General features: G+C 66.0%; 109 protein-coding genes and 7 pseudogenes (2 of these 116 running past the window's edge). 55 read left to right on the top strand and 61 right to left on the bottom strand.

All coding sequences use genetic code 11. From position 1 onward, the window contains the following. On the top strand, positions 1–1,753 hold the 3' portion of the coding sequence (locus MKCMC460_RS15590; RefSeq protein ID WP_236983497.1) for an NAD(P)/FAD-dependent oxidoreductase. The gene continues 191 nt to the left of window position 1, outside the view; the window shows 1,753 of its 1,944 coding nt (coding positions 192–1,944); the start codon falls outside the window, past its left edge; the stop codon is at positions 1,751–1,753. Positions 1,754–1,760: 7 nt separating this feature from the next. Beyond that, a pseudogene (locus tag MKCMC460_RS15595) lies at positions 1,761–2,857 on the top strand (alcohol dehydrogenase catalytic domain-containing protein). Here the strand turns inward: MKCMC460_RS15595 and MKCMC460_RS15600 are convergent. Continuing rightward, positions 2,789–3,694, bottom strand: a pseudogene (locus tag MKCMC460_RS15600) (class I SAM-dependent methyltransferase); the annotation flags it as partial. The pseudogenes MKCMC460_RS15595 and MKCMC460_RS15600 sit on opposite strands and share 69 nt — an antisense overlap. A gap of 17 nt (positions 3,695–3,711) precedes the next feature. Next, positions 3,712–4,143 carry a D-aminoacyl-tRNA deacylase gene (dtd, locus tag MKCMC460_RS15605; RefSeq protein WP_236983495.1) on the bottom strand — a complete coding sequence of 144 codons (432 nt, stop codon included), beginning with the start codon at positions 4,141–4,143 and terminating at the stop codon, positions 3,712–3,714. 55 nt (positions 4,144–4,198) lie between these two features. On the opposite strand from dtd, the gene MKCMC460_RS15610 reads away from it, so the two are divergent. From MKCMC460_RS15610 to MKCMC460_RS15620, 3 genes are all read left to right on the top strand, one after another. Further along, positions 4,199–4,504, top strand: a complete 306-nt coding sequence (locus MKCMC460_RS15610) for an MTH1187 family thiamine-binding protein (protein ID WP_236983493.1) — start codon at positions 4,199–4,201, stop codon at positions 4,502–4,504. A 131-nt stretch (positions 4,505–4,635) separates the two neighbouring features. Further along, positions 4,636–4,956, top strand: coding sequence for a collagen-like protein (locus MKCMC460_RS15615; protein WP_238304536.1), 321 nt, complete (start codon positions 4,636–4,638; stop codon positions 4,954–4,956). A 60-nt stretch (positions 4,957–5,016) separates the two neighbouring features. Beyond that, entirely contained in the window at positions 5,017–6,303 is a 1,287-nt protein-coding gene (locus MKCMC460_RS15620; protein WP_236983489.1) for a competence/damage-inducible protein A, read from the top strand. A gap of 1 nt (position 6,304) precedes the next feature. Here the strand turns inward: MKCMC460_RS15620 and MKCMC460_RS15625 are convergent, their stop codons facing one another. After that, on the bottom strand, positions 6,305–7,567 hold the full coding sequence (locus tag MKCMC460_RS15625) for an MFS transporter (protein ID WP_236983487.1): 1,263 nt from the start codon (positions 7,565–7,567) through the stop codon (positions 6,305–6,307). Positions 7,568–7,632: 65 nt separating this feature from the next. Between MKCMC460_RS15625 and MKCMC460_RS15630 the strand changes: the two genes are divergently transcribed. The 3 genes from MKCMC460_RS15630 (at position 7,633) to MKCMC460_RS15640 (ending at position 9,760) form a co-directional block, all read left to right on the top strand. Then, positions 7,633–8,700 carry an amidohydrolase family protein gene (locus MKCMC460_RS15630; protein ID WP_236983484.1) on the top strand — a complete coding sequence of 356 codons (1,068 nt, stop codon included), beginning with the start codon at positions 7,633–7,635 and terminating at the stop codon, positions 8,698–8,700. 16 nt (positions 8,701–8,716) lie between these two features. Continuing rightward, a complete protein-coding gene (locus MKCMC460_RS15635) occupies positions 8,717–9,115 on the top strand; it encodes a phage holin family protein (RefSeq protein WP_236983482.1) in 399 nt (132 codons plus the stop codon). A 222-nt stretch (positions 9,116–9,337) separates the two neighbouring features. After that, on the top strand, positions 9,338–9,760 hold the full coding sequence (locus MKCMC460_RS15640) for an anti-sigma factor antagonist (RefSeq protein ID WP_236983480.1): 423 nt from the start codon (positions 9,338–9,340) through the stop codon (positions 9,758–9,760). Between the two features lie 21 nt (positions 9,761–9,781). Here the strand turns inward: MKCMC460_RS15640 and MKCMC460_RS15645 are convergent, their stop codons facing one another. The 3 genes from MKCMC460_RS15645 to MKCMC460_RS15655 all read right to left on the bottom strand — a co-directional run bounded on the left by MKCMC460_RS15645 (position 9,782) and on the right by MKCMC460_RS15655 (position 11,657). Continuing rightward, complete coding sequence (locus MKCMC460_RS15645) at positions 9,782–10,294, bottom strand: hypothetical protein (protein ID WP_236983478.1); 513 nt, start codon at positions 10,292–10,294, stop codon at positions 9,782–9,784. A 170-nt stretch (positions 10,295–10,464) separates the two neighbouring features. Continuing rightward, positions 10,465–10,869 (bottom strand): hypothetical protein, encoded by a 405-nt coding sequence (locus MKCMC460_RS15650; RefSeq protein ID WP_236983476.1) that lies wholly within the window; start codon positions 10,867–10,869, stop codon positions 10,465–10,467. Then, positions 10,866–11,657 carry a hypothetical protein gene (locus MKCMC460_RS15655; RefSeq protein WP_238304537.1) on the bottom strand — a complete coding sequence of 264 codons (792 nt, stop codon included), beginning with the start codon at positions 11,655–11,657 and terminating at the stop codon, positions 10,866–10,868. The genes MKCMC460_RS15650 and MKCMC460_RS15655 overlap by 4 nt, the downstream gene beginning before the upstream one ends. Positions 11,658–12,104: 447 nt before the next feature. On the opposite strand from MKCMC460_RS15655, the gene MKCMC460_RS15660 reads away from it, so the two are divergent. Together MKCMC460_RS15660 and MKCMC460_RS15665 are read left to right on the top strand one after the other, a co-directional pair. Beyond that, entirely contained in the window at positions 12,105–12,776 is a 672-nt protein-coding gene (locus MKCMC460_RS15660; RefSeq protein ID WP_236983472.1) for a hypothetical protein, read from the top strand. Between the two features lie 6 nt (positions 12,777–12,782). Next, on the top strand, positions 12,783–14,228 hold the full coding sequence (locus MKCMC460_RS15665) for a class I adenylate-forming enzyme family protein (protein ID WP_236983470.1): 1,446 nt from the start codon (positions 12,783–12,785) through the stop codon (positions 14,226–14,228). A gap of 31 nt (positions 14,229–14,259) precedes the next feature. Here the strand turns inward: MKCMC460_RS15665 and MKCMC460_RS15670 are convergent. Beyond that, positions 14,260–14,493, bottom strand: a pseudogene (locus tag MKCMC460_RS15670) (zinc-binding dehydrogenase); the annotation flags it as partial. Positions 14,494–14,573: 80 nt separating this feature from the next. Between MKCMC460_RS15670 and MKCMC460_RS15675 the strand changes: the two are divergent. The 3 genes from MKCMC460_RS15675 (at position 14,574) to aceA (ending at position 19,088) form a co-directional block, all read left to right on the top strand. Beyond that, on the top strand, positions 14,574–15,875 hold the full coding sequence (locus tag MKCMC460_RS15675) for a PucR family transcriptional regulator (protein ID WP_238304538.1): 1,302 nt from the start codon (positions 14,574–14,576) through the stop codon (positions 15,873–15,875). Positions 15,876–15,878: 3 nt separating this feature from the next. Then, entirely contained in the window at positions 15,879–16,595 is a 717-nt protein-coding gene (locus MKCMC460_RS15680) for an MBL fold metallo-hydrolase (RefSeq protein WP_236983466.1), read from the top strand. A 204-nt stretch (positions 16,596–16,799) separates the two neighbouring features. Next, positions 16,800–19,088 carry an isocitrate lyase ICL2 gene (gene aceA, locus MKCMC460_RS31770; RefSeq protein ID WP_238304539.1) on the top strand — a complete coding sequence of 763 codons (2,289 nt, stop codon included), beginning with the start codon at positions 16,800–16,802 and terminating at the stop codon, positions 19,086–19,088. 75 nt (positions 19,089–19,163) lie between these two features. Here aceA and MKCMC460_RS15690 read toward each other — a convergent pair whose 3' ends face one another. Then, a complete protein-coding gene (locus tag MKCMC460_RS15690; RefSeq protein WP_236983462.1) occupies positions 19,164–23,291 on the bottom strand; it encodes a PPE family protein in 4,128 nt (1,375 codons plus the stop codon). Positions 23,292–24,030: 739 nt separating this feature from the next. Here MKCMC460_RS15690 and MKCMC460_RS15695 point away from each other — a divergent pair. Next, positions 24,031–24,435, top strand: a complete 405-nt coding sequence (locus MKCMC460_RS15695) for a hypothetical protein (RefSeq protein WP_236983454.1) — start codon at positions 24,031–24,033, stop codon at positions 24,433–24,435. A 109-nt stretch (positions 24,436–24,544) separates the two neighbouring features. Continuing rightward, positions 24,545–25,708, top strand: a complete 1,164-nt coding sequence (locus tag MKCMC460_RS15700; RefSeq protein WP_236983452.1) for an LLM class flavin-dependent oxidoreductase — start codon at positions 24,545–24,547, stop codon at positions 25,706–25,708. Positions 25,709–25,726: 18 nt separating this feature from the next. Here the strand turns inward: MKCMC460_RS15700 and MKCMC460_RS15705 are convergent, their stop codons facing one another. Further along, on the bottom strand, positions 25,727–26,191 hold the full coding sequence (locus MKCMC460_RS15705; protein WP_236983450.1) for an SRPBCC family protein: 465 nt from the start codon (positions 26,189–26,191) through the stop codon (positions 25,727–25,729). A gap of 139 nt (positions 26,192–26,330) precedes the next feature. Between MKCMC460_RS15705 and lipD the strand changes: the two genes are divergently transcribed. The 3 genes from lipD to MKCMC460_RS15720 all read left to right on the top strand — a co-directional run bounded on the left by lipD (position 26,331) and on the right by MKCMC460_RS15720 (position 30,381). Further along, positions 26,331–27,605, top strand: a complete 1,275-nt coding sequence (lipD, locus tag MKCMC460_RS15710; RefSeq protein ID WP_236983449.1) for a lipase LipD — start codon at positions 26,331–26,333, stop codon at positions 27,603–27,605. A gap of 173 nt (positions 27,606–27,778) precedes the next feature. Then, entirely contained in the window at positions 27,779–29,605 is a 1,827-nt protein-coding gene (locus tag MKCMC460_RS15715; protein ID WP_236983447.1) for a fatty acyl-AMP ligase, read from the top strand. Continuing rightward, on the top strand, positions 29,605–30,381 hold the full coding sequence (locus MKCMC460_RS15720; RefSeq protein WP_236983445.1) for a YqjF family protein: 777 nt from the start codon (positions 29,605–29,607) through the stop codon (positions 30,379–30,381). The genes MKCMC460_RS15715 and MKCMC460_RS15720 overlap by 1 nt, the downstream gene beginning before the upstream one ends. On the opposite strand, the gene MKCMC460_RS15725 is transcribed toward MKCMC460_RS15720, so the two are convergent. Next, on the bottom strand, positions 30,366–31,133 hold the full coding sequence (locus tag MKCMC460_RS15725) for an SDR family oxidoreductase (protein ID WP_236983443.1): 768 nt from the start codon (positions 31,131–31,133) through the stop codon (positions 30,366–30,368). The genes MKCMC460_RS15720 and MKCMC460_RS15725 overlap by 16 nt on opposite strands. A gap of 19 nt (positions 31,134–31,152) precedes the next feature. Between MKCMC460_RS15725 and MKCMC460_RS15730 the strand changes: the two genes are divergently transcribed. Continuing rightward, entirely contained in the window at positions 31,153–31,629 is a 477-nt protein-coding gene (locus tag MKCMC460_RS15730; RefSeq protein ID WP_236983441.1) for a nuclear transport factor 2 family protein, read from the top strand. Between the two features lie 47 nt (positions 31,630–31,676). On the opposite strand, the gene MKCMC460_RS15735 is transcribed toward MKCMC460_RS15730, so the two are convergent. Together MKCMC460_RS15735 and MKCMC460_RS15740 are read right to left on the bottom strand one after the other, a co-directional pair. Then, on the bottom strand, positions 31,677–32,408 hold the full coding sequence (locus MKCMC460_RS15735; protein ID WP_236983439.1) for a DJ-1/PfpI family protein: 732 nt from the start codon (positions 32,406–32,408) through the stop codon (positions 31,677–31,679). A 13-nt stretch (positions 32,409–32,421) separates the two neighbouring features. Further along, on the bottom strand, positions 32,422–33,372 hold the full coding sequence (locus tag MKCMC460_RS15740; protein ID WP_236983437.1) for a GlxA family transcriptional regulator: 951 nt from the start codon (positions 33,370–33,372) through the stop codon (positions 32,422–32,424). Between the two features lie 130 nt (positions 33,373–33,502). Here MKCMC460_RS15740 and tpx point away from each other — a divergent pair, with 130 nt between their 5' ends. Further along, entirely contained in the window at positions 33,503–34,000 is a 498-nt protein-coding gene (gene tpx, locus MKCMC460_RS15745) for a thiol peroxidase (RefSeq protein WP_236983435.1), read from the top strand. A 38-nt stretch (positions 34,001–34,038) separates the two neighbouring features. Here the strand turns inward: tpx and MKCMC460_RS15750 are convergent, their stop codons facing one another. From MKCMC460_RS15750 to MKCMC460_RS15775, 6 genes are all read right to left on the bottom strand, one after another. Further along, positions 34,039–35,001 (bottom strand): nitronate monooxygenase family protein, encoded by a 963-nt coding sequence (locus MKCMC460_RS15750; RefSeq protein ID WP_255731218.1) that lies wholly within the window; start codon positions 34,999–35,001, stop codon positions 34,039–34,041. Beyond that, the gene (locus MKCMC460_RS15755) at positions 34,994–35,407 is read right to left on the bottom strand and encodes an NYN domain-containing protein (RefSeq protein WP_236983433.1); all 414 of its coding nucleotides are present in this window, start codon (positions 35,405–35,407) and stop codon (positions 34,994–34,996) included. The genes MKCMC460_RS15750 and MKCMC460_RS15755 overlap by 8 nt, the downstream gene beginning before the upstream one ends. Positions 35,408–35,453: 46 nt before the next feature. After that, complete coding sequence (locus MKCMC460_RS15760) at positions 35,454–35,714, bottom strand: hypothetical protein (RefSeq protein WP_236983431.1); 261 nt, start codon at positions 35,712–35,714, stop codon at positions 35,454–35,456. Then, complete coding sequence (locus MKCMC460_RS15765) at positions 35,711–36,331, bottom strand: PE family protein (protein ID WP_289624833.1); 621 nt, start codon at positions 36,329–36,331, stop codon at positions 35,711–35,713. The genes MKCMC460_RS15760 and MKCMC460_RS15765 overlap by 4 nt, the downstream gene beginning before the upstream one ends. Positions 36,332–36,580: 249 nt before the next feature. Beyond that, complete coding sequence (locus MKCMC460_RS15770; RefSeq protein ID WP_238304540.1) at positions 36,581–37,057, bottom strand: DUF6790 family protein; 477 nt, start codon at positions 37,055–37,057, stop codon at positions 36,581–36,583. Positions 37,058–37,083: 26 nt separating this feature from the next. Continuing rightward, on the bottom strand, positions 37,084–37,566 hold the full coding sequence (locus MKCMC460_RS15775) for an SgcJ/EcaC family oxidoreductase (RefSeq protein ID WP_236983414.1): 483 nt from the start codon (positions 37,564–37,566) through the stop codon (positions 37,084–37,086). A 107-nt stretch (positions 37,567–37,673) separates the two neighbouring features. Here MKCMC460_RS15775 and MKCMC460_RS15780 point away from each other — a divergent pair, with 107 nt between their 5' ends. Both MKCMC460_RS15780 and MKCMC460_RS15785 read left to right on the top strand, forming a co-directional pair. Further along, on the top strand, positions 37,674–38,297 hold the full coding sequence (locus tag MKCMC460_RS15780; RefSeq protein WP_236983405.1) for a TetR/AcrR family transcriptional regulator: 624 nt from the start codon (positions 37,674–37,676) through the stop codon (positions 38,295–38,297). Further along, positions 38,290–39,195, top strand: a complete 906-nt coding sequence (locus MKCMC460_RS15785) for an NAD(P)-dependent oxidoreductase (protein WP_236983403.1) — start codon at positions 38,290–38,292, stop codon at positions 39,193–39,195. Before MKCMC460_RS15780 ends, MKCMC460_RS15785 begins: the two co-directional genes overlap by 8 nt. A gap of 30 nt (positions 39,196–39,225) precedes the next feature. Here MKCMC460_RS15785 and MKCMC460_RS15790 read toward each other — a convergent pair whose 3' ends face one another. Both MKCMC460_RS15790 and MKCMC460_RS15795 read right to left on the bottom strand, forming a co-directional pair. Then, positions 39,226–40,038: a hypothetical protein gene (locus MKCMC460_RS15790; RefSeq protein ID WP_236983401.1), complete on the bottom strand. Its 813-nt coding sequence runs from the start codon at positions 40,036–40,038 to the stop codon at positions 39,226–39,228. Between the two features lie 47 nt (positions 40,039–40,085). Then, a complete protein-coding gene (locus tag MKCMC460_RS15795) occupies positions 40,086–40,412 on the bottom strand; it encodes a hypothetical protein (protein WP_236983398.1) in 327 nt (108 codons plus the stop codon). Between the two features lie 243 nt (positions 40,413–40,655). On the opposite strand from MKCMC460_RS15795, the gene MKCMC460_RS15800 reads away from it, so the two are divergent. Continuing rightward, on the top strand, positions 40,656–41,303 hold the full coding sequence (locus MKCMC460_RS15800; protein ID WP_236983396.1) for a response regulator transcription factor: 648 nt from the start codon (positions 40,656–40,658) through the stop codon (positions 41,301–41,303). Positions 41,304–41,314: 11 nt separating this feature from the next. Here the strand turns inward: MKCMC460_RS15800 and MKCMC460_RS15805 are convergent, their stop codons facing one another. Together MKCMC460_RS15805 and MKCMC460_RS15810 are read right to left on the bottom strand one after the other, a co-directional pair. After that, positions 41,315–42,502 carry a sensor histidine kinase gene (locus MKCMC460_RS15805; protein WP_236983394.1) on the bottom strand — a complete coding sequence of 396 codons (1,188 nt, stop codon included), beginning with the start codon at positions 42,500–42,502 and terminating at the stop codon, positions 41,315–41,317. A gap of 76 nt (positions 42,503–42,578) precedes the next feature. Next, entirely contained in the window at positions 42,579–43,493 is a 915-nt protein-coding gene (locus MKCMC460_RS15810) for a haloalkane dehalogenase (protein WP_236983393.1), read from the bottom strand. Positions 43,494–43,579: 86 nt separating this feature from the next. Between MKCMC460_RS15810 and MKCMC460_RS15815 the strand changes: the two genes are divergently transcribed. Next, entirely contained in the window at positions 43,580–44,179 is a 600-nt protein-coding gene (locus MKCMC460_RS15815; RefSeq protein ID WP_236983391.1) for a TetR/AcrR family transcriptional regulator, read from the top strand. Here MKCMC460_RS15815 and MKCMC460_RS15820 read toward each other — a convergent pair. The 6 genes from MKCMC460_RS15820 to MKCMC460_RS15850 form a co-directional block, all read right to left on the bottom strand. Further along, positions 44,176–45,189 carry an NADP-dependent oxidoreductase gene (locus MKCMC460_RS15820; RefSeq protein ID WP_236983390.1) on the bottom strand — a complete coding sequence of 338 codons (1,014 nt, stop codon included), beginning with the start codon at positions 45,187–45,189 and terminating at the stop codon, positions 44,176–44,178. The two genes, MKCMC460_RS15815 and MKCMC460_RS15820, sit on opposite strands and share 4 nt — an antisense overlap. A gap of 723 nt (positions 45,190–45,912) precedes the next feature. Beyond that, positions 45,913–46,731, bottom strand: a complete 819-nt coding sequence (locus MKCMC460_RS15830; RefSeq protein WP_236983388.1) for a family 16 glycosylhydrolase — start codon at positions 46,729–46,731, stop codon at positions 45,913–45,915. Positions 46,732–46,794: 63 nt separating this feature from the next. Then, a complete protein-coding gene (locus MKCMC460_RS15835; protein WP_236983386.1) occupies positions 46,795–47,994 on the bottom strand; it encodes a PPE family protein in 1,200 nt (399 codons plus the stop codon). 66 nt (positions 47,995–48,060) lie between these two features. After that, positions 48,061–49,251 (bottom strand): PPE family protein, encoded by a 1,191-nt coding sequence (locus MKCMC460_RS15840; RefSeq protein WP_238304541.1) that lies wholly within the window; start codon positions 49,249–49,251, stop codon positions 48,061–48,063. Positions 49,252–49,290: 39 nt separating this feature from the next. After that, complete coding sequence (locus MKCMC460_RS15845) at positions 49,291–49,590, bottom strand: PE family protein (protein ID WP_236983383.1); 300 nt, start codon at positions 49,588–49,590, stop codon at positions 49,291–49,293. Positions 49,591–50,686: 1,096 nt separating this feature from the next. Next, entirely contained in the window at positions 50,687–51,337 is a 651-nt protein-coding gene (locus MKCMC460_RS15850) for a cutinase family protein (RefSeq protein ID WP_236984121.1), read from the bottom strand. 170 nt (positions 51,338–51,507) lie between these two features. On the opposite strand from MKCMC460_RS15850, the gene MKCMC460_RS15855 reads away from it, so the two are divergent. Further along, positions 51,508–52,308, top strand: a complete 801-nt coding sequence (locus MKCMC460_RS15855; protein WP_370652826.1) for a DUF1906 domain-containing protein — start codon at positions 51,508–51,510, stop codon at positions 52,306–52,308. Between the two features lie 117 nt (positions 52,309–52,425). On the opposite strand, the gene katG is transcribed toward MKCMC460_RS15855, so the two are convergent. Both katG and MKCMC460_RS15865 read right to left on the bottom strand, forming a co-directional pair. Continuing rightward, entirely contained in the window at positions 52,426–54,642 is a 2,217-nt protein-coding gene (katG, locus tag MKCMC460_RS15860; protein WP_236983381.1) for a catalase/peroxidase HPI, read from the bottom strand. A 47-nt stretch (positions 54,643–54,689) separates the two neighbouring features. Then, positions 54,690–55,130 carry a Fur family transcriptional regulator gene (locus tag MKCMC460_RS15865; protein ID WP_236983379.1) on the bottom strand — a complete coding sequence of 147 codons (441 nt, stop codon included), beginning with the start codon at positions 55,128–55,130 and terminating at the stop codon, positions 54,690–54,692. A 287-nt stretch (positions 55,131–55,417) separates the two neighbouring features. Between MKCMC460_RS15865 and MKCMC460_RS15870 the strand changes: the two genes are divergently transcribed. Further along, the gene (locus MKCMC460_RS15870; RefSeq protein WP_236983378.1) at positions 55,418–55,696 is read left to right on the top strand and encodes a hypothetical protein; all 279 of its coding nucleotides are present in this window, start codon (positions 55,418–55,420) and stop codon (positions 55,694–55,696) included. A gap of 117 nt (positions 55,697–55,813) precedes the next feature. Then, positions 55,814–56,470, top strand: coding sequence for a class I SAM-dependent methyltransferase (locus MKCMC460_RS15875; protein WP_236983377.1), 657 nt, complete (start codon positions 55,814–55,816; stop codon positions 56,468–56,470). Positions 56,471–56,483: 13 nt separating this feature from the next. Here MKCMC460_RS15875 and MKCMC460_RS15880 read toward each other — a convergent pair whose 3' ends face one another. From MKCMC460_RS15880 to MKCMC460_RS15890, 3 genes are read right to left on the bottom strand one after another with little or no spacing between them, the layout of a single operon-like run. Next, positions 56,484–57,560 (bottom strand): prenyltransferase, encoded by a 1,077-nt coding sequence (locus MKCMC460_RS15880; RefSeq protein ID WP_238304542.1) that lies wholly within the window; start codon positions 57,558–57,560, stop codon positions 56,484–56,486. After that, the gene (locus MKCMC460_RS15885) at positions 57,547–58,305 is read right to left on the bottom strand and encodes a class I SAM-dependent methyltransferase (protein WP_236983376.1); all 759 of its coding nucleotides are present in this window, start codon (positions 58,303–58,305) and stop codon (positions 57,547–57,549) included. Before MKCMC460_RS15885 ends, MKCMC460_RS15880 begins: the two co-directional genes overlap by 14 nt. Beyond that, a complete protein-coding gene (locus MKCMC460_RS15890; RefSeq protein WP_236983375.1) occupies positions 58,299–59,555 on the bottom strand; it encodes a glycosyltransferase family 4 protein in 1,257 nt (418 codons plus the stop codon). The genes MKCMC460_RS15885 and MKCMC460_RS15890 overlap by 7 nt, the downstream gene beginning before the upstream one ends. Positions 59,556–59,952: 397 nt before the next feature. Here MKCMC460_RS15890 and MKCMC460_RS15895 point away from each other — a divergent pair, with 397 nt between their 5' ends. The 3 genes from MKCMC460_RS15895 (at position 59,953) to MKCMC460_RS15905 (ending at position 62,898) form a co-directional block, all read left to right on the top strand. Next, positions 59,953–60,762 carry a 1-acyl-sn-glycerol-3-phosphate acyltransferase gene (locus MKCMC460_RS15895; protein WP_236983374.1) on the top strand — a complete coding sequence of 270 codons (810 nt, stop codon included), beginning with the start codon at positions 59,953–59,955 and terminating at the stop codon, positions 60,760–60,762. Position 60,763: 1 nt separating this feature from the next. Next, positions 60,764–61,198, top strand: coding sequence for a hypothetical protein (locus MKCMC460_RS15900; protein WP_236983373.1), 435 nt, complete (start codon positions 60,764–60,766; stop codon positions 61,196–61,198). Positions 61,199–61,485: 287 nt separating this feature from the next. Further along, entirely contained in the window at positions 61,486–62,898 is a 1,413-nt protein-coding gene (locus tag MKCMC460_RS15905; RefSeq protein WP_236983372.1) for a PPE domain-containing protein, read from the top strand. Positions 62,899–62,953: 55 nt separating this feature from the next. Here the strand turns inward: MKCMC460_RS15905 and MKCMC460_RS15910 are convergent, their stop codons facing one another. Continuing rightward, positions 62,954–63,598 (bottom strand): cutinase family protein, encoded by a 645-nt coding sequence (locus MKCMC460_RS15910; protein WP_236983371.1) that lies wholly within the window; start codon positions 63,596–63,598, stop codon positions 62,954–62,956. Between the two features lie 242 nt (positions 63,599–63,840). Between MKCMC460_RS15910 and MKCMC460_RS15915 the strand changes: the two genes are divergently transcribed. From MKCMC460_RS15915 to MKCMC460_RS15930, 4 genes are all read left to right on the top strand, one after another. Further along, on the top strand, positions 63,841–64,161 hold the full coding sequence (locus tag MKCMC460_RS15915; RefSeq protein ID WP_236983370.1) for a hypothetical protein: 321 nt from the start codon (positions 63,841–63,843) through the stop codon (positions 64,159–64,161). Positions 64,162–64,193: 32 nt separating this feature from the next. After that, complete coding sequence (hrpA, locus tag MKCMC460_RS15920; RefSeq protein WP_236983368.1) at positions 64,194–68,093, top strand: ATP-dependent RNA helicase HrpA; 3,900 nt, start codon at positions 64,194–64,196, stop codon at positions 68,091–68,093. Between the two features lie 44 nt (positions 68,094–68,137). Continuing rightward, the gene (gene zwf / locus MKCMC460_RS15925; RefSeq protein WP_236983366.1) at positions 68,138–69,655 is read left to right on the top strand and encodes a glucose-6-phosphate dehydrogenase; all 1,518 of its coding nucleotides are present in this window, start codon (positions 68,138–68,140) and stop codon (positions 69,653–69,655) included. Positions 69,656–69,737: 82 nt separating this feature from the next. Then, positions 69,738–70,982 (top strand): osmoprotectant NAGGN system M42 family peptidase, encoded by a 1,245-nt coding sequence (locus MKCMC460_RS15930; protein ID WP_236983357.1) that lies wholly within the window; start codon positions 69,738–69,740, stop codon positions 70,980–70,982. A gap of 19 nt (positions 70,983–71,001) precedes the next feature. Here MKCMC460_RS15930 and MKCMC460_RS15935 read toward each other — a convergent pair whose 3' ends face one another. Both MKCMC460_RS15935 and MKCMC460_RS15940 read right to left on the bottom strand, forming a co-directional pair. Then, entirely contained in the window at positions 71,002–71,850 is an 849-nt protein-coding gene (locus tag MKCMC460_RS15935; protein ID WP_236983355.1) for an aldo/keto reductase, read from the bottom strand. Positions 71,851–71,904: 54 nt separating this feature from the next. After that, positions 71,905–72,828 (bottom strand): class I SAM-dependent methyltransferase, encoded by a 924-nt coding sequence (locus MKCMC460_RS15940; RefSeq protein WP_236983353.1) that lies wholly within the window; start codon positions 72,826–72,828, stop codon positions 71,905–71,907. A gap of 79 nt (positions 72,829–72,907) precedes the next feature. Here MKCMC460_RS15940 and MKCMC460_RS15945 point away from each other — a divergent pair, with 79 nt between their 5' ends. Then, positions 72,908–73,138 carry a DUF167 domain-containing protein gene (locus tag MKCMC460_RS15945; protein WP_236983351.1) on the top strand — a complete coding sequence of 77 codons (231 nt, stop codon included), beginning with the start codon at positions 72,908–72,910 and terminating at the stop codon, positions 73,136–73,138. Here the strand turns inward: MKCMC460_RS15945 and MKCMC460_RS15950 are convergent. From MKCMC460_RS15950 to MKCMC460_RS15970, 5 genes are all read right to left on the bottom strand, one after another. Then, positions 73,135–74,088, bottom strand: coding sequence for a diguanylate cyclase (locus tag MKCMC460_RS15950; RefSeq protein ID WP_236983349.1), 954 nt, complete (start codon positions 74,086–74,088; stop codon positions 73,135–73,137). The two genes, MKCMC460_RS15945 and MKCMC460_RS15950, sit on opposite strands and share 4 nt — an antisense overlap. Positions 74,089–74,252: 164 nt before the next feature. Further along, the gene (locus MKCMC460_RS15955; RefSeq protein ID WP_238304543.1) at positions 74,253–75,245 is read right to left on the bottom strand and encodes an alpha/beta fold hydrolase; all 993 of its coding nucleotides are present in this window, start codon (positions 75,243–75,245) and stop codon (positions 74,253–74,255) included. Positions 75,246–75,273: 28 nt separating this feature from the next. Beyond that, positions 75,274–75,825, bottom strand: coding sequence for an FKBP-type peptidyl-prolyl cis-trans isomerase (locus MKCMC460_RS15960; RefSeq protein WP_370652827.1), 552 nt, complete (start codon positions 75,823–75,825; stop codon positions 75,274–75,276). A 54-nt stretch (positions 75,826–75,879) separates the two neighbouring features. Further along, a complete protein-coding gene (locus MKCMC460_RS15965) occupies positions 75,880–77,061 on the bottom strand; it encodes a serine hydrolase domain-containing protein (protein ID WP_238304544.1) in 1,182 nt (393 codons plus the stop codon). An 11-nt stretch (positions 77,062–77,072) separates the two neighbouring features. Beyond that, positions 77,073–78,548 (bottom strand): biotin carboxylase, encoded by a 1,476-nt coding sequence (locus tag MKCMC460_RS15970; protein WP_236984117.1) that lies wholly within the window; start codon positions 78,546–78,548, stop codon positions 77,073–77,075. Positions 78,549–78,938: 390 nt separating this feature from the next. Between MKCMC460_RS15970 and MKCMC460_RS15975 the strand changes: the two genes are divergently transcribed. Next, complete coding sequence (locus MKCMC460_RS15975; protein ID WP_236984115.1) at positions 78,939–79,472, top strand: ZIP family metal transporter; 534 nt, start codon at positions 78,939–78,941, stop codon at positions 79,470–79,472. 119 nt (positions 79,473–79,591) lie between these two features. Here the strand turns inward: MKCMC460_RS15975 and MKCMC460_RS15980 are convergent, their stop codons facing one another. Then, positions 79,592–79,882 (bottom strand): hypothetical protein, encoded by a 291-nt coding sequence (locus MKCMC460_RS15980; RefSeq protein WP_236983345.1) that lies wholly within the window; start codon positions 79,880–79,882, stop codon positions 79,592–79,594. 177 nt (positions 79,883–80,059) lie between these two features. Continuing rightward, the gene (locus MKCMC460_RS15985) at positions 80,060–80,731 is read right to left on the bottom strand and encodes a hypothetical protein (protein WP_238304546.1); all 672 of its coding nucleotides are present in this window, start codon (positions 80,729–80,731) and stop codon (positions 80,060–80,062) included. Between the two features lie 110 nt (positions 80,732–80,841). On the opposite strand from MKCMC460_RS15985, the gene MKCMC460_RS15990 reads away from it, so the two are divergent. Continuing rightward, on the top strand, positions 80,842–81,465 hold the full coding sequence (locus MKCMC460_RS15990; RefSeq protein WP_238304547.1) for a TetR/AcrR family transcriptional regulator: 624 nt from the start codon (positions 80,842–80,844) through the stop codon (positions 81,463–81,465). A 164-nt stretch (positions 81,466–81,629) separates the two neighbouring features. Here the strand turns inward: MKCMC460_RS15990 and MKCMC460_RS15995 are convergent, their stop codons facing one another. After that, positions 81,630–81,968: a hypothetical protein gene (locus MKCMC460_RS15995; protein WP_236983339.1), complete on the bottom strand. Its 339-nt coding sequence runs from the start codon at positions 81,966–81,968 to the stop codon at positions 81,630–81,632. Between the two features lie 230 nt (positions 81,969–82,198). On the opposite strand from MKCMC460_RS15995, the gene MKCMC460_RS16000 reads away from it, so the two are divergent. From MKCMC460_RS16000 to MKCMC460_RS16055, 12 genes and pseudogenes are all read left to right on the top strand, one after another. Next, positions 82,199–82,570, top strand: a complete 372-nt coding sequence (locus tag MKCMC460_RS16000) for an FHA domain-containing protein (RefSeq protein ID WP_238306009.1) — start codon at positions 82,199–82,201, stop codon at positions 82,568–82,570. A 336-nt stretch (positions 82,571–82,906) separates the two neighbouring features. After that, positions 82,907–83,152, top strand: a complete 246-nt coding sequence (locus MKCMC460_RS16005; RefSeq protein WP_238304548.1) for a hypothetical protein — start codon at positions 82,907–82,909, stop codon at positions 83,150–83,152. Positions 83,153–83,383: 231 nt separating this feature from the next. Further along, positions 83,384–83,641, top strand: a complete 258-nt coding sequence (locus tag MKCMC460_RS16010; RefSeq protein ID WP_238304549.1) for a CopG family transcriptional regulator — start codon at positions 83,384–83,386, stop codon at positions 83,639–83,641. Then, the gene (locus MKCMC460_RS16015) at positions 83,638–84,018 is read left to right on the top strand and encodes a type II toxin-antitoxin system VapC family toxin (RefSeq protein ID WP_238304550.1); all 381 of its coding nucleotides are present in this window, start codon (positions 83,638–83,640) and stop codon (positions 84,016–84,018) included. The genes MKCMC460_RS16010 and MKCMC460_RS16015 overlap by 4 nt, the downstream gene beginning before the upstream one ends. Before the next feature lie 426 nt (positions 84,019–84,444). Further along, the gene (locus MKCMC460_RS16020; RefSeq protein WP_238304551.1) at positions 84,445–84,651 is read left to right on the top strand and encodes a DUF2191 domain-containing protein; all 207 of its coding nucleotides are present in this window, start codon (positions 84,445–84,447) and stop codon (positions 84,649–84,651) included. Further along, on the top strand, positions 84,642–85,067 hold the full coding sequence (locus MKCMC460_RS16025; RefSeq protein WP_238304553.1) for a PIN domain-containing protein: 426 nt from the start codon (positions 84,642–84,644) through the stop codon (positions 85,065–85,067). The genes MKCMC460_RS16020 and MKCMC460_RS16025 overlap by 10 nt, the downstream gene beginning before the upstream one ends. Before the next feature lie 398 nt (positions 85,068–85,465). Next, positions 85,466–85,948, top strand: a complete 483-nt coding sequence (locus MKCMC460_RS16030; RefSeq protein ID WP_255735949.1) for an HXXEE domain-containing protein — start codon at positions 85,466–85,468, stop codon at positions 85,946–85,948. A gap of 139 nt (positions 85,949–86,087) precedes the next feature. Further along, positions 86,088–86,321 carry a hypothetical protein gene (locus MKCMC460_RS16035; protein WP_236983326.1) on the top strand — a complete coding sequence of 78 codons (234 nt, stop codon included), beginning with the start codon at positions 86,088–86,090 and terminating at the stop codon, positions 86,319–86,321. Then, positions 86,318–86,653, top strand: coding sequence for a type II toxin-antitoxin system PemK/MazF family toxin (locus tag MKCMC460_RS16040; protein WP_238304555.1), 336 nt, complete (start codon positions 86,318–86,320; stop codon positions 86,651–86,653). Before MKCMC460_RS16035 ends, MKCMC460_RS16040 begins: the two co-directional genes overlap by 4 nt. A 500-nt stretch (positions 86,654–87,153) precedes the next feature. Beyond that, positions 87,154–88,829: pseudogene (gene istA / locus MKCMC460_RS16045) on the top strand (IS21 family transposase). Next, a pseudogene (istB, locus tag MKCMC460_RS16050) lies at positions 88,826–89,715 on the top strand (IS21-like element helper ATPase IstB). The pseudogenes istA and istB overlap by 4 nt, the downstream one beginning before the upstream one ends. 171 nt (positions 89,716–89,886) lie before the next feature. Next, positions 89,887–90,852 (top strand): hypothetical protein, encoded by a 966-nt coding sequence (locus MKCMC460_RS16055; RefSeq protein ID WP_236983322.1) that lies wholly within the window; start codon positions 89,887–89,889, stop codon positions 90,850–90,852. Positions 90,853–91,121: 269 nt separating this feature from the next. Here MKCMC460_RS16055 and MKCMC460_RS16060 read toward each other — a convergent pair whose 3' ends face one another. From MKCMC460_RS16060 to MKCMC460_RS31775, 11 genes and pseudogenes are all read right to left on the bottom strand, one after another. Continuing rightward, positions 91,122–91,877 (bottom strand): TatD family hydrolase, encoded by a 756-nt coding sequence (locus MKCMC460_RS16060; RefSeq protein WP_236983320.1) that lies wholly within the window; start codon positions 91,875–91,877, stop codon positions 91,122–91,124. Next, positions 91,874–92,722: a hypothetical protein gene (locus tag MKCMC460_RS16065; protein ID WP_238304556.1), complete on the bottom strand. Its 849-nt coding sequence runs from the start codon at positions 92,720–92,722 to the stop codon at positions 91,874–91,876. The genes MKCMC460_RS16060 and MKCMC460_RS16065 overlap by 4 nt, the downstream gene beginning before the upstream one ends. Beyond that, complete coding sequence (locus MKCMC460_RS16070; protein WP_238304557.1) at positions 92,712–93,155, bottom strand: hypothetical protein; 444 nt, start codon at positions 93,153–93,155, stop codon at positions 92,712–92,714. The genes MKCMC460_RS16065 and MKCMC460_RS16070 overlap by 11 nt, the downstream gene beginning before the upstream one ends. Before the next feature lie 5 nt (positions 93,156–93,160). Continuing rightward, positions 93,161–93,514: a hypothetical protein gene (locus tag MKCMC460_RS16075; protein ID WP_036446029.1), complete on the bottom strand. Its 354-nt coding sequence runs from the start codon at positions 93,512–93,514 to the stop codon at positions 93,161–93,163. A gap of 502 nt (positions 93,515–94,016) precedes the next feature. Next, a complete protein-coding gene (locus MKCMC460_RS16080; protein ID WP_238304558.1) occupies positions 94,017–95,186 on the bottom strand; it encodes a P-loop NTPase fold protein in 1,170 nt (389 codons plus the stop codon). Further along, on the bottom strand, positions 95,143–95,772 hold the full coding sequence (locus MKCMC460_RS16085) for a P-loop NTPase fold protein (protein WP_238304559.1): 630 nt from the start codon (positions 95,770–95,772) through the stop codon (positions 95,143–95,145). The genes MKCMC460_RS16080 and MKCMC460_RS16085 overlap by 44 nt, the downstream gene beginning before the upstream one ends. Next, positions 95,702–96,463, bottom strand: a complete 762-nt coding sequence (locus MKCMC460_RS16090) for a hypothetical protein (protein WP_238304560.1) — start codon at positions 96,461–96,463, stop codon at positions 95,702–95,704. The genes MKCMC460_RS16085 and MKCMC460_RS16090 overlap by 71 nt, the downstream gene beginning before the upstream one ends. Before the next feature lie 246 nt (positions 96,464–96,709). Continuing rightward, positions 96,710–98,151: pseudogene (locus tag MKCMC460_RS16095) on the bottom strand (hypothetical protein). A gap of 76 nt (positions 98,152–98,227) precedes the next feature. Continuing rightward, complete coding sequence (locus MKCMC460_RS16100; RefSeq protein ID WP_036446026.1) at positions 98,228–98,572, bottom strand: helix-turn-helix transcriptional regulator; 345 nt, start codon at positions 98,570–98,572, stop codon at positions 98,228–98,230. After that, entirely contained in the window at positions 98,569–99,675 is a 1,107-nt protein-coding gene (locus MKCMC460_RS16105; protein WP_236983307.1) for a site-specific integrase, read from the bottom strand. The genes MKCMC460_RS16100 and MKCMC460_RS16105 overlap by 4 nt, the downstream gene beginning before the upstream one ends. Before the next feature lie 665 nt (positions 99,676–100,340). After that, entirely contained in the window at positions 100,341–101,294 is a 954-nt protein-coding gene (locus MKCMC460_RS31775; protein WP_370652831.1) for an O-acetyl-ADP-ribose deacetylase, read from the bottom strand. A gap of 373 nt (positions 101,295–101,667) precedes the next feature. Between MKCMC460_RS31775 and MKCMC460_RS16115 the strand changes: the two genes are divergently transcribed. The 3 genes from MKCMC460_RS16115 to MKCMC460_RS16125 all read left to right on the top strand — a co-directional run bounded on the left by MKCMC460_RS16115 (position 101,668) and on the right by MKCMC460_RS16125 (position 104,101). Then, positions 101,668–102,369: a GAF and ANTAR domain-containing protein gene (locus MKCMC460_RS16115; protein ID WP_236983305.1), complete on the top strand. Its 702-nt coding sequence runs from the start codon at positions 101,668–101,670 to the stop codon at positions 102,367–102,369. A 75-nt stretch (positions 102,370–102,444) separates the two neighbouring features. Beyond that, positions 102,445–103,257 (top strand): ANTAR domain-containing protein, encoded by an 813-nt coding sequence (locus MKCMC460_RS16120; protein ID WP_236983303.1) that lies wholly within the window; start codon positions 102,445–102,447, stop codon positions 103,255–103,257. A gap of 61 nt (positions 103,258–103,318) precedes the next feature. Continuing rightward, entirely contained in the window at positions 103,319–104,101 is a 783-nt protein-coding gene (locus MKCMC460_RS16125; RefSeq protein ID WP_236983295.1) for a GAF domain-containing protein, read from the top strand. A 187-nt stretch (positions 104,102–104,288) separates the two neighbouring features. Here MKCMC460_RS16125 and MKCMC460_RS16130 read toward each other — a convergent pair whose 3' ends face one another. After that, a complete protein-coding gene (locus MKCMC460_RS16130; RefSeq protein ID WP_236983293.1) occupies positions 104,289–104,492 on the bottom strand; it encodes a cold-shock protein in 204 nt (67 codons plus the stop codon). 140 nt (positions 104,493–104,632) lie between these two features. On the opposite strand from MKCMC460_RS16130, the gene MKCMC460_RS16135 reads away from it, so the two are divergent. Next, positions 104,633–105,556 (top strand): NADP-dependent oxidoreductase, encoded by a 924-nt coding sequence (locus tag MKCMC460_RS16135; RefSeq protein ID WP_236983291.1) that lies wholly within the window; start codon positions 104,633–104,635, stop codon positions 105,554–105,556. A gap of 90 nt (positions 105,557–105,646) precedes the next feature. On the opposite strand, the gene MKCMC460_RS16140 is transcribed toward MKCMC460_RS16135, so the two are convergent. Genes MKCMC460_RS16140 through MKCMC460_RS16150 form a run of 3 tightly spaced genes read right to left on the bottom strand, consistent with a single transcriptional unit; the run spans position 105,647 to position 107,911 of the window. Beyond that, positions 105,647–106,492 carry an acyl-CoA thioesterase II gene (locus MKCMC460_RS16140; protein WP_236983289.1) on the bottom strand — a complete coding sequence of 282 codons (846 nt, stop codon included), beginning with the start codon at positions 106,490–106,492 and terminating at the stop codon, positions 105,647–105,649. A 12-nt stretch (positions 106,493–106,504) separates the two neighbouring features. After that, positions 106,505–107,548 carry a GTP-binding protein gene (locus MKCMC460_RS16145; protein WP_236984111.1) on the bottom strand — a complete coding sequence of 348 codons (1,044 nt, stop codon included), beginning with the start codon at positions 107,546–107,548 and terminating at the stop codon, positions 106,505–106,507. After that, positions 107,549–107,911, bottom strand: coding sequence for a hypothetical protein (locus tag MKCMC460_RS16150; RefSeq protein ID WP_236983287.1), 363 nt, complete (start codon positions 107,909–107,911; stop codon positions 107,549–107,551). 105 nt (positions 107,912–108,016) lie between these two features. On the opposite strand from MKCMC460_RS16150, the pseudogene MKCMC460_RS16155 reads away from it, so the two are divergent. Beyond that, positions 108,017–108,268 (top strand): annotated as a pseudogene (locus MKCMC460_RS16155) (antitoxin); the annotation flags it as partial. Next, positions 108,265–108,594, top strand: coding sequence for a type II toxin-antitoxin system PemK/MazF family toxin (locus MKCMC460_RS16160; RefSeq protein WP_236983285.1), 330 nt, complete (start codon positions 108,265–108,267; stop codon positions 108,592–108,594). The pseudogene MKCMC460_RS16155 and the gene MKCMC460_RS16160, both read left to right, overlap by 4 nt. Positions 108,595–108,621: 27 nt before the next feature. Here the strand turns inward: MKCMC460_RS16160 and MKCMC460_RS16165 are convergent, their stop codons facing one another. After that, positions 108,622–111,900, bottom strand: coding sequence for an MMPL family transporter (locus MKCMC460_RS16165; RefSeq protein ID WP_238304562.1), 3,279 nt, complete (start codon positions 111,898–111,900; stop codon positions 108,622–108,624). A 118-nt stretch (positions 111,901–112,018) separates the two neighbouring features. Next, positions 112,019–112,581: the 3' portion of a TauD/TfdA family dioxygenase gene (locus MKCMC460_RS16170; protein WP_236983272.1), read on the bottom strand. The gene runs 463 nt beyond the window's last position; 563 of the gene's 1,026 nt are visible here — the last part of the coding sequence; the start codon falls outside the window, past its right edge; it ends in the stop codon at positions 112,019–112,021.

Below are 112,581 nucleotides of genomic sequence, written 5' to 3' on the forward strand. Positions count from 1 at the left end.
CAAGGCCCGCGCCCGCGCCGAGGCGCTGCCGGTGATCGTCGACTACCGCGACCGCGGCTGTCCCGAACCCGAGCCGCTCAGCGATGACCTGATCCGGGAAATGATGGATTGGGCGGCATGCGAACACGTTCCCGACGACTACCTGCCGCTGGCCCGCGAGGAGATGGACCTCGAGGGCGCCGACCCGCGCCGCCCCGTCGCCCTGCCGGCCGAGCACATGGCCGACTTTCCGGTGATCGTGATCGGCTGCGGCGAATCCGGCATCTTGGCCGGAATCCGGTTGAAACAAGCCAACATTCCGTTCACCATCATCGAAAAGAACGCCGGCCCGGGTGGAACCTGGTGGGAGAACAGCTATCCCGGTGCCCGGGTGGACGTGGCGAATCACTTCTACTGCTACAGCTTTGAACCCAACAACGACTGGACGCACTTCTTCGCCGAGCAGCCCGAGCTGCGGGACTACTTCACCAAGGTCATGCAAAAGCACGACCTGACGGCGCACACCCGCTGGAACACCGAGGTTCTCGGAGCCGAATGGGACGACGAGTCGGGCAGCTGGACGGTCCGGGTGCGCTGCGCCGGCGGCACCGAAGACACGGTGCAGGCGCGTGCGGTGATCACCGCGGTCGGCCAGCTGAACCGACCGGCGCTGCCCGACATCGACGGCGCCGACACGTTCGAGGGCCCGTCGTTCCACTCCGCGGCCTGGGATCATTCCGTCGACCTGACCGGCAAGCGCGTCGCCCTGGTCGGCGCCGGTGCCAGCGGGTTTCAGATCGCACCGGCGATCTCCGACCAGGTCGAGCAGCTCACGGTGTTCCAGCGCACCGCACAGTGGATGTTTCCCAATCCGATGTACCACGACGAGGTTCCCGACGGGGTGCGCTGGGCGATGGACCACCTGCCTTGCTACGGGCGCTGGTACCGGTTCCTGCTGCTGTGGCCGGGCGCCGACAAAGGTCTGGATGCCGCGCAAGGCGACCCCGACTACGTCGATCCGGAAGGCCGGGGGGACTATGCGGTCAGCGACATCAACGCCGCCGCCCGGGTGATGTTCAGCCAGTGGATCACCAGTCAGATACCCGAAGGCGACCCCCTGGTGGACAAGGTGCTGCCCGACTATCCAGCCACCGGCAAGCGCACCCTGCAGGACAACGGCAGCTGGCTGCGGACGCTGCAGCGCGACAACGTCGAACTGGTGCGCACGCCGATCCAGCGGATCACCCCGCGCGGCATCGTCACCGAGGACGGCGTCACCCACCAGGTGGACGTGATCGTCTACGCCACCGGATTCCGCCACACCGACGTGTTGTGGCCGCTGAAGATCAAGGGCCGCAACGGAATTGATCTACGCCAGGTGTGGGGCAGCCGGCCGTACGCTTACCTGGGCGTCACGGTTCCGGGCTTTCCGAATCTGTTCCTCATTTACGGGCCGGGTACCCACCTGGCCCACGGCGGCAGCCTGATCTTCCAATCCGAACTCCAGATGCGCTACATCAACCTGTGCCTGCAGCACATGGCCGAACGGCACATCACCGCCATCGAGCCCACCGCCGAGGCCGCCACCGACTGGCATCGACGCACCCAAACCGAGATCAAGAAGATGGTGTGGTCGCACCCCGCGGTCAAGTACTCCTATTTCAAGAACGCCGACGGCGAGATCCACACCGTCAGCCCATGGCGCCTCAACGAATACTGGGCTGCGGTACGCGAACCCGATTGGTCCAATTTCGTTGTGACAAAAGGAAAGTGAGCACCCAATGCGTACGGTAGTCGTGGACGGGCCGGCCAGCATCCGGGTGGACACCCGGCAAGATCCGGCACTGACCGGCCCGGACGGGGTGATCGTCGCGGTGAGCGCCGCCGGGATCTGCGGGTCCGACCTGCACTTCTACGAGGGTGACTATCCGCTGGCCGAGCCGATCGCGCTGGGCCATGAAGCCGTCGGCACGGTCGTGGCAGCCGGACCCGACGTACGCACCCTAAAGGTCGGCGACGAGGTGATGGTGTCGTCGGTGGCCGGTTGCGGATCGTGCCCGGGGTGCGCCACCAACGACCCGGTGATGTGTCACTCCGGTCTGAACATCTTCGGCGGCGGCGTGCTGCCAGGCGCCCAGACGGACCTGCTCGCCGTGCACGCAGCCGACTTCCAGGCCCGCAAGATTCCCGAGGGCATCAGCACCGAGCAGGCGCTGCTGCTCACCGACAACCTGGCCACCGGCTGGGCCGCCGCGCAACGCGCCGACATCCCGTACGGGGGCACCGTCGTGGTGATCGGGTTGGGTGCGGTCGGTCTGTGTGCGCTGCGCAGTGCGTTCGCCCAGGGTGCGGCAACGGTTTTCGCGGTAGACCGGGTGCCGGGCCGGCTACAGCGGGCGGCCGGCTGGGGCGCCACCCCGATCGAGCCGCCGGCGGTCGAGGCGGTCCTGGCTGCCACCGGCGGTCGCGGCGCCGACGCGGTCATCGACGCCGTCGCCACCGACGCCTCGCTCACCGACGCGCTGTTCGCGGTGCGGCCGGGCGGCACCGTCTCGGTGGTCGGGGTGCATGACCTGCAACCCTTTCCGTTCCCGGCGCTGGGCTGCCTGATCCGCAGCATCACGGTGCGCTGGACCACCGCGCCGGTGCAGCGCACCTGGCCGGAACTCATCCCGTTACTGCAGTCCGGCCGGTTGGACGTCGAGGGCATCTTCACTGCGACGCTGCCGCTGGCCGACGCGGCGACGGCCTACGCGACGGCCGCGTCACGCTCCGGTGAGGACGTGAAGATCCTTTTGCGCCCTTAGCTTTTGGTCGCGGTGACGTACTGCGAGTGCATGAAGGCGTCGAGTTTGACGTCGATTTCCGACGGGACTAGCCCGTAGCGCCGCTGGAGCTCGGGGTTGGTGCGCACCGGTTCGACGGCCCAGCCGTGCGCGCCCAGCCATCCGGCCGGGTCGACGGAATCGGCGTAGGTGAGGGCGGAGAAGTCGACCTCGCCGGACATGCTGACGCCCGGGTGGTCCTCTTCCAACTCCGCGAGTCGCTCCCGGTCCAGGCAGGACCCCAGCGCGCCCGTCGAGATCCGGCTGCCCGCGGCGCACAGTTCGTCGATCCGACTGAACAGCGCTTGCTGCGCATCGCCGTTCAGGTAGGGCAGCAGACCCTCCACCGACCAGGCACTGGGCCGTCCCGGATCGAAGCCGGCCATGCTCAACGCGGCGGGCCAGTCGGTGCGCAGATCGGCGGCCACCTCCACGCGGTCGGCGGTCGGCACCGCGGCCCGCTCGGAGAGCACACGCGCCTTGAACTCAAGCACTTTCGGTAGATCTACTTCGAAAACCGTTGTGCCAGGCGGCCATTGAAGCCGGTAGGCACGTGAGTCCAGGCCGGCGGCGACGATCACCGCCTGCCGGATTCCGGTGTCGGCGGCGGCGGTGAAGAAGTCGTCGAAGAATCGGGTCTGCACGCCGTAGAGGCGGGGAAAGGTCGTCTCGTCCTGCGAGCTCCCGGGGTTGTCCAGCAGACCGGTGAGATAAGGGTCGGCGGTGGCCTCGATGAACAGGGTGGCGAAGTCGTCGACAACCAGCGGTCGGGGGCTCAGCGCATGCAGTGCACGCCAGCCCGCCACCAGCAGCGCGGTGTAGCCGACCCCGCTGACGATGTCCCACTGGTCGTCGTCGGAACGTAGCGAGCCGAAATTGGTTGGCGTCATAGCCCAGAACGTACCCGTCACAGCTCGAGCAGCACTGTCACCGGCCCGTCGTTGACCAGCTCGACCTGCATGTGGGCGCCGAACACCCCGGTTTCCACCGTGGCACCCAGTCCGCGCAGCGCCGCGGTGAACTCGGCGACCAGCGGCTCGGCGACCGCGCCGGGCGCGGCGGCGTTCCACGACGGGCGCCGGCCCTTGGCAGTGTCGGCGTAGAGAGTGAATTGACTGATCACCAGGATTGGAGCGTTGACGTCGGCCGCGGACATCTCCTCTGACAGGATGCGCAGGTTCCACAACTTCTCGGCCAGCCGCCGCGCCTTGTCGGCGTCGTCGTCGTGGGTGACACCGACCAGCGCAAGCAGGCCCTGCCCGGTGGGCCGGATGGCGCCCACGACCTTGCCGTCCACCGACACCGCCGCCGACGTGACTCGCTGCACCAGAGCTCGCATGGGCTCCGATGCTGCCATCTGGGCTCCGGGGTGGCGGGCTGGGTACCCTCGCCAGATGTCTGTCTTGGTCGCGTTTTCGGTAACCCCGCTGGGCGTGGGGGAGGGTGTCGGCGAGATCGTCGCCGAAGCCGTTCGGGTGGTGCGTGATTGCGGGCTGCCCAACAAGACCGATGCGATGTTCACCGTGATCGAGGGCGACACCTGGGACGAGGTGATGTCTGTGGTGCAGCGCGCGGTGGAAGCCGTCGCTGCCAGGGCACCGCGGGTCAGCACGGTCATCAAGGCGGATTGGCGCACCGGTGTCAGCGACGCGATGACACACAAGGTCGAGTCGATCGAGCGGTACCTCGCCGACGGTTAGGGCCAATCGATGTCAGGCCGGCGCGTAGCGTGACACGGGTCGACCCGCACCAGGCACAAGGAGGCCTTCTGATGACCGCTCACCGACCGGTACCGACCGAATGACCGGGGACGAACGCAGCGCCGGCCTGGGTGGCGTTGGCGGGCAAGGCGGTGCCGGTGGACGCGGCGGGGCAGGTGGGGCCGGCGGAGCGGGCGGAGCCGGCGGCCGCGGTGGTGACGGTGGACGCGGTGGCGACGGCGGCCGCGGCGGTGACGGCGGGCGCGGTGGCGACGGCGGGGCCGGCGGCCGGCGGTCAACCCGGGCGGTGCGGTCCGGGCGGCGCCGGTGGCCGGCCAGGCCAACCGGGGGAGCCAGGCCAGCCGGGCCAACCAGGCGAGCCAGGCCAACCGGGCGAGCCAGGCCAACCTGGTCTGCCGGGGCAGCCCGGTCAGCCGGGTAGCCCCGGCTGAGCTGAGCAGCGCCCGCTATCCACGCGAGGCGCTCGCGCCGACCTTGCGTAGGCTCACGTCGTGAGCGCACGCGCAGGCATCGTGGTAACCGGCACCGAGGTTCTCACCGGACGGGTCCAAGACCGCAACGGCCCGTGGATCGCCGACCGCCTTCTCGACCTCGGCGTCGAGCTGGCCCACATCACCATCTGCGGCGACCGCCCCGCCGACATCGAAGCGCAATTGCGCTTCCTGGCCGATCAGGGGGTAGACCTGATCGTCACCAGCGGTGGGCTGGGCCCGACGGCCGACGACATGACCGTGGAGGTGGTAGCCCGGTTCTGCGACCGCGAGCTGGTCCTCGACGAGGTGGTCGAGGAGAAGATCGCCAACATCCTGAAGAAGCTGATGTCGCGCAATCCTGCATTCCAATCCGCTTTGGATCCAGGGACTTTCGAGTCGGTGCGGGCCGCCAACCGCAAGCAGGCGATGGTTCCCGCCGGGGCACAGGTGCTCGATCCGGTGGGTACCGCACCCGGCGTGGTGGTACCCGGCACGCCCGCGGTGATCGTGCTGCCCGGCCCGCCGCGAGAACTGCAACCGATGTGGCACACGGCCCTGGAAACGCCGGCAGCGCAACAGGCGATCGCCGGCCGCACCATCTATCGGCAGGAGATGCTACGGATGTTCGGGCTGCCCGAATCAGGGCTGGCCGAGACTCTGCGCGAAGCCGAGACCACCGTCCCCGGTTTCGCTGCGCTGGAGATCACCACCTGCCTGCGCGGCGGCGAGGTCGAGATGGTCACACGCTATGAGCCGGCCGCCGCGGGCGCGTATCAGCAGCTCACGCAGCTGCTGCGGGACAAGCACGGCCATCAGCTCTACTCCGAAGACGGTTCCACCGTCGACGACCTGGTCGCGCGGCTGCTGGCCGGGCGGAAGATCGCCACCGCGGAGTCCTGCACCGCGGGGCTGCTGGCGGCACGACTCACCGAACGCGCCGGATCGTCCGACTACGTCATGGGTGGCGTAGTCAGCTACTCCAACCAAGCCAAAGCGGAACTGCTGGGCGTCGACCCGGCCCTTATCGAGCAGCACGGCGCTGTCTCCGAACCGGTCGCCGAGGCGATGGCGGCCGGCGCCCTGCAACGCTTCGGCGCCGACATCGCGGTCGCTATCACCGGAATCGCCGGGCCGGGCGGTGGGACCCCCGAAAAGCCGGTGGGCACAGTGTGTTTCACCGTCGCCTCCGCGCAGGGCGGCGGTGATACGCGGACCATCAGGCTGCCCGGAAACCGCTCCGACGTTCGGGAGCGTTCGACCACGGTGGCCATGCACATGTTGCTGCGCGCGCTGAGTGGGCCCTAGCTCAGGACGCTTCCACCGGCAGAAAAGAACTTTCGGCGCTGCCGAACTTGATCCCGGTGGCGTCTTTGCCGATGAACGTCAACAACGCCACCATCGTCAGCACCGGCACGATCGTCGCCGCCAGCGCGAACGGGTAGCCGTGGGTCGCGGCCAGGTGTTCCTGGATCGGTAAGTTGAACGCCGCCAACAGGTTTCCCAGCTGATAAGTCACTCCGGGATACAGACCGCGGATCGCATCCGGCGACATCTCGGTGAGGTGCGCCGGGATTACGCCCCAGGCGCCCTGCACGAATAGCTGCATCAGGAACGAGCCGAGGCACAGCATCGCGGCGGTCCGCGAATAGGCGAACACCGGCACGATCGGCAGCGCCAGGACCGCACAGAACACGATGGTGTAGCGACGCCCGAATCGCTGCGACAGCGTGCCGAACACGAGGCCGCCGACGATGGCGCCGACGTTGTAGCCCACCACGATCCACCGGGCGGTAGGGCTGGACAACGCCGCGCCGCCATCGGTGGTCGCTTTCAGGAAAGTGGGGTAGACGTCCTGGGTGCCGTGGCTCATCCAGTTGAACGCGGTCATCAACAGCACCAGATAGAAGAACCGCCGGATGACCTTCGCGTCGCGTAGCACGTCGCGCACCCTGGTCTTGGTCAGCCGCATCCGGTCCTGGGCGGCCTCCCACACCTCGGATTCCTCGACGCGGTAGCGGATGATCAGGCTGACCAGCGCCGGGATGATGCTCAGCGCGAACAGCCAGCGCCACGACAGGCCGAAGAGGTCCATCACCACCAGCGACGCCACGGTGGCCAGCAGGTAGCCGAACGAGTAGCCCTCCTGCAGCAGTCCGGAGAAGAAGCCGCGCCGCTCGGTGGGCACCTTCTCCATGGCCAGCGCGGCACCCAACCCCCACTCGCCACCCATGCCGATGCCGTAGAGCAGACGCAGGATCACCAGCACGGTGAAGTTGGGCGCGAACGCGCACAGGAATCCGACGATCGAGTAGAACGCGACGTCGACCATCAACGGCAGCCGCCGGCCGACCCGGTCTGCCCACAATCCGAACAGCAGTGCGCCGACCGGCCGCATCACGAGGGTGGCCGTCGTGACGAATGCGACCTCGGTCTTGCTGCGGTGGAACGTCTGGGCGATGTCCTGATAGACGAGCACGACGATGAAATAGTCGAAGGCGTCCATGGTCCAGCCCAGAAACGCCGCGATGAACGAATTGCGCTGGTCACTGGTCAGCCGCTGTCGTGTCACGTGTGAATCGTGCCGGACCCGCAGCGCTACCGCGAGTTTGACGCACCGCGAGTATGTTCCGGATTATGCGGATCGTCGACGCCGACGGGCATGTAGCCGAGAACCCGACGCTGGCGGCCGAAGCACTGCGGCGTTGGCCCGATCATGTGCAACTCAGCGCCGGTGCCCGGCCGCGGTTGGTGATCGAAGGGCGCAACTATCCCGAAGACCGGGGTCCCGGCGCCGGCTGCCCGGTCGAGCACGGTCTCACCGATGCGCCCGGCCTGCAGTGCGCGACGGCGGCGGGGATGCTCGAGGACGCCGACCGAGACCACCTCGACACGATGGTGCTCTATCCCAGCCTCGGGCTGTGTGTACCCACGCTGCAGGACCCTGACTTCGCGGCGGGTTTCGCGCGGCTCTACAACCAGTGGATCGCCGATTTCTGCGCACCGACCGGCGGCCGGCTGCGGGGCGTGGCGGCGACACCGATCGAACACGGCAGCATCGCCATCGACGTCATGGCCGAGGCGAAAGATCTCGGATTGGTCGCCACACACCTGCCGCCGGCGCTGCGGACCCGCAATCTCGACCATCCCGACCTCGACGAGTTCTACGCCGCCGCCGTCGAATTGGACATGCCGCTGGGAATCCATGGTGCCCCCGGGATGCACCTGCCGAAGATCGGGGTGGACCGGTTCACCAACTACATCCAGGTGCACTGCGTGAGTTTCCCGTTCGACCAGCTGACGGCGATGACGGCGCTGGTGTCAGGTGGTGTGTTCGAGCGTCATCCCGGCTTGCGGGTCGCTTTCCTGGAGGCGGGCGCCGGTTGGGTTCCGTTTTTCATGGATCGGCTGCACGAGCACTACGAGAAGCGGGGCGGATGGATCGAGCGGGGCTGGCGACGCGATCCGCATGAGTATCTGACCGCCGGCAACATCTGGGTGACCTGCGAACCGGAGGAGGCGATCCTGCCCGGGGTGGTCGACGTGCTCGGCGACGACTTCATCATGTTCGCCAGCGACTACCCGCACTGGGACGGGGAATGGCCGGAAAGCACCCGACCGCTACGGACTCGAGTCGACCTGAACGAAAGCTCGAGAGAAAAGATCGGCGCGTTGAACGCGATGCGTTTCTACGGACTCGATTAGGTGGCAGGATCTGCGCATGACGGCTTTTCTGTTGCGTGCCGCGCTGACCGGGCTCGCGTTGTGGGTGGTGACCCTGTTCGTGCACGGACTGCGCTTCGTCGGTGGTGAGACGACGCTGCAGCGGGTCGCCATCATCTTCGTCGTCGCGGTGCTCTTCGGGTTCGTCAATGCGATCGTCAAGCCGATCGTGCAGATCCTGTCGATTCCGATGTACATCCTGACCCTCGGCCTGTTCCACATCGTCGTCAACGCGTTCATGTTGTGGATCACCGCCCGGATCACCGAGCACACCACCCACTGGGGACTGCAGATCGACCACTTCTGGTGGACCGCGATCTGGGCGGCGATCCTGTTGTCGATCGTCAGCTGGTTGCTGTCGCTGCTGACCCGGCGGGCCCAGCGCGCGACGCGGTAAGGCAGGCCGGTCGGTCCGGTCGCAGCCGGGCGGCCGGCACGCCGGAAATTCCGGTCACACACCTAGGCCGCCGCGGCTGTTAGACATATGCTGATTAACGCCCGTAATCACGAAACCCCTCGCCGGGACCGGCAGACATTTACGCTGTCACTCGGCAGACGACACTTAGCCGCCTCGGACCGGCGGCGGCCCTAACAAGACGACGACGGGACACTGCGAACGATGAAGACTGTCGCGATCGGATCTGCTCCCGCTTCCGCGAGCACGCGACTCGATTCGCAGATCAGCGATCCGAACGGCACGCTGCGGGCGGTCACCGAATGCACCGGCTCGGCAGTCGTCGTTCATGTCGGCGGTGAGATCGACGCCAGCAACGAGGTCATCTGGCAGCGTCTGATGAACAAGAGCGCAGCCATCGCCATCGCGCCGGGCCCGTTCGTCATCGACATCCGCGAGCTCGAATTCCTCGGCTCCTGTGCCTACGCGGTGTTGGCGCAAGAATCGGTGCGCTGCCGGCGTCGCGGCGTGAATCTGCGACTGGTCAGCAGTCAGCCGATTGTGGCGCGCACTATTGCCGCGTGCGGACTGCGTCGCCTGCTGCCGATGTACACCACCGTCGAGTCCGCGCTGGCCCCGCCGGCCTGACTTTCCCCGAAGTGCCCGCGATTAGTTGGACGGGCGTGGACCGGCGCCGCCAAGCAATCCGTTGAGGATGCCGAGAGTTCCCTGCACCTGTGCGGGGGAGGCTTCCTGCGGTGGCGCTTCGGTCGACGGCTGCCACGGCTGGCAACCGCTGGTCTTGAATGCCTTGTCGGTGGGCTCAATCTGGACGATCTGGGGCTTTTTGGTCATTGCGTTGTCGACCAGCGCGCCGTCCGGGTTGCCGGTTCGCTTCCAGTAGCAAGTGCCGTTGCCGACGGGCCCCGCCGTGCTGTACACGCCCGGCACGATGTCCTTGCCGACCAGGTAGGTGCCGTCGTGGTCGATGGTCGTCTTGGGCGCACCCGCCGGCGCGGGAGATCCCGCGGGCGCAGGTCCCGCCGGAGGTCCCGCCGGAGCGGGGGGCGGTGACGGCTCCGGATCGGCGGCGGCGACACCGGCCGAGGCGACCCAACCAGCGGCGAGCAGCGCCGCGGCGCCGAAGCGCACAGCGGTACGCGCATTTTCCTTAGAACCCATAACTAAAAAGGGTACCTGCCCGCGCAATCCCGCTCACCCGGATCGCCACTGAGCGCGCATCCCGGGTACCGGCTGCCCGCTCCGTCCGTCATCGAAGTCCGCCGGCCGCGGCTAACGGCCGCGATGGTCCGCCCAGACCGCAGTATCGCCCGCAGCGGACCGAACAGCGTTCAGTTCCCTGACGTCGCCCGCTCGCGAGCCAGCAGAGCGCGCGCATAGCCGAAGCAGAACGTGGTTCCAATGACCAACGACGGCGCGAGCGTCGCTGCGAGGTGCGGTGTCCCGTTCACCGCGTGCCCGGCCGTCAGCACCGCCGCGGCCAGCGTCGACGTGCCCATGGAGGACAACCAGAAACCTCGACCGGGTGTGCGCGCCCAGAAGAACAGCCGGGTGAGCAGCAGCTGCAGCGCGAACGACGCGACCACGCTCATCGACATCTGCGTCGCGGCAGCCCGCAGTGCCGCCGCAAGCCCGGCGCCGTGATTGACCACGGCCGCCCAGCTCCCATACGACGCCCCGGCAACCATGGCCACCAGCAGCGGCCGCCCGCCCAGGGTCGCGCGGCCGACGCTCATCGCCGCACCAGCAGGCGCAGTTGGCGAAATATGCCTCCCGCAATGGTCGCGGCACCCAGCGGCATCCACACCAGCAGCGCCTCACCGACGGAGTAGTTGGGGTTCAGCGCGCAGTAGTAACGCACGTTGGGATGGCCCTCGAGCCGGCGCATCCGGGAGGCGTCGCGAGGGATGGCGTCGGATCGCACGATCCACGTGTCGTCGCCGATAAAGCTATAGCCGCGGCTTGCGCTCAACTTGCGCACCAACGCGTCGATACCGGGCGGGGTTGGCCGGGCGGGGCTGGGATACACCAGCGGCAGCGTCCGGACGAACAGATGGTAGGCGACCGGTGACGAGGTGCGGGCCAGGTAGCCCAGTGGCACACCGGGATGGCGCAGCTTGAATCGCAACGCTTCGCGCAGGCAGTAGCGCATGGTAGGCACGCCACAGTCCCGGTAGCCCGGCCGAAAGAATCCGCCCCCGGAAAACGCCGCGACGGTTTTGCCGTCGTGTTCGACGCACTGAATTCCGACGAACGCGAACCCGGCGATCTCGCCGCCGGAGCCGTAGTAGAGCGCGAGATGCAGGTTGCCGTCGGCCAGCAGGTGCTGTTCGAATTGTTCGCGGGTGTGGCCGTACATCGTGGCGCGGTAGACCTCATAAATGGAATCGAATATCTCGGAGAGCCGCGCTGCGAGCAGCGAATCCGACTCGAAGAATTCGTGACCGGTGATTCGTGGCGCCGATGCTCGCGGAAGGCCTCCGCGCTGACGTGGCCTGGAGCGAAAGGAGGATATTGTCGCCATGCCGATTCCTCGCCGTTCTTTGATTTGAATTGCGCCTATTCGCCGCTATGTCGGACGGCCGGCAGCTCGCAGCGAAAATAACAAATTGTCGACGACTATTCCACTGAAAGTGGTTCTAGAACCAAAATGTAAAATGGCTAGAATTTTACTGGGTCTAAAACTTTCTTACCGTAGCACCATTCCAGAATCGCATTTCGGCTGCCGGATCTCTGCATTTGCGACAAAACGTGCCCGGTGGTCACGTTTACCCATTCACGGGTCCTCCGGCGGGAAGGCCACCGACCCAGGGTGGCGGGAGTGGACAGCCGGATAGCCGATGGCGCAGACCGCGGTTTGGACAGTTAGGAGCCCTCCGGTTAACGTCCCAGACAAACTTGCAGATAAGGCGTTCGGGCTGCCGCGCCGTGGGAGGTTGTGGCGTTGCTGTTCATGCACGAGGTTCATACGGTGCGCGGGCGGTCCGAGGACGAGTTCGAAGCCGCGTTCCGGGAGGGCTGGATGCCCACGCTGGCGGCCGGCGACGAAGCCCGGTTGCTCTGGTACACCAATCAGGCGCAGGGCAGCGGCCCGGCCTACACCGTCATCACCGTGACCGCGGTTCGCGACGGAGCCGCCTGGGAGCGGCTGACCAAACGCGTCCAGCACGGCGATCTGCGCGACTGGATGCATCACACCGACGAACTGCGCCACACCGTGGACGCCAAGTTGATGGTGCCGCTCGCCTGGTCGCCGATGCAAGACGTGTCCTTCGACGAAATCCCCGTCGACGGGCGCGAACACGACGTCAGCCTCTACATGGAAGACACCATGTGGCCCTACGAGGACAAGTTCGAGGAATACATCGTCCGGTGCGGCGAGGTGTACGCGCGCACTCTCGAGCAGCCGTCGTCCATGCTGACCATGCACGCCTCGTTCCAGCCCGCCCTCGGCAGCCACCTGCGCCGGGAGGTGATCCTGATGCAGCGGATCAGCCGGCCCGAAGCGTTGCTCGACCTGCTGCGCACCCACGTCCCGGCCGAATACCGCACCCCAGGTACCTGGCTGCACGACGCGTTGGACCTGCGCGATCAATGGACCAGCAGGCTGCTGCGGACGTCGACCTGGTCACCGCTTTACTAGACGATCATGAACCTCGGCACGCTCATCGACGACGCCGCCGCACGCGATCCGCAGCGGACCGCCCTGATCATCGACGAACGTCGCGTCGGCTACGGGGAGCTCGGCGAGGCCGTCCGCGCTTGCGCCGCCGGCCTGGCCGCGCACGGCGTGGTGGCCGGTGACCGGGTCGCCGTCATCGACACCGCCAGCCCGCTGTCGATTGCCGCGCTGCTGGGTGCGGCCCGTCTCGGCGCCACCGCCACGCTGATGAATCCCGCCCTCACCCCGCACGAGCTGCAAGCCCTGCTCGCCAACGCCGGATGCGCCGACACGGCGGTGGCGGGGCAGGCCTACGCGGAGCGGGTGCGCGAAGCGACGGTGCCCACCGTGCTCACCGATGTCGAGTTGCTCGGCGAGCTGCATCCCGAAATCCCGCTTCTCACCGACCGTCTCGATGACCAGCCCGCGATGGTCCTGTTCACCAGCGGCACCACCGGGCTGCCCAAGACGGTCGCGATCGGCGGCCGCCAACTCGCCGCGCGGCTGGTCAGAACATCGCAGCCGTTCTCGCCGGACACGCCGCCCGCCGCGGTGATGATGTGCGTCCCCTACTTTCACGTGGGCGGTGCCCTGGGGTTGCTGGCCAGCCTGTACTCGGGCAACACCCTGGTGGTGCAGCGCCGGTTCGACGCCGGCGAATGGTTACGGCTGGTCGCCGAACACCGGGTGACCGGCATGTTCCTGGTGCCGACAATGCTGCACCGAATCCTGGAGCACCCCGACTTCGCCGCCACCGATCTCTCCTCACTGGCCGCCATCACCTACGGGGCGGCCGCCGCACCAATCACGTTGATGCGCAAGGCAGTCGCCGCGCTGCCGCACGTGGGTTTCACCAACGTGTTCGGTCAGACCGAAACCCTGGGCACCTACGCGCAGCTGTTGCCCGAGGACCACCACGATCCGGCCCGCGCCGGTTCGGTGGGCCGGCCGCTGCCCGGGGTCGAGGTGCGCGTGGTCGACCCCACCACCGGCGCCGACGTCGAGACGGGCGAAGTCGGCGAGCTGTGGGTCAACAGCCCGCTCAACACCGCGGGCGGCTGGTTGCGCACCGGTGACCTCGGCCGACAGGACCCCGACGGTTACCTCTATCCGTGCGGCAGGCTGCGCGACACGATCAACCGCGGCGGCGAGAAGTTCGGGCCGATCGAGGTGGAGGAGGCGCTGCGGTCCCATCCGGCGGTCCGCGACGTCGCGGTGGCCGGGATACCCGACGAGGAACTGGGTCAGCGGGTGGGGGCGGCGGTCGTGACTCGAATGCCGGTGACACTGGACGAATTACGGTCGCACTGCCGGGAGTCCATCGCTTATTTCAAGCTGCCCGAGCGGCTGGCCATCGTCGACGACATCCCCTACAGCGCGACAGGCAAGGTGGATCGCGGCAGGATCGCCACGCTGATCACCGAACATCGCTGAGCGTTCGGCGAGATCCCTCACCTTGCCCGCACTAGGGCACCAACACGACCTTTCCGATGTTCTCCCGGGCCGCGAGAATCCGATGCGCTTCGGGCGCTTGGGAAAACGGCACCGCCGCATGCACGATCGGCGCGACGATACCGTCGTCGAGCGCTTGACGCAGCGGGGTGATCCAGGGTTCCAGCGTGCCGCGGTCGTCCCACAGCTTCAGCATGTTCAAGCCGATCGCCGTCTTGGATTCGGAGAGCTGGTCCATCAGGTTGAAGCTCGCGCCGTGGCACCGGTTCGACAGCAGCCGCCGAGGTCCAGTACCCATCGCTGACGCCCGGGATTAACGTTCGGTGTGTGACTGATGTGCCCGGTCCCGACGACGTCGAGGTCCGCGACTGCGTCGCAGTGATCGCGACCCGGCTGGAAAAGCAGATCCAGCAGATCAGCGTGACGATCCGGACCGCAATCGAGAACCAGGTCCCCGAGTTGGGCCGCGATGCGCGGATGAGTGAGATGCTGGCCGCGGGCGTCCAGGCGAACCTGCAGATGATCGTCGACGCGCTGCTGCGCGACACACCGGTGGACGAACTGTCTGCGCCTGCGGCGGCGCTGGACTACGCCCGGCGCGCGGCACAGCACGGTCTGCCGTCCACGGCGCTGGTGCGGGGCTATCGACTCGGCCAGCGGCACGTGACCGAGTTGGTGTTCGCCGAACTGCGTGCCCTGAATATCGACGCAAGCGTCAGGGTGGCGGTGATCGAGGTGATCACCACGGTGGTCTTCGAATACATCGACCGCGTGTCTGCGCTCGTGGTCTCCGAACTCGAGGATGAACGTCGGCACTGGCTGCAGAACCAGAACAGCATCCGCGCCATGAGGGTGCGGGACGTGCTGACCGACGGGACCGACGTCGACGTCCAAACCACCTCTGCCACAATCGGTTACCCGCTCGGGCGGCAACATCTTGCGCTCATCGCGTGGTACCCGGACACGGCGGCGGCGGGGGACGAGCCGTCCCGGATCCAACGGTTCATTGCAGGCCTGGCCGCGGCGCTGGACACCTCCTCCGACCCCCTTTTCGCGGCCGCCGACCGCAACAGCGCCTGGATCTGGCTACCGTTCGGTTCCGCACCAAGTCGCATCGTCGCCGACATCCGCGCGTTCGCTCGGCCCCGGCCCGAATCACCTAACCTGGCGCTGGGCGCGGTAGGGACCGGGGTCGAAGGGTTCCGCCGCTCACACCGTCAGGCCCAGCGGGTGCGGGCGGCGGTGCTGGCGCGAGGTGGGGAAAGCCCCACTGCGCCAACGCTTCCGGGTCCGAAGATCGCCGCGGCCACCGACCCCGACATGGTGGCCACGGCGCTGCTGGGTACCGGCGTCGACGAGATCCGCGGCTGGGTGGCAGACGTCCTGGGAGAGCTGGCCTCCGACACCGCCGACGACGCGGAGCTGCGCGAGACACTGCGCGTCTTCCTGCACAGCGGCTCGGTGCACGAGACCGCGGCCGGCGAACTCGCTCTCACCTTCGCCGCGCTCAAAAGCCGCGTGGAACAGGCCGTGGCGCGGCGCGGTCGCCCGATCGACGACCGGCGCGACGTGGAGATGGCGCTGTTCACCTGCCATTGGTACGGCTCAGCTGTGCTGCGCCCGGCCTGACTCATGCACTACGAGTGGGAAGCACTGAGCGGCACGGTCCAGCGCTGCCGGCTCCCGTTCTGCGACGTCACCGTCGGTTTGGTGCGAGGGCACACCGGCAGCCTGCTCGTCGACACCGGCAGCACGCTCGACGAGGCCACGATGGTCAATGCCGACATCGGCGAGCTCGGCGGGCAGCCGGTGACCGATGTCGTGCTCACGCACCACCATTTCGATCACGTCCTGGGCTCACCGGTGTTCGCCGACGCCGAAATACACTGCGCGCCAGGCGTTATCCGCTATTTGTCGACGGGCACCGCCCAGTTGCGTGCCGACGCGGTGGACCACGGCGCCGATGTGACGCAAATCGACCGCGCCATCCTGGCATTGCGAGCGCCGCGGTACGGAATCCGGCACAGCGCCGTGGATCTCGGGGATCGCGCGATCAGCATCGCCTACCTCGGGGCGGGTCACACTCGCTCGGATCTGGTGGTGCTGGTGCCCGCCCGCGACGGCGAAAACGCGGTGGTCTTCACCGGCGACCTCGTCGAGGAATCCGGGGACCCGGCACTGGACGCCGATTCCGACCTGGCGGCGTGGCCGGAAACGCTCGACCGGCTGCTGGCCATCGGGGGACCCGACGCCGTCTACGTGCCGGGGCACGGCAGTGTGGTCGACGCGGCGTTCATTCGCCGCCAACAGGATTGGTTGCGGGCTGCCGCTGCGGACCTGTCGCGCTGAGCCGAACTTAGCGGGCCTTCGTACAGGCTGCGACGAGAGGTCTAACCCCAGACCGTTAGCTCCGGTTACTGAATCGTGGCGGCCTGGATCGTGGCGGCGAGGTCGGTCGGTGGCAGGTGGCCTCATCCGGTGATCTAGCTCACTATCCGGGGGCATACACTCACTGGCGTCAGGGGAATCGGGGCTGAGGAGGAGCGAAAAGCCATGGCGATCGCCGAAACGGACAATGCCGTCCAATCACCGTTCGAGCAAGAGGTCGCCGCCACCGAGCGGTACTTTGCGAGCTCGCGATTCGAGGGAATCACGCGCCTGTACACGGCGCGGCAGGTCGTAGAGCAGCGCGGGACCATTCCCGTCGACTACACCGTGGCCCGTGAGGCGGCGGCGGCCTTCTACCCGCGCCTGCGTGAACTCTTCGCCCAGAAGAAGAGCATCACCACCTTTGGCCCCTACTCGCCGGGGCAGGCCGTGAGCATGAAGCGTATGGGCATCGAGGCGATCTACCTGGGCGGTTGGGCCACCTCGGCCAAGGGGTCCGTCACCGAAGATCCCGGGCCCGACCTTGCCAGCTATCCGCTCAGCCAGGTGCCCGACGACGCCGCTGTACTGGTGCGCGCTCTGCTCACCGCGGACCGCAACCAGGAATATCTGCGGCTGCAGATGAACGAGAAGCAGCGCGCCACAGCCACCAAGTACGACTTCCGGCCGTTCATCATCGCCGACGCCGACACCGGTCACGGCGGAGACCCGCACGTGCGCAACCTGATTCGGCGCTTCGTCGAGGTCGGTGTGCCCGGATACCACATCGAGGACCAGCGCCCGGGAACCAAGAAATGTGGCCACCAGGGCGGCAAGGTTCTGGTGCCGTCCGATGAGCAGATCAAGCGGCTCAACGCCGCCCGCTTCCAGCTCGACATCATGAACGTGCCCGGCATCATCGTGGCCCGCACCGATGCCGAAGCGGCGAACCTGATCGACAGCCGCGGCGACGAACGCGACCAGCCGTTCCTGCTCGGCGCCACCAACCTCAACATCCCGTCCTACAAGGCGTGCTTCCTGGCCATGGTCCGGCGCTTCTACGACCTGGGCCTGGAGGACATCAACGGCCACCTGCTCTATGCGCTCAGCGCCGGCGAGTACGCGGCGGCCGACGCGTGGCTGGATCGCAACGGTATTCACGCCCTGATCTCCGAGGCGGTCAACACGTGGAAATCGGCGGGCGCGCAGTCGGTCGACGATCTGTTCGACGAGGTCGAGTCGAAGTTCGTGGCGGCCTGGGAGGAGGACGCCGGGGTGATGACCTACGGCGAGGCCGTGGCCGAAGTGCTGCAGTTCGGCGAGAGCGAAGGTGAGCCGAGCTCCATGAGCCCCGACGAGTGGAGCGAGTTCGCCGCTACGGCATCGCTGTACTCGGCCCGGGCCAAGGCCAAAGAGCTTGGTGCCGACGCCAATTGGGATTGCGAACTGACCAAGACGCCGGAGGGCTACTATCAGATCCGCGGTGGCATCCCCTATGCGATCGCCAAGTCGCTGGCCGCGGCGCCGTTCGCCGATATCCTCTGGATGGAGACCAAGACCGCGGATCTGGCCGACGCCAAGCAGTTCGCCGACGCGATCCACGCCAAGTTCCCCGACCAGATGCTGGCCTACAACCTCTCGCCGTCGTTCAACTGGGACACCACCGGTATGAGCGACGAGCAGATGAAGCAGTTCCCGGCTGAGCTCGGCAAGATGGGCTTCGTCTTCAACTTCATCACCTATGGCGGACACCAGATCGACGGCGTCGCCGCCGAGGAGTTCGCCACCAACCTCAGGCAGGACGGCATGCTGGCGCTGGCCCGGCTGCAGCGCAAAATGCGCCTGGTCGAGTCGCCGTACCGAACCCCGCAGACTCTGGTCGGCGGACCGCGCAGCGACGCGGCGCTGGCCGCTTCGTCGGGCCGTACCGCCACCACCAAGTCGATGGGCAAGGGATCCACGCAGCATCAGCATCTGGTGCAGACCGAGGTGCCCAAGAAGCTGCTCGAGGAGTGGCTGGCGCTGTGGAGCGACCATTACCAGTTGGGCGAGAAGCTCCGTGTCACTTTGCGCCCCCGCCGCGCCGGCAGCGACGTGCTCGAACTCGGCATCTACGGCGAGGGTGAGGAGCAGTTGGCCAACGTGGTCGTCGACCCTATCAAGGATCGACACGGCCGCAGCATTCTGCAAGTCCGCGACCAGAACACCTTCGCCGAGAAGCTGCGGCAGAAGCGGCTGATGACGCTGATCCACCTGTGGTTGGTGCACCGGTTCAAGGCCGACGCGGTGTACTACGTGACGCCGACCGAGGACAACCAGTATCAGACCGAGAAGATGAAGTCGCACGGCATCTTCAGCGAGGTTTACCAAGAGGTCGGCGAGATCATCGTCGCCGAGGTCAACAAGCCCCGCATCGCGGAGCTGCTGAATCCTGACCGCGAAGCACTGCGCAGGTTGATCCTCAAGCAGGACTGACTGCCGAAACCTGCTCCTGTCGAACGCGATTCGCGCCCGTTCTGAGGATGGGCGCGAATTGCGTTGCGGTGGCGGTTATGTCGTGCCCTGGAAGAACAGTCCCGACAGGTTGTTGCCGATGTTGGCCAGGCCCGAGACGAAGTTGGTCACTGCTACGCCCAGGACGCCGGTGTTGGCGAAACCGGAGATGCCGCCGCCCACGTTGTTGAAGCCCGAGATCATCCCGCCGTAGTTCTGTGAACCCGATCCACCGAGCAGGCCCGGCCCGGTGGAATTCCACCAACCTGACAGGCCGGAACCGTTGTTGGCGAATCCGGAGTTTCCGCCGGCGCCGGCGTTGAAGAAGCCCGAGGACGGATTGACACTCGCATTCAGGTAGCCCGGTGCCGGCGGGACGGAGAACGTGGCGATGGTCGCGCTCGGCAGATGGATGCTCGGGACCGTTATCGGTGGTGTGGTGAACGCCGAAAGTCCGAACGGCGGGATGCTCAGAGCCGGCGTGGTGAACGCCGCGGTGGTGATGTCGGGCAGCGTGAACGCTCCCAGGCCGATCGGGTTGATCGTCAACGCCGGCGTGGTGAACGCCGCGGTGGTGATGTCGGGCAGGCTGAAGGAACCCACCCCAATTGGGTTGAGCGTCAACGCCGGCGTGGTGAACGCCGGGGTGGTGATGTTCGGCAGGCTGAAGGAACCCACCCCAATTGGGTTGAGCGTCAACGCCGGCGTGGTGAACGCCGGGGTGGTGATGTCGGGCAGCGTGAACGCTCCCAGGCCGATCGGGTTGAGCGTCAACGCCGGCGTGGAGAACGCCGGGGTGGTGATGTTCGGCAGGCTGAACGAACCCACCCCAATTGGGTTGAGCGTCAACGCCGGCGTGGTGAACGCCGGGGTGGTGATGTCGGGCAGCGTGAACGCTCCCAGGCCGATCGGGTTGAGCGTCAACGCCGGAGTCGAGAACGCCGGGGTGGTGATGTTCGGCAGGCTGAACGAACCCACCCCAATTGGGTTGAGCGACAACGCCGGAGTGGAGAACGCCGGAGTCGTGACTCCCGGCAGCGTGAACGCCTGGACGGAGATGGGGTCGATGGTCAACGCCGGAGTCGAGAACGCCGGCGTCGTGATGTCCGGCAATGTGAAGCTGCTCAGTCCGATCGGGTTGATCGTCAGCGCCGGAGTCGAGAACGGCGGAGTGGTGATGTTCGGCAGGCTGAACGACCCCACGCCGATCGGGTTGAGGCTCAGCGCCGGAGTCGAGAACGCCGGCGTCGTGATGTCCGGCAATGTGAAGCTGCTCAACCCGATTGGGTCGATCGTCAGCGCCGGTGTGGAGAACGCCGGGGTGGTGATGTTCGGCAGGCTGAGCGAACCCACGCCGATCGGGTTGAGTGTCAGCGCAGGCGTATTGAATTGCGGAGTTGATATGGCGGGCAATGCGAAGCCGGCGACGTCGATGGGAGGGACGTAGATGCCGGGGATGTTGAGCGCGGGGAGGGAGAACCCGTCGATGGTGATCGGCGAGATGCTGAACCCGGTGAGGCCCACCGGGCCGACCGAGAACGAGCCGGTTTCGATGAAGGCGCCGGGTTGTCCGTAGAACGATCCGATGGCCGGGTATTGGCCCGACACACCAGTTTGCAGAGCGATGATGTTGTTCGGCAGGAAGAGACGGATCGGAATGCTGATACCGGGAAAGTCGAGTCGGGGCCCGGTGATGTACGGGGTGGAAATCGTCGGGGTGGTGAACGATCCGGTGGTGATACTCGGCACGTAGATGCCCGGGGTTTGTATCGCCGGCAGTTTGAACCCGCCGATCGCCGTCCCCGCTGGGATCGCGATTGGTGGCACCGTAATCGACGGAATGGTCAGGGTGGGCAGGTTGAAGGAGCCCAGCGCGGTGCCGGCCGGAATCGAAATCGACGGCACGCTGATCGGCGGGATGCTCAGCGTGGGCAGGTTGAAGGAGCCCAGCGCGGTGCCGGCCGGAATCGAGATTGACGGGACGTTGATCGGCGGGATGCTCAGCGTGGGCAGGTTGAAGGAGCCCAGCGCGGTGCCGGCCGGAATCGAGATCGACGGCACGCTGATCGGCGGGATGCTCAGCGTCGGCAGGTTGAAGGAACCCAACGCGGTCCCGGCCGGAATCGAAATCGATGGCACGCTGATCGGCGGAATGCCTAGGGCTGGCAGGTCGAACGCGCCGATCAACGTTCCCGACGGAAGCGTGAACGACGGCACGTTGATCGGCGGGATGCTCAGCGTCGGCAGGTTGAAGGAACCCAACGCGGTGCCGGCCGGAATCGAGATCGGTGGCACGTTGATCGGCGGGATGCTCAGCGTGGGCAGGTTGAAGGAACCCAGCGCGGTGCCGGCCGGAATCGAGATTGACGGGACGTTGATTGCCGGGATGCTCAGCGTGGGCAGGTTGAAGGAACCCAGCGCGGTGCCGGCCGGAATCGAGATCGACGGCACGCTGATCGGCGGAATGCTCAGCGTGGGCAGGTTGAACGCACCCAGCGCGGTGCCGGCCGGAATCGAGATCGATGGCACGCTGATCGGCGGGATGCTCAGCGTGGGCAGGTTGAACGAGCCCAGCGCGGTGCCGGCCGGAATCGAGATCGATGGCACGTTGATCGGCGGGATGCTCAACGTGGGCAGGTTGAACGAGCCCAGCACGGTGCCGGCCGGAATCGAAATCGACGGCACGCTGATCGGCGGGATGCTCAACGTCGGCAGGTTGAACGCACCCAGCGCGGTCCCGGCCGGAATCGAAATCGACGGCACGTTGATCGGCGGAATGCTCAGTGCCGGCAGGTTGAATGCGGGAATCGAGATGCCAGGTACGTCCAGCGGTGGCAACGTCAAGTCGGGAGTGGTGATCGCGAATTGCAGGCTGCCCTGTCCCACACCGCGATAGAAGACACCGTTGTTTGCTTGGCCCGTGTTGAAAATGCCGTTGTTCATGTCACCGAGGTTGAACAGCCCGGTGTTGACGTTTCCGGAGTTGAAGAAGCCGGTGTTGGCCGAACCGGTATTGGCCGAACCGGTGTTCGTCGACGCCGGGTTGAAGTTCCCCATGTTGAAGTTGCCGACGTTGAAATTGCCCGTGTTGGCATCTCCGACGTTCAGTGCGCCGGTGTTGAACGAGCCGACGTTGAACACACCGGTGTTGGCTGACCCCGAACTCCACAGGCCGGTGTTGAAACTGCCCGAGTTTCCGATACCGAAATTACCGTTGCCGGAGTTGAAGAACCCGATGTTGCCGTTGCCGGAGTTGAACAATCCGATGTTGCCGGTGCCGGAGTTCAGCCCGCCGACGCCGATCTGGCCGACACCATTCAGTCCGAACCCGATGTTGTTGGTGCCGGTATTCCCGAACCCGATGTTGCCGGCGCCGGTGTTGCCGAAACCGAAGTTCCCATTACCGAGGTTGGCCAGGCCGAAGTTGCCGCCCCCGAGGTTCGCCAGGCCGAAGTTCGACGTGCCGGAGTTGCCCCAGCCCAGGTTCCCCGCGCCCAGATTGCCGCCACCGACGTTGTTGTAGCCGAAGTTGCCGTTGCCGATATTGCCACCACCGATGTTGGCCAATCCGAGGCTGACGGTGAGCAGTCTGTTCGCTGTCACGGCCGGCGTCGCGGCCGCGGCGGGGATGCCCGCGGCAATCTGACCGGGAAGGCTGGAAAGACCTTGCAAGGACTGCGCGACGGGCTTCAGCGCGGAAACGATGGTCGAGGCGCCGACGTGGTAGGCCGCCATCGCCGACACGTCCAGCGCCCACATTTCCTCGTAGAAGAACTCGGCAGACGCAATGGCGGGCGCGTTCTGCCCGAAGATGTTCGACAGCACCAGCGACACGAACGCCTGCCGGTTGGCGGCCACCAGCTCGGGGTGCACCACCGCCGCTCGGACCGCGTCGAACTCGGCGGCCATGGCACCGGCCTGCGCCGCGGATCGCCCCGCCAGTGCCGCCGCACCACTGAGCCATCCTGCGTACGGAGACGCGGCGGCGGCCATCGCGGTCGCGGCCGGTCCCTGCCAGGACTCGTTGACCAGATTGGCCGTCACCGAGGCGAAAGACTCTGCTGCAGTGGCTAATTCGTCAGCAAGGGCGTCCCACGCGGCCGCCGCGGCCAGCATTGGCTCCGATCCCACACCGGCGTAGATCAGCGCCGAGTTGATCTCTGGGGGCAGCACCGAATAGTTCATCGCTTCAGGCCCTCTCTCGAGTGGTGCGCCGGTTCAGCTCTCGGCAACCGAAAGCCCCCGACCCACGGTCGCCATCAAACTGATGACGTTGCGGACAAGTTACGGGGCAGACGGCGGGTAAAAGCATCGTATTTATTAAAACGCGATTTAAATGTTATCAAAACGTTATTCCATGCCTTGCAATTTGCCCATTTACTTTACAAACGCGATTTGGAGCGCAAGTTCCACGCTCCATGTCAAAGCCACGAAGCTTCCCGGGCATGGACTGCTCTGCACACCAACGAAACTCGGCTACCGCAGCGGCAGTGCGCCCCGCGGCGAGAAAAATCCGAAAGTGCGTCGAGCGCGAACCATATCGGGCTCAAATGGCTCGCAAACAATCAGCAGAAAGGTTTATCTGGCTGTCAAATGCTCGAGCTCATTCGTTTCGCGCGCCGTCGACATGTACCAAGGATTCCGGTTGCTGGGACAGTCCGGCTGCCGCGGCTGGGGGACAAGGGCTGTCCGGACCCGACACGCTGTGAACGAATGGCCGACGCGATCCCCGCGCTGCGGAGTGGTTCACCGGATGAGCCGGCGCACAAGATCGGACGCCGCGCCAGCCGAGCCAAAGTTATTGCGCGCGAATGCGAACCCGCGAAACCCCGGCACGGGTGAAACCCGTTAAGTTTCCGCCGACGGATCAGGGGGTATGCGAACCGCGCCCAACTGCGTCGAGAGTGAAGTTTGGTGAAATTTGATGAGATCTGAAGCCAGGACGGCGTTCGCGGTCTTCGGCGGGGGAGCCATGCTGATCATGGCCGTTGCCTGCGGTCACAGCGACAACAAGTCGCCCAGCAGTAGCACCACCCCGACGACTTCTACGTCGGTGACATCGACGTCGGCGCCCTCGGACAACCCGGGGTCGCCCGGGCCCGGTGGCCCCAGCGGCACCGGCGGTCCGGGCGGCGGTGGCGGCAGCGTCCCGGGTGGCCCGACCGGCGGCGGCGGACCCAACGGTGGCGGCGGCAGCATCCCGGGCGGTCCCACCGGCGGTGGCGGTCCCGGCGGCGGCAGCGGCTCGATACCGGGTGTCGGCGGTGGCGGCGGCGGACCGGGCGGCGGCGGTGGATGCGTCGGCAACCTGTGCGGCGGGTTCCCGTGATCGGCCGCGATCACTGAGACTGCAGTCGAGGACCGGACCCCCATCCGGTCCTCGATTGTTTTCGGCGCGGGGCTAAGGTCGGGCATAGTCCGATCGCAAGGGAGCCCCGATGGCCAAGCTCAGGTTCGGGTATTTCATCGCACCATTCCACCGCGCCGGCACCAATCCGACGCTGGCACTGCAACGTGACCTGGAGTTCGTCGAACATCTCGACGCACTCGGCTACGACGAGGCGTGGATCGGCGAACATCATTCGGCGGGCAGCGAGATCATCAGCTCCCCGGAGGTGTTCATCGGCGCAGCGGCCCAGCGCGCCAAGCGAATTCGGTTCGGCACCGGCGTCATATCGCTGTCGTACCACAACCCGCTCTGGGTCGCGGACCGGCTGATGCTGCTCGACCACCTGACCCACGGTCGCATCATCGGCGGGATGGGGCCCGGCTCACTTCCCACCGACTCGTCCATGATCGGGCTGACGCCGACCGACACCCGTGAGCTGCTGGAGACCAATCTCGACATCGTGGTGCGCCTGCTGGCAGGGGAGACGGTGAGCGCCAAGACCCCCACCCATCAACTCATCGACGCCAAGCTACAACTCGCCCCGTATTCGGATGGCGGGATTCCGTTGGCGGTCGCGGCCGTCGCCTCCCCGACCGGCGCGCGACTGGCGGGTAAACACGGCATCGGGCTGTTGTCCATCGGGGCCACACTGGTGATCGAGGGCTTCGACGCACTGGCCTATCACTGGGGCATCGTCGAGGAGCGCGCCGCCAAATTCGGGACCACCGTCGACCGCAGCAACTGGAGCCTGGTCGGGCCGATGCACATCGCAGAGACCGACGAACAGGCCCGCGCCGAGGTGAAATTCGGCATCGAGCCGTGGTTCCGCTACTTCCAGAAGATTGCGGCGTTCCCGCAGATGACCATGCCCGGCGACCGGCTCGACGAGATGATCGACATGATCAACGAGAACGGTGCCGGAGTCATCGGTACACCCGAGCGCGCCCGCGAGCAGGTGCAGCGGCTGTGGGACCAGTCCGGCGGCTTCGGGTGCATGTTGCAGATGGGCCACGAGTGGGCAAATCCCGCCGCTACCAGGCGCTCGGCGGAACTGTTCGCCGCGGAGGTGATTCCGCACTTCCAAGGGCAGGCCCAGCCGACCTTGGACGCTGCGCGGCGAGCCGGTCAGATGCGCGACGACCTGGCGGTGACCCAACTGGAGGCCATCGAGCACATGACCAAGAAGTACCAGGACGAAGTCGGCTCGAAATAGCGTTGCGCGGCAACGGGATCAGGCTTTGGCGGCCTCGCGTTCGGCCGCCTGCACCAGCTTTCCCGCGAAGAATTTGACCGCACCGCCCATCGCTGCCTTGGCCGCGGGGCCGGTGCCGCGGGCCTTCTCGGTGAACGAGCCGCTCCAGCGGATGTCGGTGCCCCCCGAGGCAGTCGGAGTGAGCACGACCTCGGCACGGTAGTCGTTGACGGGCTGGCGCGGACCGACCAGCTTGTAGGCGTGCCGGCGGTCTTGTTCGTACTCGACCGTCTCCTCCTGGACGAACACGGGGAACATGCCGACTTTGCGGATGGCGCCGACGCCGCCGGGGGCCGGGTCGCCCTGGCGGGCCCAGCTGGACTGCACGACGATCGGCTTGGCCCAGTCCTTCCAGTTGGCGCCGTCGGCCACCAGGCGGAACACGATCTCGGGCGGCGCGCTGGTGGTCTTGTTGACTTCGAAGGAGAACTTCCGTCCCGACATGCCCGACTCCCCACTGTGACGACTACCCGAGTTGTTGCTGCCGGGTACCCTACCGCGCAGCATCGGGACGCCCGGGCGACGGTTCAAAATTTCTGATTCCGGTGCGATGAGCCCTGCGCAGGCTGTAATCATGCACGTTATGGCGCAATCCGTTCTCACCGCCGACGACGGCCTTCCCTCCGGCGTTCAGGGGGCATGCGATCCGCACTTCCTGAATGTGATTCGCGCGTTCGCCGGGCTGTACCCGGGACGCAAATTCGGCGGCGGGGCGCTGTCGGTGTACGTCGAGGGCCGCCAGGTGGTCGACGTGTGGACGGGGTATTCGGACCGCAAGGGCGAGGTGCCCTGGACCGCCGACACCGGCGCCATGGTGTTCTCGGCCACAAAAGGCTTGGCAGCCACCATCATTCACCTTCTCGTCGACCGGGGCCTGCTGTCCTACGACGCGCCCGTCGCCGACTATTGGCCGGAGTTCGGCGGCAACGGCAAGGCCGAGATCACCGTGAGCGACGTGTTGCGGCACCGCGCCGGCCTGTCCCACCTCAAGGGCGTCGATAAGGACACCATCATGGATCACCTGCTGATGGAGGAACGCCTCGCGGCAGCCCCGGTGGATCGCGGCCACGGCAAGATGGCCTACCACGCGATCACCTACGGGTGGCTGCTGTCCGGCCTGGCCCGCGCGGTGACCGGTAAGGGGATGCGCGAACTGTTCCGCGAGGAACTGGCCCGGCCGCTGAACACCGACGGCCTGCATCTGGGCCGGCCACCGGCCGGTTGCCCGACGACGGCGGCGCAAACCTTACTGCCGCAGGCCAAGATCCCGACACCGCTGCTGGACTTCATCGCCCCGAAAGTGGCGGGGCTGTCGTTCTCCGGGTTGCTCGGCTCGATCTACTTCCCCGGCATCATGTCGATGCTGCAGGACGACATGCCGTTCCTGGACGGTGAGCTGCCGGCTGTCAACGGTGTGGTGACCGCCCGCGCCCTGGCCAAGACCTACGCGGTGCTGGCCAACGACGGCGTCATCGACGACACTCGGTTGCTGTCCTCGGAGGCGGTGGCCGGGATGAAGGGAAAGTCCGAGTTCTGGCCGGACCTGAACCTGGGTCTGCCTTTCACCTATCACCAGGGTTATCAATCTTCGCCTGTCCCAGGCTTTTTGGAAGGTTACGGTCACATTGGGCTGGGCGGCACGGTCGGGTGGGCGGACCCGGAGACCGGCAGTGCGTTCGGTTACGTGCACAACCGCCTGCTGACGCTGCTGCTGTTCGACGTCGGATCGTTCGCCGGCCTGGCTCCGTTGCTGCGCAGCGCTGTCTCCGCTGCGCGCAAGGATGGCCCGGTGCAGGTGCCGCACTTCGGTGCGGCCTATCACGACACCGGCGAGCACGAGCCCGCCGCCGGCGAATAGGCGCACCGCTGGTGGGCGCACACGCGGAACCGCGCCGCGATAACGCACGCAATTCCCGGCGGGAAAGCGCAGCCCGGTTTCACTCGCGACGCCGGCGCCGGCCACTTCAGCGGTGGCCGGGACCACACCGCCGCCTGCACGGTCCGGCGGGTACCGGTTTATAGACTGCGCGTATGGATGGCGGCGCCGGTTCGAAACCCGCGGTGCGCGACGGCCTGCTGCAGATCGAGGATTGCCTGGACGCCGGCGGCAACATCGTCTTGCCGCCGGACACCACGCTGATCTCGCTGATCGACCGCAACATCAGATACGTCGGCGACACCGTCGCCTACCGATTTCTGCACCACAGCGGGGCCGGGGAGGGGCGCGTCGAGGAGGTGACGTGGGCCCGGTTCGGCGTCCGGTTGCGCGCCATCGCCGCACATGTGCAGCAGTTCGCCGGGCCGGGGGACCGGGTGGCGATCCTGGCGCCGCAGAGCATCGACTGGGTGGCCGGCTACTACGCCGCGATCAAGGCCGGCAGCATCGCGGTGCCGTTGTTCGCCCCGGAACTGCCCGGCCACGCCGAGCGCCTCGAAACGGCGCTGCGCGATTCGCAACCGGCCGTCGTCCTCACCACCTCGGCCGCCAAAGTTGCCATCGAGGGCTTTCTGAGCACGCTTGCGCAGTTGCACCGTCCGCACGTCTTGGTCATCGACGAAATTCCCGACGCCGCGGCCGATTTGTTCGTCCCCGCCCAGCTCGACATGGACGCGGTGTCGTACCTGCAGTACACCTCGGGTGCGACACGGCCCCCGATCGGGGTGGAGATCACTCACCGGGCGGTCGCCACCAACCTGGTCCAGATGATCCTGTCGATCGACCTGCTCAACCGCAACACCCACGGCGTGAGCTGGTTGCCGCTGTATCACGACATGGGGCTGTCGATGATCGGCTTCCCGACCGTATACGGCGGGTACACCACGCTGATGTCGCCGACGGCGTTCGTGCGCCGGCCGCTGCGCTGGATCCAAGCACTGTCGGAGAGTTCGCGAATCGGCCAAGTGGTTACCGCCGCACCGAATTTCGCCTACGAGTGGGCGGCACAGCGCGGCCTCCCCGCACCCGGCGACGAGATCGATCTCGGCAACGTCATCCTGATCATCGGTTCCGAACCGGTCAGCGTCGCGGCGGTGACCTCGTTCAACAAAGCGTTCGGGCCGTTCGGATTGCCGCGCACCGCGTTCAAGCCGTCCTACGGCATCGCCGAGGCGACGTTGATGATCGCCACCATCGACCACGCCGCCGAGACTTCGGTCGTCTATTTCGACCGCGACCGACTGGGCGCGGGATTCGCGGTGCCGGTCGGCGCTGATCACCCGGCCGCCGTGGCGCAGGTGTCGTGCGGTCAGGTGGCCCGCAGCCTGTGGGCCGTCGTGGTGGACCCCGGCACCGGCGCCGAACTGCCGGACGGCCGGGTCGGCGAAGTGTGGTTACAGGGCAACAACGTTGGGCGCGGCTACTGGGGGCGCCCCGAGGAGACGCGGCTGACGTTCGGCGCCAAACTGGGGCAAACGCTCGGTGTCGGCAGTCACGCCGCCGGCGCCGACGTCGACGGCGACTGGCTGCGTACCGGCGATCTGGCCGTCTACCTCGACGGCGAATTGTATGTCACCGGCCGGATCGCCGACCTGGTCACCATCGACGGTCGAAACCACTACCCGCAAGACATCGAAGCCACCGTCGCCGAGGCCTCGCCGATGGTGCGCCGCGGATACGTCACCGCTTTCGCGGCTCCGGACGGCCTGGTGGTCATCGCCGAGCGCGCCACGGGCACCAGTCGCGCAGATCCGGAGCCGGCCAAAGCTGCCATCCGAGCCGCAGTGCTTGCCAGACATAAGGTTTCGGTCGCCGACGTGCGGTTCCTGCCGGCCGGCGCCATTCCGCGCACCACCAGTGGCAAGCTCGCTCGGGTCGCCTGCCGCGCCGCGTACCTCGACGGGACACTGGGTGTGCACTGATGACCGGGGACCCGTCTGCCACAGATCCCGGCGATGCTGCGGAGCTGTCGGGTTATCCCGTCACGGCGCCGATGCTGCCGCGGCCGGTCACCTTCGACCAACACTGGACCGACCTCACTTTCACGCACTGGCCGGTACGGCCGGAGAGCGTCGCGCACCTGTATCCGCCGGGCACCCGGCCCGACGTCTTCGCCGACGGCAACACCTACGTCGGCTTGATCCCATTCGCCATGACCTACACCAAACTAAATGCGGCACTGCCACTTCCGTATTTCGGTCGGTTCCTGGAGACGAACGTGCGCCTGTATTCGGTCGACGACGCCGGGCGCCACGGCGTGCTGTTCCGGTCTCTGGAAACCGCCCGGCTGGCGGTGGTGCCCGTCACCAGGATCGGCCTGGGCGTCCCGTACACCTGGGCCAAAATGCGAATGTCCAAGTCCGGCAAGCAGATCACTTACCACAGTGTGCGCCGCTGGCCCCGGCGCGGACTCCGCACGCTGATGACGGTCACCGTCGGCGACATCGTCACGGCCACCCCGCTGGAGGTGTGGCTGACCGCCCGCTGGGGTGCGCACACCCGTAAGGCGGGCCGGACCTGGTGGGTTCCCAACGAACACGTGCAGTGGCCGCTGCAGGCGGCCGAGATCACCGAACTGCACGATGAACTCGTCGACGCGGCCGGGGTGCAACCCTGCGGCGAGCGGCTACGGGCGCTGTATTCGCCGGGCGTGCAAACGAATTTCGGGCGTCCCTGTCTGGTTCACGGCAGGCAGTAGCCCCCGTCGATCACCAGGTCGGAGCCGGTCATGTAGCTCGACGCCGCGCTGGCCAGGTACAGGTACAGGCCGGTGAGTTCTTCGGGCCGGCCGATGCGCCCCAGCGGGATCCTGGGCTCCCAGAGGCGGTGGTACTCGGCGAGCGGTTCGACGAGTTCGGTCATGATGTAGCCCGGGCTGATGCTGTTGACCCGGATGTGGTGCGGCGCGAACTCGACAGCCATGGCCTTGGTCAGGTGAATCACCGCCGCCTTGGACGTGCAGTAGTGGCCCACCTGCTGCGGGACGTTGATAATGTGGCCGGACATCGACGCGGTGGTGATGATGGATCCGCCCCGGCCCTGCCCGACCATTGCCCTGGCCGCCGCCTGCGCGGTGAGGAAGACGCCGGTGACATTGGTGCTCTGGATACGCTCGAACTCCTCCGGCGACATCTCCAGCAGCGGGGCGACCGAAACGATGCCGGCGTTGCAGACCGCGATGTCGATGCCGCCCAATTGATCGGTCACCTGCTCGACCATGGCGTTCACCTGGCCGGGCTCGGTGACGTCGCAGGCGATCGGCACCGCCCTGCCGCCGGCCGCGGCGATCTGTTCGGCCAGCGCCTGCAGCGCGTCCAAATTCCTTGCCGCAATCGCTAATTCGGCCCCCGCTTCGGCGTAGGCCAGGGCGACTTGCGTGCCGATGCCGCTGGACGCCCCGGTCACCAGGGCCTTCTTGCCGCGCAGGTCGAACAGTTCCAGGACACTCATAGGCTCTAGTGTGTCCGGTATGGGCAAGTTCTCCAAAGCTGAGATCGACGAAGCCGTCAAGCACTACACCACCGTCGTCGAGGAATGCTCCGCCTCGGGCGACTGGCGGCCCTTCGCTGACCTGTTCACCGAAGACGTTGTCTACACCGAACACCACTACGGGATCTTCCACGGCCGTGAGGCGGTACGGGAGTGGATCGTCGACGTCATGGCGCCCTTCCCGCACATGCGTTTTCCCTCGGACTGGACCGCCTACGACGAGGAGAACGACGCCGTCGTCATCATGATCAGGAACCAGCTGGACCATCCGACCGACCCGGACAAAGACCCGTTCTGGTTCCCGAACTGGACTCGGCTCGTCTACGCCGGCGACGGCCTGTTCTGCGCCGAGGAAGACATCTACAACCCCAACCGGGACGCGCCCCGGGTAGTAGGTGAGTGGCTGCGCGCCGGCGGCAAGCTCGCCACCGACACCATCACGCAGCCCGGCCACTAGCTCGACACGCCGCCACCTCAACGCATTTCGTGCGGTCGGCGCCGAAACTACACGAATTGCCGCCTGCGCCGTCCCGATCGTGCGGCGGCCAAGGCCCGCCCCCAGGCCAGCAACGTGGCGGATTTGACGGCGGCCGGCGTAACGCTGTCCCTCGACAGCAACGCGGTGGCGGCAGCCTTCGTGGCCGCCGAGGCCTTGGACAGGTGCCCGGCGTCGAACGGCGGTTGCGGGTCGTACTCGATGGCCAACTGAATCGCTTTGGCACGGCCCTCGCCCGCGATCTGACCGGCCAGCCACAGCGCCAGGTCGAGACCGGCAGACACACCGGCGCTGGTAATCACGTTGCCCTCGCGCACAATTCGCTCGTCGCCGACGGGAGTGGCGCCGAACATCTTCAGCGCCTGCAGACAGATCCAGTGCGACGTGGCGCGTTTGTCCTGCAGCAGGCCGGCTGCGGCCAGGATCACCGAACCCGAGCACACCGATGCCGTCCAACTGGCCGTCCGATGGGCCTGACGCAGCCAGTCGAGCAGCTTGTCGTCGCGGGCGTGGACCGGTGTGCCCGGGCCACCCGGCACCAGGATCACGTCGGGCGAGGGTGTTTCAGCCAGCGAATGCGTCGCGCCGAGCACCAGCACCCCGGAGTCCGCGGTGATCGGCCCGGACTCGTGCCAGACGAACCGCACGTCGGCGTCCGGCAGCTGCCGCAGTACTTCGTACGGGCCGATCATGTCCAGGGCGGTGAAACCCGGGTAGGTCACAAACGCGATTTGCGTCATCACGATCCTCTCTCTAGGCGAATGCCTTGCGGTACTGGTCCGGGGGGACGCCGACCCGGCGAATGAAGTTGCGCCGCATGGTTTCCGCGGTGCCGAAGCCGCAGCGCGACGCGATGGCGACGACGGTGTCGTCGGTCTCTTCCAGCTGCCGGCGCGCGGCCTCGGTGCGGATCCGATCCACGTACTGGCCGGGCGCCTCGCCGACCTCCTCGGTGAACACCCGGGTGAAATGGCGCGGGCTCATGGCCGCGCGCCGGGCCAGGTCGTCGATGCGGTGTGCGCCGCCGGGCTCGGACTCGATGGCGTCCTGGACGTCGCGGATCGGGGTTCGCTTGGCGCGCGGCATCCACACCGGCGCGGCGAACTGGGTTTGACCGCCGGGCCGGCGCAGATACAGCACCAGCCAGCGGGCTACCGTCTGCGCCACTTCGGTGCCATGGTCGTCCTCGACCAGCGCCAGTGCCAGGTCGATCCCGGACGTGACACCGGCGGCCGTCCATACCTGGTCGCTACTGCGGATGAAGATCGGGTCCGGATCGACCTCGATGGCGGGGAACTCGGTGGCCAACCGGTCGGCGAAGGCCCAGTGGGTGGTGGCGCGACAGCCGTCCAGCAACCCCGCCTCGGCGGCCAGAAAGGCGCCGGTGCAGACGCTGACCACGCGGCGCGCGGAGCGTGCGCACGTCCTGATCCAGTCCAGGAATACCGTGTCGGATCGCGCCTCGTTCACCCCGATGCCGCCCGGCAGGACGACGGTGTCGACCCGTTGGCTCGGATCGGGCAACGGGGCGGCGACGAAACCCAGACCACCCGGTGTGGTGATGGCTTGCGCACCGCGAGAGGCCACCAGCACCTCGTAGCCGCCCTCGGTCATCAGCGACGCCCCGGTGAAGACCTCGTAGGGGCCCACCACGTCGAGCCCCTGCACGCCGGGGAAGCCTGCAATCACCACTTTTCGCGCCATGGGGACAGTCTCGGCGCCACACTGGTCCGTCGTCTACGCCCGGTATCCCACAAATCAGGACAACCCGGCCGGAAGCGGTTTTGCCGGACCTGGCCGACGAGCCGGAAACCGACGTTGGCAGACTGGGGGCATGGCACAGATAACGTTGCGTGGAAATGCGATCAACACAGTCGGCGAGCTTCCCGCGGTCGGGTCTCCGGCCCCCGCTTTCACCCTGACGGGCGGTGATCTGAGCCCCGTGACCAACGACCAGTTCAATGGTAAGCCGGTGTTGCTGAACATCTTTCCGTCCATCGACACCCCCGTGTGCGCGTCCAGCGTGCGCAAGTTCAACGAGCGCGCCGGCGCCGGCGGCGCATCGGTAGTCTGCGTGTCCAAGGATCTGCCGTTCGCCCAGAAGCGGTTCTGCGGCGCCGAGGGCGTCGAGAACGTGTCGGTGGCATCGGCGTTCCGGGACAGTTTCGGCGAGGACTATGGCGTCACCATCACCGACGGCCCGATGGCCGGGTTGCTGGCCCGCGCTGTCGTCGTGATCGGCGCGGACGGCAGGGTCGCCTACACCGAGCTGGTGCCCGAGATCGCCCAGGAGCCGGATTACGACGCGGCGCTGGCCGCGTTGGGCGGATAGACACGGCGCCTTAGCGCCCCGGGGGACTCTTCGCGCAATTACGCCCGGGAAGTTCGGCCCAGCCAATCGGAGGTCGACGCCAATACCGCCCGGCATCCAGCCCACATCCCGGTGATGATGTCGGATGCCGTCGGCAAGTCGTAGATACGACCGGCCACCTGGCCGGTGTTGGCGACGCTGGCATCCATGTCACCGTCGAAGTAGAGCCGCTGCACGCGCTGCAGCGCGGCACCGCCTTCCTCGAAAGACGCTGAGGCATCGAGCTTTTCAGCGGCGGGCGTGCGAATCACCCGCATCATGCGACGGCTGTCCAGGGGCAGCAGCACGGTGCCCGTCTCGTCGGCCGCCACCACAGCCTCCTTCAGGTTGGCGTGCACCGGCGAATCCGCCGAGGCGAGCAGTCGGGTGCCCATCTGCACACCTTCGGCTCCAAGCACCAGGGCCGCCGCCATGGACCGGGCATCGCAGATCCCGCCCGCCGCCACGATCGGCACGTCGACGTGGGCTGCGATTAACGGCAGCAACACCATGGTCGAGGCGCCGAACCGGCTCTTGAATCCGCCGCCCTCGACACCCTCGACCACCAGGCCGTCCACGCCGGCGTCGACGGCTTTCTTGGCCGCGGCCAGGGTGCCGACCACGTGAAAGACGGTGATGCCCGCGTCGTGCAATCGCTCGGTGAACAGCGCCGGATCGCCGGCCGACGTGGTCACGAAGCGAATATCGTTGTCCACCAACAGGTCTACTACCGCAGGGTCGCGGTTGAACAGCAGCGCGATGTTAGCCCCCACCGGCCGGCCGGTGAGGTCGCGCACCCGGCGCAGGTCGGCCCGACCCTGCTCCGAGGTGGTCTCGATAATGCCCAGTGCGCCGGCGTTGGACACCGCAGCGGCCAATTGAGCTCCGGCGATGTAGGTCATCGGCGCCCCGATGATCGGGATGTCGACTCGCGCGAGCGCGCAGACCCGGTTCGCTGCGGGGTTCCAGGTGTGCTCAGTCATCGTGCCGCCTTTCGGGTTTCGCGCAGCGCGGGTCGATGACGTCGCGGAACCGTTCCGCGCGGTGCACCGATGCGCCGAGGCTACCGACCCGGTCGGCCAGCGCCTTGTCCGATGTCACGACACGGATTTCGCCGGGTTCGACATCCCCCAGGATCAGGTCTTGCACCAGCCGGACAATCTCGTCGTCGGCCGAGTTGGCGGCCGCCTGGGGTGCATGTGCCACCTCGATCACCGACGAGTGGAGGGGCGGCTCCGGCGGCCGCTCGAACACCACCGTCACCCGGTCGGTTTCCGGGGCCCACCGCTGCAGGCTTTCCACGAGTGCCGCCATGGCGCGCCGGCGATCCTTCCACCAGCCGTCGGGACGACTGCCGATCACGTTCATTCCATCGACGATCCAGCGCACACCCTCACGGTACGACCTGCCCGAAACCCCGGCTTTCGGAGACGGTTCAGAGCCACCGGCGCCGACGCGACGTCCTCTCGGCCTCAGCGCGGGCCTTCTCCTCGAGGGTGCCCAGCGCGTTGATGACCTCCAGTTGGGACAGGATCATCAACCCGTTGAGCTGCTTGAGCCGTTCCGGGTTGTTCTCCAGCGACTCCTGGTCGTCGATGTAGACGAGCAGAAAGTTGCGCAACGCCTGACTGCCGGCCATCCGTTCGGGGACCTTCATGTTCCGCAGCACGGTGGCCAGGTCAGGTTCGTCGGTCACAGCTCGTCGCCGCCGTCTTGCCGGTTGTCCTCTTCGTCGTCGGCGGGCGTGGTCGCCGACGCCAGTCCCGGCTTGGTGGTACCGCCGGCCGGCGTGCCGGCGCCCATACCGCTTCCCAGCGGCGCACTACTCATCGCCGTGGACCCGGCACCGGCGACGGCCGACACCGTCGACGCCGACGGAGCCTCCACCAAACCGCCCAGCACCGGACTGGCGGCCGCGGCGCCGAGCTGGCCCGGTGTCGTTGCGGCGCTAGCCAATCCGGCGCCGCCACCCAACGCACTCGCCGCTGAGAGCCGCGACATCGGAGTGGAGCTGAACGCCAAGGCGCCCGCGGCGGTGTCGTCGGATTCCCCGTACATCCGGGCGATGTCGGTCAACGCGCTGCCGGTTCGCATCAGTTCTTCTTGCGCGGCCGAGTTGGCCGCCAGCATGGTGGCTGCCTCTTGCGCAAACGCCAACACCGCCTGCGCCGAGACCTCCTCGCCGCCGGCGGGAATCAGCCCGCTCAGCACCGAGGCAGCCGCGGTGGTACCGGCGCTAATGCCCTGGCTGCCGATATCGACCAGCTGCGAACCGATGTCTCCCGCGGCGGGGTTGTGGGACATGGAATCCATTGCCATTGAGTGCCGCTCCTGGGTCTTTTGGACAACACATCAATTCTAAGGTGACGGTGACCGCCCGGTTGCACCTTTTCGCAAGCTATGAGCGCAACGCGCAATACTGCGAAATCGTCGCTATTCCGACTATCGGCACAACGGCGACACGTCTGTGAGGCCGCCCTCGAGGGGCCGTATCGAGAGGAGCGGACAAAGACAATTCATGACATTTCATCCGGTCGTCGGCGACGTCGGGGCGCGGGGACACTACCACCCGAGGTGAGCAGAATGCGCAAAAGTCATCACTGCGCCTGCCGACACGACGACGAAGACCAGCAGGTCTGTCCAGGTGGCCACCACCTCGTCACGGTTCTTGCCCCGCCTGGCGACGTGGCGCAGGCCGGCGAGGCCAAGAAAGACGGCGCCCGGGATCGACCCGAGGACCCCCCAGCTACCGGCGAAGGCGCTGAGCATCGCGACAAGTCCCATGCTCAGGTTGGCGTAACCGAGTTCATGCACCACCAATTCGGCGCTGGAATCGTCGATGCCGAGGATGCCCTGAGCGGTGCGTCCCGGGTTCACCAACTGGCTGACACCCGCGACGAACAGCCGAGTGCCCACACCCCAGAATGCCCACCAGACGCCGAGCACGATCGCGGGGTCACCGCCGGAGACGGCCAGTTGCAGGGCGCCCGAGATCATCGGCAAGATCACGGTCTGCAGTAGAACCACGACGATATACATTGTGCTGCTTTCCTGTTCGGCCACTTCTAGGAATGGTTGGCGTAGCTCTGGTCCTGGCGCACATCCATGAACATCTCCGACACGATCCGCCATGCGCCGTCGGCCTGCCGGGCGACGACCCGGATCGAGTGGTTGTCCCGCAGCGCTATCGCTCCACCTCCGACCAGAGACTGGCCGGCGATCTGCAGGTGGGCGTGCACAACCGCGTTGTCGGCGTCGAGGCGCCGCAGTGAGCACACCGGACCCGCGGTCAGCTGCCCGTCGTTGAAGTTGCGGTCGGCGAAGAGTCCGCGCAGGTATTCGACGATCTGTGCACCGCCCTTTTGCACGCTGCCGAAAGCGTTGATCCAGTCCGCGTCGGTGCTGTAGACGCCGTCCAGCAGATCGGCGTCTCGCAGCACGAAGCCGCGGAACAGCCGGTCGAGTGTCGCCAGTATTTCGGGCCGGTCCGCCTCGTCCATCCGCTCGATTCCAGAAATCGCGATGCCGTCCCGCCGATCGATGTGCATGGGGACCTCCCGTTAAACTAACGATTGTAAACTTATATCGGTAAGCTAACATCTGTTAGGATAACGGCGCAATAGTACGAAAGGCGGAGCCAAGAAACATGGCGGGAGTGGCACGCAGCCGCAACCAACGCGGGCAGGGCGACCGGTTGCGCGACGAAATCATCGATGCTGCACTATCTCTCATCGACGATGCGACCGAACCGCCGTCGCTGACGCTGCGCGGGATCGCGCGCCGGGCCGGCATCAGCGCCCCGTCGATCTACCCGCATTTCGCCGATCTGGCGGCGATCCTCGACGCCGTTCTCGAGCGCAGTTTTGCCGACCTCGACGACATCGTCGCCACCGCGATGGTCGGGCCGGCGGCCCCGGATGCGCGACTGGTGGCCGGTTGCCTGGCCTACGTCCGGTACGGCTGGGAGCATCGGTCGCGGTACCGATTCATGATCAGCGGCACCGGCTTTGCGCCGGGCGCCGGCGCCACCTTCGCCCGGATCGCGGACGCACTGCAGGCATGCGCAGCGGCGGGCCTGTCGACAAGCACCGATCCACACTCCGACGCATTTCTTTTGTGGGTGAGCATGCACGGCATGGCGACGCTGGAAAAGCCCGACCGCCGCGAGCTTCGCCGGCTGGGGCCGCTGGATCGGGTCGCCCTCACCGAGCAACTCGCGCGGCGCGTGGCGGGGCTGCCTGCGGATGCGACGCGTCACCTACCATCAGCCCATGCGTGATTCGAAGATCCTCGTCACCGGGGTAACCGGTCAGGTCGCCACACCAATCGCCCTGGCCCTGGCACCCGACAACGAGGTCTGGGGCATCGCCCGGTTCACCGACGCCGCCGCCCGCACCAAATTGGAACAGGGCGGCGTCCGGTGCGAGACGGTCAATCTGGCGGCCGGGGATTTCAGCGGACTCCCGTCCGACTTCGACTACGTGCTCAACCTCGCGGTGGCCAAGAGCGGAAGGTGGGACAAGGATCTGGCCGCCAACGCGGACTCGGTCGGACTCCTGATGGCGCACTGCCGCACCGCAAAGGCGTTTCTGCACTGCTCATCAGCGGCGGTATACGACCCGCCCGACGACGAGGTGCGTACCGAGCGTGCCGCCCTGGGCGACAACCACAAACCGTTGTTTCCCACCTACTCGATCTCCAAGATCGCCGGTGAGGCTGTCGCCCGTACGACCGCGCGCATCCTCGGGGTGCCCACCACCATCGCCCGGCTCAACGTGCCGTACGGGGACAACGGGGGATGGCCGTTCTACCACATGGAGATGATCCTGGGTGGAATCCCGATCCCGGTTCCGTCCGGCGGCCCGGCCCACTACAACCCCATTCACCAAGACGACATCATCGCGACCATCCCGAAATTGCTTGCGGTGGCGGCGGTTCCGGCGACGACGGTGAACTGGGCCGGCGACCAGACCGTCAGCATCCAGCAATGGTGCACCTTCCTGGGCACGCTCGTCGGTCGCGAGCCGGTCTTCGTCGAAAGCGAGCAGGCGCTGCGCGGCAATCCCGTGGACGTCACCCGACTACACGAACTGATCGGCGGCGGCAGCACCGTGGATTGGCGGGAGGGCCTGCGGCGCATGGCCGCCAAATTTCACCCGGACCTGGTGGACGCGTAGCCCGGAAGGCCGCAGCACGGCGGCCGTCGTTCATCGGTAGATGGAGGCAACCCACGGCTGGGTGCAGAACCGGTCCTGCGCGGTGGCCGGGTCCATCCCGGCGGCGCGCAGCGCCGCATCGCGCTGGGCACGGGCACCGGCCGGGTAATCGTCCTCGCTGAGGGCGCACAGCACGTCGCCGTTGCGCACCCATCGCCGCTGCGGATCATCGGGTGCCGCCTGGGCGGCCTGGGTGTCGAGCACCGCAACGGTGGTCAGCTTGTCGTCCACCCATCGGTAGAGCGTCACGGTCCCGGCGATCGCGCTGGAGTGAGCATAGTTGCCGAAGAATCCCTCCGCGGAGACGAAGAAGCGGCGGAAACCGAACAGTTCGCCGGCGCGCACGAACCGAGCCGGTGAGCCGGTGAGCCGCCACGCGGCCATCGGCTCACCACCTGTTCCACCGCGGCCGGTAACCACCAGCAACACCGGCGTGCCGCTGTTGTCGATGTCCTGCAACAGCGGCACGACGCCGGTTTCACCGATCTCCTCGGTGGGCTCGCTGAACTGCTGAACCGCCCCGCCGTGGTCGCGCAGACTGAACGACCAAGCGGGGTCGCTGGACACCTCGAGCGTCATACCCTTGACCGTGAGCACACACCGCACCTGCTGGTCCTTCATCGGACCGAGGTCGATCTTGACGTTTGCGCAGTCAACCAGATTCGGTTGTGCGGCAATTGAACTCGAAGTCGAGGACGCACCCGGAGCGCCTTGGTGCGCACCGCCGCAGCCGCCGACGACGAGCGTCGAAGCGGCAGCCAAGACCACCGGGGCGGCAACGCGGGCGATCAGGCCAGGCCACATCACGTGAGCCTAACCGAACCCCTGGCTCAGCCCAGCACGCCCGATGGTCAAGGAGTTCCGACGCAACCGCTCACGCTGACACGGCGACCGACGTCGACGCACGCGGTGACATCGCCGGCCGGACCCGGCGGCGGGTCAACGGATTCCGCTGCGGGAGCATACTGTTCGACCGTGCCGGCAACGTCGCTGCAACCTTCGATCGAGACGTGCACGCCGTCGACGCTGCCGCAGGCGTCTGCCCGGGCCGGTGCGGGTACCGCAACCGCCAGGGTTGACGCGGCCAACGCCAGCGCCGCGACCGCCGCCGCCGAGCGCTTCAATCGCAGCCGCCGAGCCGGGTTTTCGCTGGTGCAGCCAGTGCTCCCGCAGGTCATCTTCATACCTTTCGCAGATACGGTGCCGAGCCGAATTGCTCACTCCCACTGTGCTTTGTCCCAACCGTCGAACCCTTCCTGCGATGGATTGATTCGGCGGAGGAAATTACGCTCCACCGATCGGGGGAGATCGGGGCCGCTCGAACGGCCGCGCTTCGTTGCCGCGGTCCGTGATGCGGGCGACAATGGGAACGCCCGTCCGCCGGCGGGCTGCCTTGTCGCCGCGAACCTTTGGAGTAGCCGATGGTCAACCCCACCGACCGCGTCAGAGTCGTCGTAGCCGACGACCACCCCGTGACGCGCCAGGGTGTGGTGCGCGCGCTGAAGTCGAGCGGACGGGTCGAGGTTGTGGCCGAAGTCGCCGACGGTCGCGCGGCCCTGGACGCAATCCGGAAGCTGCACCCGTCGGTGGCACTGCTGGACTACAAGATGCCGAAGCTGGATGGGCTGGCGGTGACGCACGCGATCAGCCGGGACGGGCTACCCACCCGGGTGGTACTGCTCAGCGCGTTCGACGACAGTTCGGTCGTGTACAAGGCGCTCGCCGAGGGCGCTTCGGGATACCTGACCAAGGAGTCCGACAGCGACGAGATCGTCTCCGCGGTGATCAAGTGCGCCGGCGGCGGCACCTACCTACCCAGCGAAGTGGCCGGGGGACTGGTCGACGAGGTCAAGCACCGGGCCAAGGGGTCCGCGACGCTGCTGACCGAGCGGGAAAGTCAAGTGGTGGCGATGATGGCCGACGGGCTGTCGGTTCCGCAGATCGCGTCGCAGCTGCATCTGTCGCCCAGCACCGTCAAGACACACGTGCAGAACTTGTACGAGAAGCTCGGCGTATCCGATCGGGGTGCCGCCGTCGCCGAGGCGATGCGCCGCCGGTTGGTGGACTGACCTCCGAGGGTTCAGCCGCGCAGCGGCACCTCGACGCGCAGTCGCGCGCCTGCGGGATCGTCCATGATGCGCAGCGTTCCACCGGCGGCCTCGATGCGGGCGCGTTGTGAGGCCAGTCCGATGTGACCCTCGGAGAGCCGGTCTGCGACCGTGTCACCGCTCACCCCGACGCCGTTGTCCGCCACTTCGATTCGGGCAACAGCGTCGGCGACGGACAGGCTCACCGATGCGCTGTCGGCGCCGGAGTGCCGGACCACGTTGGACAACAGCTCGCGGATCACCCCGAACAGGATCGGGTCGACGGCGTGCGCGACGGGATAGTCGATATCGGTCGTGATAATTATTCCTGACCGCGCTTGCGTTACGGCGGCCAGCTTTTCGACGGCCGCAGCCAAGCCGACCTGGTCGAGAACGGCCGGGTGCAGCTCGAAAGTGACCTCCCGCAACAGCCGGGACGCATCGTGCAGGCTGGCCAACGCGTGCTGCAACGGCGCCTCCGGTACGGCTTTCAAATAGTCGGAGACATCACGCCGTGCTGCCAGGACGTCTTGCAGCGGGCCGTCGTGGATCGCTTCGGAGATGTGTCTGCGCTCGGTTTCCGACGCGGTCATCGTCTCGGCGAGCAATGCTTCCCGGGAAGAGGCGAGTCGGATCATGTCGTCGATATTGCGCAGCCGGAATGTCACCACCATTAGTGCTGTGGCACAGACAAACGTGTAAACCAGCACGATCAGGACCGTTCCCACGGCGCCGAGGCGCGGCGCGATCACCTCATCCTGCAGGGCCGACACCGTAAAGAAAACGACGCTCGCGCCCAGCACCATAGCCGCGCGCGGCAACGACAATTGAACGGCGATCAACCGGGGCAGCAGGGCCATCACCAGCAGCGCCATGTAGCCGCCGGGGGAGAGCCACTTGAAGCCGAACACGGTCACCACGTCGACCAGCGCGAAAACCAGGATCGCGTCGTCGTTGCCGAAGACGCTGCTGCGTTTGGAGAATGCCAGCACCAGCGCACAACCGGCGGTCACGGCGTAGATGCTGAGCAGCGCCGCTTGTACCGGCCACCGGTGTGGATGGGTCTGCTGCAGCATCGCGCCGGCCATGATCACTATCACCCCGACGCGCAGCAGCGAACCGCCCTGCAGCGAATGCCGGCGCTGTTTGCGGAGTACCTGTTCGACATCGGCGCTTCTCATTTGCTCCTACAACGGGTCGATGCGGCGTGCTCGGCGGCGGATCGGAGCTATTGTTACGCAGAGCTTCAGCTATCCATCAAGGATTGGTGGATTGGACTCCCGCGAGCCGCGTGAGCAGGATGTCGGCAAGTTGCTCACCTCGATCTTCTTGCAGGAAGTGGGCCGCGCCCTCGACCCGCACCTGCTCGCCGGCGGTGAGGATCAGATCGCAGAACAATTGTCCCGACTTGGGATACGGGAACACCGGATCGCTGTCGGAGAAGGCAACCAGCGCCGGCTTGTTCCACCGGGACAGTTCGTCGGTGACGGCCTGCATCTGCGCGGCACCGGGCGCATCCTCGGTGATCGGGACCAGCAGCGGGAATTGGGCGGCGCCCGCCTTGGATTCGGCGGTGGGGAAAGGCGCGTCGTAGGCGGCGACGACATCGTCTGACAGTTCGGTGGCGGTCCCGCTCTGCACGACGAACCCCACCGGCAGATCGGGTGTCTTTTCGGCGAAGTCGCGCCAGGCCATGAAGCCTTTGGAGACGCTGCCGGTGAACAGCCCGGTGTTCATCACCATCAGCGCGTCCACGCGATCGGCATTTTCCACCGCCCAGCGCAGCCCGATCGGACCACCCCAGTCCTGTACCACCACTGTCACGTGCTGCAGACCAAGGGAGCCAAGAACTTTGGCCACGTACGCGCTGTGCCGATCGAACGAATACCAACGGCGGTCGGTCGGCTTGTCCGAGCGCCCGAACCCGACGAGGTCAGGGACGATCACCCGGTGCCCGGCCGCGACGAGCGGCGGCAGCATCTTGCGGTACAGAAAAGCCCAGCTCGGCTCGCCGTGAAAGCAGACGATGGGCGCCGCGTCACGAGGTCCCTCGTCGAGGTAGTGCATGCGCAACCCTTCGACGTCGAGGTAGTTCGGCGCGAAGTCGTACCCCGGCAGATTGTCGAAGCGAGTGTCGGGTGTGCGGAAAACCTCTGGGGCGGCAGGGCTCATTGCTGTGATCTCCGTTCATGGGGGCCGGTCGAGGCACAACCTAGCGAATAGTTGACCGACCAGTCAACTATTAATAGACTGCGGTGATGCCCCGAACCTCGGATGCGCGCGATCGGATCGTGCGGACCGCGGCCCGGCTGTTCCTGCAACGCAGCTATCACGACGTCGGCGTCGAGGAACTGTGCGCCGCGGCCAATGTCCGCAAAGGCAGCTTCTATCACTACTTTTCGTCGAAGTCCGACGTAGCGAAAGCGGTCGTCGACCTACATATGCAGGTCTTCCAAACACGGCTGGCCGGCCCGCCGAGCGCGACACCGGCGCAGCGGCTGTCGGGGGTCCCCGAGGCGATCGGCGATATCCAGTCGGCGCTGCGCGGGCAGTTCGGCCGGTTTGTCGGCTGCCCGTTCGGAAACCTGGCTGCCGAACTGTCGACTACGGACGAGGAAGTGCGCTCGCATCTGGCCATGCGATTGGCCGACCTGGAACGCGGCCTGGCGCAGATTTGCCGCGACGCCGCGGCAGCCGACATGCTGCGCGACGACGTCGACCCCGATCGCCTGGCGCATGCACTACTCGCGCACTACCAGGGCCTGATCCTGCTCGCCAAGTTGCACGGTTCAACCGTTGCCGACCTGGCGCCCGCGCTGCACGAGTTCCTCGACGGGCACCTGGCCCCGCAAAGCTAGTCGGTGATCTTCACCATCAGCTTGCCGACGTTCTTGCCGTCGAACAGCATGTTGATCGCCGTAGGTAGTTGATCGAAGCCTTCGACGACGGTCTCCAACGGGGTAAGTCTGCCCTCCGCGATCAATCCGGAGATCTCGCTGATCGCCTCGGGGGTACGGCCGAAGTGGTCCAACACGATGAAGCCCTGTACGGTCGCGCGCTGGATGAGCAGGTTGCCGAAGGCGCGCGGCCCCGGTGGCGGGTCGGCCTCGTTGTACCCCGAGATCAGCCCGCACAGCGCCACCCGCGCTCCGATATTCAGTCGCGCGAAGATGGCGTCCATGATGACGCCGCCGACGTTTTCGAAGTCGACGTCGATGCCGTTGGGTGTCGCCGCGACCAGTTGGGCGTGCCAATCGTCGGCCTTGTGGTCGACGGCGGCGTCGAATCCGAGCTGGTCGGTCAGCAGCGCGCACTTATCCGGCCCACCGGCGATCCCGACCACCCGGGCGCCGTCGGCCTTGGCGAGCTGGCCGGCCACCGAGCCGACCGCTCCGGCAGCGGCCGATACCACCACCGTCTCGCCCGGCTTCGGCTTTCCGATGTCACGGATACCGATCCACGCCGTAAGCCCGGTCATTCCGAGCGCGCCCATGTAGGCACTCGGCGACACACCATCGGCGACGTCGACCGGCATCAACGGCATCGCGTCGGAGGCGACGACGTACTCTTGCCAGCCCACCAGCCCCTGCACGGTCTTGCCCACCGGGTAGTTCGGATTGTTCGAGGCGATGACCTCGCCGATACCGCCGGCACGCATGACCTCACCGATTCCCACCGGGGGCAGGTAGGTCGGCACGTCGGTGATCCACATGCGATTCGTCGGGTCCAGCGAAATCCAGTCGACACGGACCAGCGCCTGGCCCGGACCGATGTCGGGAATCGGTTCTTCACTGAGCTTGAAGGTATTCGGGCCGATCCGCCCGGTGGGGCGTTCGTGGAGGAGGAAGCGTCGGTTCCGATCGGCCATGAGCGAACCGTACTCCGTTGCCTCAAAGGGAGGCGGTACTCCCTCGGATGCGACCCGAGGGACGTGTCGCAGCCCGGTGTTATAACCCACCTATGTCCAAGCTGCGGCGACATCGTCGCCCGTCGTCTGCCTCGTTCCCGGACCGCCCGCAACGGCTGGCCCCGCGGAAATTGTGATGCAGATAACTGGCCGATCTCGTTTTCACGGCAAATTCTCATCTTCAGACACGGTTAGGTCACAGCTTTGCTGGGCATCCTTGCGTAGCGGAGGGGTTAAACCACCTGGTATGGGGGTCCGCATCCAAGTCGGAAAGGAGTTGACAATCGTGGCGAATGCATCTGGGGCGAAGGTAATCGATCTCCAATCGCACCCGCTTTGGACTGCAGCTCAGCGCCGCGAACGCAAACTCGACGAGGCGATGCGCCGCCACCCGGCATTTATCGGCCGGCAGCGTGCTCTCGCATCGGGTCAAACCTCTATCGGCGGTCACCGCGCCCGCGTCTACCGCACTGCCGACGCGCCTGCCTGATGTCTGCGCAGGCAGTCGACCAGGCACCGGCCGACTGACGACCAACTCCTTCGTCGCCGGCCCCCGCCGCCAGTAGTCGGACGCGCACAGATTTGCTACCGAAAGTACGTCGCTGCCTGGATTGCGAAACCGCAAATTGCGGGTGATTGCCGGCCCCGAACTACTCCCGCGACCTGCGCTATTTTTCGGTACCTCTACCAGACCCGTACGTAGTCGACCAGCATCTGCGCCGGATAGGTGCCCGGTCCGGGATCGCCACCGCCCGAACCGGCGACGGCGAGGTTGAGGATCGGAAACACCTGATAACCGGGGTTGTTGAAGGGCCAGTCCGGCAGCGAGTGGGCCGCGACGGTGAAATACGGCTGGGCACCGTCGGTGTAGTCCTGCCAGAACCGCATTCCGGCGTCATCCCACTGAACTCGCCAGGTGTGCCAGGCGCTGTCCAGCGCGATGTTGTGAGTCTGCCATTCCGAACCGTTGGCTTTGGCATGCACAGTGGTCGCCGACGGCCACTTACCGTTGCCGTACCACTCCACGATGTCGATCTCGCCTTGCGCGTCGCTGGACAGCCAGAACGCCGGCCAGGCGCCCGGAGTGAGGCAGTCGAATTTGATGCGGGCTTCCCAGGTGTGGCCGATACCGCCCTGCCACGGACTGAAGACCTTGCCGCCGTAGTAGGTGTCGCCGTCCTTGGCCGCTTTGATCACCAGGTTCGAGTTGCCGTCGAGGAAGACATTTCGCCGATCGTCGCGATATTGCCCGACATGCTCCGGCAATTCCCAATACGTGGGATCCTTGATCGCTTCGCGGGCTTTCGACACGGTCCACTTCGCCGGGTCCGGCGCGGACCCGGCCGGGCCGTCGAACTCGTCGTGAAAGATGTAGGAACCCGACGCCCCATTGGGCGCGGCCTGCGCCACCGGAGCCTCGCGGGAGGGCAGGGCTGCCAGCGCTGCGGAGCCGGTCAGAAGGCCCGTCATCAGCAGCATGCGGCGGCGATCCATTTCGGGCATTAGCAACGCACCCTAGCAGCCGAGCCCGGGCCGGTGCATATCTTCGAGCGCCACCCTGACCGCTCAGCCGGCCGCCGGCGGCCTCGTCATAAAGGTGAGCCGGAAACCGTAGGACGGCGTCTTGCGCCCATTACCCGCGTTGATGAACCGGCCGAACGGTGGGGCGACCGGGGTGTTGCCGGTCGCGGCAACGGTTTCGACGGCGGCCGGCAGCGCAGTGCTGTTGGATACCGACGCCACTCCCGCGGGACCGGTCGCACCGGACAAGGTGGTCCAGCTCGCCGGCACCGACAGTCCGCCGAGTGGAACGGCCCTGCCCAGGCCGGCTGCCACGCTGCCGACCTTGGTCGCGGCGCCGGCCGCAGCCGCCCCCGCGGCCTGAGCCGCACCCTTTGCCGCCTCTGCCGCCGGAATGATACCGCCGACGACGTTGATGATGGCCGGGATGCCGGCGGCGTCATTGGAGAAGGCCAGCGTCGCGGTTTCGAAGGCGGCGACCGAGTTGATGTACGGGGAAATGTATTTGGAGTAGAGCGGGACGATGTCGTCGAGCGGGGTGTTGGCCACAATCCACTGGTCGATCGCGGTGCCCTGACCGTTGAGCGGCGAGGACAGCGTCTGCAGTATTTCGCCGATGCGGGGGACCACCTGCGAGCCCACGTTGTTGAGTTGCGCCTGTACCGCCTGACCCGCGCTCTGCACCGTCGCGTTGGCTTGGTCCAGCACTCCGGCGGGGTTGGTGACCTCGGCCGGTTCGGGCAACTCGTTGAGTTGGGTGGCGGCCGCCGCGCTGCCGGCGTAGTTGTACATGGCGGCCGCGTCCTGGGCCCAGAATTCGGCATAGAGGGCCTCGGTCGCGGCGATCGCGGGAGTGTTCTGCCCCAGGAAGTTGGTCGCGACCAGCGCCGCCAGCAGTGCCCGGTTAGCCGCGATCACCGGTGGCGGCACACTGCTGGCAAAGGCCGTCTCGTAGGCGGCCGCGGCCGCGTAGGACTGACTGGCGGCCGCAGCGGCCTCGTTCCCGGTGCTTTCCAGCCAGGCGATGAACGGAGTCACCGCAGAGACCAGCGCCTTGGAGGCCGGCCCGAGCCAGGGGCCCCCCGTCAACTCGGTGATCACCGACCGATGTCCGGCCGCCGCGGCAAGCAGATCGCCGGACAGCCCACTCCACGCCGCTGCTGCGGCCAGCAACGGACCGGCCCCCGGACCGGTGTAGATGCGCCCGGAATTGACCTCGGGCGGCAGCAGGCCGTAATCGACCATCGCTCGCTATCCCCTCATGCCTGATGGGTCGCGTCGGATCCGCGACCACTGCGATGATTCGGTCGGTTACCCGGCGGCCGGCGGCTTGGCCATGACCGAGGGCTTGAATCCGTACGTCGGCTGATTACGGCCGTAACCGCCGTTGACGAACTGCCCGAACGGGGGTGCCATCGGGAAACTGTTGGCTTCGGCCGCAGCCGGAATCGCCGAAGCCACGCCCGGGCTGGTGGTGGCGTGCCACGGCACCCAGCCAGCCGGGGCGGACAACCCGCCGATCGGAATGGCCTTGCCCAGACCCGCCGCCACACCGCCGAGGTTGGCCGCCGCACCGGCAGCGGCCTGCCCGGCACCGGATGCCGCCGCACCGGCCGCCGACGCCGCACCCTCCGCCGCCTTTGCCGCCGACGCGGCCGGCTTGGCCAGGTTGGCGAGCGCGGATATACCACTGCTGTTCTGTCCGAAGGATTGCGTCACCTGCAACATGGCCGCGAGCGAGTTCACGTAAGGCGACAGGTACTTGCTGTACAGCGGGACGATGTCGTCGAACGGCGTATTGGCCACGATCCACTGGTCGATCGCGGTGCCCTGGCCGTTGAGCGGCGCGGACAGCGTCTTGATGACGTCGCTGAACCGCGGCACGATCTGCGCGCCCGCGTTGTTGAGCTGGGTCTGTACCGCCTGCCCCTCGGCCTTGAACACTGCCAGCGCCTGGTCGACCAACCCGGCGGGTTGGGCCACCTCCGCGGGGGCCGACAGCTCCGAGACCCGCGTCGCCTGCGCGGAACTGCTCGCATAGGTGTACATGGCCTGCGAATCCTGGGCCCAGAACTCCGCGTACTGCGCCTCGAGCGCCGAGATCGCCGAACTGTACTGCCCCAGGATGTTGGCCGCGGTGAGCTGAGCCACCTCCGCCCGATTAGCCGCGATCAACGCCGGTGGCACACTGGCCGCGAACGCCTGCTCGTACGCACTGGCCGCCGCACCCGCCTGACTCGCCGCCTCCGCGGCCTGGTCGGCACTGTTGGACAACCAGGTGATAAACGGCGAGACCGCCGAGACCAACTGGGCTGAGGCCGGACCCAGCCACTGCCCCGTCGTCAACGCCTCGATCACCGAACGATGCCCCGTCGCCGCGGCCTGAAAATCGGCCGCCAAATTGCTCCACGCCGTGGCCGCCGTCACCAACGAGGCCGCACCCGGCCCGGCGTAGATCCGCGCTGAGTTCACTTCAGGCGGCAACAACCCGTAATCCACCACTGCACCGACTCCCTAGCTGATTTCGACTAATGCCTGGACTCAGCCCGCCGAGGCGGCGTTGGCCGCCTCGGTCGCGGCGTACGAACCACCACTGGTGGCCAGGGTCGCGGCCAGCGTCGCCTGGATCCTGGCGGCCTGGGCGCTCAACTCCTGGAACCGCTGACCGTGCGTGGCGAACTGCGCCGCGGTCAGGATGGACACCTCGTCGACGGCGGCCGGCACCACGCCGGTGATCGGACCCGCCGCGGCAGCACTCCCGACGTTCAGTGCCGCGCCCAGCGACTGCAGGTTGCTGGCGGCGGCCGCCAAGTGTTCCGGATAAGTCCGCACGAAAGACATGGAATTCCTCCAGTGATGATTGGGAAAGTTCGACACGGCACGTCTGTGTGTCGCCGTTATTTCGACACGCTATTGACTCGGCACCGATCGGCTCAACGCCGCCGCGGGGCCAGAACACCCTGATCTTGATGTTTTGGCAATAATCCCGTTGATTTTTAGTCACATGAACCTCATAGATTTCACGCAGTTTCAACGCAGGATGCGATGGCATGATGAATTGGTTTCGCCGCGGCCCGCGGACGGCAGCCTGCGGGTAGCGGCGGGGGCACGGCCGGCGGCCGATCACCCCACGCATTCTCAGCCGCGCGGCCTCGGCCGCCGCACGGCGTGCGACCTCGAAGTACACGCGCATAACCGGTGAATTCCGGTTTCCTGCTTTGCTTTTCCGGGCCGGCCGGGGAGTGGGTTACGCAGGCCGGCACTGCGCGCCCGACATGGCCTGCCGACGTTGACTCCCGACGCTCCCGCCGCAACTCCGCGATCACCCGCCCCGGCGCCGTGTCCGACGTCAGGAAATCACCGCCGCCGGAGCGGCCCTTAGCACACAGTCGGCATTCCAGCGAAGAGAACGCCGCATGGTGAAATTATCTATCTCGCCAGCAATAATTTCACTCACCGTGATTATTTTGCGTTCGCTTTGCTTTTTCGGCCCCGACGGCTGCCGCGTTATTCTCGCGGTGATTTTATTCCCGGTCGGCCGACGCCGACGAAAGGTTTGCTGGGCGACCTCCCGGGGCACGAGCGTTGCGGCATCGGTGGCCGAGGCGTAGCTGCGGTGTGACCGTGCCGCAACCCCGACCAAGGACGCTTGATCCTCATGACGGCGCTTCTGGTCGCGTTCGCACTGGTGACGGCTCTAGGCACCGGTTATCAAGTCGGCCGACACGCAAGCAGTCGGTCGGCACCCCGGCTCCGACCGACGTCGTGGCGCAGACGCACCAGTCGAGTAGCCGTGGGCAGGGCCGCCGCCAGCCTGGCTGTGCTGGTGATTGCCCGGCGGATCCAGGGCGGTCTCGCGGGCCGGCGGACGCCACCCGCCTTCGCAGGCCGCAGCGCCGCCCGCCGGTCGGCGCGACGCAGCTAAGACTGCCTGCCGCTACAGCTTGCCCGCGACGAAGTCGGCGGCCTGATTGGCCATTCCGTCCTTCACATAAGCGCTGGCCAAGTGTTGCGGCCAGTTCTCTTTCCAGGTGTTGGGATCGGCGGGATTGCAGATCGGATCAGCACCGTGGCACAACTCGATGGTCCGGTCGTTGTAGATCGGGTTGAAGTTCGTGATCGGCCCCACCCACTGACTGCCGTTACCGAACAAGGCGACCGCGGCGATGTGCTGGTCGGTGCCTTCGGGCAGTGGACTGTCGAATCCGAACGCGCTCATCGGCACCGCGAGCACCACATCGGTGACCGCGGCGCCCAGCGAATACCCGCCGAGGACCAGACGGGTGTTGGGGCAGCTATTGACCATGTACTGGATGTGACGGCTCATGTCGTTGGCACCGACGTCGATCTCGGTGTCGGCGGGGTACTTGACGGCGTAGGTGCCCATGCTGCGGCCACCGACCTTCGAGCTCAATGAATTGATGAACGCATTGCCCAGCACCCCGGTCCCCGGCGATTCCAGCCGACCGCGGGCAAAGACGACCTCTACATCCGGACAGTTCGCCGCGCCGGCCGGGGGCGGCGCACCGGGCGTTCCGGCGGGTAGCAACACGGCGGCACACCACGACGCGACCACGGAAGCGATCACCGCGAAGCCGAGATCAACCGATTTGCGGACGTTCAGAGCGGGCACAGCACGATCGTAACGACACCGCCCCGTTGTGGCTCGCGGAATAATCCGGCGGCCTGGCCGGCGGTCACCGGGGTCGCGGCCGAGGAAGACGCCGGGCGCCGAGGCCGCTTTGTTACCATCGCGCGATGCCGGCTGAATCACCAGGTCAACGCGAAATGCGCCCGATCACCCGGCGGGCAGCCCTGAAATCCGCCCTGCGATATTCCGCCGTTCCGGTCGCGCTGGGCCTGGGGACGTTCGCGGCGACGGGCGGCGCCCCGAAGGCGTCGGCCGCCAACGGCCAGCTGATCGATTTCGCAGAGCGCAGGGTCCCGCCCGAGGAGATCAAAGCGGCCGGATATGACGGCGTGGTGAATTACGTATCCACTGAGCGTCCGGGCGCACACTTCGAGGCGAAGCCCATTACCCGCGCGTACGCCGACTCACTGCGGGCCGCCGGTCTGCACATCGTCAGTAACTTCCAGTACGGCAAGCCGGGCTGGCCTGACTCGCCCTCGGATTACACCCGCGGGTACGACGGCGGTGTCGCCGACGCGCAGACCGCGCAAAGTCTGCACGCTGCCGCCGGTGGGCCGCCGTCCGCGCCCATCTTCTTCAGCGTCGACGAGGACATTGACGCCGATACCTGGAATTCTGTTGCGCTGCCGTGGTTTCGAGGCATCAACTCGGTTTTGGGGGTCGGCCGCTCCGGTATCTACGGGAGCTACCAGGTGTGCGGGTGGGCGATCAGAGACGGCGTCATCGGCAACTCGTCCACCCCGGGCCACCGCTGGGCATGGCAGACGATCGGCTGGTCACACGGGCAGCGCGAACCCGCCGCGGTGCTGTATCAACGAGTGCTGGACGGTCCGGTCATGGGCGGCATCCGGGTGGATGTGGACGACATCCTGGCGTCCGACTACGGGCAATGGGACTTGAATCGCTGAATCGTCGATCGCCGGCACGGCCAATCGCTGCAACGATCAACGCCGACGGGCGCGTGTCGCTGAACGCACGGCACCCCGCGAGCCCTCGCTCGCGGGGTGCCGCACTGCAATCAATCGCTACTTGATGTCGAACCGGTCGCTGTTCATCACCTTGACCCAGGCCGCGACGAAGTCCTCGACGAACTTGCCGTGGTTGTCGTCCTGTGCGTACACCTCGACGAGGGCGCGCAGCACCGAGTTGGAGCCGAACACCAGGTCATTCGCCGTCGCGGTCCACTTGAGGTCGCCGGTGCTGCGGTCGCGTCCCTCGTAGACGTTCTCCGCGGACTCCGACGGCTTCCACTCCGTGCCCATGTCGAGCAAGTTGACGAAGAAGTCGTTGCTCAACACGCCGGTGCGGTCGGTGAACACACCATGCTTGCTGCCGCCGTGATTGGCGCCCAGGACCCGCAAGCCGCCCAGCAGCACCGTCAGTTCCGGCCCGGTGACGCCCAACAAGTAGGCCCGCTCCAGCAGCAACTGCTCGAGTGCGGCCTTCTCTCCGGGACGGAAATAGTTGCGGAAGCCGTCGGCGCGCGGTTCGAGCACGGCGAAGGATTCCACGTCGGTGCTCTCCTGCGTGGCATCGGTCCGGCCCGGCGTGAACGGCACGGTGATCTCGTGGCCCGCGTCCTTGGCCGCCTTCTCCACCGCGGCGGAGCCAGCCAGCACGATCAGATCGGCCAGCGAGATCTTCTTGCCGCCGGCGGCGGAGGCGTTGAAGTCCTGCTGAATCTGCTCCAGAGCGGACAGCACCTTGTCCAGCTCAGCCGGCTCGTTGCCCTCCCAACTGCGCTGCGGTTCCAGCCGAATCCGGGCGCCGTTGGCTCCGCCGCGCTTGTCGGTGTTGCGGTAGCTTCCCGCCGCCGACCAAGCCGTTTTCACCAGTTGCGGAACCGACAGGCCGGCGTCGAGCACCTTGCTCTTCAGCGCGGCGACGTCGTTCTCGTCGACCAGTTCGTGGTCGACGGCCGGAACCGGGTCCTGCCAGAGCTGCGGTTCGGCGACCCACGGGCCCAGATAGCGCGTGATCGGACCCAGGTCGCGGTGCAACAGCTTGTACCACGCCTTGGCGAAAGCCTCCGACAGCTCGTCGGGGTTCTTCAACCACCGCGAGGTGATCTCGCGGTAGATCGGGTCCTCACGCAGCGACACGTCGGTGACCAGCATCGTCGGGGCACGGCCCGGCCCACCGAACGGATCCGGGATGGTGCCCGCGCCGGCACCGTCCTTGGCGGTGTACTGCCAGGCTCCCGCGGGACTCTTCGTCAGCTCCCATTCGTAGCCGTACAAGGTCTCCAGGAAACTGTTGTCCCACTTGGTCGGGGTAGGTGTCCACACCACTTCCAGGCCGCTGGTGATGGCGTCCTTGCCCACGCCGGTGCCGTAGGAACTCTTCCACCCCAGCCCCTGCTGCTCGATCGGGGCAGCCTCGGGCTCGGGCCCGACGAGGGTGGCATCGCCGGCGCCATGGGTCTTGCCGAAGCTGTGGCCCCCGACGATGAGCGCTGCGGTCTCCTCGTCGTTCATGGCCATCCGGCCGAACGTCTCGCGGATGTCGTGCGCTGCCGCCACCGGGTCCGGCTTGCCTTCGGGCCCTTCGGGATTGACATAGATCAAGCCCATGGTGGTCGCGCCATAGGGCTGCGCGAGGTCGCGCTCACCGGAGTAGCGCTTGTTGGTGCCCAACCACTCGTCCTCTTCGCCGAACAGGACCTCCTCGGGCTCCCACACGTCTTCGCGGCCGAAGCCGAAACCGAAGGTCTTGAAACCCATCGACTCCAGGGCCACGTTGCCGGCGAACACCAGCAGGTCGGCCCAGGAGATCTTGTTGCCGTGCTTCTTCTTGACCGGCCACAGCAGCCTGCGTGCCTTGTCCAGGCTGGCGTTGTCCGGCCAGCTGTTGAGCGGGGCGAACCGTTGCAGGCCCTGGCCGCCGCCGCCACGCCCGTCGAAAATCCGGTAGGTACCAGCGGCGTGCCAGCTCATCCGGATGAAAAAGCCGCCATAGTGCCCGTAGTCGGCGGGCCACCAGTCCTGCGAGGTGGTCATCACCGACACCAGGTCGGCTTTGAGCGCTTCGACGTCGAGCTTGGCGAACTCCGCGGCGTAGTCGAAGTCGTCGCCCAACGGGTTGGCCTGCGGAGAGTGCGGATGCAACCTCGACACGTCGATCTGGTCCGGCCACCAGTCCCGATTGGTCCGCGGCGCATGCGACTTCGGTTTGGGCGACGGGATCGCCGGATTTTCACTCTCACTGGCGCTGGCCGTGTTCTCGGCTGTCTCGGATGACACAACATTCCTTCCGGGTTAGGTGAAACGGGCTGCGATCACGGTTGTGATCAGGAATCAACACTCGAACAGTCGGGGCACAGGCCCCAATAGATGACTTCGGCCTCGTCGAGAACGAAGCCATCCAAGACGTTGTTGTCGTCCGACGGCGTCAGGCACGGGGCATCGCCCACCGCACAATCGATATCGGCGATCACTCCGCACGAGCGGCACACCACGTGATGATGGTTGTCTCCCACCCGCGACTCGTAGCGCGCCACCAACCCGGACGGCTGAATCCGCCGGACCAGTCCCGCGGACGTCAAAGCGCCCAAGACGTCGTACACCGCTTGCCGGGAGACGTCAGGCAGGCGGAGTCGGACTGCGGAGAAGATCGTGTCGGTGTCGGCGTGCGGATGAACCTGCACCGCCTCCAGCACCGCGATTCGTGGTCGCGTCACCCGCAGATCCGCCAATCGCAATTGCTCGGCGTAATCCTGAGCTGAGGACACACGGCCCATATTTCGCGCTCATCTGGAATCAGTCAAGAGTCTGCCAACTCTGGATTTCGCCGTGTGGTCCACGGACATCGGGCGACGGAACCGCGAGCCGCAACGCCTCGATCAGCCGGTGACCGCCCGGTCCATCGACCCCGGCGACGCGCCGGAGATAGTCCGCCGGAGAAGGGCGGCATGCCACCGGCCGCGGAGCTAATACTCATCGCCGGACCCGGCAGCGTTTGGAAATCCCGACCCGGGTGTACTAGGTAGCTACTATCCCGACTGCAGAAGGGCCACCGATGAAGCGCATTGCACCGGCCGTGATCGTCATCGCGACGCTGATGTTCACCGGCTGTTCGCCCTCCCAGGTCATCAACACCGGTGGCGACACCAAGTGCAAGGATTTCGTGACGCAAGACGAGAAGAAGCAGACCGAAGAAGTCACCAAGATGCTCAAGGACGCCAGCGGCGCCGAGCCCGAGTCCATCAAGGTCACCGCGACCCGTGCGTCGACGCAGACGTGGTGCCAGACGCTGGGCAAGCCCGACAGCAAAATCTCCGAAGCCCCGCACCTCTGATCTCGAGGCGACCGGACGGCTGTCCAGTTCGGTTGCCGCTGCCTAGACCCAGCAAGGTTTCGAGACAGAACGCCACCGGGTTACCAGCGCCGTCGGCGCGGCCGTTAAGTTCAGCTGATGAGCGATGACGATGCGAGCCGGCGGTTGTTCGCCCTCGCCGAGCGGGTGCCCGGTTTCATGCCCGAACACGAGGGCCGCGCACTCTACGAAGCTGCGCTGCGCTACCTCGACGGCGGCGTCGGTGTTGAGATCGGCACCTACTGCGGCAAGTCCGCCCTGATGCTGGGCGCCGCGGCGATGCAGACCGCCAGTGTGCTCTACACGATCGACCATCACCACGGATCGGAAGAGCACCAGGCGGGCTGGGAGTACCACGACGCCTCCCTGGTCGACGAGGTCACCGGACTGTTCGACACGCTGCCCTCCTTTCGCCGGGCACTGGACGCCGCCGGGCTCGACGAACACGTCGTCGCGGTGGTCGGCAAATCCCCGGTCGTCGCGCGGGGGTGGCGCGCGCCGCTGCAGTTGCTGTTCATCGACGGAGGCCACACCGAGGCAGCGGCGGACCGCGATTTCGACGGCTGGGCGAAGTGGGTGTCCGTCGGCGGGGCGCTGGTCATCCACGATGTGTTCCCCGACCCCGCCGACGGCGGCCGGGCTCCCTACCAAATCTATTGCCGCGCACTGGATTCCGGTCAGTTCACCGAGATCCGCGCGGTGGGCTCACTGCGGGTGCTGGAACGCACCGGCGGCGAAGTCGGCGCCCCGGTCTGAGCTGAACGAGCAGCTAGCGGCCGGGCCCGGCCGGCACGCACTCACAGTCGAAGTCGGTCTGCAGGCCCAGCGGTAACGCATCCCCGCGGAAGATTCCGCTGCCCGGCGTGGTGCCGGACAGCGCATCGGCGGCCAGGATCATCGCCGCCCCGGTCCAGGTGGTGCGCTCTTCGGGCCACCGCTTCCCGTCGGCGAACACCAGACCCGTCCAGTAGGAGCCGTCGGCTTCGCGCAGATGTTGCATCGCGCCGAACTGCCGATGCGCGGCGGTCCGGTGACCGATCGCGTCGAGAGCCAGCACCAGCTCACAGGTTTCGGCACCGGTGACCCAGGGCCGATCCAGCACACACCGGATACCCAGACCGCCCACCACGAATTCGTCCCAACGCCCTTTGATGCGGGCTGCGGCCTGCGGACCCCGCAGCGCGCTGCCCAGGATGGGGTAGTACCAGTCCATGGAGTAACGGTCTTTCTCGGTGAACACCTCGGGGTGCGCAATCAGCGCATGACCCAGACGTCCTACCGCCAGTTCCCATTCCGGCTGTGGTTCCCCGATGAACGCGGCCAGCGCCAGGGCACACCGGATGCTGTGGAAGATGCTCGAGCAGCCGGTCAGCAGCGCCTCCGGCACCGGCCCGGCTTCGCTTCTGGCCCAACAGATCTCACCGTAACCGACCTGAAGATCGATGACGAAGTCGATGGCCTTCTGCACCACCGGCCACATCTCGGTGGCGAAGTCCTCGTCACCGGTGATCAATACGTGGTGCCAGACGCCGGTGGCGATGTAGGCGCAGAAGTTGCTGTCGCTGTTGGCATCTTCGACGACACCGGAACGGATCTGCAGCGGCCAGGAACCGTCTGCGCGCTGCGTGCGACGACACCAGTCGAACGCAGCGCGGGCCGGCTCCAGCAGTCCGGCCGCGGTGAGCGCCATCGCGTTTTCCACGTGATCCCAGGGATCGGTATGGCCACCGGCGAACCAGGGGATCGCACCCGAGGGTTCCTGCGCCGCGGCAATGGATGCAGCAGTTTGCCGGCACTGCTCTGGCGTGAGGACACCGGGCACCGCCGGCGGGTTATCCCGATGCAACTGAATACCCTTGTTCCGTTTGACTTCCGGTAGGCCGGGGCTTGGCGAAATACAGTGCCACGCTCTTACCCACCAGCGGATTGAGCACCTTCTCCGCCAGCTGGGTGACTTTGGGCCGTTGCATCAGGTCCCACACCAGCAGTTTGTGGTAGGCGGTGACAGCGGGATGGTCGGTATTGCCCACGCCCACAGCACATTTGAGCCACCAGAACGGAGAGTGCAATGCGTGCGCATGGTGCGTGTGGGTCAATTCCAGTCCGCTGCCCAGGATCTTGTCCCGCAGCGCACTGGCCCGGTAGATACGCACATGGCCACCGTCGTTGCTGTGGTACTCCTCGGACAGCAGCCAACAGACCTGCTCGGGGAGCCAGCGCGGCACGCTGACCGCCAACCTGCCACCGACTTTGAGGACCCGGATCAACTCGGCGATGGCGGCGTCGTCCTCGGGAATGTGCTCCAGGATCTCCGAGGCGATCACGCAATCGAATGTCTCGTCGGCGTACGGCAGGTTGAGTGCGTCGCCGCGAACGACTTTCGCGGCAGCACCCTCAGGCGCCTCGCCGTTGTTGGCCATCGCGCGCAGAATGGCGTCCACCGAACGTAGGTCGTCTTCGTTCTGGTCGAACGCGACCACGTCCGCGCCGCGCCGGTACGCTTCGAACGCGTGCCGACCGGCCCCGCAACCCACGTCGATAACGGTGGTGGCCGGCCCGACAGCCAGGCGATCAAAGTCGACCGTCAGCACGGTGCCGCACCTTCGGCGTTGCCGACGCGGGCGATGGCCCGCTCGTACACCCGAACAGTCTGGGCGGCCACCGCCTCCCAGCTGAACACGCTCACCGCGCGTTCTCGGCCCGCCTTGCCCATCCTGCGCCGCGTCTCCGGCGAGTCGAGCAGCCGGCCCAGGGCGTTGGTCAGCGCGTCGACGTCGGCGGGGGCCACCAATTCCGCGCAGGCGCCGTCGGTCCCCAGGACTTCGGGTAGCGCACCCACCCGGCTGGCCACGATCGGGGTTCCGCTCGCCATGGCCTCCACGGCCGGCAGCGAAAACCCTTCGTAGAGAGAGGGAATGCAGGCAACCTCCGCTGAGGCGAACAATGCGGCAAGGTCGGCATCGGACAACCCGCTGGCGATGTGGACGATGTCGGAGATGCCGAGCTCGGCGATGAGTTTGTGGGTGGGCCCGTGTGGTTCCACCCGTGCGACCAGTCGCAGCTCCAGATCTCTGTTCATCCGTAACTTGGCGATTGCGTGCAGCAGCGTACTGACGCCTTTCAGGGGCGTGTCGGCGCTCGCGATCGCCATCACCCGGCCCGGTTGCCGGGGCAGCGAAACCGGTTGGAACAGATCGGTATTCACGCCCAGCGGCACCACGTGCAGCTGGTCCGGCGACACACCGAAATCGGTGACGATGTCCTGCGCGGACGACGACGACACCGTCAGCAGGTCGGGAATCTGGGCGGCCACCTGCTTTTGCATGTTGGAGAACCCATACCAGCGGTGCACCAACGGTTTGCGCCACCACTTCGCGGCCGCGAGATCGAGCACCCGGTCCCGGGTGATGGGGTGGTGCACGGTGGCCACGACCGGCATGCCGGTGTCGGCGATGGTCAACAGCCCGGTGCCCAGGCTTTGGTTGTCGTGGACGACGTCGAAGTCGGCGGCCCGTTCGGCCAGTATCCGGGCCACCCGCAAGGTGAAGGTCCGCGGCTCCGGGAACCCCGCGGTCCACATGGTGGCGAGTTCGAGCAGGTCGATCGAGTCACGGATCTCGCTCGGCCGCGGCACCCGGAAGGGGTCCGGTTCGCGGTACAGATCCAGGCTCGGCACCTTGGTCAGGCGCACCCGAGGGTCGAGCAACTCGGGGTATGGCTGACCGGAGAACACCTCGACGTCGTGGCCGAGATCTACCAGACCACGGCTCAGATGACGCACATAGACACCCTGCCCGCCGCAGTGATCCTTACTCCGGTAGGACAGCAGAGCAATTCGCATAGTCAACCCTTTACCGCCAACGACCGAATGGAGGGAAGGGCACCAATCCCATTGCGGTCAACGAACCCGAGAACGGTGCGGCAGCAAACTGGACATGTGTCCAGATGATAGTTCGGTCGGCTAAACAGCGCAAACGCATTCCCGAGACGATCACGCCAAGCGGGCCGCCCGCGTGCGGCGTTCGCGCCGCACTTGGGCGACCACCAAGCCTGTCTCGCAGACTGTCTCGGACTTGTCGCATGTTCGCTTCCCCCACGTTGCTCGCCGGGGGAGCACCCCAACCCGTTGGTCCCAAGCTACGACACGGCCCGTCGGCCGGCGCGAGCGGAGACCTTGGCCGCGCCGTGCCGAGGTCGATCGGGCTAAAAACCCGTCGAATCGGTTTAGTCTCATCGTGATGACCCGGCCACGCCTCCCGAAGGAACTCCGCCACCGCGATCCAGAGTTCATTCGCGCCATCCTGCCGCCCCTGTGGCTGGCCTCGACAGTGTGGTTCCGGGCCGAGGTCAACGGTTTCGAGAAGGTGCCGGATGAGCCGGTGCTGTTCGTGGGCAACCACAGTGGTGGGGGCGCCACCCCGGACACTTTCATCTTCTTGCTCGCCTACAACACCTATTTCACCGTCGAAGGCCGGCCGCTCTACGCGCTGGCACACGACACCATCGCGGCCGCGCCGTTCATCGGCGGGCTGACCCGCAAGCTCGGTGTAGTTCCCGCCGCGCACTCCTTCGCCGAACGCGTCTTCGCATGTGACGGCTCGGCTCTGGTGTACCCGGGCGGCGACGTCGAGGCACTGCGGCCATGGCGCGACCGGAACAAGATCGTGTTCTCCGGCCGCAAGGGATACCTGCGGCTGGCGCATGAGTGCAACGTCAAGATCGTGCCGGTGGTCGCCACCGGTGGTCACGACACCCTGATCGTGCTCAACGACGGCCGGCGCACCGCACAATTGCTCCGGCTGGACAAGCTGGCCCGCGTCAAGAGCATGCCGATGACCCTGAGCATCCCCTGGGGACTGTCGCCGCTGCCGTTGCCGCACTTTCCGTTGCCGGCCAAAATCCGCATGCAGGTGCTCGATCCCATCGACGTACGGGCCCGGTTCGGGGACGAACCGGATTGGGATCACGCGGCGGCCTACGTCACCAGCGTCATGCAGGTCGGGCTGTCGAAGCTGGCCAGCAAGACCATCGTCCCGCTGGTTCGCTGACATGACCCAGACAGTCAGCGTCACCCGCGATATCAAGTGTCCGTTTCCCGAGAGCGGCCGGTTCGTCACCGACCCGCACAGCCTGTTCCCTCAGGTCTCGATCTTCAGCCGGTGCAAGTTCATCCAGGCCCGCGACGACGGCGAGCTGTGGGACGTCTATCTGGACAGCGGCACCATCCAACTGGGCGGGCGGGTGCTCATTGCGACGCCCACCGGCAGCCTGCTGAAGTGGCGGTCGGTGCAGGGGACCCGCCATTCCTTCTCAGCCCTGGCCGAACCGCACCGCGAGTTCAGCCGGCTCACTCTGACGCTGACTTTCACCACCACCGGACTCGGCGTCGCCCGGCTCAGCGAATGGCTCGGGCGCGGGTTGGTCACCCGCAATCTGGAAGCCGCGGCCGAAGAGATACGCCATCACCTGGAGTTCGAGCGGTAGACGGAACTCGAACGCGGCTCGATTTGTGACCATGAGCACGCCCTTTACCCGGCGCCGAAATTTAAGCCGCGAGGCAATTGTGTGATTTATTGGTGAAGGCTGTGCGAACGGCGGGCAACATATAGTCGAACCTGCCGTAACACAGCAACGTGCTTACAGCTCGACGCTGCAGCGACAGGGGGGTGCCACGGTGGCCGGCCCGCGACGGAAATTCATCCGTCGGCGGGCGGCCACAGGCATGGGAGCGTACGGGCTCGCGTCCGACCACATCGATCGGAGGGAACGCCATGGACTTCGGAATGCTGCCGCCGGAGATCAACTCGGCGCTGATGTACGCGGGTCCCGGCTCGGGCTCGATGCTGGGTGCGGCCGCCGCGTGGGACGCGCTGTCCGCCGACTTGTACTCGACGGCGAGTGCATATCAGTCGGTGGTCTCTACGCTGACCGCCGCCCCTTGGGTGGGCCCGGCGTCGGCGTCGATGTCCGCAGCCGCCGCCCCTTACGTGGCGTGGCTGCAGGCCACCGCCGTGCAGGCCGAACAGACCGCCGGCCAGGCGAAAGCGGCGGCCGTCGCTTACGAGACCGCTTTCGCCGAAACGGTGCCGCCTCCGGTCGTCGCGGCCAACCGCTCCCTGCTGGCGACGCTGGTAGCCACCAACTTCTTCGGGCAGAACACTCCGGCGATCGCGCTGACCGAAACCCAGTACGCGGAGATGTGGGCCCAGGACTCGGCCGCCATGCTCAGCTACGCCGCGGCGTCGGCGGCGGCGACCACGCTGACCCCGTTCACCGAGCCCGAGTCCACCACCAATTCCGGCGGGTTGCCGGCCCAGGCCGCCGCCGTGGCACAAGCGAGCGGCACCTCTGCCGGACAGGTGCAGAGCGCCGTCACCACGGCGACTCAGGCGTTCTCGGCGGTCCCCGACACCTTGACCAGTATGGCCGCCCCGGCCGCGGTGACCGACCCTCTCGTGTCCGGCCTGTCGCTCCTGCAAATCCTGGACTTGTTGGGCGACCTCAGCGGCATCTTCCTCGATCCGGAGCTCGGTGCATCGGGACTGACCCTGGACGGAATCCTGGCCGGTACCGCGTTGCCCTACGACATCAACGGCTACTACATCGGTGAACACACCGATGACATCGTCAGCGGCTGGGCAGGTGTCGAGACGTGGCCCGGGACCGGACCGGCCACGCCGACGTCGTTCCCGGTCATCAACCCCGGCGTCTCGGCCGGACTGGGGGAGGCCAGTTCGGTTGGCGCGTTGTCGGTGCCCGCCGGCTGGACGACGGCGGCCCCGAACGTGCGGCTCGCCGCGATGGCCTTGCCGGCTAGCAGCGCTGCCGCGGCCGCCGAGGCCTCCGGCGCCGGGAGCGTGTTCAGCCAGATGGCGCTGGCCGGCATGGCTGGTCGTGCGATGGCCGGCACCACCGGATCCGGTGGCGCCGGGACGCGCACCCGCGAGCGGCTCGGCGGCGTGACCAAGCGGCCGGCGGAGGGCAAGGGCGACGTCAAGGGAGACGCCGACGCGAAAACCGAGGCGAGCGGGCACGGCACCGACGAGGCCGTCCCAGCGGCCCCCCTCGGCGGCCCGATCACCAGCATTGCCGCCGAGCTACGGGAGCTGGCGTCGCTGCGCGATGCGGGCATCCTCACCGACGAAGAATTCACCGAGCAGAAGCGGCGCCTGCTGCCGCGCTGACCCTGCCGCCGAACTTCCGCGAAATTCGGCGCTGCCCACCGCTCCGGGAGTGCAGCTACTTGAGCCGGTTGGCTGCGAAGGTGGCGGCCTGCTCGACCATGCCGTTCTCGATGTAGGTGACGTGGGCGATGATGTTGCCGCCGCCGGTGCAGATCGGATCATCAGAGGCGCATTGGCTGATCAGCTTGCCGCCGTAGGCCGGGTTCAGCGTCGGCAGCGGACCGCCGCCCCACAGCGCGCTGGAGAAGCCGCTGGACGGCTCCCCGAAGTACGCGACTGCGGCAACGTGGCTGGCGGTCGCCGGCGGCATCTGGTTGCTGGCCAGATTGATCACGGTGGCCCCCTGGGAGTAGCCGCCCAGCACGATCTTGGTGTTGGGGCAGCTGGCCACGGTGCCCTGGACGTGTGCGCTGGCGTCGTCGGCGCCGGCCGACGCGCTGTTGTGGTAGTCGTCGTTGGCCGGGTAGTTGACCGCGTAGACCTCGACGGACTTGCCGGCGATCTGCGAGGTCAGGGAGTCGACGAACGCCTGGCCGATGTTACCGAGTCCCGGTTCCTGGTGGGTGCCGCGCGCGAACACTATCGAGACATCCGCACAAGGGTCGGCACCGGCGGACGGGATGGCCAAGGGCACGCTCAGCAGCGCCCACGTCGCCGTAACGAAGACACCGAGGATAGGGGCAAGGCTGCGGGCAGTCATGCCCCGATCCTGGCATACCGCCCCGCAGGGTGCTGGCGGCGGTCGGCCGGCTGCACCAGAACGCTCGCAAATCGGGAGCCGCCGATCCCGCGGGAGAGGGTCGCGGCTGAGGGGTTTGCCGAACCGTCCGGGCTTCCTACGGCCGCTGAGTTTGGCAACCGCTCGCGGCGGGAAAAGCGGGCAAATACGCTCGTCATCGAATCACCGATGACAGACTGGAACATCACGAGATGAGGTGCGCAATGTGGTCGATGGTTTGCCGGCTGTTGACCGTGGCCGCGATGGTGGTGGCACCGATGGCGGTCGTCACGATGGTGAACCCGGCAGTGAGCTCGGCGGATTGCGGTGCCGGTGAATGGTGGGATCCGACCGGCAAGGTGTGCCGACCGCTGGGGGTGGGGCCACAACCGCTGGCGTGCGGAGACGGCCAGTGGTGGGATCCCACCGCGAACGTGTGCCGCCCGCTGGGGGTCGGCCCGCAGCCGCTGGCCTGCGATAACGGCTGGTGGTGGGACCCGGGGACCAATACCTGCCAGCCTCCGCTGGTGCCCCCGCCGCAGTAGCGGCACCGCGCCGGACGCCTATCCTGTCGCGAGTGCCCGAATCGTCCGTCGCGGAATTGCGCAGACGCCTGGACGAGCTGACCGTTCGCGATGCGGACCGGCTGCGGCGGCGGTTGCGCAACGTGCGCGGCGCCGGGCCGGAGAAGCTGCGTCAGCTCGGCGAGCAGATTGCCGACGCGGAGGCGCTGGTGGCGGCGCGGCGGGCCGCGGTCCCGGTGATCGGCTATCCCGACCTGCCGATCAGCGAGCGGCGACAGGACATCGCCGAGGCCATCGCGGGTAACCAGGTGGTGATCGTGGCCGGGGAAACCGGTTCGGGCAAGACGACCCAGCTACCCAAGATCTGCCTCGAGGTCGGCCGGGGCGTCCGCGGCGTGATCGGGCACACTCAGCCGCGGCGGCTGGCCGCCCGCACGGTGGCGCAGCGCATCGCCGACGAGCTGGGCAGTCCGCTGGGCGACGTGGTCGGCTACACCGTTCGCTTCACCGACCAGGTCAGCGACCGCACGCTGGTCAAGCTGATGACGGACGGGATCCTGCTGGCCGAGATCCAGCGCGACCGCCGGCTGCTGCGCTACGACACCCTGATCCTCGACGAGGCCCACGAACGCAGCCTGAACATCGACTTCCTGCTGGGCTACCTGCGCGAGCTGTTGCCGCGCCGGCCGGACTTGAAGCTGATCGTCACCTCGGCGACCATCGAGCCGCAGCGCTTCGCCGCGCACTTCGGCAACGCACCGATCGTCGAGGTATCCGGGCGGACGTACCCGGTCGAGATTCGCTACCGGCCGTTGGAAGTTCCGATCCACACCGGGCCACTCGAGGATGAACCCGACGACCCCGACCACGAGATCGTGCGCACCGAGACCCGCGACGAGATCGAGGCGATCGTCGACGCGATCGGCGAGTTGCAGGCCGAACCGCCCGGCGACGTATTGGTGTTCCTGTCCGGAGAACGCGAAATCCGGGACACCGCAGAGGCTTTGGCCGATCTGGAAAACACTGAAGTGCTTCCGCTCTACGCCCGGTTGCCAACCGCCGACCAGCAGAAGGTGTTCGCGTCCCATACCGGGCGCCGGGTGGTGCTGGCCACCAATGTCGCCGAGACGTCGCTGACGGTGCCCGGGATCCGCTACGTCGTCGACCCCGGCAACGCCCGCATCTCGCGCTACAGCCGCAGGCTGAAGGTGCAGCGGTTGCCGATCGAACCGATCTCGCAGGCATCCGCGGCGCAGCGGGCCGGCCGGTGCGGTCGGGTGGCGCCCGGGGTGTGCATCCGGCTCTACTCCGAGCAGGATTTCAGCACCCGGGCGCGCTACACCGAACCGGAGATCCTGCGCACCAACCTCGCCGCGGTGCTGCTGCAGATGGCGGCGCTGCAACTCGGCGACATCGAGAACTTCCCGTTTCTGGACCCCCCGGACCGGCGCAGCGTCCGCGACGGTGTGCAGCTGCTGCAGGAACTCGGCGCCTTCGACCGGCAGGGCGCGATCACCGATCTGGGCCGCCGCCTGGCGCGGCTGCCGGTGGACCCACGGTTGGGCCGGATGATCCTGCAGGCCCAGACCGAGGGATGCGTGCGCGAGGTGCTGGTGCTGGCCGCGGCCCTGACCATCCCGGATCCGCGGGAGCGCCCGGTCGACCGGGAGGAGACGGCCCGCCAGAAGCACGCCCGGTTCGCCGACGAGCACTCCGACTTCGTCGCCTACCTCAATCTCTGGCAACACCTACGCGAGCAACGTAAAGAGCTGTCCGGCAGCGCTTTTCGACGGATGTGCCGCAACGATTTCCTGCACTACCTGCGTATCCGGGAGTGGCAGGACCTGGTCGGGCAGCTGCGCGGGATCGCCCGCGACCTCGGCATCCACGAATCCGACGAGCCGGCCGGCCAGGCCGAGATCCACGCGGCGCTGCTGGCCGGATTGCTGTCTCACGTGGGATTGCGCCGCGAGGATGCGCGCGAGTATCTGGGCGCACGTAATGCCCGGTTCGTCCTTGCGCCCGGGTCAGCGCTCGGCAAGCGGCCACCGCGCTGGGTGGTGGTAGCGGAGCTGGTGGAGACCAGCCGCCTATACGGGCGCACCGCGGCCCGTATCCAACCGGAGATGGTCGAACGGATCGCCGGCGATCTGGTGCAGCGCACCTACAGCGAGCCGCACTGGGATGCCAAGCGCGGCGAGGTGCTGGCCTATGAGCGGGTGACGTTGTACGGGTTGCCGCTGATCGCGCGTCGCCGGGTGGGTTACGGGGGCGTGGAGCCGGCGGTCGCGCGCGAATTATTCATCCGCCATGCACTGGTCGAGGGCGACTGGCACACTCGCCACCACTTCTTCGCCGACAACGCCCGGCTGCGAGCCGAACTCGAGGAGCTGGAGGAGCGGGCGCGGCGCCGCGACCTGCTCGTCGGCGACGACGACATCTACGCGCTCTACGACGCCCGCATCCCCGCCGAAGTCGTCTCGGCCCGGCACTTCGACGGGTGGTGGAAGAAGCAGCGGCACCGGACCCCGGATCTGTTGACCTTCACCCGCGAAGATCTGCTGCACAGCAGCGATACCGGTGATGACGATCGCCCCGACACCTGGCGCACCGGTGATGCCGCGCTGCCACTGACCTACCGCTTCGAGCCCGGTGCCGACGACGACGGCGTCACCGTCCACGTACCGATCGATGTGCTGGCCCGCCTCGGCGGCGACGAATTCGCCTGGCAGGTACCGGCGCTGCGTGAGGAACTGATTACCGCCCTGATCCGATCCCTGCCAAAAGAGTTGCGGCGCAACTTCGTTCCCGCACCCGACACGGCGCGCGCGGTACTGGCCGGAATCGAGCCTTCCGGCGCGTCGCTGCTGGAGTCGGTGCAGCGCGAATTGCGCCGCCGCACTGGCATTCTGGTTCCGATCGACGCTTTCGCATTGGACAAGCTGCCGCCGCATCTGCGGGTCACGTTCGCCGTCGAGTCCGCCGACGGCAGCGAGGTCGCCCGCGGCAAGAACCTGCGGGCACTGCAGGAGCAACTCGCGGCGCCGGCACGGGCGGCGGTCGCCCACGCGGTTGCCGGCGTGGAGCGCTCCGGGTTGCGGCAGTGGCCCGACGACTTGACGGAGTTGCCTCGCGTCGTCGAGCGCGTCGTCGCCGGCCGCTCGGTGCGGGGGTTTCCCGCCTTCGTCGACGCGGGCAACGAGGTCGACGTGCGCGTTTTCGCCACCGAGGTCGAGCAACGCGGCGCCATCCATCCCGGCCTGCGCCGGCTGCTGCGACTCAGCATCCCGTCGCCAGTGAAAGCCGTTGAGCGGCAACTTGATCCACGTGCCCGGCTGACGCTGGGCAGCAACCGCGACGGGTCGGTAGCCGCGTTGCTCGAGGATTGCGCCGACGCCGCGACGGACGCGCTGGTCCCGCGGCCGGTGTGGACCCGCGACGAGTTCGCGTCGCTGCGTGACCGCGTCGCGCAGGATCTGGCCGCCACCACCGTCGACATGGTGGTCCGCGTCGAGAAGGTGCTGTCCGCCGCGCGGGAGGTAGAACTGCGACTGCCCGCCGAACCAACCGCCGCCCAAGCGGAGGCGATCGCCGATATCCGCGCCCAGCTCCACCGGTTGTTGCCGCCCGGATTCGTCACCGCCACCGGGCGTGCTCACCTCGGCGACCTCACCCGCTATCTGACCGCGATCAGCCGCCGCCTCGACCGGCTGCCCCAGGCGATCCAGGCCGACCGGGACCGCATGCAGCGGGTACACGCCGTCCAGGAGGCCTACGACCGACTGGTGCAGGCGCTCCCGCCGGCCTGGGCCGGTGCGGACCAGGTAACGGACATCGCCCGACAGATCGAAGAGCTGCGGGTGAGCTTGTGGGCCCAGCAACTCGGCACTCCTCGACCGGTCAGCGAGCAGCGGGTCATGCGGGCCATCGACGCCCTGCACGGGCGAATCTGACCCGGAGGGCTGCGGACACCGCGCGGCGATGGAAGTATCGCGGGGTGGCCACCAAACAACCCCAGACAATCTCCTACCCGGCGACCGACGCACGCCCGCACCGCCACGACACCGCCGCACTGGACCCGCACGTCATCGTGTTGTTCGGCGCGACAGGGGATCTGGCGAAACGCAAGCTGATTCCCGGGCTGGCTTACCTGGACCAGTCCGAGCTCGCACCCGATATCCAGATCATCGCGACGTCGCTGGAGGATCTCACCGACGACGAGTTCCGCAAGATCGCCAAGCACGCGATCGAGTCGTTCGGCACCCACAAGCTCAACGCCGACCAGTGGGAGGATTTCGCCAGAATCGTCCATTACGTTCCGCAGGGCGCCGGGTCGCAGGCACTGGCCGAGGCGGTTGCGCAGGCCGAAAAGAACCTCGGACCCAATGTGCGCCGCCTGCATTACCTTTCCGTGCCGCCGAAGGCGGCGCGTGACGTGATCACCATGCTGCGCGAGGCCAATCTGGTGGAACGCTCGCGAGTGGTGATGGAAAAGCCGTTCGGCACCGACTTGGAAAGCGCCGTCGCGCTCAACGATTTCGTGCACGAAACCTTCGAGGAATCCCAGATCTTCCGCATCGACCATTTCCTGGGCAAGGAGGCGGCGCAGAACATCCTGGCGTTCCGTTTCGCCAACGGTTTGTTCGAACCCATCTGGAACCGCAACTTCATCGACCACATCCAGATCGACATCCCGGAGACCCTCGGGCTCGACGAACGGGCCAACTTCTACGAGAACACCGGCGCCTACAAGGACATGGTGGTGACCCACCTGTTTCAGGTGATGGCGTTCGTGGTGATGGAACCGCCGACGGCGCTCGAGCCGTACGCCATCAGCGAAGAGAAGAACAAGGTGTTCCGCTCGATGCTGCCGGTGAAAACGTCCAACGTGGTGCGCGGCCAGTACGCCGGTTACCGCAAGGAGAAGGGCGTGGCCAAGGACTCCGACACCGAAACGTTCATCGCGCTCAAGGTCGGCATCGACAACTGGCGGTGGGCCGGCGTCCCGATCTATCTGCGCACCGGCAAGAAAATGGCCGAAGGTATCCGCATCATCTCGATCGCGTTCAAAGAGGCGCCTCGCACCATGTTCCCGCCCGGATCGGGGGTCGGTACGCAGGGCCCCGACCACCTCACGTTCGACCTCGCCGACAACTCGAAGGTCTCGCTGTCGTTCTACGGCAAGCGGCCCGGGCCGGGGATGAAGCTGGACAAACTGTCGATGCAGTTCTCCTCGCAGGAAGTGGACACCGTCGTCGACGTGCTGGAGGCCTATGAGCGGCTGATCCTGGATGCGATGCGCGGCGACCACACACTGTTCACCACTGCCGAGGGCATCGAATCGCTATGGGAGCGTTCGCAGGACCTGCTCGACGACCCGCCGCCGGCCAAGATGTACCAGCCGGGAACCTGGGGGCCCAACGCCATCCACCAGTTGATCGCGCCCAATGCGTGGCGGTTGCCGTTCGAGCGGGAGTGGCGCCAGGCGCCCAACTCCAACCGGGGCCGACAGTAACCGTCCAGGGCGACTGAGTAGGTTGAACGCGATTCCGGGCGAGGCCGGAACACGTTCGAACATTGGGTTGAAAGGGAGCTCTGTGGGCCAAGAAGCGGCCATGGCCGAAGCCGATCGCGCGTGGATGATCGACACGCTGCTCGCGTTGCTGCAGACACCGAGCCCGTCGGGGCGCACCGACGCGGTGATGCAGCTGATCGGCGACACCCTGGACGACTTCGGCGTGCCCTTCTCGCTGACCCGCCGCGGTGCGTTGACCGCCGAGCTGGCCGGGAAGTCCAAGACGACGGATCGTGCGCTGGTGGTGCACGCGGACACCATCGGCTGCATGGTGCGCCGGCTCAAGGACAACGGGCGCCTCGAACTGGTGCCGGTGGGCACCTTCTCGGCCCGGTTCGCCGCCGGCGCCCGGGTGCGGATCTTCATCGACGACCCCGAGGAGTTCATCACGGGCACGGTGCTGCCGCTCAAGGCCAGCGGGCACGCGTTCGGCGACGAGATCGACACCCAGCCCACCGACTGGGACCACGTCGAGGTTCGGGTGGACCGGCGGGTGAGCTCGCGGGACGATCTGGTCCGGCTGGGACTGAACGTCGGCGACTTCGTCGCGTTGATCACCAGCCCCGAACTCACCGCGGACGGCTTCATCGTGTCCCGCCACCTGGACGGGAAGGCGGGGGTGGCGGTCGCACTGACCCTGGCCAAGAACTTCTCCGAGAACAAGGTGGTGCTGCCGCACCGGACCACCATCATGGTCACCATCACCGAGGAGGTTGGCCACGGCGCCAGTCACGGGCTGCCCGACGACGTCGCCGAGCTGGTCTCGGTGGACAACGCGGTGTGCGCTCCCGGCCAGCTCTCCCGGGAAGACGGGGTGACCATTCCGATGGCCGACATGCACGGCCCGTTCGACTACCACCTGACCCGCAAGTTGTGCCGGCTCGCCGCCGAACGTGGTATCCCGTTCGCCCGGGATGTGTTCCGCTACTACCGGTCCGACGCCGCCGCCGCCATCGAGGCCGGCGCGGAAACCCGGGCTGCGCTGGTCGGCTTCGGCCTCGACGGCAGCCACGGCTGGGAGCGCACCCACATGGATTCTCTGGAGGCCGTGTACAACCTGCTGCACGCATGGCTGCAGACTCCGCTGACGTTCGCCCAATGGGACGCCAAGCCGTCGGGCAAACTGCGCGACTTCCCGTCGTCGAAGCAGCCGGCGCCCTCCGAACAGTGGGTGCCGTTGTCGCGTGGTGAACACGGCGATCCCGGGGATGCCCTGCCGGGGACGACCTGGCCGCCGTCGACGCCGCCGGCGGGTCCGCAGGCCTAAGCCGCTGAACCCCGCGGGCTCAGTCGGGGATGTAGTCGAACGTGTCCGGGTGCGGCCCGTTGCGTCCGTCCTCGCCGCGGTCCAGGCCGCTGATGGCGGCCATGTCGTCCCCGGACAGCTCGAAGTCGAAGATCTCGAAATTCTCTCTCATGCGTTCGGGGCTCACCGATTTCGGGAACACGATGTCGCCGCGCTGGATGTGCCAGCGCAACACCACCTGCGCTGCCGTTTTGCCGGTCGCCTTGGCGATGCCGGCGATCACTTGATCGTCGAGGACCTTGCCTTGGGCGATCGGGGACCACGCTTCGGTCGCGATGCCGTGTTCGATGTCGTAGGCGCGGACCTCGTCGTTGGCGAAGTACGGGTGCGCCTCGATCTGGTTGACGGCGGGGACCGTCTGCGATCGGGCGGCCAGTTGGTCCAGATGTGCCGGCTGGAAGTTCGAGACGCCGATGCTGCGGGCGCGTCCTTCCTTGGCGAATTCCTCCAGCGTGATCCAGGTGGAGACGAAATCGCCGTCGTAGAGCGTCGGCAGCGGCCAGTGGATCAAGAACAGGTCGACGTAGTCCGAACCCAGCGCGCTCAGCGTGTCCTCGAACGCGCGACGTGCATCGTCGGGGCGGTGGAAGCCGTTGTTGAGCTTGCTGGTCACGAACACCTCGGCGCGGTCGAGGCCTGCGTCGCGGATCCCTTGCCCGACGTCCTTTTCGTTTCCGTACATCTGCGCGGTGTCGATGTGCCGGTAACCCACCTCGAGCGCGGACCGCACTGCGGCCGCCGTCTCGGCCGGTTTGATCTGGAAGACGCCGAAGCCCAGCTGCGGGATGGCGTTCCCGTCGTTCAGGGTGATTGACGGGACATTACTCATGTTCATTCCTCCTCGTCCGTTACGGCTGTGGACGGGGATACCCACTTCCCGCGATCAACCCAATTCGGCGCTGAGGTAACCGACCGCATTGCGGAACGCGGCAAGGATCTCGTTGTCCGGCATCGCGAAGCCGTACCGGTCGTAGACCTGCTCGGTGGGGTAGCGGGTCACCGTCCAGCCGCTGGCCTCCAGGTGCTCGCCGGCCGGCCGCCGGGGACCGAGCCACACGAGTTCGGCGACGTCTATGTCCAGTCCGTGCTTGCGCCAGCCGCTGCGCATAGCGCGCGCCCGCTCGTCGGTGAACACACTCATGTCGGTGATGTTCTCCGTTGCCATCCGGCTGCCCGGCGCGCTGAGTGCGGTGATGTGGTCGAGCAGCCGGTCCTGGGCTTCCGGCGGCAGGTAGGGCAGCAACCCCTCGGCGATCCAGGCGGTCGGTTCGGATGCGTCGAACATGTTGTCCCGCAACGCCTCCGGCCAGTCATCGCGCAGGTCGACGCCGACCGGACGGCGCTCGGCGGTCGGTTCGGCACCGATCTGGGCCAGCGTGACGCTCTTGAAGTTGATGACGTCGGGCTGGTCGACCTCGAACACCACCGTGCCCGCGGGCCAGTTCAGGCGGTACGCGCGGGCGTCGAGCCCGGCGGCCAAGATGACGGCCTGGCGGATGCCGGCATCGGTCGCGGCGCGGAAGAAATCGTCGAAGAACCGGGTGCGGACGGTGATCTGCTCACGTCGCTGCTGGTAGGTGAAAGGCATCTCGGAGTCTTCGAGCGGTATCTCGCCGTCGAGCATGCGAACGAAGAACGGATGCCCCACGGCACGCACCAGCGGGTCGGCGAATGGATCGTCGAGCAGGGGATCCGGTTCGCTGGACGCCAGCGCCCGAGATGCCGCCACCATCGTCGCGGTCGCTCCGACGCTGGAGGCGAGATCCCAACTGTCACCCTCGGATCGCGCTGAACCTGCAGATGTCACCGACTGCTCCCGTCCCTCGATACAGCGCAAGCCTAACCGCGTGGGCCCCGGGTCGCTGGGCGGCGGCTAGCCTTCCGGTATGACGGACACGGTCGTCGTCAAGGTCAAGCCCGGCAGCCGCAAGGGCCCGCTGGTCGAGGTCGATGCCGACGGGGAGCTGACCATCTACGTCCGCGAACGGGCGATCGACGGAAAGGCCAACGACGCGGTGCTCAGGGTGCTGGCCGCGCACCTCCAATTGCCAAGGAGCCAAATCGAATTGGCGTCGGGGACGACATCGCGGGTGAAGCGCTTCCGGGTCAGCCGCTAGTCGGCACTCAGCGTGCGGGATCGCTTGGCCGCATACATGTGCTCGTCGGCGAGCCGCAACAGGTCCCGCTCACCCGCGGCGATCCCGGCACTGAAGCCCACGCTGCCACTCACTTCGTCCCAATGATCGCGAAGCCGTGCGACGACGTGCTCGGCCTGCGCCCGATCGGCGTTGACGAGCATCAGCAGGAACTCGTCACCGCCGATGCGGAACACCACGTCGTCTTTGCGGACCGACCAGCGCAGTGCGTCGGCGAACGCCACCAGAAGTTCGTCGCCGGCCTCGTGGCCGTAACGGTCGTTGTAGCGCTTGAAGTTGTCGAGATCGAGCAGCACCACGGTCGATTCGCCGGCATGCATCGAAAGCTGGGGCCCCAGCGTGCTGCGGTCCAGGAGTTGGGTGAGCGCATCGGTCTGGGCGACCTTGCGCAGCAGGGCGCTCTGCTGTTCCAGCTGGGAAATGAGCCAGGCAGGTACTTCGGCGACCAGAACCCACATGATCGCGGTCAAGATCACATTGGGCCATGCACCGGGTAGTTGCCTGGCGCCGCCTATCACCAACGCCGGAACGGCGATTGGCAGCAGGGCCAGGGAACGCCAGCGTGGCCGCGTCAGGCCCAGGAAGGCGAAGTTGATCGTGATGGTGCCGGGGTAGTCCCGGGTGGCGTAAGGCTGCACCAATCCGACGACGAGCGTGGTGACAAGCGCTACCCACGGCCACACGATGAGCAGGGCACGGCGGTCCTGGAAACCGCGTAGCCACCCGATCGACGCGCCGAGCACGGCGAGGACCGCCGCGCTCCCCAGCAACCAATGCAGCCGGGTGTCGTGTTTGGCGACCTCGTAGTGCGCTGCACCCAGCGCGTAGATACCGAGCATGCTGAGGTATCCGATCAAACCGATCAGATGCCATTGCCGCGCAGACGGCCGCGGGTCCACATGCCAGGACACGAGGTAAGGATAAGGTCGCCGGGGGCTCCCTGAACTCGTTCTGCGCAGTTCGCCGGCTTCATTGTGCGCCCGATTGGTACGGTTTTCGGCCAATGCCCTTCTCAGGCTGTGGTTGCGACGGCGGGAGGAGGTGGGAACGTATCGGTCCTCGACCCGAGGTGGCCTCATTCGGTGAGACGCCGGAAGAAGTTGCCGGCCATTGCCAGGTAGGTCTTCGGAGCCGCCAGGTGCACCACGTGGCCAGTGTCGACCTTGCGATATTCCCCGGCAGCGAGCAGGGAAAGGGCCCGGTTCGCGTCGTCACGGGTCATTGCGCCGTCGAGGGTGCCGTCGGCGAGGACGGCGAAGTCGGCCTGAACCAGCAGGGCGGGGCAGCGGATCCGGGCGAGCGCCTCGGCATGGTCGAAGCCGGCGTTCCAGCTGCCATCGTGGAAGGCGGCGCCGAAACGGGGGTCGTATTGGTCCATGCCGCGCAGGAATAGCCGCACGGTGTCGTTCGGCAGCAGCCCGATGTCCACCGGTTGACCAGGATGCGCTCGCCGGTTGAGCTTGACCAGCTGCGTGAGCAGGACGGCTGATCCGGGCGCGACGTTTCGGGTGAAGAAGGACCGGTTGGCGTGGATCCAGTACAGCAGGAAGTCGTCGACGCCGTCGCGGACCGCATTGGCGCAGGTGGCAAAGGATCGGTCGGCGATCGTCGTCCGGATGCGCGGATATTCGGCCGAGAACAGCGGCGGGTCCTCGAGTATGACGGCACGGACCCACTCGGGGCGGTGCGCCGCCAGCCAGGCGGCGAGCAGGCCGCCCGAGGAATTACCGCTGAGGTAGCTGGGCGCCGTCACGACGGTTTCGACGAAGGCGCTCAGATCGGCCCCGATCTGGTTGGCGCTCATCGAATAGCCTTCGGGGACAACGGTTTTACCGTGTCCCGGGTAGTCGACCGCGAACACATGGAAGTTGGGGGCCAGCGCGGGTAGCACCCGGCTATAGCTGAACCAGTCCATGTGCTGGGCATGCAGTAGCACCAGGGGAGGACCGCTGGGTGGGCCTTCGGCGTAACTCCACATCACCTCGCCGACCCGCGTGGTCCGCTGTCGGAAACCGGCCGCCGCAACCCGTGCGTGCCACGGGTCGGCGCGCGCGACGACCCGGAGCATGGGTCCGGCGCCGACTCGTTGCCGCAGCTCAGCCGGACGAGTCGAGAATCTTGATCGCGAAGATGAGCGAGTCGCCCGGCTGGATCCCGGCGCTGGGCTGACCGTTCGGGTAGCCGTCGGCGGAGGTCATCGCGACACCCACGGTGGATCCGACCTTCTGTCCGGCGATGGCCTTCTGGAAGCCGGGCACCACCCCGTTGAGTGGGAAGGCGACCGGTGCGCCCCGTTCATAGCTGCTGTCGAACACCGAGCCGTCGCGTCCGTTGACGCCCATGTAGCAGACGTTGACCCTGGCCGTAGCCGGGACGACGGGTCCGTCTCCGGCGTGCAGCGTCTGCACCTGGGTCTGGCTCACGCTGAACGGTGCGGTCACGGTCACCCGCGGAGCGGCCGTATCGGTCGATCCGGTGACCGCGACGCTGCCGGTGGTCCCGGCCAGGGTCCAGTCGGGCGTTCCGCCGCTCGGCGGCGCGGCGGTGGGGCAGGTGGCGGCGGCGTTCGCCGTTCCCGGCCCGACGAACGGCAGGAGCAGCGCTGTCGCTGCGAGCGTGACGGCGGAATACACGCGTAAGGGATTCACGGCCGCCACGCTACAGCCAGGCCTGCCGTCCCTTACCGCAGCCCTGCGGACCGGTTAGCTGCTGATGCCGGCCAGCTCGTGTGCCACCGCATTGAATGCGCGCAACGTGTCCGCGAGCGGGCCCGGGTCCTCGGAGTGCGGCTGCGATGAGACTTTGGCCGCGACCAGGTCGGCAGCCCGGTTGACGTAGATCAGCTGACCGCACATGCCCACGCACAGCACCACGTTGCTGCCCGGGTAGGGGAACCACATCTGGTTGCGGTACATGCCACCGGGCATGCCGGTGTCGTCGGGGCTGGCGGCGAACGCCTGCCGTGAGTCGGGGCCGCCGTCGAGGGTGTCGGCGATCCAGGCTTCGGGCAACACCTGCTGATCGGTCAGCGAGACCCCGTCGCGCAAGAACAGAGACCCGAACCGGATCATGTCGGTGAGGCAGGCGCTGATGCCACCGTCGAAGAATCCGGTACCCGCGGGGTCGAGCCCGATGGTGGCGTCGCATTGCGCGCCGAGGCGGCTCCACAGCAGTTCGGTCATCAGCTCGGGCATCGGTTGGCCGGCGGCCGCCTCGCAGACCCAGCCCAACACGTCGGTTTCGCACGACCGATAGTCGAACGGCCCGCCGTGCGCGGTTTTTCGCCGCAGGGTCAACAAGAAGTCGCGCAGCGTGGCGGGGGCGTGCGGACTGCGCCGGGTCGCCCAGCCCATCGCCTGGTCGAGCAGGTGAATTTCCGCCGCGGGGTCGCGGTAATCCTCGGAGAAGGCGATGCCCGACCTCATATCCAACAGATGTCGCACCGTCGCGCCGGCGTAACCGCAGCCGCCCAACGCCGGAACGAACGCCGTGACCGGGGCGTCCAGGTCGATCCCACCGGCGCCGTGCAGCGTGCCCACGACGGCTGCCACCAGGGATTTGCTGACCGAGAACAGCAAGTGCCGTGTCCGGTTCCCCATCCCGTGCAGGTACTCCTCGGCCATCAGCGATCCGTGGTGGGCCACGGCCCACCCGTCGGTGGCGGTGGCGGCCATCACTGCGCCGACGGTGGTGGCCACGCCCTGGCTGCTGGTCACCTCGAGCTCGGCCACTGGCGCGCCGGCGGTGGGCAGCGTGGCGACCGGCCCGGTCCCGCGGGAGATCACCGCGGTCGGAACAAAGTCTTCGACGTGCTGCAACGACCAGCGTGCATAGGGCCCCGACAGCCAGTTGTCCAAGGAGATACCAGCCGGTATGGAACTCATTGAGCGGCTGCTCAGGCTCGGGCGACGAGCCGCGAGATGATCGGTGCGGCCGGCGTCAGGGGCGTCGAGACGAACTTGGCCCTCATGCCTTTGACCCAGCGCCGGCAGCGCTCGCTGAGCTGATAGTCGTCGGTCTGCAGGTGTCCGCGGGTGACGAGCACGCCGAGTTGGGCGCCCTCGGAACGTAAGTCGCCGGGAGCCGCGACCCGCATGTAGAAAGCCTCGGACCCGTCGAGCAGGGTGGCCCAGTCGTTGGCGGTGCGCGCGAAGGAGACCCGGCCATCGTCGTCGATGCGCCATACACCGGTGCGTGGCGTCGCGGTGAAGAGCTCGATTTCCGGGGATGTCTCGGTGATGATCACCTGGCCCCAGACCTCGTCCTCGCCGTAGCCGCGCTCCCAGCGCGCGTTGATGGCGTCGATGTCGAGCTCGTAGTCCACGTCCATGTACTCGAGCAGGTGAAAGAGAAATAGCGGCATGTCGGCGTAGGCCTCGGTGGTCAGGTTCGTCATCGGGCTGGCGCCACTGAGGCGCGGGTTCACCTCGCCGAGGTATAGCTCATCGGAGTCGAGGTCGTGCAGGAGGTCCACTTCGAAGTAGCCGCGATAGCCCTCGCGGCGCATGACGTCGCCCAGCTTTCCGACGATTTCGCGTGCGGTGTGCGTCTGTGCGGGCGGCAGCACCTCGCGCCAGACGTCGTTGCCGCACCAGCTGCCCCGGTGCGGAGTCAGCTCGGAATAACCGACGAGACTCGTCATGGCCGGCCCGATCACGGTGCCGTGCCGGGTCACGGCGCCCTCGAGACACACCTCGACGTTGCGGATGCGCTTCATGACTTTGACTTCTGGCTGCGCGGTCAGGTCACCGGCGTGCTGGTCCCAGTCGTGTTGACCGTGCACGAAGAATGTCCCGCTGCCGGCGTTTCCGTAAGCGACGGAGATGACGAGATCGTCTCCTAGTCCGGCGTTTTGCGCGAGCGCCAGCAGTTCGTCGTAGGAGCCGGCCCGACCGATCGCGTGGGGCACGCTCGGAATGCCCGCCTCGTTGGCCAGGCGCGTCATGACGATCTTGGAGCTCAGCCGTTGGCGCAGCTCGATCGGCGGGTGCATGACCTCAAGCCCCGCCTGCCGCGCGAGGGCCTGAATTTCCTCGTTCATCATGACGAAGCAGGCTTTGCCACCCGGACCTTTGCCCGCGATGAACTCAAGCGTTTCGGGATCGGACAGCAGGTGGCTGCACACGTCGTCCATGGAGTCGAAATCACGCCGGTCACGTCGCCGCGGTACGAACACGCGCGAGTGATTGCCTTCAAACGAGTCAAAGTAGGTGAGGTAAAAGAAGTTTCGTATCCACCGATCCACGCCGAGCAGGTTGAATGGGGTCGGCGAGATGAAATACAGCGGCACCTTGTTCGTGTGAAAGAACGCGCGTACGTCCGAAAGGCCACTCAGCGGGCGCTGCGGCTCCGGCGCGGTGTCGCTACCCATCACGCTGCAAGCGGTGACGTCGACAGCGGATTCCGGCGCGCTGCGCGCGGCCTGGGCGGGCATGCTGCAATCAGCGCGGCAGTGTTGAGATGACTTATCGGCATTCGACAAGTGTGCGCCACTGCCCGTCACCGTGTCGAAGTGGACACCGCAAATTCGTGTGTCGGTCAACCCGACGAGGAAGGAGATTTTACGGTGGTCATTCTCATCGCGTTCGGGTCTTTCATCACCACCTGGTTGGGCGGCTGGGGCGCGATGCGGATTGGCTCCTATCGCCAACTGGTCCTCGGACTTGCGGCCGGATTGATGCTCGGAGCGGTCACGTTCGACCTGCTTCCGGAGGCGATGAGCGATCCCGAATGGCGCCGGTTCGGAATTCCGGTGCCGCTCATGGCCTTCGTCCTCGGGTTTCTCGTTCTGCACGTCGTCGAGAGCACAGTAGGCATCCATCGCGGACGATCCCAGAACGGTGCCGAGGTTTCGGATGCTCCCAGCGTCGGACTGTTGGCGGCGTCGGGTCTGGTGGGTCACAGCGTCATGGACGGGTTCGCCATCGGGGCGGCGTTTCAGGTGGGGACCGGGATCGGCGCCGTCGTCGCCGTAGCCGTGATCGGCCATGATTTCGCGGACGGCTTCAACACCTACACCGTCACGCGGCTCTACGGGAACGACCGGCGAAAGGCGTTGGCGTTATTGGCGGCTGATGCCGCCGCACCGGTGATCGGTGCGGCCCTGACACTTGTGGTGACCATCCCGCATCGTGTGCTCGACACTTACCTGGGGTTCTTCGCGGGTTTCCTGATGTACCTGGCCAGCGCGGACATCCTGCCCAGGACACAGACCGGGCGTCGCGCCGGCGTCACGCTGGCGTGCACGATCGGGGGTGTCCTGTTCATGCTGTTGATCGTCGGACTGGCGAGCTAGGTGGCCGGCAATTGGTGTCGGCAGTTATTGCCGTGCAACGGCTTTGGTTCGCGTCGCGCTCCGATTGTTACTGGCTGATGAGCCGGCCGGCATGTCGCCGGCCGGCTACCAAGGAACGCCTACTGGTGTTCGTCGTCCGACTTGCTCAACACGCGGTCCGCGCTGCGAACGAGACTGCGGTGGAAGTCGTATTGCGCGGTGACGAGCTTGTCGGCGAGTTCGATCGCCGCGTCGACGAGCTTCGTCCGTAGCGGTTGGACGGCCTCGGGGATGACCTCGTCAACTGTCTGACGGAACTTACGCAATGCCTCACCTGCGGCATGCTGACCGGCTTTGGCCGTTTCGCGCAGCTCGTCGACCAGATCAGTCTCTTGGCGTTCGACTGTCTTGGGCTTTAGTGTCTGCGTCATTTTTCGCCTTCTTCTCTGTTCTTCTGTGTCGATATTTTCTTTGGACACCAACGACGTTAGTGCTCGCTGCGGCGGGCCGGTACGGTCGAAAGTCCCACGGTCAAGTGTCGTTGGTCTGCTCTGGGGGCCCGGCGAGCTCACCTCGGAAATCCCTGCGGCACACAGAGATAGCCTGGGTCAGGAGGTGGCCTTCGCGTTGATCGCCAGCGCGGTGTGGCCGATCCAGACGAACAGCAGAATTGGGATCCACCAGACGACGAGAAACCCCTCCAACGAGAGCGGTCCGCTCGGCGCGATGAACGCGACGAGAAGCAGTATGTGCCCGGCTGCGGCGATGACCGCCAGGTGAGCGGTCGAAAGCCGCAGTACCCGGTGGCGGTACACCGCGATCGCGAACGCACCCAACGCCACCACGGTGGGGATGCCGGACATCGCCAGCAGCCCGAAGCTGAGGTCGTAGAGCAGCGCCGACAGCTCAGGGCTGCGCGGTCGGTAGAGCAGAATATCGAATGCGGCGAATCCGGCGAGGATGAGTGTGACCAGCCCGACGAATCCCGTGCCGAAAGCCGCGGCCAGTTGCGATCCAGCCGGAAGTCGATTGCGCAGCCGACTCCATACACCGGCACCGAAGACGAACCAGCATCCGACGCCCACGGTGTAGAGCGCCTGCGCGATGACCAGTCGGTCGTGATGCGCCGACGCCCAGTGCGCGATGTCGGCACCTGACGCGTGCGTCGGCGGAAATGACCAGATCGGATAAGCGGGGATGGCGGCCGCCGGTATGGCGATGCCCAGCGTGCCGGCCCAGCGCGCCACTTCCGTTTGCCCCGCACCGTTTGTGCTGGCCATCAGTACCCCCGCGCGATGGTCTTACCACAGGTCAATTTTCTTCCAATGGTAAGACTGCACCACATCAACGAACTTATCAATGGTCAGATTGTCCGATAGACTCCGTCGTCATGCCGGCCGACCCACCGAGGAACTACCACCACGGACAGCTCGAGCGGGCCGGCATCGACGGTGCGGTGGAGGAAGTGGAGACCGTCGGGGTGGCGGCAGTGAGCATGCGACGCATCGCACGTCGGGCTGGTGTCTCACACGCCGCACTGGCCTACAAGTTCGGTGACAAAGCGGGAATTTTCACCGCGGTGGCCGCCGAGGGATTCCGAATTGCGGCAGAGAAGATCGGGGCCGTCGCCTCAGGCCCCGACGGGTTCGTGCGCGGCGGACAAACCTACATCGAGTTCGCGCTCACCCACCGCGGCTACTTCGAGGTGATGTTTCGGCCCAAGCTCTACCGGGGCGACGACGAAGCTCTGGCGGCGGCGCGCACCGCCGCATTCGGAGTGCTCTACGGCACCGCCAGAGCCAGCCTCGAGGCGTACCGGCCGGGTGCCGTCACCGAAGAGGATGTGCGCGGGCTGGTGTTGGCGGGGTGGTCCGCCTCGCATGGCTTTGCAACCCTGGCGCTGACTGCCAATCTGTCCGAACATCTCGAAACCGACGCCTTTGCCCTTGCGGCACAGGTCGTGCGCGGCATCGTCATCATGGGCCAGCTGGCGCAGCAGGCGTCTGGCGATTAGGCCCGAAGAGCAAAGCCTTTACATACGAGGACGCCCGATAGTCGTCCGAGCGCGAAAGACCCCAAATGCGCGGTCAATCAGCATTTTCACCGTACATACGAGGACGCCCGCCGGAGGTTGTGGCACGCCCGAGTTCAAGTGCGCCACGCACCAGGTACCAACCGTCACGGGGTTCCCGAGCACATGAAGGGAAACCCGCACGGTGGCTTGTTCGTCGCCTCGGCCGGTGGGGGATCGGGCCCGTCCCACACCGAGGGGCCGACGTTGCCGTGCCCCCACAAGACGCTCCACCAGGTATGGCAGCGACTCGTATCCCAATCGGTGCCTGGGGGAGGCGAGCCGCGCCCGGTGGCTGTGTGGATGGCACCGTCCAGCGGATCTCCCGGGCACCACGTCCACGGCCCGCCACCGAGCGGTGCGGCCTGAGCAGGGCCCGTGCTCAGACCGACGCCGGCCGCCGCGATGCCACCTGAGACCAGCGCGCGGACGATAAGCGTCCTCATTTGATAGCGATGCCGCATGGCCTTGCGCCTTTCTTGGATTCGTGCGACCTGCGTTTCACTGGCTCCGGATGGATGCGCGGTGTGCGACTCAAGTCGGTACCCAGCAGTGTGCGGCGGTCGCCGGCGTCGTTCCATCAGGCGTTTTCCCTATTTTTCGGCGTCGCGCCGGCGGGCCCGGTTGGGCAATTGCTCTCGTCGACGGGTCGGTCTTCGTGGCGGTCGGCGGCGAGATGCCGGGCGATGGCTGGCGGGTGGCTGCCAGAAGGCGCAGCATGGCGCATATGCGCCACGTGGCAGGCCTGCCGAGCGGAGCGGCGATGCTGATCGTCAAACGTGGACCCAACGTGGGGTCGCGATTCCTGCTCGACCGACCTGCCACGTCCGTCGGCAGCCATCCCGCCAGCGACGTCATGCTCGACGATGTGACCGTCGACAGCCATCACGCCGAATTCCTTAGCGATGGCGGTCAATTTCGACTGATCGACGCCGACAGTCGCGGCGGTACGTATCTCAATCGTGAACTGGTGCACTCTGCCGAGCTCCATAACGGTGACGAGATCACGATCGGCCAGTTCCGACTTATGTTCCTGCGGGCTAGATGACCGCAGGTTTTTTTGGGGGCGCTCCGGGTCACGGAGGCCACTTGCGTCGGATGAAAGTGGTTGGGGTGTAAGGGAACCAGCGCACTTGAGCGGCAACGCTCCACGTTTGTTTCGATTTGTTCGTCCCTCCGAGCGGGGGAGGTCTTTTTTTCCGTTGGCAGCTCGACGGGGGCTCGCACGGCTCGCCGGTCAGTGCGGAGCACGACGGTGTGCTGCGACCGTTAAGGATCGTTACCGCAATCGTGATCCCGGACTCTTATCTTTGACTACGAGAAGGCCGAATCTTTCGACATTCCACAGGAACGCCTTTCGGTGTCCGCAAGCTAGGGGGCTGATATGACGACCGCAATCGCCGCGCACGACCCAGTCGAGACAGACGCCCCCTATGGGCACGACGACGTCCTCTTGGCGGTGGCAACAGTGAACGCATTCGGCTGCCGGGGGAAAACCGGCCCTGTCGAATCGAAGCCGCGCTGGCGACTGACGGAAGAAGAGATCGTGCGCGCTGCGATCTCGGTGATTTTGGTGGCGCTGGTGGCGGTGATCGGCGTCGCCGCGGGCGCTATCTTGACCGTCGGATAGCAGCGGGTAAGAATTCCGCACCAGGAGTCCCTGCGCGGCATTCAGCTGCTAGACCTGCGTACCGCCGCCGGCGACCTGGACATCACATTCTCAGGCGCGCGCCTCCTCGATTATCGGCCAATGCGTCAGCGATCAAACTAGCTGCTGCACAGAATATTTCAGAATCCAAAAGATGCGTTATGAGCGCCCGTCGGAGGGACCCTGCCGCAGGCATGGTGTATATTATGGTGTATGAAGCGCACCAATATCTATCTCGACGAGGCCCAGACAATCAGCCTCGACAAGTTGGCCGAGCAACAAGGCATTTCCCGCGCCGAGCTCATTCGCCAGCTGTTGGATCGCGCTCTCAACAACGCAGACGACAACCTTGCTGCCGACCTCAAAGCGATTGACGATTCGTTCGGCGTTCTGCGCGATGTCGAGGCACCCGATCGTCGACCCGGCAGCCGCGAGCAGCATCTCGAGCGGATGTGGCGCCACACGTCATGATGCTGGTCGACTCAGACATCCTCATCGCCCACCTCCGTGGCAGGGCCGCGGCGCGTGATTGGCTTCGTGATGCTCGGGGGGAGGGGCCGTTAGCGATCAGCGTGGTGTCGATTAGCGAACTGGTCGGCGGGATGCGCAGCGCGGAGCGGCGCGAGGTATGGCAGCTGCTCGCGTCGTTTCGTGCCGAACCGGCCACCGAGATCATCGCGCGGCGGGCCGGTGACTTCATGCGCCGGTATCAACGGAGTCATAGCGGTATCGGTTTGGGTGACTATCTGGTTGCTGCGACCGCCGACGTCAAGGGTTATGAGCCGGCGACGCTGAACGTGAAGCATTTCCCGATGTTCAAGAACCTGCGGCCGCCATTCAGACTCTGAATGGGCCGCCAAATACAGTGAGACGAAGCGCTAGATTCCGCGACCGCCAGGTTGCTTCAGCAAAACCGGCAACCAGATTGAGGCAGGGCACGCGACACGACACGTTCACGGAACTGGCGGCGCTTGAGGTCAACCGTCCCGACCGCGCAACACGGCGTGCAACGGCAAGTCTGATCCCGTCGACGCTTACGGGGCAGCCCAAGCGGTGGCCTCTGATCGGGCTGACGTGCCGAAATCCCGAGACGGCATCGTGGCGTCCGTCCGCTGCCTGCGAGTAGCTCGGAGATCGGCTATCAAGGCAAAGACTCAGTGCACCAACCAGATTCGCGGACGGCTGATCACCAGTCCCGTGGGGATGCGTGGTCGCCTGATGACGCGCGAGTATATACTCAAATCGCGATTCGTATATATGCATGGGGTGTCGAGATGACAAAGCGCTTGATTGACCTCGATGACGACCTGTTGGCCGCCGCGCAGAAGGAACTTAAGACGTCGGGCGTATCGGATACCGTCCGCATCGCGCTGCAACTGGCGGCTGCGGCGTCTGCTCGCGCGCGCCAGGTCGCATGGTTAAAGGCCGGCGGCATGGGGGAGATGGCGGACCCTGGTAAACGAGGTGATGTGTGGCGGTAGTGGCGCGGTATCTCATCGACACCAGTGCCGCAGCACGGATGACACACCCCGAGGTTGCCGACCGGCTCGCTCCGCTTATCGAGGCCGGATTGGTTGCAACCACCGCTCAACTCGATGCTGAGGCACTCTCTAGCGCCCGGACCGCCGCGGACTACGCGCAGTTGTGGTCAGATCGCCGCCTCGCATACGAATACTTGCCGACCGATGATGAACACTGGCGGGCGGCGTTGGATGCGCAGCGGTCGCTGGCCAGCACCGGTCGGCATCGTGCCGTCGGCATGGCGGACCTGCTGATCGCCACCCTTGCCCACGCCCATGACGTGACACTGCTCCACTACGACGCTGATTTCGAGATCGCTGCCGAGGTCTTGCCCTTCCAGCATCGGTGGGTGTTGGAACGGGGCAGTATCAGTTAGATCGGGGCAGGCGGAAGTGAAACCCATTGGCGCGCAGTACAATCTGCGGTGGTTTACCGTTAACCCTGCATATTCGATTTCCGCGTATTCGGTTGTGCCAGGCTTTGGCGGGCTAGGCGGCGTCTCGCGTTACCTGCACCTGCCACGCCAGCACCAAATGGGCCTGCCAGCCGCTACCTCGTGGCCGGCGAGCTCGAGAGCCTTCGCCCGTGCCTGCTCTTCAGCATGTTGTCGCCGCGCGACTTCGGCCTTGTCCTCGGGCGGGTGCCGTCGCAGCTCGTGCAGCCTCCGCGTCCTCGTGAGCCGTTCCAGGGACGTCACTTTCCCGCGCGAATGATTCGGCCGGCAGGTAGGGAAGGGAGAACATAATGGACATCGGAGCTGCGGCGTTCTGGGTAATGGCTCTCTTCGTGGTGCACGAATTCGAAGAGATCATCCGAATCCGCCCCTGGATCGATCGCCACCGCGACGATCCTCGATTCGCCCAGGACATTTGGATTCGGCGGCAAGCGTCCTATCCGTCGACTGAAGCGATCGCGGTCATGATCGGCGAGGAGATCATCCTGTTCTGCTTGGTCCTCGCCGCCGCAGTGTGGGCGGGGGTGCTTGCGGTCATCATCGCGCTCGCCACCCTGAACTCAATCCACCTTGTCGGCCACTTGGTATTCGCCGCACGGGTAAAGGCGTGGAATCCGGGCAGTAGCACTGCGGCAATCACCCTCGTGCTGAACATGGTCGTGATCGTCTACGCGTACATCAGCGGGCTCAACGTCGGCCTGTGGGGCACGGCAACGATCGTCCTCGGTGCCGGATTCGCTGCGAACCTGTGGCAGCTCCATCGGCACGCGGCAGCCATTCAACGATTGCTCTTCACCAGGTGAGTCCAATCCGTGCTCAACGCGGTGTTCGTCGAACAGAACGCGGCGCGTCAAAGTGTCACGACCCGCGAAACGGGTCCGCGGCCAACGGGGATCATGACGGCCTCATGTGCCTGGTCTACAATTCGTCTACACTGGTTCCATGGCTGCAGAAACCACAACAGTCCGAGTCCGCCGACCCGATTCTGAGCGACTGCAATCTCTGGCCAAAGCTCGTCAAACCACCGTCGTCGACGTCGTCCACGCAGCCATCGACGCTTTGGAGAGGCAGGAGTTCCTGCGAGGGCTCAATGGGGACTACCAGCGCCTGCGCAGCGACCCTGAACTGTGGGAGCAATACCTCGCCGAGCGCCACGAGTGGGACGCATTGGCTTGATCTGGCGGGGGGAGGTCTATCACGTCGACCTCGGTCAACCGGTCGGGCGCGAGCCAGCCTTTCGCCGCCCGGCGGTGGTGGTATCGGTCGACATCCTCAACAACGGACCGGGCGGTCTGGTGGTCGTAGTCCCGATCACCACCGCTGGTTACGGCCTGCGAAGTCACATCGAACTCGAGCCGGCGAGCAGCGGGCTGGACCACACTTCATACGCACGCTGCGACCAGTTGCGAGTGGTCTCCATCGAACGACTGTCATCTCGCCAGGGAATGCTTAGTCCAGAGCAGATGCAAGCCATTGACCAAGCACTGCGCTTCGTCTTGGATCTCTAGCGCAATGTCGACGGTGGTCGGATCCAGCGGTCGTCTTAGAAAACGTCGTACACTGCTGCAATGGCTGTTGCAGTCAACGATCTGAAGAGACCGTAGACCTCGCCCAAATCCCAATCACCGTGCCATCCGACAAAGGGCCCTCTCAGTACGGCCGGTATCGAAAACCGATGTAACACAGGGTAATACGGCATACTTTACTGGTAACCCGCCATATACGATTCCGCCGTATTCCTCCGGTATTAGTCGCGGGCGCCTGAGGGCGCAGCGGGGTAGAGGCCCCGTCCGCACATAATCGTTGCGACACGTGTTCCGGTGCATCGTGTGGAGCGGGGCGTGGTTCGGTGGTTTGCTGAGGTGGCTATGACAGTTTGATTCAGGACCGGTGTGACGGCCTGATTCAGGACCACCTTCTTTCAGACCGGTGTGTTGTGACGGTTTGATTCAGGACCACCCTCGACGGTTGGCGTGTCGATTATTGGCTCGCTGTCGGAGGGTTCCGGATGGGAAGTCGTGTGGAGCTGTTCGCCCAGATACGTAGGGACGCCCGGGTCGAGGGTTTGGGTATTCGGGCGCTTGCTCGTAAGTACAAGGTTGGCCGGGATACGGTCCGGCACGCGTTGGCGAATCCGGAGCCGCCGAGGCGGAAGACACCGGTGCGGGAGTCGCCGAAACTGGGCCCGCTCAAACCTGCGATTGATGCGATGCTGCGGACCGATCTGGATGCGCCCCGCAAGCAACGCCACACTGCGACAAGGATTTGCAATCGTCTGGCCGATGAACACGGCGTTGAGGATGTGTCGTATTCGTCGGTGCGTGACTATGTCCGGGTCCGTCGTGCGGAGATCATCGCCGAGTCCGGTAAGCAGGCGCAGGAAGCGTTCGTGCCGCAGGAACACCCGCCCGGCGCTGAAGCTGAGGTTGATTTCGGCGAGGTTCACGTCATCCTCGCTGGTGTCAGAACCCGCTGCTACATGTTCGTTTTCCGAATGTCGATGTCCGGCAAGGCAGTCCATCGGGTGTATGCGACTCAGTCGCAGGAGGCGTTCCTCGAAGGCCACATCGAAGCATTCGACGTGATCGGCGGCATCCCGGTGCGCCATATCCGCTACGACAACTTGAAGTCTGCGGTCACCTCGGTGGTGTTCGGCCGCGGTCGGGGCAGGGTCGAGAACGACCGGTGGGTGCTGTTCAGATCGTTCTACGGGTTCGACCCGTTCTACTGCCAGCCGGGAGTGAAAGGCGCCCACGAGAAAGGCGGAGTCGAGGGCGAGATCGGACGTTTCCGCCGCACCTGGCTCACGCCCATGCCGGAAGTGGACTCGCTGTCAGAGCTCAACGACTACATCCGCCGCTGCGAAGCACGTGAGGATCATCGGCGGGTCACCGGCCGGCTGCACGCCGTGGGCCAGGACTTCCAGACCGAACGAGAACATCTCGCCGCTCTGCCTGCCGAGCGGTTCGACCCGGGGCTGGTGCTGCATCCACGGGTGGACCGGTCGGCGCTGATCACGGCGCGGTCGGCGAAGTACTCGGTTCCCGCCCGGTTGATCGGACGCAAAGTCAGGGTGTCGCTGCGGGCCTCGGAGTTGGTCGTCTTCGACGGCCGCACTATCGCCGCACGCCATGAACGCGTCACGACCCGCAACGGGCAATCGATCAACCTCGACCACTATCTGGAGGTGTTGCACTGCAAACCCGGCGCGTTGCCCGGCTCCACCGCGCTTGCTCAGGCCCGCGCCGCCGGCACTTTCACCGCAGCGCACGAGGCGTTCTGGCAGCAGGCCCGCCGCGTCGACGGCGATGCTGGCGGGACTCGCTCGCTAATCGACGTGCTGCTGCTGCACCGCAGCATGCGCGCTACCGATGTGATCGCCGGGATCCACGCCGCCCTGTCGGTCGGTGCCGTTTCAGCGGATGTGGTCGCGGTCGAAGCACGCCTGCATGCCGCCGGTGGTGGTCTCGAATCAGACCGTCACGCCGGTAACCATGCCAATACCGTCGATTACCGGGTCGTCAGTCTGACCCAGCGCCGCCTGGCTGATCCAGCGACCGTGATCGCCGGCCTGCCACCGACACCCGGCCGCTGCCTGACGTCGCGGCCTACGACGAGCTGCTCCAACGCAGACCCCCAACACCGCCACCCGGTGACGGAATGGAAGGAACGACTGGATCATGAGCACGGCCACGAAAGTCACCAACACCCTGCGCCGCCAACGCGGGATGACCCCACAAGCGGCCCAAGCCGCCGTCGATTCCGCATGCCGACGCCTGCGGTTGCCGACCGTGCGTGCGGTGATCGACGAAGCAGTGAAAGTCGCCGAGCGTGAACAGCTCACCTACCACGGCTTCCTCGCCGAACTGCTCCTGGCCGAATGCGATGACCGGGACCGCCGATCCACCTTGCGGCGAGTCGCAGCGGCCGGGTTTCCACGTCAGAAATGGTTGGGCGACTTCGATTTCGACGCCAACCCAAACATCAACGCCGCCACCGTACATACCGTCGCCCAAGGCGATTGGATACGCCGAGGCGACCCGCTCTGCCTGATCGGCGACTCGGGCACCGGCAAGTCCCACCTGCTCATTGGTGTGGGCACCGCCGCCGCCGAGCAAGGCTTCCGCGTCCGCTACACACTGGCGACCAAACTGGTCAACGAACTCGTCGAGGCCGCCGATGAAAAGCAACTCGCCCGCACGATCGCCCGCTACGGCCGCGTCGATCTTTTATGTATCGACGAACTCGGCTACATGGAACTCGACCGCCGGGGCGCGGAGTTGCTGTTCCAAGTACTCACTGAACGCGAGGAAAAGGCGTCAGTAGCCATCGCATCCAACGAGAGTTTCTCCGGCTGGACCAAAACCTTCACCGACCCCGACTCTGCGCCGCGATCGTCGACCGACTCACCTTCCACGGCACCATCATCGAAACCGGCACCACCTCATACCGGCTCAGCCATACCCGCGGTAGCAGCTCGCGATCACAGCCTACGAAGACGCCTGAGCCACCACCTCCTCGCCGAGGTGGTCCCGAATCAAGCCGTCACAGTGGTCCTGAGTCAGGTTGACATAGAGAGCTGAGGTGCCTACCCGGTCAATCTGGACGCGGCGATGGCGAACGAGGGGGGGGGGGGTGCGCGTCCAGCCAGAGCGCGACTAGGTAGACATCCGCGACGCGTGAGCGGTACACGGATTTCCTTTGCGAAGAAGTGGCCGCCGGCGACCTAGGCTTACGTAGCGTGGCTGATCCCGTTAGCGGACTATCAATCGCCGCACTCGTCGTCTCGATATGCAGCGCGACCGTGGCGCTCCTCGGTTTCCTGGCCAATCTCGCCCTGTACAAGCTCTCGGGAGCGCGGCTCAAGGTGCAGCTGGTGTTCTGCTACGCCGACGAAGGTGGGCGGCAAACGTGGAGCACGACCGGTCGTGGACGGCCCGCCTTCACAGACATTGCAAGATCCGGCATGAACGACATGTCGCCCTTCGGCATCGAGTACGGCCGAATAAGGGTCACCAACGTGGGCCGCACAGCGGTGTCGGTCGAGAACATCTCTTACGAGGTCCGGCGCCGCTATCGCTGGACCCCACGGCGACGGCGTTCAACCATCCAGACGTGGCAGTTCCTCCAAAAGGAAACCGATCCGAAGGATCTGACGCCCGACCTGGCGAACCCCATCCGGCTGGAGCCGGGCGGACACATTACTGCAGAGCTCTACCTGTGGCCCGCTCTCGCCGCCCACGAACACGGCACCCGCGCCGGCGCAATCACTGTACGAGGATCAGCCCACGCGGTAGGCCGCAAATGGGCCACCCGGTCGAAGCGACGTTCGGCTTGGAAGATCCCCGCAGGCGCCTCCACTTACTTCACCGATGTCGACGTCACGCCCGAACTCAGAGTGTTCCGTGAACTCTGGCTGCATCGACATCGCGCGCGAATTAGTGCCTCATGGGCTCTGATGATGTACCGCGAGATCAATAAGCGTCTCGCAGAAGGGGCAACTGGCGAAACGATGCACGACTACCTCGATGAGGGAACGAAGGGCCTCGATGACGACAGCAAATTCATGGGTAACGTGTTGGTGGCTTTCGGCGTGTATCGGGAATACCACAACGAGACGCCGCGGCCTGCACTCGGCCGCCTACAGCGTGCGCTGTATGGACAGACAGGCATACCACCCTGGCGGAAATCATCACCGCCGCAGTGATGCTGGCTCGACAGCGCCCGCGCTCGAAACCAAAAGCCGAAGAACCCTTTTGGCTGTCGCAGACCTTGCCCGGGGTGCCGGGGGCGGAGCCCTATCGCGGCTGGTGTTCTCATCCATGTCAACGTACCCTGGGAATCTGCAAAGGTGCGGTAGTTAGCATTCTGCGAAACCAATTGCAGGGCAATCTAATTTGACTCTGCTAGTAACCCGGCCATATTCGATTGCGCCGTATTCCTGGCAGGGAGTGGGCCACTGATGGCCCATGGGCCCTATAGGTAGAGGAGGGTGTCTGCAACAGACTCCGGGAGTCGTTCGATGGCTCCGGATTGTTCACACAGGGTGCGGAGGTTCCACCAGGTTTGGGCGCGGACTTCTTCGGGTGTCTTGTTCCAGAACTGGCTCAGGCGCTGTTCGATTCGTTGTATGTCGGCGGGTTTACGAGCGCGGACCTTGCGAGCAGGAAAGTCCGTCTCGCACAGGACCCTTTCAGGGGGCAGCAGCCGGATCTGGTCTTCGGACATCGCAGCGTTAACCGAGAAGTAGGCGTCGGCTTCGAGGGCGCGTGCGACGTCGGTGGCATCACCGTTAAACCAATGCAGGATCGCGCCGCGCATGTCGGCGTCGTGGAGGTGCTCGACAACCTCGGTTGCGACACCGCTGCTATGGATGGAGAGCAGCACCGGTTCGTCACGGACGATACTCAGCAGCTCCTTAAATATCGAGCGCTGCCGCGCCATGTCACCGCCACGACGGTCCAGACCGATCTCACCGACCAATGCGAAAGAGCCAAGGAGATCAGTGAACTGCTCCGAATCCCATGCCTCGCGTGCTATCGCTACGCCGGGGTGGACACCGATCCCCCAGACAAGTGCAGTCTCTCGTCGGTTCCGGACTTGGCGAGCTTCGTGCAGGCTTCGAGTCATCGCGAAGACCACGGACTGCCCGAGCGCCGCGATCTGTGCTGGCGTGACGTCCGGTGCGATGTGGGCGTGCGCGTCCAATGCGGGGAGGATGGAGCCGGTCACGTCAGGGCCACTTTCCCGAGTTCGGCAAGCCCGCGGCGGGCGAGTTCGCTGATCTGGTCGAGGTCGGCGTCTGGGGGCCAGGTGCCTGCGTCAATCGCGTCGTCGTCGATACCGCGGGTTGTCGCGTAGGAGATTGCGGCCCGGTCGCTATAGCGCCGTTCCAGGAGTTCAAGGCGCGCGTCTCCTGTGAGTTCGTTGGACAGGTAGATGGTCGGGTCGTCGACGCCGGCCGCGATGAATGCGCCACGACGGGTGATACACGCGTAGCAAAGGCCACAGTTGAGGGTGGAGTTGCCACCCTTGATCCGAGCGCCGTCCAGCTTGCTGCATGAGACCGTGAGTCCTGCGACGCGATCCCAGCCGCTCGGTGGGTGGCTATCAGCGACGAGGCGCATCTCTTCACCTTTGGTATATGAGGCGAAGGGGTTAGTCACCGTTACTGCAAGGTCGATCGCCTGAAGGAGCGCGTTGACTCGGTAGAAGGTTTCGGGGTGGGTGGAGCGCGTGGAGAGCGCACCGGCCCGGTTGGGATGCAGTGGCAGGTTCAGGCTGGTGAATCCGTTCTCTGGCACGAAGAGGGTGGAGACGCCACGGCTGGTTGCGACGGCGATCCCGAGTGCGACGAAGAGCAAGGATCTGCTTCGGCTGGAGCTCTCTTTCTTGTCCGCGACTTGTGCGAACTCGATCTGGGTGTATGAGGGCGCGGGGGAGAAGGCCTCCTGGAGCCATTTGCGGACGGTGTTCTGGGCACGACGGACGGCGGTGGCGGTGTCGTAGTGGCCGACGAATAGCGGCGGCTCGCTCAGAGTGGAGAGTAGGTGCAGTGCGCCAAGATCAGGAGTCAAGTCCTCCGCTGAGCAGTGCGATAGCCTCCAGTCCTTCAGAGGTTTGGGCGGCCGAATCCTCGGGGGTGATGGGGTCCTGGGTTAGCTCGAGCTCCCAGGTGTCACCGGTGAGCCAGAACAGCAGCTGGGCGAGTTGGGTGATCGCTTCGCCTTCCCATGGCGTGGGATCCGTGACCTCGACAGTGAGGTGAAGTCGTCGGGTGAATGCGCTCGGCCTGCCGGAGAGCCGGTCGACGAGGTATGCACCACCAGCGATGCGAACCAGATCGATGGCCTGCGTCGGGACTGGGCCCAGTGAGGGCAGCGACCACCCGACGGCACTCTTGACGGTGTCGGTTTCGCCGGCCGCGGTGGGCCACCGCAGACGGTGATGATCCGCCGGGCTTTCGTTCGTGGAGTCTTCGCCAGATAGGTGGAAATGCGTTAGCGGCATGTCGTCTACCTCGCCCTCAGGACGCGAACTGCTCGTTGGGCAAGATCTGCAGCCGCCTGATGTAGGGCGTTCGCTGAGAGTGCGGGGCTGGCGTCGATGTCGAGGCCACGAACCTTCGCGTCGATCCAGCCTCGCAGCATGCGCTCGCGCACGACCGCCTCGTTACCGTCGAGCGTTCCGTTGGTGATCTGGTCTTGGAGTTCGACGAGCCCGAGTTGGAAGATATAGGCGCTGACGAAGCCCTTGATTGCTTCGGTCGCGGTTGGAGGTTCGCCCTCGGTTGCGACGATCTTCTTGACCTGTTCCGTAGCTGCTTGGCGAATGGCTCGGTCGTCGGGGTGCCCGTCGTCTCCGATCATGAGAGTGACCAGCCTGCTGATCCGAGCGCGTGGGCTGAGTGAGTCGAACTCGGCGAGACTGAGGCCGTAGTCGGACAGCCTCTGGGCATCGCGGTCCCGCAGGGCGTACGCCGCTCCGATCGTCGCGCCGCCGCGTGCGGCTCCTCCGATTATCTGGCGAGTGGACCTGCTTCCAGACCGGCCAGCCCCTGCGGAGCCTTGGCCGGCTCCCGCTCCGCCTGCTCCTTCTGCGCCGGCTCCGCGGCGGCCGGGGATACGGGGGCGGGGAATGGTCGGGACGGCTTTTCCTCTGGTGGCCGGGTCGTCGCGCCAGAGGGCGTCGATGAGTGCTTGACCGACGCGGTCGAGGTCGGACGCCGATTGCGTCGGCTCATAGAGATAATCGGGAGATTGGGCTGGGTCTGGATCGCCGGTGCTGGTCTCGGTGCTCCCTGAGCCGAGGTCTGACCACGCTTCCCGGAAGTCGTTCCATTCGGCGGAGTTGCTACCGCCGTAAGCGCCGCTAGTTCCCATCGAGCTGTTCCAGTTCCTCGCATGCCGCCGCCTGAGTGGAAGGGTGCAGCGAGGTGTCCTGAGCCGCGCGTCGCACCAGCCCAATGAGCGCGGGTCGTCCGCTGGTCGCGAGTTCGACGACGGCTCCTGGGGTCAGACGTACTCCCCAGCAGTGGGCCTCGACTCCGGCTGCTGCTGCTTGCTCCAGTGCGGGAGTCTTCCCCACCCAGAGCACGGCGCCGCGGATCACCGCTTCGCCGTCCTCCATACGCTTGGTCGTCGCGAACAGAACATCCAGGGCTGCCAGCTGTTCGTCTTCGCCGCGCTCGCTCAGGGAGTCGGCGGCCACGTTCCGTGCAGCTTCACTCGCACCCAGCAAGTCGTTGATGTGCGCGAGCACCTCATCGGAGACTTGAGCACCCATGCTGACGTTGATCAAGCTCGCGGCGAGTGTGAGATAGGGATCAAGGTTCTCGCTGCTGAGAGAAGGGGGGGCGGCGGCCCACTCCTTTGTCGATTCGTCGATCCCCTCTGGAAGGGTCGCGTCCTCGCCCTCCTCACCTGATGGGTTCGACCATGCCTCCCATCGGGCCACCATCGTCTTGCGCTCTTGGACATTCGCGGCCGCCAAGGTGTTAAAGGACGTGCGGTGGAGTTCTTCCAGCAGCAGCATCTTGATCATGACGGCTGGCGGGATCGTAACGCCGCGAGCGCGAGCGATGGACTCCCGGACACCGAACGCGTTGAGGAAGCGCTTGATCTGGCGGGGATTCGAGCGGCGGTCCGCACTCAAGCCTTCGGCGAGCTGGGTCGCCAGCGCGAGATCGTCCTCGGCCGGTTTGACGGCCAGTGCTTCGAAGTCGTGCAGCAGCGGGGTCTGATGGGCGTTCCGTCGCGCACGAACGTGCGCAGCTAGGACACGCAGGTCCGTCTCCTTCATCGAGCGGCCGGCGATCAAGAGGCCGATGTAAGCCTCTGCGTCGGTGGCGGACAGGCGCGGCAGCGCGATCGGAAGCTGAACGATCTTCTCCAGATAGCGCTTGGCAAAGATGTCGCCGCGTCGAGCACCATCCAGGCTGACTGAAATGGCGTCTCGAACCATGTCCTGATCCGCTGCCAAGACGAACACCATCTTCTCAGTTGAGAGGAAGAGCTTGATGGCCTCCAGCGTTGCCGTCACTGCATCTGGTAGGCAGCGATCGAGGTCGTCGACTGAGGATGACCACGCGCTCGACGTTCGGGATCAGCGCGAGCAGTTCCTTATAGGCGTCGTTGAAGCCCGCCATCGAGTCCGGCCCCCCCGGGTCCTTGGGCTGGAAGATCTCAGCGATCTGCTTCGGATCGACCTGGAATGTCAGTGCTCCCTTGGCGATAGCGACCGCAGCGCGGCTCCAGCTGATGCGTCCGAGCAGCTCCTTCGCCTTCTCAGCGACCTTGGCCTTGATACTTGGATCGGGGATCTGACTCTCGATGCCATGCAGAATCTCAGAGATCAGCGTGCCCTTGACGTCCACCTGGTCGTCGTAGGCCCACGGGTTGGTGGAGACGACGAAGCAGGTGTCGTCGTCCTTGAATTCGGCCTCGATGAGCTTCAGGATCGTGGACTTCCCGCCGCCCCACGGGCTCTGCACCGACAGCGTAAGCGGATGGATGTTGCGTTCGCGGACCGCGGCAACGATTGGCTCGACCACGGCGTCAAACCCGAGGAGGTCCAAGGTGCTGGGGTTGTCGTCCCAGAGCCGGATCTGTGGGGGTGTCGCCGCCATTGCCTGCCTCGCTATCACTTCTCGTCATCGTTGTGGTCATGGTGCAACCGGTCGCACAGACCGAGCCCGGCCCGGATAAGTATCCTTCGATGTCAGCGTCTTTGAGGTGTTCAGCCCATGAGGTGTAGGTGGGCTCTGATCGCCAGTCGCACGCGCTGCAGACGATGGACTCGTAAAATCCTTCGCCAGAGTCATCGGGTTCGATGTCCTCAGCAAGTTTGTAGGACTCGCATCGAGGACATCGCTCGGGTTCGTCGGATTCGGTTCGGCGAATCAATTTACCGAATGTGCTGAGCAGATGCGCCGTAGCGCCGAGGACGATGTCTGCGTCGAATTCGGTTGCATTGCTGAAATGTTGGAGCCAGACCGTCAGATCCCAAGTCTTTTCCGAGAGGGCTTTTACATAAGACCGCATGCGCCCGTCGGCGAGACGGTCTGCATAGATATTGGCCCAAGCTTTGAAGTCCGCGGCTTTAGGTGGCTCGGCGACCTCGCCTAACCATTCCGCGTCAACCTGTCCTTTCGCCATAGCGATGAGCGCGTCTCGGCACTTGATTCCGACGGCTTGGTAGTCCTCGGCTTCGGTCGCTTCGTTCATCGCCAGAACTGCCTGACGGTAGCGACGCCACGACGTGGAGACGTGGACTTCGTCCTCGCTGTCGATTTCCGACCGACTCCGTTCGGCGATCATTGCACCGAGGCCGATGTGAAATATCAATGCTTGTTCGGCCTGCGGGAAGTCCGTCTGTAGGTAGAGATTCAGTGGGGTTGGTGATCACCCACCAGCGCGTGGATGTGCAATGCACATCGTAGGTTTCGTGGGTACGGCCCAGGACGCGTCGCGATCCAATCTTTTGGACCAACCCAGCCTGATCATCGTCGGGCGATTGGCTGTTGACGTAGTCCCGGATGTATCGCTCCTCATGCTCAGGGAGATTCACCAATCCGCTTCCTTCTTCGAATTCGCCACGTTCCGTGCAGTCGCGTAGTTGGCCCAGGTCGTTCCCGCGAGCGCAGCGTGGCGTTGAGTGACTTGGTCGCTGTATCCGAACATTTCGGCGACCAGGGGAGCGGGGATCTCGGAGACAAGTTCTTGGAGAGCGGTGTTGCGTGATCCGAGCATGTTGACGCCTAGCGCCCGCAGGCGTTGCATGATGGCCTGCGGGTCAATATGCCGTCCGGGTCGGCTGCTGGGGAACAGCCAGGGCGTGCCGATCGCGCCACCGGCTGTCCGGAGGTTCGGTCGGTTGTAGCGGTGATAGTTGAGCTGAGAGGCGAAGGGTTCGGGAACCGATATCGGCTCCTTCCGAGCGCAATTCGGGTCTCTCCGTCGGCGTAGGAGATGGCCGTCGACTGTAGGGCGGCGATCTTGGTTAGTGGCTGGGCGTAGAGCAGCAGCAGGATGCCGGCAATACGGTAGGGCAGGGTTTCGGAGTCGCCAGTGAGCAGTTCTTTGAGCCAGGCGAGGCGTTGGTCATGGGTGATCGTCGGGGCGGTTTTCGCCTCTCTGAATCCGATCAGCACGGCGACGTTGAGCTTGCTCTTTTTGGCCCAGATGAAGAATGTTCGGATCAGGTGACGGGTGGTCGGGCCTGAGGTGAGGTACTCATCGACGTCTTGTTGCGTGCAGTCGGCGATGGTGCGCTGGTGAGTGTGTTCAAGCCAGGTGAGGAATTTGATGGTTTCGGTGATCTCTTGTTTCGCCGATCGCTTCGGGCCGTCGGATGATTGGCCGGGTTTGGATTCACTGCGAAGGCGGCGTAGGTGGTGCCAGCTCGCGAACTGCTCGACCGGGGTGCGAACTGTGGGGGAGTCGATGGCATCGAGTTTTGCGGCCAGCCACAGTTCGAACCGTGCGAGGTGCTCGTCGCGTGGCGGGAGCAGCCCGTGGTGTTCCAGGATTGACCGCAGGTGGCTGACGTGTTTACCGCGACCCGCCGCCGTGAGGCCGTCGTGGGTGAGTGGTATTGCGCCGGAGGTGATTCCGCCAAGCAGCTGCAGTACCTCGATGTTGCGTTTCCAGGTCAGGATACTTTCCGGCCGGTCGACGCCGCAGAGCACTTCGATCAAAGTCTGCATGGCAGTGAGGTCGGCGGGATGGTGGAGAAGAATCTTGCAGAGGTCGTCGCGTAGGGCGCAGCGGGCGCATTGGCCGCGGCGGTACATCTCGCCTTCGCATTGGCAGATTGTGCAGGTGAAGTTGCCGGGGATACCGGCGCAGGTCATGCATACGGGGCGTGGGTCGGCGCGGTTTCGGCGGCCGGGCAGGACGCCGTCGTGTCCGCAGGTCGGGCAGAGCCCGTGGGTGCGCATGGCCGTGTAGAAGCAGCTGTTGCACAGCTGATCGCCCGGCCAGTAGACCCGCAGTCTGTTGGCCATGCGGTGGCAGCGGCTGCATTCGACGGCCCCGTTAGTCACACGTGGTCGGCCGCGGCTTACAGATCGAGGGGTGGCATCAATTGTCATCGGTGACCACACGTGCTCGCCGCGGGCGGACTGACTTGTTGAGTTCGACGACGTTGGGTGGCGCAACGGTGCCGGAGGCGGTCTTCTTCTTGCGGACGTCGGTGGCGGTTACGGTCACAAGATCTTCGACGCCGCAGCCCAGGATGTCGCATAGTGCTGCCATGAGCTGCAGGGCGACGCGTTCGGGGCGTTGGTGCACGATGCGGTAGACCTGCGGGCGGGACAGTTGCACTCCACGCTCGGCCAGTCGGGGGATGAGGTCGGTGCTGTTGTGCATGCCGTGCGCGGCCATTAGCTCGGCCAGGCGCCAGGTGTAGTCGACTTCGCGTTTCACGATGTCTCCTCCTCACCGAAAGACAGGGCGTCCTTGATGGTTCGGTCGAGCACCCTTCGTAGGGTCCGGGTGCGAAAGTCGCTGGAGACGCCGGTGTAGAGCGAGGTGGTGCTGGCGTAATCGTGGCCGGCCTGGTCTTGGACGAACTTGGCGTCCCAGCCGTCTTCTATGAGGTGGGTGATGTAGGACCGTCGGAAGGAGTGCAGATCCAGCCCGGCGGAGAGCTCGAGGTCGTTGCAGTACCGGCGGAATCGGCGCAGCAGGGTGCGTTCGGCGACCAGGGCGCCACGCTCGCTGGGGAACAGATCAATGCCGTCGTCGAGGTACGGCTGGCCGTGAGTGAGCCAGTCGGCGATGATCTCCGGTGTCCAGTCGAACACTGTCAACACGGTGCGGCGTTTGGGTGGGGAGCCTTTCTTGGCCTTGCCGTAGCGGACCTTAACCACGCCGTAGCGACCGAACTCCGGCGCGTGCGGGTTTCGGGAGAAGTCGACGGTCTGCAGGTGCCGCAGTTCGTTAAACCGGACGCCATAGGAGTAGGCGACCTTGAACATGACCGCGTCCCGGTATGCCGGCAACCAACCCTTCTTCTTCGTGGCGGCGATCACAGTGACCTGGTCGTCGGCGTGGTCGAAAAAGTCCTGCAACTCCTGTTTTGTGAAGGGTCGCTTTTCGGGATCCTGCTCGTTGTCCTGAACGTGGATGGCGGTATTCCAGGCAAAGAACACTTGGGCCGGGTGCGTGCCGAATCGTTGTTCACAGACGCGGTCCCAGCCGTAGTCGGGGTCAGCGATGTAGGAACAGAACAGGCGAAGGCCGTTCTGGTACCCACGGATGGTGGACTGGCGCCGGCCCTTGATGCCGCGCAGATCGGCGAAGAACTCTTCCACGATGGCCGGTGTCCACGACCAGGGGAACTCATTGGTGTGACCGATGAACCGGCGAACCAGACCGATACGGCCGTCGATCGTGTCGTGATCGAGGTTGCGACACAGTTGCTGGTTCCGCCATCCCTCGAGCATTTCTTCGACCGTTTGGACCTCAGGATGCAGCAGCGGTACCGAGCCAACCAGGAACACGCGACCGCTCTTATCGACTGGCAATTCGGCCTCCAGCTGGTCTCATTAGATGATTCAATGAATCATCTAATGAATCATTACCACATCGGTCCAGGTAGATCCATCAACTGCAGGGCACTCGTCGCATCGTGTCGAGCCGGCCGTCTGCCAGCGCCATCGGGAACTAACCAACCCGACAGATCAAAGACGCTGCGAAGCAACAGTTATGGCGAAACAGCCCCGGACGTCCGGGACCAACAAGCTCCAGGCGGGGATGATTCATCAGATGAAAACGGCGACGTTAACCTGACATAATGTCGCTTATCGGCACTCACTGGGAATGGCGTTGTGGCGCATAGAGCTTGTCGACTTACTTCCAAGCGTCGCTTTGCGGATGAATCTCCGCCTTCTTCAACTAGTTCGCCCTTCCGGCGTCACGAGTTCTAACCGCCCACGGCATATGTCATCTCGTGGCGCCCCCCACATATGTCATCTCGTGGCGCCCCCGAAGGCTGGCGTGATGCGCCATTCGTCCAAGTCCCGCCAACCGCGCTCGTTCGCGGGTGCACTTGTCCACTTCCGTGCCACCGCCCAATTTTTCGTCACAGTGACGTATTAACGACACCGCGTGCCCCGGCGGCGTCTTCTCGCAAAGCGGTGACTCTCGGCCCGTCGCGCCCTTTCGGCAGCAGGTGAAACTAGCCAGCCGGTTAGAAGCTATGAGCCGGCGGCCTGGGTGGTCGCGGATGCTTGACGCCACTGCCCCAGCCGATCTCCCACCCATCGGCGTCGAAGTAGTCGGCGTACGCGACAGGCAATGCCTTCGTCTGCTCGACAGTACGGATGAGCTCGGCGAACCAGGCGATGTATGCGGGGTCGTCATTGGTCGGAGCGGCGTCGGGCAATTCGTTCAAGATGAGATCAGCGACCCTCTCGGGTTTGGTCGTCACCGTTACCTCTCCTGCGGCGAATTCTGTGAGCCCGCCCGTCGAGTAGTGCAATGCGGTGTGCCAGTCGATGACGTGGTCGTCAATCAGATTGTCGCTGAGTGTAATTGCGACACGCCAGTACATCCCTGAAGGGCTCATTCCCGGCAAGATGCGCAGCCGGTGGTAGCCGCGCTGATGTAGGACCCGTACGCCTTGCAGGATCCGGATTGGGGTCCATGAAACCAACTCCGCGGAGATCTGTTCGTGCATCTCGGCGTCGAACGCCACGAGTCGCACCTCGTCGACGCGAGAGTTGACGGCGGCAATGGTTTCGATCGCGGCGGCGATTGCGTCTTGGCGTGGCCAGCCGTAAGCGCCGGTGCTGATGAGCGGAAAGGCGACGACTCGAACACCGAGTTCGTCAGCAACTTCCATGGCCCGCCGGTAACAGGACTCCAGCAGCGACCGGTCTCGCTGCCCGGCGTTGTAGTTCGGCCCGACCGTGTGGATCACCCATTGGGCAGGTAGGTCGCCTGCTGTCGTCCATCCGGCGTCGCCTGTGGCCAGTCCGTTCGGGAACCGCTCGATGCAGTCGCGCAGGATTGCGGGGCCTCCTGCGCGATGAATCGCGCCATCCGCGCCGCCACCCCCGCGCATGCCAGAGTTCGCGGGATTGACAACGGCGTCGACCTCTTGCTGGGTGATGTCGCCACGCACCGCGGTGATTGTCAGCACGCAGCCAGTATGCATATGGGCACCGACACCGGTGCCATGGACGGCTCCGCCGGATGAGTACCCGGAGCCCATCCGTGAGGTATATCCATTTATCGCTCCGCGATGGCGCCCCGGGCCCGTCATCCGCTCTGAATTGTCACTGTGATGAATTGCTATGCAGCGCTGCGCTATTCGTGTGCGCTCGCGGAAATCGTCGGCACTGCGAGACCGAGACGCCGACGGCCGTCCCCTAAACGCTCGTCCACGGACAGGTCGGAAACCGTGCACCACAATCTGGGTAGTCGCTGTCGGATACCAACGGCACGCAGCCTAGCGGCGCTTTTGTGGGCCCTGGCCCCATACTGAGAAGCATGCACATGACGGGCGTGTGGATATGAGCAACGAATTTCACGATCTGTTGCGGACCACGATGGAAGCCCTGACTCGCGACCTTGCCCAAGATGGCGCGCCGATCGAACAGACCTTGGCAGAGGTGACCGCCGCCGCGGTGGGGCTCCTCCCGGCCGTGGATGCGGCTGACGTGCTGCTCATCGACAACGGCGTGTTCACCTCGGTGGCGTCCACCTCCCCGGTGGGGCCGCGGTTGGACGGCGCGCAACGTGACACCGGTGAGGGCCCCTGCTTGGATGCCGCGCGAGCAACCGCGGTGGTGCGCTGTGACGATCTGAGCACTGACCCGCGCTGGCCGAGCTTCACCGCGATCGCCGTGGACACCGGTGTGCACTCGATGCTGTCCTATCAGCTCTACACGCATGGCGCGGGCAGCGGCGCATTGAACCTGTTCAGCGAGAAAGTCGGTGCGTTCAGTCACGAAGCCGAGGCGGTCGGAGCGATGCTGGCCACTCACGCCGCGTTGGCGCTGATCGCGGTCAACCGTCAGCGCCAGTTCGAATCCGCGCTGGCCAGCCGGGATTTGATCGGCCAGGCCAAGGGCATGATCATGGAGCGCTTCAACGTCGACGCCGTGCGGGCGTTTGACCTACTGCGCCTGCTGTCGCAAAACCAGAACATCCCGTTGCGCGACGTGGCCTCGCAGATTGTGGCCAGCGGCCCCGAACGGCGTGATCCCGGATGAGCACAATGCCGGTGCCGGGATCGCTGCGCGCTGACCGTGCGTTCAGAGTGGCGCCCACGGTTGGGGTGGCCCGTCGTGGCAGATGATTCATCACCCGAACGTGGCCGCACGAGCCGCCCGTCCGACGACAATCCCGCCGCCCCCGGTACGCCGCGCGCCAGCGACGCATTGTTCACCGGTGTTGGCACCATGTGTGAGACCGCGGCCCGGCTCACCGGCACCGACGGCGCCGCGGTCGCGGTACTGACCGCTCGCGCTCAGGTGCGTGAGCTCGTACACGCCACCGACGCGCTGGCCCAACAAATCGACGAACTGCAGTTCACCATCGGCGAAGGGCCCTGTCTGGACGCCCACCAGCTCAATGAGCCCCAGCTACACCCCGAGCTACTCGGTGACGGTCACGCCGCGGTGCGGTGGCCGGTTTTCACCGCCGAGATCATCGCGCTCGGTGTTCGCGCGGTGTTCGCCTTCCCGGTGCCCGGAGCGCTGGGGCCGCAGGCCGTGCTGGAGCTTTACCGGCGCAGCGGCGGGGCGCTCGGCGACAACGAACATCATTTTGCGCTCACCTGCGCCGACGCGATCGCCCGCACGCTGCAATTCAATTGGGACACGCACCTCAGCGCAGCCCAGAGCACACAAGCCGCGATCGATGCGGTCATTCTGTCCGCCGCCGATCCCCACCGGCCGGCGGATCCGTTCACCCGATCCCAAATCCACGTCGCTGCCGGGATGGTGGCTGTGCAGGCCGAGATCAGCGTCGGCGACGCCCTGGATCTGTTGCGCGCCTACAGTTTCAGCCACCAGCAGACCCTTACAGCGGTCGCCGCGGAAGTGATCGAGCGCCGGCTGTCGTTTCGCGAGCACCGCGAGGAACCGAAAGACCAGTGACTCATGTCCCTACCCTCCATCACTAGCCCGGCGCGGCACCGACCCACCACGGGGGCCGGAAATGAGTGACGCGCAAATACGGTTGGCCATCGCCGATCTCACGGCCACGCTGACCACCGACTTCGACCTGCCCGTCCTGCTCGACACGGTGGCCTCCGACGCTCGGCAGGGCTTTGACGCCTACGCGGCGGTCGTGGTGCTTCTTGATCACCGCCGCACTGCCCAAGACGGCGACGTACACGTCGTCGCCCAGGCGTTGCGCGAACCCACCAGCGCCGACCTGAGCTTCCAACGGGCCGGACCTGGTGCCGACAGCGCCCGCCGCGGCGCGGTCACCATGATCAACGATCTTGGCGAGCAGACCGACACCCGCTGGGAGCGCTACCGTCGACACGCTGCCGCGGCCGGCATGCGCGGCATGCGTGCATTCCCCATGACCTCCCTCGGCGTGCCGTTGGGTGCCCTGGTCATCCACACTGATATCCCCTGGGGCTCGTTGCGGCCCAACGACTTCGGTCAAACCCTGGCCAATCTGACCGCGCTGGCCCTCTCGATCGGACCCATCAAGGACCGAGCCACCGACACCACCGCGACCATCAACACCGTCTTGCAAGGCAGTGTTCTCATCGCTACCGCCACCGGCATCATCGCCGAACGACTCACCCTCAGCGCCGACGACGCCCGCGCACACCTGGCCCGCTCGGCACGCCAACACGGCCATACCACCACCACCCACGCTCGTGCCGTGGTGGTCGCCCACAACAACGCACCCCATGACCCCACCGCGCTCGACGCTCTGCTGCAACCTCCAGATCTGATCTCGCCCCCACATATCGACCTGTGACGTTGGGGGTCCGGTCCAACCGCGACGCGCTCGACCATCAATCGGCCATATCGTCACCGTTTACGAATTACTCAGTCGCAGTGGGCTTTTCACTCGCACATCGCGCGATCCCAGCACCACCGGGGGCATAAACGAACTGTGGGCCGGTAAGGGACAATCCCCTACCGGCCCACAGGTTACGTAAAGATCAGAGCGCGGTCACTCCGGTGGCCTGGGGGCCCTTGGCACCCTGTCCAACCTCGAACTGAACCCGCTGGTTTTCATCCAGAGTGCGGTAGCCGCCGCCCTGGATCTCGGAGTAGTGGACGAACACGTCCGCACTGCCGTCATCGGGAGCGATGAAGCCGAAGCCCTTTTCGCCGTTGAACCATTTCACGGTTCCTTGCGTCATATTTCTTGTACTTCTTTCGTTTTACCTTTGCGAATGCAAATCACATTCGCGGTACAGCTTACCTGATCCGGGCCCGGATTCCTTCCTCGGCGGTGCTTTCGCGCGTTTGTGCCGGTGGGGAGTCGGGTACGCGGCAGGCCATGGTCAAGGCATTTGGATACAACAGCAACGGTGGTCCCGAAGTTCAGGAGTTCCTGGACCTCGAGATGCCGAGTCCCTTGTCCGGCGAGTTGCTTGTGGAAGTTCGCGCCGCAGGCGTGAACCCGGTCGACTGGAAAATCCGGTCCGGGATGCTGGGCGCCGCGAACCCGAGTGATCTTCCGGGGGTGCTCGGTTCGGAGGTGTCCGGGGTGGTCCGGGAGGTGGGTCAAGACGTCGAGGGATTCTCCGTCAACGACGAGGTTTTCGGCAGTGTCGCTCCCGGGTCGGGCGGATACGCCGAATACACCCCGGTGACGGCGACCGCGGCAGCACCCAAGCCGCCGCAGGTGTCGTTCAATGAGGCCGCGACACTCCCCGTGGCCGCCGCCACCGCCTACGACGGCGTGACGCAACTGAACCTCACCGCAGGGCAGACCCTGCTGATCAACGGCATCAGCGGTGGCGTCGGCGTCGCGGCGGCCCAGATCGCCCGAGACGCCGGCATCAACGTCGTCGGCACTGCGAGCGAGGACAAGCGCGCGCTGGTGGAATCGCTGGGCGCCACCCTGGTGCCTTACGGCGACGGTGTGGCCGAGCGCATCAGGCAAATACTGCCGGACGGGGTCGACGCGATCCTCGATCTTGCCGGTGGCGACGGCTTGCTCGCTGTTGCCGAGCTGCTGTCCAATCGGGACAACCTCATCACCGCTACGGATCCGGAGACGGCACAGAAACTGGGCGGACGAATGATTGAGCGCGACCGTACCTGCCGCGTCCTCGAGATCGTGGCCAAGCTGGTCGCCGACGGGAAGCTGGATCCGCACATCCAGGACGTCCGACCCCTCGATGAAGCGGCCGACGCCGTAGCCGCTGTCGAAAAAGGCCATGCCATGGGCAAAGTCGTGATCGAAGTAAGCACATAGCCTCCCGGCCATCCAAATCTATTGTGCCGCAACGTTACTTCACCAGCATGCTGTTCAGTGCAGCCGAACGAACTAATCTGGCAACGGTTTTCACTGGGTGTCGGCAGGCAGTCCTGGCCCCGACGGATAGTACATCTCTTGGCGTACCGTGCACACCAGACTGCCGTCCCGGTTGAACATCGTCCCGCTCGCCAACGCCAGGGAGTCGGCGCTACTCGGCGAAGAACGTTCGTAAAGAAGCCAATCCGACAGCACAGCCGGCCCGTGGAACCACACCGAATGGTCGCGCTGCACGGTCTGCCCGACCCCACCGCGGGCGACGAACGCCGGTTCGGTCAACGTCACCGCCGACAGATAGGCGACCAGGCTCGCGGTCAGCACCGGGTCGTCGGGAACCTCGCCGTCGGGGCGCCACCACATCGGCGAACGGACCGGTGGTGTGGTCTCGGCATAAATGACGCGGCGCTCGAACCAGCGCAGGCTGGCCCAACGCCCGGCGGTGCTTTCCCGCGATTCGGCCAGGTGCGGTGGCACCCACGGCAACGTCTCCGGGTCCGGCGCCGACCGCATCGGAGGCTGGTAGACAACGTCAGTGAACGTCGGATCGGCGACCTTGAACGACGACATCGCCTCCAGCAGGATCTTGCCGTCCTGCCGCGCGGTGACCCGGCGCGCGGAAAACCTGCGTCCCTCTTGAAGATCGACCACTTCGAAGTCCACCGGCCGGCGTGAATCCCCCGGCCGCAGGAAATAGGTGTGCACGCTGTGCGGTACGCGTCCGGGCGCGGTGTGGCTCGCGGCCAACAACGCCTGCGCCGAGATGTGTCCACCCAGGATGTGGTTGGCGGGGGCGGGTAACTGCTGCCCGGCGAAGTGCCAATCGTTGATCCGGGCGAGTTCCAGCGTGGCCAGCACGTCAGTAAGCGAAGAAGACATCGGGACGTATCGTCACACACTGAGCCGTAGGTAGCGTTGCAGCCGCCGCAGCCCTGCGGCCGGGGCCGGCCCGGCGGCGGGCTGCAGCGTCAGGTCCAACCGGGCACGCACGGCGGCCACGTCGAACTCCATCCCGATCGCCACCAGACAGTTCGCGACGGCACGCGGTGGCGCCTTCCCGACGTGGATCGCACTACCCACCAGGTTGGCGACGTAGGTCCGAACTGATGAACCGTGTCGCACCGCCACCACGCCTTTCATCCGAAACACCCCGGACGGCGGATCCTCGAGAAGGTCGCACAGCGCATCAGGGTCCACGCACCCCGCGCTGCTGACGGAGACGCTGTGGGCATGAACGTGGTCATGGTCATGATCGAAGTCGTCCAGCAACTCGCGGAACGACAGCTGCCCGGCCTCCTCCTCCGCGGTCCCCAGCGGGTCGAACAACAACGCCGGATCGATCCGGCCGGCCGTGGTACCTACCACATGTACCCGCGGATTTCGTTGCGCTACACGGTGTTCGACGCGCGCTATGAGGGCCCGCCGGTCGTCCTCAGGCACCTGGTCGAGTTTGTTGACCACGACCAGCGATGCCGCGCCGTACCGCGCCGGCGGCAGCTGGGAGCGATCGACGGTGTCGAAATGATGGACCGCGTCGATGACGTCGACCAGTCCTCCGGGCCGCACACCGGACAACTTGCTGAAGCCGATGATGCGCGCGATGGCCACCGGGTCGGCCAGCCCACTGGCCTCGACGAGGATGGCATCGAGGCGCCGGGCCGGGTCGGCGAGCTTGGCCAGGGCCTCGTCGAGGCCGCCGTCGTCGGGCAGGCAGCAGATGCAGCCGCCGGCGATCGAGGCCGGCTCGTCGATCTGGCCGGCCACCAACGAGGCGTCGACGTTGAGTTCGCCGAAGTCGTTGACCACCACCCCGATTCGCGTGCCGGGACTACGCAGGAGATGGTTGAGCAGTGTGGTCTTGCCAGCACCGAGATGCCCGGTGAGCGCGATGACCGGTATCGAGGTCGACGCCGGCCGGCGCGATTGACCTGCCAGTTAGCAGTCACCCACCTGCGCGATGATCTTCTTCAAGGGCGGCGAGGGAATCTGGTTGGGGACGTAACTCGGATTGTCCGTCGACCAGGCGATCTTGGAGCAGTTGCCGGGCCCGGTCGGCAGGCCGGCGCTCCAAGTCTCCAGCGTGGGCCGGCAGTTGTACACGTCCGACTCGCTGATGAACCTGGCATGATCCGGCATGCCGGGAGTGCGCTGCCAGAAAATCAGACTCCGGTCGGTCGGCAGATTGCACGGCGACTGGGGAACCGGGAAAGTGCCGACGGCGCTGTGAGCAACCGGCGCGAGCAGCAGCGAGAATGCTGCCGCCACGAATGTCAACGCGGTGATCCAGCGAATTGCCAACGCAGGTCCTCTTCCTTGCTCGAAGACGGCAAGTTGCTTGCAAGAAGACTAATCCCCCGCATCGCCTACGCAAGGGCCGCGCAGAACACTCACCGCGGAAAAACGTGGCATGATTGTGGCATGGCTCGCATACGCCTGAGCACTACCGTCGACGCGGAGCTGCTGAACAACGCACGCGGTCTGCGAGCGGGTGTCACCGATGCTGCTCTCGTCGACGAGGCTCTCGGGGCGCTGCTGGCTCTTCATCGCAAAGCCGAGGTGGAGGCGAGCTATGCGGCCTACGACACACATCCGATCGACGAGCCCGACGAGTGGGGCGACCTGGCATCGTGGCGGCGGGCGGCCGGTGATTCGTGATTGCACTCCCAGCGCGAGGCGAGGTCTGGTGGTGTGAGATACCCGCGGTCGGGCGACGGCCGGTTGTCGTGCTGTCGCGTGATGCGGCGATCCCCCGCCTCCGACGCGCTCTGGTCGCTCCCTGCACCACAACCATCCGGGGTTTGTCCAGCGAAGTCATCCTGGAACCCGGTTCAGACACGATCCCGCGCCGGTCAGCGGTGAATCTGGACTCCGTCGAAAGCGTTTCGGTCGCTATGTTGGTTGATCGGCTCGGCCGGCTCGCCGATGCGCGGATGAGCGCCATCTGCACAGCGCTCGAGATCGCGGTCGACTGCTCGCGCTGAGATACACAGATTTAATTGTGCTGCAATCTAATTCGCGATAACCAGGCCGTAGCCCTGGCCCACCTGCGGCCGCCGTGCCACGCCGTGGTGCACCTGGACGCGGGGGCCATGTTGGGCGGCTTCGTCGGCGCTGACATGTAACCGGAGTATCCGGCCACCGACCTGCACGTAAGCACCGGGTTGCCACAGAGTCGGCTCCCACGGTTTCAGCCGGATCCAGCGCACCCCCGTCGCATCCCGCACGAAGACCCCGTTGGTGGAGTTACGGTCGACGATCACCACTTCCCCACCAACGATGCGCACTTCGGCGTGTGCCCGCGACATCTCACCGGAGTGGTCGTCGATGCGGACCGGGCGAAGTCCGCGCTGCGCCGCGTCCGAACCGTTCGGGTCCCGGCCGATGACGCAGTCCCGGTCGATGTCGATGCGAGAGCCGTCGTCGAGGGAGAGCCACCGCTTCTGCGGCGCCGCCGCGGGTGTCGCCAGGACGGGAATTCGGTTGCTGTCGTGCTCTTTTGGCGCGCTCGCCGGCCAGTTCGGTGCCGCCGCGGGCGCCGGCCGGGGTGCCGACGCGAGCTGCGTGGACCACATCACAGCGCCCTGGCCCGGCACGGTTCCGCCGGTGAGCTTGTAGATACCGCCACCCTCCGGGGCGAGGTGCGGTCGCGCGCCGAATTCGTCGACGGTGATGACGGTTGCGACGGTGGGCACCGGCACCGAACGATGCACCAGGCGGCCACGACCGCGCAGCACGGTCTGCGCGATGCCGTCGTCGAGTGCGACGGTGACGCTGCCGCACAGCAGGATCTCGAGGCCGGTGGACGTCGGCATGATGATGCCGATGTCGACCATGGTGTGATCCCAGGGTTCGCGCGCCAGCTTGGCGAACGCGGCGACCAACTTCTGCGGGTCGGTGCGCGCCACCATGTCGACCAGCGCCGCCATCTGCTGGGCGCCGATCGAGTGCTGAGACAACGGGGCCCGCTCGCGGTGGGCCACCACGATCACCGTGCCGTTGACGTTGGACACCAGATGCTGACCGGGGATGACCTCGATCTCGGCCGGCAGCGGGGCCGGCGTCGGCGTCTCGACGGCCTGCTGCACCGCCGGCACCGCGGCCTCCTGCGGGGCGGGCACGGCCGGCGCTTCGGCGGGCAGGACCGTTTCGACGTCCGACGGCCCTTCGCTGATGCCGATGCGGTCGTGCAGCCATCGCAGCGGTCGTGGCGCCCACCAGTTGAGGTCACCGGCGAGCTGCAGGAAGGCAGGCACGACGACACCGCGGATGATCGATGCGTCGATCACGACGGCCAGCGCCGTGCCGATGCCGAACATCTTCATGAAGGACAGCCCGTTGGCGAACGAGACCAGCGTGATCGTCAGCAACAGCGCCGCACTGGTGACGATCCGGCCCACCCGGCCCAGCCCGATGACGGTGGACGCGGTATTCGACAGCCCGGAGTCGCGGGCTTCCTTGATCCGGCTGAGCAGGAAGATTTCGTAGTCGACGGACAGGCTGAAGGCGATCGCGCACAGCAGCACGACCATGGACAGATTCAGCGGCGCCGGAGTGATGCCCAGCAGCGCAGCCAGATGTCCTTCCTGGAAAACCCAGACCATGATGCCCAGAACCCCGCTCAGCACAAGCAGATTCAGCACGAGTGCCTTGACCGGGACCACGACGCTGCCGGTGAACAGGAACAGCAGGATGAAGGTGGCGCCGGCGATCAGGCCGATCGCCAACGGCAGCTTGTCACCGATCGCGGCCTGACTGTCGATGAGCGTGGCGGTCGGGCCACCCACCTCGACCTGCCGGTTGGTGATCTTGGCCCGGATGTCGCGGACCAGATGCTGGGCGGTGTCGGAGTCCGCCTGCACCGACAGGTAGACGATCGCGTAGCTGGATCCCGAGACCGCGGGCGTCGCTCCGACCGCCTGGCCGTGCTCGAACCTGCCGATGGGGCCGGTGACCATGACGACGCCGTCCATCCTTGAGATGTCGGGGGCGAGGTTCTGCAGTACGGCGGCGTCGTTGCGGGTCACCAGGGTGACCGCTTGCGACGGGTCCAGCGGGAAGTCCCGCTGCAGTGATTCGGCGACCAGCCGGGCGCTCGAGTCATCAGGCAGCGCGCGTTCGTCGGGTGTCGCGAACTGCACGTTGAGGAACGGGACGCCAAGCCCCAACAGCAGCGCGACGACCGGCAGCGCATACAGGATCGGCCGCCGCGTCACGACTTCGGCAAACCGCCGCCAGAACATGGAATCCGCCGACGGCGGCACCTTGCGGCGGATGACCGACAGGGAATCGACACGTTTTCCAAGCAGCGCCAGCAACGCCGGCAGCACCACGATCGCGCTGAACGCCGACAGCAGGACCGTGGCGGTGGCGGCCAGACCGACGGAGCGCAGGAAGTAGGTGGGAAAGACCAGCAGGCTGGTCATCGCCAGAGTGACCGTCGCCGCGCTGAACAGAATTGTGCGGCCGGCGGTATTGACGGTGGCGATGACGGCCGGATGGTGAGCTTTGCCGTTAGCCAGTTCTTCGCGGAACCGCGACACCATCAGCAGACCGAAGTCGATGGACAACCCGAGGCCGAACGCCGTGGTGACGGTCAGGGCATGCACGGACACGTCGGTGACCGAGGTCAACAGCAGCAACACCGACAGGGTGGAGACGATCGAGACCACGCCGACCACCACCGGCAGCACCGCGGCGATCAGACCGCCGAAGACGATCACCAGCACGGCCAGCGAGATGGGCACCGCGATGCTCTCGCTCGTTTTGAGGTCGTGTTTGACCTTGTCGCGGATCTCCTGCTGGACGCCGAGCGCTCCGCCCGCACGCACCGTGACGTTCGCGTCGTGCGGCAGGTTTGCGATGATCTTCTTGGCCGTTTCGGCGGCCTCGTCCGACGTTCCCCCGACGTGCACCAGGACGAGGCCGGATCGGCCGTCCTTGCTGCGCAGATCCGAGGTTCCTTCGTCGCCGAACGCCCGGGTGACCTTCGCCTTGGACTCTTCGGCGATGACGCGCAGCACGCGGTCCTTGACGGCTGCGACCTCGGGGCTCTCCACGGTTCCCTCGCGCGGGAGCAGCTGGATCACCAGATTCGCGGTGGTGCCGAAATGTTGGTCCAGGTATTCGTCGGCCTTCGACGATTCCGACGCCGGGTCGGTGTTGCCGCCGGTCCCGAGCTTGTCGGACACCGAACCGCTCAGCGCGACGCTGACACCGAGCAGGACCAGGACGGCCAGCAACACGGTCTTGGGGCGCCGCACGGTTAATGCCGCCAATCGCCTCAACATGTCCTGCCTCTTCCCCGTGATCGTCGTGCTGTCTGCAGCAGTGTGCCGGGCGGGCCTTGACGCTTTCTCAATGCGATACAGCGTGAATCTAGGCCCGCTTTGCCCGGTGTGTCGACGGTCAGTTGCGCGGTTCGCCGGCCAGCCACAGGCGGACCAGGCACCGCCGGGCCTCCACCTCGGGGGCATCGACGAACGCGCGGCGGTTGTGCAGCGTCACGTGGTTGTCGGCGAAAAAGACATCGCCGGGGTTCAGGGTGAACTCGACCGCGTTGGCGGGGTCGTTCAGCGCGCGGTCGAAGGCGTCGAGCGCCTGGCGCTGCCGGTCGGTGAGCGGCCGGCCGCTGCGGTAGTGGCCGAGCTCGATGTGCAGCCGGTTGTACCGGATCTGGACGCCGTCGGTGGTGTCGGTGAAGATAGCGCCGTCGGTGAACGGGTTCTCGCCCGGCTCGGTCTCGTGCGAGCGGTCGAAGCAGAACTGGCCGTAGAGTTCCTCCACCAGTTCGGGGTTGCTGGCCAGCACCGCGTTGTAGGCGGTGTGGCCGCTGACCATCAGCGACTCGCCACCCGACACGGCCTTGCGCAGGCACAGCAGTCCCAGCACGTCGGGCCGGCTGCCGGCGTAGGCGCAGGCGGAGTCGGTGTGGTAGATCAGCTCGGAGTTGGTCTTGGAGCCACGGGCCT

The organism is Mycobacterium sp. 20KCMC460 (assembly GCF_022179425.1).
Taxonomy (GTDB): Bacteria; Actinomycetota; Actinomycetes; order Mycobacteriales; family Mycobacteriaceae; genus Mycobacterium; species Mycobacterium kiyosense.

What these genes read in the sequence shown, in the direction of transcription:
- MKCMC460_RS16005 (WP_238304548.1), top strand. Translation starts at nt 82,907, where the DNA reads ATGACGACCGCAATCGCCGCGCACGACCCAGTCGAGACAGACGCCCCC.
- MKCMC460_RS16090 (WP_238304560.1), bottom strand. Translation starts at nt 96,463, where the DNA reads ATGATCGCCGAACGGAGTCGGTCGGAAATCGACAGCGAGGACGAAGTC.
- MKCMC460_RS15720 (WP_236983445.1), top strand. Translation starts at nt 29,605, where the DNA reads ATGACCGGGGACCCGTCTGCCACAGATCCCGGCGATGCTGCGGAGCTG.
- MKCMC460_RS16035 (WP_236983326.1), top strand. Translation starts at nt 86,088, where the DNA reads ATGGCTGCAGAAACCACAACAGTCCGAGTCCGCCGACCCGATTCTGAG.
- MKCMC460_RS15855 (WP_370652826.1), top strand. Translation starts at nt 51,508, where the DNA reads ATGCCGGCTGAATCACCAGGTCAACGCGAAATGCGCCCGATCACCCGG.
- MKCMC460_RS15765 (WP_289624833.1), bottom strand. Translation starts at nt 36,331, where the DNA reads ATGGATTCCATGTCCCACAACCCCGCCGCGGGAGACATCGGTTCGCAG.
- MKCMC460_RS15650 (WP_236983476.1), bottom strand. Translation starts at nt 10,869, where the DNA reads ATGAGCGTCGGCCGCGCGACCCTGGGCGGGCGGCCGCTGCTGGTGGCC.
- MKCMC460_RS15975 (WP_236984115.1), top strand. Translation starts at nt 78,939, where the DNA reads ATGGCCTTCGTCCTCGGGTTTCTCGTTCTGCACGTCGTCGAGAGCACA.
- MKCMC460_RS15815 (WP_236983391.1), top strand. Translation starts at nt 43,580, where the DNA reads ATGCCCCGAACCTCGGATGCGCGCGATCGGATCGTGCGGACCGCGGCC.
- MKCMC460_RS15725 (WP_236983443.1), bottom strand. Translation starts at nt 31,133, where the DNA reads ATGAGTGTCCTGGAACTGTTCGACCTGCGCGGCAAGAAGGCCCTGGTG.
- MKCMC460_RS16000 (WP_238306009.1), top strand. Translation starts at nt 82,199, where the DNA reads ATGCCGGGCGATGGCTGGCGGGTGGCTGCCAGAAGGCGCAGCATGGCG.
- MKCMC460_RS15980 (WP_236983345.1), bottom strand. Translation starts at nt 79,882, where the DNA reads ATGACGCAGACACTAAAGCCCAAGACAGTCGAACGCCAAGAGACTGAT.
- MKCMC460_RS15965 (WP_238304544.1), bottom strand. Translation starts at nt 77,061, where the DNA reads ATGAGTTCCATACCGGCTGGTATCTCCTTGGACAACTGGCTGTCGGGG.
- MKCMC460_RS16115 (WP_236983305.1), top strand. Translation starts at nt 101,668, where the DNA reads ATGAGCAACGAATTTCACGATCTGTTGCGGACCACGATGGAAGCCCTG.
- MKCMC460_RS16030 (WP_255735949.1), top strand. Translation starts at nt 85,466, where the DNA reads ATGGCTCTCTTCGTGGTGCACGAATTCGAAGAGATCATCCGAATCCGC.
- MKCMC460_RS15985 (WP_238304546.1), bottom strand. Translation starts at nt 80,731, where the DNA reads ATGGCCAGCACAAACGGTGCGGGGCAAACGGAAGTGGCGCGCTGGGCC.
- MKCMC460_RS15635 (WP_236983482.1), top strand. Translation starts at nt 8,717, where the DNA reads ATGACGGCTTTTCTGTTGCGTGCCGCGCTGACCGGGCTCGCGTTGTGG.
- MKCMC460_RS15820 (WP_236983390.1), bottom strand. Translation starts at nt 45,189, where the DNA reads ATGGCCGATCGGAACCGACGCTTCCTCCTCCACGAACGCCCCACCGGG.
- MKCMC460_RS15775 (WP_236983414.1), bottom strand. Translation starts at nt 37,566, where the DNA reads ATGCACATCGATCGGCGGGACGGCATCGCGATTTCTGGAATCGAGCGG.
- MKCMC460_RS16020 (WP_238304551.1), top strand. Translation starts at nt 84,445, where the DNA reads ATGACAAAGCGCTTGATTGACCTCGATGACGACCTGTTGGCCGCCGCG.
- MKCMC460_RS16135 (WP_236983291.1), top strand. Translation starts at nt 104,633, where the DNA reads ATGGTCAAGGCATTTGGATACAACAGCAACGGTGGTCCCGAAGTTCAG.
- MKCMC460_RS15895 (WP_236983374.1), top strand. Translation starts at nt 59,953, where the DNA reads ATGACCCGGCCACGCCTCCCGAAGGAACTCCGCCACCGCGATCCAGAG.
- MKCMC460_RS15955 (WP_238304543.1), bottom strand. Translation starts at nt 75,245, where the DNA reads ATGCTCCGGGTCGTCGCGCGCGCCGACCCGTGGCACGCACGGGTTGCG.
- MKCMC460_RS15770 (WP_238304540.1), bottom strand. Translation starts at nt 37,057, where the DNA reads ATGTATATCGTCGTGGTTCTACTGCAGACCGTGATCTTGCCGATGATC.
- MKCMC460_RS15715 (WP_236983447.1), top strand. Translation starts at nt 27,779, where the DNA reads ATGGATGGCGGCGCCGGTTCGAAACCCGCGGTGCGCGACGGCCTGCTG.
- MKCMC460_RS15740 (WP_236983437.1), bottom strand. Translation starts at nt 33,372, where the DNA reads ATGGCGCGAAAAGTGGTGATTGCAGGCTTCCCCGGCGTGCAGGGGCTC.
- MKCMC460_RS15690 (WP_236983462.1), bottom strand. Translation starts at nt 23,291, where the DNA reads ATGAACTATTCGGTGCTGCCCCCAGAGATCAACTCGGCGCTGATCTAC.
- MKCMC460_RS15700 (WP_236983452.1), top strand. Translation starts at nt 24,545, where the DNA reads ATGGCCAAGCTCAGGTTCGGGTATTTCATCGCACCATTCCACCGCGCC.
- MKCMC460_RS15990 (WP_238304547.1), top strand. Translation starts at nt 80,842, where the DNA reads ATGCCGGCCGACCCACCGAGGAACTACCACCACGGACAGCTCGAGCGG.
- aceA (WP_238304539.1), top strand. Translation starts at nt 16,800, where the DNA reads ATGGCGATCGCCGAAACGGACAATGCCGTCCAATCACCGTTCGAGCAA.
- MKCMC460_RS15680 (WP_236983466.1), top strand. Translation starts at nt 15,879, where the DNA reads ATGCACTACGAGTGGGAAGCACTGAGCGGCACGGTCCAGCGCTGCCGG.
- MKCMC460_RS15735 (WP_236983439.1), bottom strand. Translation starts at nt 32,408, where the DNA reads ATGACGCAAATCGCGTTTGTGACCTACCCGGGTTTCACCGCCCTGGAC.
- MKCMC460_RS15695 (WP_236983454.1), top strand. Translation starts at nt 24,031, where the DNA reads ATGAGATCTGAAGCCAGGACGGCGTTCGCGGTCTTCGGCGGGGGAGCC.
- MKCMC460_RS16010 (WP_238304549.1), top strand. Translation starts at nt 83,384, where the DNA reads ATGAAGCGCACCAATATCTATCTCGACGAGGCCCAGACAATCAGCCTC.
- MKCMC460_RS15630 (WP_236983484.1), top strand. Translation starts at nt 7,633, where the DNA reads ATGCGGATCGTCGACGCCGACGGGCATGTAGCCGAGAACCCGACGCTG.
- MKCMC460_RS15890 (WP_236983375.1), bottom strand. Translation starts at nt 59,555, where the DNA reads ATGCGAATTGCTCTGCTGTCCTACCGGAGTAAGGATCACTGCGGCGGG.
- MKCMC460_RS15905 (WP_236983372.1), top strand. Translation starts at nt 61,486, where the DNA reads ATGGACTTCGGAATGCTGCCGCCGGAGATCAACTCGGCGCTGATGTAC.
- MKCMC460_RS15835 (WP_236983386.1), bottom strand. Translation starts at nt 47,994, where the DNA reads ATGGTCGATTACGGCCTGCTGCCGCCCGAGGTCAATTCCGGGCGCATC.
- MKCMC460_RS16015 (WP_238304550.1), top strand. Translation starts at nt 83,638, where the DNA reads ATGATGCTGGTCGACTCAGACATCCTCATCGCCCACCTCCGTGGCAGG.
- MKCMC460_RS15970 (WP_236984117.1), bottom strand. Translation starts at nt 78,548, where the DNA reads ATGGGTAGCGACACCGCGCCGGAGCCGCAGCGCCCGCTGAGTGGCCTT.
- MKCMC460_RS15805 (WP_236983394.1), bottom strand. Translation starts at nt 42,502, where the DNA reads ATGAGAAGCGCCGATGTCGAACAGGTACTCCGCAAACAGCGCCGGCAT.
- MKCMC460_RS15800 (WP_236983396.1), top strand. Translation starts at nt 40,656, where the DNA reads ATGGTCAACCCCACCGACCGCGTCAGAGTCGTCGTAGCCGACGACCAC.
- MKCMC460_RS15655 (WP_238304537.1), bottom strand. Translation starts at nt 11,657, where the DNA reads ATGGCGACAATATCCTCCTTTCGCTCCAGGCCACGTCAGCGCGGAGGC.
- MKCMC460_RS15945 (WP_236983351.1), top strand. Translation starts at nt 72,908, where the DNA reads ATGACGGACACGGTCGTCGTCAAGGTCAAGCCCGGCAGCCGCAAGGGC.
- MKCMC460_RS15645 (WP_236983478.1), bottom strand. Translation starts at nt 10,294, where the DNA reads ATGGGTTCTAAGGAAAATGCGCGTACCGCTGTGCGCTTCGGCGCCGCG.
- dtd (WP_236983495.1), bottom strand. Translation starts at nt 4,143, where the DNA reads ATGCGAGCTCTGGTGCAGCGAGTCACGTCGGCGGCGGTGTCGGTGGAC.
- MKCMC460_RS15900 (WP_236983373.1), top strand. Translation starts at nt 60,764, where the DNA reads ATGACCCAGACAGTCAGCGTCACCCGCGATATCAAGTGTCCGTTTCCC.
- MKCMC460_RS16125 (WP_236983295.1), top strand. Translation starts at nt 103,319, where the DNA reads ATGAGTGACGCGCAAATACGGTTGGCCATCGCCGATCTCACGGCCACG.
- lipD (WP_236983449.1), top strand. Translation starts at nt 26,331, where the DNA reads ATGGCGCAATCCGTTCTCACCGCCGACGACGGCCTTCCCTCCGGCGTT.
- MKCMC460_RS15730 (WP_236983441.1), top strand. Translation starts at nt 31,153, where the DNA reads ATGGGCAAGTTCTCCAAAGCTGAGATCGACGAAGCCGTCAAGCACTAC.
- MKCMC460_RS16075 (WP_036446029.1), bottom strand. Translation starts at nt 93,514, where the DNA reads ATGATCGGAGACGACGGGCACCCCGACGACCGAGCCATTCGCCAAGCA.
- MKCMC460_RS16130 (WP_236983293.1), bottom strand. Translation starts at nt 104,492, where the DNA reads ATGACGCAAGGAACCGTGAAATGGTTCAACGGCGAAAAGGGCTTCGGC.
- MKCMC460_RS15790 (WP_236983401.1), bottom strand. Translation starts at nt 40,038, where the DNA reads ATGTGGCCTGGCCTGATCGCCCGCGTTGCCGCCCCGGTGGTCTTGGCT.
- MKCMC460_RS15830 (WP_236983388.1), bottom strand. Translation starts at nt 46,731, where the DNA reads ATGCCCGAAATGGATCGCCGCCGCATGCTGCTGATGACGGGCCTTCTG.
- MKCMC460_RS15845 (WP_236983383.1), bottom strand. Translation starts at nt 49,590, where the DNA reads ATGTCTTTCGTGCGGACTTATCCGGAACACTTGGCGGCCGCCGCCAGC.
- MKCMC460_RS16165 (WP_238304562.1), bottom strand. Translation starts at nt 111,900, where the DNA reads ATGTTGAGGCGATTGGCGGCATTAACCGTGCGGCGCCCCAAGACCGTG.
- MKCMC460_RS16085 (WP_238304559.1), bottom strand. Translation starts at nt 95,772, where the DNA reads ATGGCGGCGACACCCCCACAGATCCGGCTCTGGGACGACAACCCCAGC.
- MKCMC460_RS16140 (WP_236983289.1), bottom strand. Translation starts at nt 106,492, where the DNA reads ATGTCTTCTTCGCTTACTGACGTGCTGGCCACGCTGGAACTCGCCCGG.
- MKCMC460_RS15785 (WP_236983403.1), top strand. Translation starts at nt 38,290, where the DNA reads ATGCGTGATTCGAAGATCCTCGTCACCGGGGTAACCGGTCAGGTCGCC.
- MKCMC460_RS15935 (WP_236983355.1), bottom strand. Translation starts at nt 71,850, where the DNA reads ATGAGTAATGTCCCGTCAATCACCCTGAACGACGGGAACGCCATCCCG.
- MKCMC460_RS16070 (WP_238304557.1), bottom strand. Translation starts at nt 93,155, where the DNA reads ATGCCGCTAACGCATTTCCACCTATCTGGCGAAGACTCCACGAACGAA.
- MKCMC460_RS15640 (WP_236983480.1), top strand. Translation starts at nt 9,338, where the DNA reads ATGAAGACTGTCGCGATCGGATCTGCTCCCGCTTCCGCGAGCACGCGA.
- MKCMC460_RS15870 (WP_236983378.1), top strand. Translation starts at nt 55,418, where the DNA reads ATGAAGCGCATTGCACCGGCCGTGATCGTCATCGCGACGCTGATGTTC.
- MKCMC460_RS15610 (WP_236983493.1), top strand. Translation starts at nt 4,199, where the DNA reads ATGTCTGTCTTGGTCGCGTTTTCGGTAACCCCGCTGGGCGTGGGGGAG.
- MKCMC460_RS15810 (WP_236983393.1), bottom strand. Translation starts at nt 43,493, where the DNA reads ATGAGCCCTGCCGCCCCAGAGGTTTTCCGCACACCCGACACTCGCTTC.
- MKCMC460_RS15910 (WP_236983371.1), bottom strand. Translation starts at nt 63,598, where the DNA reads ATGACTGCCCGCAGCCTTGCCCCTATCCTCGGTGTCTTCGTTACGGCG.
- MKCMC460_RS15915 (WP_236983370.1), top strand. Translation starts at nt 63,841, where the DNA reads ATGTGGTCGATGGTTTGCCGGCTGTTGACCGTGGCCGCGATGGTGGTG.
- MKCMC460_RS15795 (WP_236983398.1), bottom strand. Translation starts at nt 40,412, where the DNA reads ATGACCTGCGGGAGCACTGGCTGCACCAGCGAAAACCCGGCTCGGCGG.
- MKCMC460_RS15705 (WP_236983450.1), bottom strand. Translation starts at nt 26,191, where the DNA reads ATGTCGGGACGGAAGTTCTCCTTCGAAGTCAACAAGACCACCAGCGCG.
- MKCMC460_RS15750 (WP_255731218.1), bottom strand. Translation starts at nt 35,001, where the DNA reads ATGACTGAGCACACCTGGAACCCCGCAGCGAACCGGGTCTGCGCGCTC.
- MKCMC460_RS15995 (WP_236983339.1), bottom strand. Translation starts at nt 81,968, where the DNA reads ATGAGGACGCTTATCGTCCGCGCGCTGGTCTCAGGTGGCATCGCGGCG.
- MKCMC460_RS15875 (WP_236983377.1), top strand. Translation starts at nt 55,814, where the DNA reads ATGAGCGATGACGATGCGAGCCGGCGGTTGTTCGCCCTCGCCGAGCGG.
- MKCMC460_RS15665 (WP_236983470.1), top strand. Translation starts at nt 12,783, where the DNA reads ATGAACCTCGGCACGCTCATCGACGACGCCGCCGCACGCGATCCGCAG.
- tpx (WP_236983435.1), top strand. Translation starts at nt 33,503, where the DNA reads ATGGCACAGATAACGTTGCGTGGAAATGCGATCAACACAGTCGGCGAG.